This is a genomic window from Stenotrophomonas sp. YJH_SMC_37 (assembly GCF_059370035.1).
The window spans coordinates 222,689-336,258 of the sequence record NZ_JCAFTG010000004.1 but is presented as its reverse complement, the minus strand read 5'-3'; the positions used below and the strand labels follow the sequence as shown (position 1 = coordinate 336,258).

The window sequence follows — 113,570 nt, the reverse complement described above, 5'->3', positions numbered from 1 at the left end:
TGGCAGCACTGGAAGGGCGACGTGCAGACCATGGCCCTGCTCACCGGCGCGGTACTGGATGCCTCCTCGGCGCTGATCCGGCGCAAGCGCTGAAAAGAGGACGGAGGGGATTAAGTCGTTCAAGACCCAAACGACATATCGGGCAAAGACGACTTAATCCCCTCCGTCCCTTTTTTCTCCGCTCTTCTGTGCGTGACCGGGGTCCGTTCCGGGGCGCCCGGTTGTGCCAGCATCGCAGCACCCGACACGGAGCGCCGCGATGCAGACCGATCCGCTGTTCCTGCACATCCGGGTGGTGATGGGCATCATCCTCGGCCTGTCGATCACCACCGTGCTCAAGGGCCTGGCGCAGATCATCGAGCATCCGCAGCGCCGCGGCTGCTCGGCCCTGCACCTGGGCTGGGTGGCGTGGACGCTGATATCGCTGGTGACCTTCTGGTGGTGGGAGTTCCGCCTTATCGAGGTGCACCGCTGGACGTTTGAAACCTACCTGTTCGTGATCGTGTACTGCGCGACCTGGTTCCTGCTGTGCGCGTTGCTGTTTCCCGACGACCTGCGTGAATACGGCAACTACGGGAACTATCTCATGCAGCGCCGGCGCTGGATCTTCAGCGTAATTGCCGCACTGACCCTGCTCGACCTGGTCGATACCGCCATCAAGGGCAGCAGCCGCTGGAAACTGCTGGGAACCGCATACCCGTTGCATGCCGCGCTGATGCTGGCGGTGGCGGTGCTCGGCTGGCGGCTGCGCAGCCAACGCACACAGCTGCGCCTGGTGCTGGCAACGCTGGCTTACCAGATCGGCTACTTCGCCGTGGAGTACTTCACCGTCGGCAGTGACTGACCGGGGTGCAAGCACCTGCTGAAAGCCTTTCACTGCCACGCCGCCGGGCGACATCGGCAGCAGCGGCACCGATCCCCCCTATCCCCTGCTGCTGCGGGGCCTCCATCCAATCTCCATCAACCCTACACATCGATTCCATGCGCCATGCAGATACTGAGCGGCCGATCACCGCAAGGATGCCCTGCATGCCTGTATTCGTCCGCGACGCCCGCCCCGAAGATGCCGCCGCCTGCATCGACCTGCGCGGGCGCACCCGCGAGAACGCCTTCAGCGCGGCCCAGCTTGCGGAACGGGGCATCACGGTGGACAGCTGGGCGGCCGGCATCGCCCAGGGCGATTCGATCGGCCGCATCGCCTGGGACGGCGAGCGCATGGCCGGCTACTGCTTCGCCGACCGTGACAGCGGCGAGGTGCTGGTGCTGGCCCTGCTGCCGGACTACGAGGGCCGCGGCATTGGCCGCCAGCTGCTGCAGGACGTGGTCAGCCTGACCCGCGATGCCGGCCACCAGAGGCTGTTCCTGGCCTGCTCCGCCGACCCGCGTTCGCGCTCGCATGGCTTCTACCGCCGCCTGGGCTGGCGCCCGACCGGCAGGGTCGATGAGGCCGGCGACGAGATCCTTGAGCTGGTCTGATCCCACCGTTGCCGGGCGTCGCCTGCCGTCCATGTGACAGCGCCGCGAAACGTCGGATGCTGCGTTGCATCAAAAAAGGACCGGATCCGGTTAGAATCGCGGATGGATGCTGCAAGGCGTTGTTTCTTCACGCCCTTTCCCTGCCCCACGCGCATCCTGACCCCTTCCCCTCCGCCAACGATCCCGCCCCCATGAAGAAATTTGGCAAGGCTCTTCTCGCCCTGCTCGTGCTGCTGTTGCTGGCCGCCGCGCTGTTCCTGTACTGGCCGCTGACCCAGCGCTCGGTGCCCGCCGCCAGCAACGACAAGCCCGTCGATGTTGTGCTGGTCGGCGCCGGCATCATGAGCATCACCCTGGCCACCTACCTGCAGGAACTGCAGCCGGACTGGAACATCCAGGTCTACGAACGCCTCGATGGCGTCGCCGGTGAAAGCTCCGACGGCTGGAACAACGCCGGCACCGGCCATTCGGCCTTCGCCGAACTGAACTACACCCCGGAACTGCCCGATGGCAGCATCGAGACCAAGCGCGCGGTCGGCATCGCCGAATCGTTCGAGGTCTCGCGCCAGTTCTGGTCGCACCAGGTCAAGGAAGGCCGCCTCAGCCGGCCCAGCGACTTCATCAACCCGACGCCGCACATGAGCTTCGTCTGGGGCGATGACAACATCGCCTACCTGCACAAGCGCCAGCAGGCGCTGGTGAAGAACCCGCTGTTCTACGGCATGCAGTACTCTGAAGATCCGGCGCAGATCAAGCAGTGGGCCCCGCTGCTGATGGAAGGCCGTGACCCGAAGCAGAAGGTTGCCGCGACCTGGATGCCGCTCGGTACCGACGTCAACTTCGGTGTGATCACCCGCCAGCTGACCGCCGGCCTGCAGCGCAGCCCGAACTTCAGCCTGCACCTGAACCATGAAGTGACCGCGCTGCGGCAGAACGCCGACAAGAGCTGGAACGTCACGGTGAAGGATCTCAAGGCCGGCACCGAAACCACCACCCACACCCGCTTCGTCTTCATCGGTGCCGGTGGCGCCGCGCTGAAGCTGCTGCAGATGTCGGGCATTCCGGAATCGAAGGACTATGCCGGCTTCCCGGTCGGTGGCCAGTTCCTCGCCTTCCAGGGCCAGGACGTGACCTCGCGCCATGGCGTGAAGGCCTACGGCATGGCCGAGACCGGTTCGCCGCCGATGTCGGTGCCGCACCTGGATGCACGCAAGCTGGACGGCAAGCCGGTGGTCCTGTTCGGGCCGTTCGCGCTGTACAGCACCAAGTTCCTCAAGCACGGCTCGTGGTGGGACCTGTATTCCTCGGTCACCCACAACAACGTCGGCCCGATGCTGGAAGTCGGCAAGGACAACCTGGACCTGGTGCAGTACCTGATGGGCCAGGCGCGCCTGAATGATGCCGACCGCCAGGCCGAACTGGTCAAGTACTTCCCCAGTGCCAAGCCGGGTGACTGGAAGCTGATCACCGCCGGCCAGCGCGTGCAGATCATCAAGCGCGATCCGCTGAAGGGCGCGGTGCTGCAGTTCGGTACCGAGATCGTGACCGACAAGGACCACACCATTGCGGCCCTGCTCGGTGCTTCGCCGGGTGCATCGACCTCGCCGCCGATCATGCTGGACCTGATGGCCAAGGCCTTCCCGGAGCAGATGAAGGCCGGCTGGGAAACCCGCCTGCGCGAGATCGTGCCGTCGTATGGGCGCAAGCTCAACGACAGCCCGGCGCTGGTCAACGAGATCCGTACGCTGACCAGCCAGACCCTGCACCTGCCGTATCTGGAGGTGCCGGTGGATGCGAACGCGGCATCGCCCGCTGCGGCCACGGTGCCTGCGCAGGCCAAGGAAAAGCGCAACGCCAATGAGGAACTGCAGGCGCTGTAAGCCCGCACGTTCCTTTCGATGCAGACGGACGGCCACCTTCGGGTGGCCGTTCGCTTTTGGGCGGCTCCCTGCTGTGGAGCCGAGCCCAAGCTCGGCTCCAGCAAAAAGCAGCCGAGCATGGGCTCGGCTCTACAGAAGGCGATGCCTGGTGCCGGAAAGCCGATGCACGATGACGCGAATTGTAATGTTGTTAAGAAGTATTTACATTTGCGACCTGCGCAGTGACCGCGCCCTCCCAGATGGACCTGATGTGCCCGAAGCCGCCGCCCCGGGTACTGGACGACTGTCGCCACCCTTCCCCGCTTCCAAGCCTCGAGCCCACCATGTCCTTGACCCTGCGTAACCGCCTGCCCCGCCGCGCGCTGCTGCCGGCTGCCCTGCTTTCGTCGTTGACCCTGCTGGCGGCGCCCAGCGCGTTTGCTGCCGCCGACGGCTCAGCCGATGCCAAGACCCTGGACCGGGTCAGCGTGCGAGCCGAGCAGTCCGCTCCGCCGGCCAGCACCACGCGCCTGCCGATCACCCTGCAGGAAACCCCGCAGTCGGCCACTGCGATCAGCCTGCAGCGCCTGCAGGACGAATCGCTGTTCAGCATCAATGACGTGATGCGCAACGTGACCGGCGTCAGCGTGTCCTTCTATGACACGCAGCGCCCGCTGTACTACGCGCGCGGCTTCGCCATCACCGACTTCCAGGTCGACGGCATCCCGACCTACAGCGGTTCGACCAACCAGGAATACGACACCGCCTTCTACGACCGCATCGAAGTGATCCGCGGTGCCAACGGCCTGCTCAGTGGTGCGGGTGTGCCGTCGGCCACGGTCAATCTGCTGCGCAAGCGTCCGGGCAGGGAATTCGATGCCTCGTTCGCGGTCAGCACGGGCAGCTGGGACTATCGCCGCATGGAAGCGGACGTGACCGCGCCGCTGACCGATGACGGCCGCTTCCGCAGCCGCGTGGTCGCCGCCTATACCGATCGTGGCCTGTACTACGACCGCTACGACGAGAACAAGATGGCCGGCATGGCGGTGCTTGAAGGCGATGTCAGCGACAGCACCACCCTCACCCTCGGCTACCAGACCCAGGACAACAACCCGACCGGTTCGACCTGGGGCACCGTGCCGTTCTTCGACAGCCAGGGCAATTTCGCGCACCTGCCGCGCTCGACCAACCTGTCGCCGAAATGGAGCTACTGGAAGCGCGAGAGCAACACCGCCTTCGCCAACCTGGAACAGCGTTTCGGCGACAACTGGCTGTTGAAGATCAACACGGCCTACACCCGCGGCAACGTGCAGAACGTGCGCCTGTACGGCACCGGTAACCCGGACCCGGTGACCGGATCGGGCATCTACCTGCGTGCCGCCGCCGGTGATTCGAAAGACACCCGCCGCAATGTCGATGCTTACCTGACCGGCAGCTTCCCGCTGTTCGGCCGCGACCACGACCTCACGGTCGGCGCCCAGTGGTCGGATCTGGAAGGGACCACGAACACCGTCGCGCTGAACTTCCCGGGCGACTGGGCCACCTGCGGGCGTGAGCGCTGCTACTACATCCCCAATGTGTACTCCTGGAACGGCGACATTTCCGAGGTGACCTACACCCGCACCGGCGCACGCCGTGTAGCGAAGACCACGCAGAGCGGCGTCTATCTGGCTACCCGCGTGCACCTGGCCGATCCGCTGTCGCTGATCGCCGGTGCACGCCTGAGCCGGTGGGAAACGCTCAGCCGCTCGTACAACGCTGCCGGCGCCTATACCGGCACCAGCGGTGCGTACAAGGTGAGCGATGAAGTCACTCCGTACGTGGGCCTGGTCTACGAGATCACCCCGAACGTGTCGGGCTATGCCAGCTACACCGAGATCTTCAATCCACAGAACTACAAGGACCGCAACGAGAACCTGCTGGCGCCGGTACAGGGCTCCAACCTGGAAGCGGGCATCAAGACCCAGTGGCTGGATGGCCGCCTGACCGCCAATGCCGCCGTGTTCGAGGCCAAGCAGGACAACTACGCAGTGCGCGACATGGGCGTGCCGGAAGGTTCGCTCAGCGATGGCACCTCCGCCTACGTCGGCGTCAACGGCACCAAGGCGCGCGGCTGGGAGATGGACGTCAACGGCGAGATCCTGCCGGGGTGGACGGTCAATGCCGGCTACACCCACGTCAAGGTCACCCGAGCGGCTACCGACCTGCTGTACGCCAATCCGCCGAAGGATCTGCTGCAGCTCAACACCCAACTGCAGCTGCGCGGCGCGCTGGAACGCCTGAGCGTTGGCGGCGGCCTGCAGTGGCAGAGCAAGGTGCAGGGCTACAACATCGCCTACCCGCTGGGCGGCACGGTCACGGTGAACCAGCCGGCGTACATGCTGGTGCAGTTCAACGCCAACTACCGCATCAGCGACAGCTGGACCGCAACGCTGAGCGTGCGCAACGCACTGGACAAGACCTACTGGGCCAACCTGGACTACAACAACTACGGCGAGCCGCGCTTCGTGTCGGCCAGCCTGCGCTGGAAGTTCTGAGCAACCCGCGACCCGGTGGGTGCCTGGTGGGTGCCGACCGTTGGTCGGCACGCCCTCCGCCACGACCCACCGTCGTGGCCTACCTGAATGGGCCCGCCTCCGCGCGGGCCTTTTTTGCTGCACTGCGGGTTGCACTCCGCTCCGTAATTATGTCGTAATTATTCCAACACCAGTCGGAAGCCCGTCGATGAACCCGAGTTGGGATACGTTGGAGCGCAGCCGCCAGGCGCGCCTGGAGCGGGCCGCGCCGTGGGCGCGCGGCCACCAGGTCGCCGCCGGGGACGTGGGTGAACTGCTGCACGCGCTGCTGGAGCCCGGCGACAAGGTCTGCCTGGAAGGCAACAACCAGAAGCAGGCCGACTTCCTGGCACAGGTGCTGGCCGGCCTCGATCCGGCACGAGTGCACGACCTGCACATGGTGCAGTCGGTGCTGTCACTGCCCTCGCATCTGGATGTGTTCGAGCGCGGCATCGCCTCCCGGCTCGACTTCTCCTTCTCCGGCCCCCAGTCGGTGCGGCTGGCCAACCTGGTCGCCGAGGGCCGCATCCAGATCGGTGCCATCCACACCTACCTGGAACTGTTCGGCCGCTACTTCATCGACCTGACCCCACGGGTGGCGCTGGTCACCGCGCAGGCCGCCGACCGCCACGGCAACCTCTACACTGGCCCGAACACCGAAGACACGCCGGTGATCGTCGAAGCCACTGCGTTCCGGGGCGGGATCGTCATCGCCCAGGTCAACGAGATCGTCGACAGCCTCCCCCGCGTCGATATTCCTGCGGACTGGGTCAACTTCGTGGTGCAGGCGCCGAAGCCGAACCATATCGAGCCGCTCTTCACCCGCGACCCGGCGCAGATTTCCGAGATCCAGGTGCTGATGGCAATGATGGCCATCAAGGGCATCTACGCCGCGTACGGCGTGAATCGTTTGAATCACGGCATCGGCTTCGATACCGCCGCCATCGAACTGCTGCTCCCCACCTATGCCGAATCGCTCGGGCTGAAGGGAAAGATCTGCCAGCACTGGGCACTGAACCCGCACCCGGCACTGATTCCGGCGATCGAATCGGGCTTCGTAAAGTCGGTGCATTCGTTCGGTTCGGAACTGGGCATGGAGAAATACATTGCCGCGCGCGGCGATGTGTTTTTCACCGGAGCCGACGGCTCGATGCGTTCCAACCGCGCGTTCTCGCAGACCGCAGGCCTGTATGCCTGCGACATGTTCATCGGTTCCACCCTGCAGATCGACCTGCAGGGCAACAGTTCCACTGCCACCCGCGACCGCATCGCCGGCTTCGGTGGCGCACCGAACATGGGCTCGGACGCACGTGGCCGCCGCCACGCCAGCGAGGCCTGGATCAAGGCCGGCCAGCAGGCCGCACGCCCGGGCGAGATGCCACGCGGGCGCAAGCTGGTGGTGCAGATGGTGGAAACCTTCCGCGAGCACATGGCCCCGGCCTTCGTCGAGCGCCTCGATGCCTGGGACCTGGCCGAGCGCGCACAGATGCCTTTGCCGCCGGTGATGATCTACGGCGATGACGTCAGCCATGTGCTGACCGAGGAAGGCATCGCCAACCTGCTGCTGTGCCGCACGCCGGAGGAACGCGAACAGGCGATCCGCGGCGTATCCGGCTACACCGCCGTCGGTCTTGGCCGCGACCGCGCGATGGTGGAGAACCTGCGCGACCGTGGCGTGATCCGTCGCCCGGACGACCTGGGTATTTCGCCGCGCGACGCCAGCCGCGATCTGCTGGCCGCACGCTCGGTGAAGGACCTGGTGCGCTGGTCCGGTGGCCTCTACGACCCGCCCAAGCGCTTCCGCAACTGGTAAGGACAGAGCATGGAAACCCTCGACTATCGATTCGACGGCCGCACCGCCGTGCAGTTCCCGCGCGATGCGGTGCTGGTGGGCGTGCTGGCGTCGGGCAACCTGGAAATCCTGCTGGAACCGGTGGCGCAGCAGGGCGCGATGACGGTGCGCGTCATCACCGCCGCGCAGGGCTTCGGCAGCATCTGGCAGGCGGTGATCAATGACTTCGCAAAGCGTCATCCGCTGCGCGATGTGCGCGTCTCGATCAACGACGCCGGTGCGACCCCGGCCGTGGTCAGCCTGCGCCTCGACCAGGCCGTCGAAACCCTGCTGGCCGGAGGCACGCCATGAGCCACGTACAGCGCCACAGCTACTACGAAGCCGATGCGCGCGAACGCATCGCCGGGCTGGTTGACGCCGGCTCGTTCCGCGAGTTCCTTGGCCCGGCGCGGCGGATGATGAGCCCGCACCTGGCCCAGCTGGACCAGCCGGCCGCGTTCGACGATGGCATCGTCGTCGGCGAGGCCACGCTGCGCGGCAAGCACGTACTGCTGGCCGCGCAGCAGGGGCAGTTCATGGGCGGTGGCGTGGGCGAAGTGCATGGCGCCAAGCTGACCGGACTGCTGCGCCGTGCGGCGCACACCCGCCCTGACGGCGTGCTGCTGCTGCTCGATACCGGCGGCGTGCGGCTTCACGAAGCCAATGCGGGCCTGATTGCGATCTCCGAAATCATGCGCGCCACCCTGGACGCGCGTGCAGCGGGCGTGCCGGTCATCGCGCTGATCGGCAGCGGCAACGGTGCGTTCGGCGGCATGGGCATCGTCGCCCGCTGCTGCACCACGGTGATCATGTCCGAGGAAGGCCGGCTGTCGTTGTCCGGACCGGAAGTGATCGAGACGGTACGCGGCGTCGAAGAGTTCGACTCGCGCGACCGTGCACTGGTCTGGCGCGTGACCGGCGGCAAGCACCGCTATCTGATCGACCAGGCACAGGTGCTGGTACCCGACGCCATCGAAGCCTTCGCGCAGGCCGCAAGCAATGCGCTGCAACCCGATGCCACCAGCACGGATACCGATGCTGCGCTGGCCGCGCTGCAGGAACGCCATGCGGCGTTGAAAGCCCGAATGCAGGCCTGGGGCGACTGCCGCGATGGGCTGGAAATCTGGGCCCGCCAAGGCATCGCCGAACCCGAACGACTGCCGTTGCTGGACACCGACGCCTTCCTTGCCGCCACCGCCGCCCGGAGGCTGCCATGAGCGCACCGCTGCAGTCTCTGCTCGATGCCTTGTTCCCGCGTGGCCATCGTATCGACATCCAGGATTCGGTGCTGACCGGTACGGCCACCACCGACGATGGCGAGGTGACCGTGATCGGCACCACCGATCGCATCGAGGTTGGCGTCGACCATGCATTGGCGCTGGCCGGGACCGTGCTTGCCAGCACCGCCGCACACCCGCAGCGGTCGATCGTGATGCTGGCGGACACTGCCGGCCAGCGCCTGGCGCGCCGCGATGAGCTGCTGGGCATCAACGGCTACTTCGCGCATCTCGCGCAGGCTCTCGATCTGGCCCGCCGCCGTGGCGCGCGTCTGGTCACCCTGGTCTACGGCGAATCGGTGAGCGGCGGATTCCTGTCCTTCGGCCTGATGGCCGACCACATCCATGCCCTGCCCGATGCACAGGTACGGGTGATGGACCTGCGCGCGATGGCCCGGGTAACCAAGCAACCGCTGGAGAAGCTGCAGGCACTCAGCCAGAGCTCGCCGGTGTTCGCGCCGGGCGTGGCCAACTACGTGGCGATGGGTGCGGTGGAATCGCTGTGGGATGGCGATCTTGCCCAGCACCTGCTGCGGGCCCTGCGCACACCCAGCGACGGCGATGCACGCGCGGCGCTGGCTGCACAGCGCGGCGGTCGTGCACTGGCGGCGGATGTTGCAGATGCGGTGGCCCGCAGCGATGCCTGATCAGCCCGCACGCCACATGCTGGTCTGGCTGTCGGCCCACGCCGACTGGCGGGCCGACGTGGCTGCGCAGGAACCGCGCCTGGCAGCGTGGTTCGCGCAGGGTCTGCCGGCCATGGTGGCGCGCCGCGCCGCGGATGACCCCGACCCGCGCCTGCGCTTGGGCGTGCCGCTGCCACCGGGCGAAGGCAAGCTGCGCCTTGCGCTGCGCGTGCCGCAGCAGGATGTGCAGCGCCTGCAATTGCCGCCCGCACTGGACGCGGTACTCACCCGGGGCGTGCCAACCGACTGGCAGCGGGCCCTGCACGCACTGGCGAGCGTTGCACCGGCACGCGTGTTCGGCGCCTTCGCCTGGCAGCACCTCAGCGGCCTGCCCTATGTGCACGCATGCTCGGACATCGACCTGCTGTGGCAGGTTGAGAGCCGTACGCAGGCCGATGCGCTTGCCGCACGCCTGAACGCCTGGGAGCACGCGCATGCCCGTCGGGTCGATGGTGAACTGTGCCTGCCTGATGGCGGCGCGGTGAACTGGCGCGAGTTTGCCGGTGACAGCCGCCAGGTGCTGGTGAAGCGCCTGGAGGGTGCTGCACTGGACGTCCGCGAGCGCCTGTTCGAGACTGCCGGAGCGGCGGCGTGAGCGCGGTCTTCCAGTCCCGGCTGCAGGATGCAAACGCGATCGACAGCGCGCGTCTGGGCCGCTTGGCCATCACCAGCCTGCATGCCGAACTGGCCTGCGCGCCCAAGCCAGGGCTGGTCACCCCCTTCGATACCGGCAGCCATGACGACATGGACGCCGGTACGTTCCTGCGCAGCCTGTTCGCGCTGCGCCACTTCTTCACCGCGATTGCCGACGCCGGTGCCGCTGACGCGCCGTTCGCCATCCTGCGCGCGCAAGGCATTGCTGCCGAGCACGCGATGCTGCGTGCCACTGCCGGCATCAATACCCATCGCGGTGCCATCTTCAGCCTGGGCCTGCTGGTGGCCGCTGCCGCACGCTGCCGTCGCCAGCAGGGCCACGCCGCGCCGGCCGCGCAGGTCTGTCTGGCCGTGCAGCACTGGGCTGATGCGTTCGCCACGGCACCGCTGGATGCCTCCAGCCCCGGCCAGCGCGCGCGCGTGCGCCACGGCGTACCGGGCGTGCGCGAACAGGCCGCCGCCGGTTACCCCGTGTTGCGCGACTTGGCCGTACCGACCCTGCGCCATGCCCTGCACAGTGGATTACCGCGTGATGCAGCGATGTGCCAGACCCTGATGCAGTTGGTCGCGCACGTGGACGATCTCAACCTGCTGCACCGTGGTGGCGCCGACGGCCTGGCCTGGGCGCAGCAGCAGGCGCGCCGCTTCATCGAGGCGGGCGGTGCCTTCGCGCCTGGCTGGCAGGCACACCTGCACGACATCGGCGAGGGCTTCGTCGCGCGCCGCCTGAGCCCGGGTGGCAGCGCCGACCTGCTGGCCTGCAGCTGGTTCCTGCTGCTGCAGGAGGGCGCATGAGCCTTGCCCTGCTCTGCCCCGGGCAAGGTGCGCAGCATGCGGCGATGTTCGACCGCGTGCGCGATCTGCAGGCCGCGCGCCACGTACTGGAGACCGCCAGCGCAGTGCTTGGACGCGATGTGTTCGCGGCGGCCGCTGACGAATCGCGCTTCGGCAATGCACTCGCGCAGCCCCTGCTGTGTGCAGCCAGCCTCGCGCACTGGCAGGGACTTCGCGAAGCAGTGCCAGCACCGGTGCTGGTGGCCGGCTACAGCATCGGTGAACTGGCGGCGCATGTGGTTGCTGGCAGCGTTGATGCGAGCACCTGCCTGAGCCTGGCCGCGCAGCGCGCGCGGCTGATGGATGCCGCCAGCCCTGCCGATGCAGGCATGCAGGCCGTGCTGGGGCTGGAGCGCCATACCCTGCAGCCGCTGTGTGATGCACACGGCGCACATGTGGCCATCGCCAACGGCCGCGATCACTTCATCGTCGGCGGCACGCAGACCGCTCTGCAGGCGCTGGCCGATGACGCTCGCGCGCAGGGTGCGGAGATCCGCCCGCTGCCGGTGCATGTGCCCGCGCATACGCCGCTGCTCCGCTCTGCTGTCGCACCGTTCGCCGCCGCACTCGATGCCTCGGCGCTGCAGGGCCCACGCCTGCCGCTGCTGGCCGGCATCGATGCGCGTCCGGTGCGGGATCGCGCAACGGCGGTCCACACGCTGTCGTTGCAACTGGCGCAGACCATCGAGTGGGCGCAGGTGATGCGCCAGGCCTTCGAGCGCGGCGCGCGGGTTTTCCTGCAGCTGGGCCCGGGCAACGCGCTGGCGCGCATGGTCGCACCGGCCTATCCGTGCTGCGAAGTGCGCGCGGTGGAAGAGTTCCAGAGCCTGGAAGGCGCCGCAGCGTGGGTCCGCAGTGCGCTGGAGCGGCTGCAGTAACGGGTTCGAGCAGTACGTATCACGCATCACGCAGTACGTCGCCTTACCCCGGGGATGGCGGGTCTCCATCCGCGCTGTACGTGAGTCACGTGTCTGGGAGGGCGCATGAGTCCACAAATCGCAACGATCATCGGTCTGGTGATCATGTTCATCGTCGCCACGGCGATGCCGATCAACATGGGCGCGGTCGCCTTCGCGTTGGCCTTCATCATCGGTGGGCTGTGGGTCGACATGGGCGGCAAGGAGGTCCTGGCCGGCTTTCCCGGCGATCTGTTCCTGACCCTGGTCGGCATCACCTACCTGTTCGCCATCGCGCAGAAGAACGGCACCATCGACCTGCTGGTGCACTGGGCTGTGAAAGCCGTGCGCGGCCATATCGTGGCCATTCCGTGGGTGATGTTCGTGATCACCGCGGTGCTCACCGCGTTCGGTGCGCTGGGCCCGGCGGCGGTCGCGATCATCGGCCCGGTCGCGCTGCGCTTTGCCAAGCAGTACAACATCAACCCGCTGATGATGGGCCTGCTGGTCATCCATGGCGCGCAGGCCGGCGGCTTCTCGCCCATCAGCGTGTACGGCAGCATCACCAACGGCGTGGTGCAGAAAGCCGGGCTGGACGTGACTGAAATGGCGGTGTTCCTGACCAGTCTCGGCTTCAACTTCATGATGGCCACGATCTGCTTCTTCGCCTTCGGCGGCATCGCCCTGCTGCGGCGTGGTTCGGTCACCGCGGCCGGAATGATCGGCAATGCTGAACTGGCAATGGCCGGTGGCCCGCAGGCATCCTCACGCCAGTTCGCCATCGAAGGCCACGGCGCGCTGGTAGCCGCTGGCGGGGGCACCCTGTCCAATGATCCCGCCGCTCTGGATGCGGTGAACCTGACCCGCGAGCGGCTGTTCACTCTGATCGGCCTGCTGGGCCTGGGTGTTGCTGCGCTGATCTACAACCTCAACGTCGGCCTGGTCTCGATCACCGTGGCGGTGGCGCTGGCGCTGCTGTCGCCGCAGAGCCAGAAGGGCGCGGTCGATGGCATCAGCTGGTCCACCGTGCTGCTGATCTGTGGCGTGGTGACCTACATCGGCGTGCTGGAACATGCCGGCGCGGTGGATTTCATCGGCAACGGCGTGTCCAACATCGGCATCCCGCTGCTCGGTGCGCTGCTGGTCTGCTACGTGGGTGGCATCGTCTCCGCGTTCGCCTCGTCGGCCGCAGTGCTGGGCGCGACCATTCCGCTGGCGGTGCCGTTCCTGATGCAGGGCCATCTCGGCGCGGCCGGCGTGATCTGCGCGCTGGCGGTGTCGTCCACCATCGTCGATGTCAGCCCGTTCTCGACCAATGGCGCGCTGGTCGTCGCCTCGGCCGCCAAGGAAGAACGGGAGACCCTGTTCCGCCGCTTCCTGGTCTACAGCGGTCTGGTGGTGGCGCTGGGGCCGCTGCTGGCCTGGCTGGTATTCGTGGTGCCCGGCTGGATGTAACCACCCAGCGGTAGTGCCGGCCGCTGGCCGGCAATCTCATGAAGCCATCCAGCGATCACGGGTTGCCGGCCAGCGGCCGGCACTACCTGGCGGTACACTTCCACCATGGCCATCGCCCCTGCTCCACGGTCCCCGAAGAAGCGCGCGCCTCTGTACGAAGAGGTGGCCGAACACGTGCGCGAGCGCATCTATGACTACCGGTTGCCGCCGGGCGGGTGGATCGACGAGCCCGCGCTGTGCGAAGAACTGGGCATCAGCCGTACGCCCCTGCGCGAGGCGCTGAAGCTGCTGGCCGCCGAAGGCCTGGTGCAGATCGATGCCGGTCGTGGCAGCCGGGTCACCCGGCTGACGCTGGAAGACCTCAACCAGCTGTTCCCGGTGATGGCCATGCTGGAAGGCCGTTGCGCACACGAGGCGGTCAGGCACATCGACGATGCCGGCGTGCAACAACTGGAGGCCCTGCATGCAGCGATGGAAGCGGCGGCGGCCGAGGGCAACATCGCCGAGTACTACCGCAACAACTACCTGATCCACGAAACCGTGCAGCATTACGCCGGCAACCCGTGGCTGATCCGCATCACCCACGACCTGCACCGCATCCTGAAGATGCATCGCGGCCGCCAGCTGCTGACCCCGGGGCGCACCGCGCAATCGCTGGCCGAACACCGCGAGCTGATGGAGTGCTTCCGCCGCCGCGATGCGCAGGCTGCCGAACGCACCATGGAGCGCCATCTGCTCAGCCAGGGCCAGGCATTGGCCGCCTATGTGGCAGCGGGCGGGCTGTTGAACGTGCCGGCGCCCTTGCCGACCGAAGGCGGCGGTTGAGCGGATGAGTTGCCGGCCAGCGGCCGGCACTACCAGGACGTGACCTTGGCCGGCGTCCCGGAACATCTCGTCAATCGCCACCACCGCAGCTGCCACCGTCACCGCTGCCACCGTCGCTGCTGCAGTCGAAGCTGCTGTGGCTGTGATGGCTGTAGCTGTCGCCGGAATGGCCGCCCGGATGATCGTAGCCACTGCCGGGACTGTTGTCGCCCCGGATCCCGGAGCCGTCGGCCGTGGCCACCGCCAGGCACACGATGGCCCCGACCAGGGGAAGCAGCCAGACCATCAGCAGCTGCACCGTCCGGCCGCCCGCCGACAGGCCATCACGCCTGACGATCACCACGGTGGCCACCACGTTCGGGCCCAGCACCAGCAGGATCAGCAGAAGGGCAACGATCAGCATTCGGCGACTCCATGCCTGGACTGGAGGCATTATGGCCTGCCACCCCGGCAATGGCCCTGGCTGTCATGAAGATGGGACAATGTGGGGGCGCGCCGGCCTGCCCCGTGGCCGCCGGCGCCCCTCGCACCACACGGAAGAAGAAGAACAACAACATGCTGAAAGTCATTTTCGATACCGACCCGGGCGTCGACGACGCCCTGGCCCTGCTGTACCTGCACAAGCACGCCCAGATCGACCTGATCGGTGTCACCACCACCTTCGGCAATGCCTCGGTGGAGTCGACCACGCACAATGCGCTGTACCTGAAGCAGGCCTGGGGCTTTGCCGCCCCGGTCGCGCGCGGCGCCGGTGGCCCGCTGCAGCCGGAAGCCACCCCGGAAGCGTGGCCGGTGCACATCCACGGCCACAACGGCCTGGGCAACCACCCGGTGCCGGCCAGCCTGGACGTGGCCGCCGATGCCCGCCCGGCCCATCAGCTGATCATCGATCTGGTCCGCGCCCATCCGGGCGAAGTGACCCTGGTCGCGGTCGGCCGCATGACCAACCTGGCCCTGGCCCTGCAGCAGGCCCCGGACATCGCCGGCCTGGTACGCGGCGTGGTGATCATGGGCGGCGCCTTCCACGTCAACGGCAACATCACCCCGGCCGCCGAGGCCAATATCTGGGGCGATGCCGAAGCCGCCGACGTGGTGTTCACCGCCAGCTGGCCAGTCACCGCGATCGGCCTGGACGTGACCACCCGCGTGGAAATGGACCGTGACGGCCTGGATAAGCTGGCCACCATCGGCGGTGCCGACGCCGAGCTGGTCCGTGCGCTGTCGCAGGATTACGTGGACTTCTACCTGCAGGCCGGCCACAAGGGCATGGTCGTGCATGACTGCTGCGCGTGCATCGCGCTGACCCGCCCGGAACTGTTCCAGTTCGAGCGCGCCAGCGTGCGCGTGGCCACCGACGGCGTCGCCCGCGGCATGACCATTCCCAAGCCGGAAGGCCTGGCATTCGGCCCCAGCGTGTGGGACGGCCACGTGGTGCAGTCGATCGCCATCGGTGTGGATGCGGCCGCGGTACTGGCCGACATCGAGCAGACCCTGAAGGTCTGACCGGCTAGCGTCTGGCCCTGCCCGGGACCGTCTCGGGCAGGGTCCACAGCACCGGCAGCACCAGCACCGCCACCAGCGCGATCATCGCGCCCGGCGCCGCCGCCCAGCCGCTGCGCTCCACCCACCATTGCGCCAGCCACGGCGTTGCGCCACCGAAGAATGCAGTGGCCATGGTTACCCCCAGTGCCAGCCCGCTGACCCTGCCTTCGCCGGGGAACTGCTCGGCCGTGGCCGGCGCCGCCACCGCGCTGATGCCACCGGCCACGCAGGCCAGCACTACCGCCGCCAGCGCGATGCCCAGCGCCGTCGCCTGCGCCATCCACGCGAACAGGGACAGCGGCAGCAGCGCTGCCAGCACGGTCAAACCCAACAGCATCGGCCGCCGTCCGAAGCGGTCGGACAACGCGCCGCACAGCGGCGTGATCGCAATGACCGCCACCGCCGCGATCGTCGACAACCACAGCGCATCGCCTTCATCATGCCCCCGTGCGTGCAGGAACGCCGGTACATAGGTGATGCCCACGTAGTAGGTGATCGAGCCCAAGGCGGAGATCGCAAAGGTGCGCGCCACCGCCAGCGGGTGGTGGCGCAGCACGTGCCGAAGTGGCGTGGCCGGGATGCTGCCCTCGCGCCGCTGGCGCTCGAACTCCGGCGACTCGTGCATGCCCGAACGCGCAACCAGGATCACCAGCGCGAGCGCAGCCCCAACGAAGAACGGAATCCGCCAGCCCCAGCTGTCCAGCTGCGGTGTGGGCAGCAGCGCGACGGTAAGTGCAGAGATCGCTACCGCCAGCAGGGCGCCCACTTCGCTGGCGGCCGAGGCCAGCGAGGTCACCAGGCCACGTCGTCGCGCCGGTGCGCTTTCCAGCAGGTACGCCACCACCCCGGTGTACTCACCGCCCACCGAAAACGCCATCACGCAGCGCAGGATCAGCAGCAGCACGCCAGCCATCGTACCGGCCGTGGCCGCTGTCGGCAGCAGTGCAGTGGCCAGCATCGCCGCTGCCATCAACGCCATCGAAGCCAGCAGCATCCAGCGCCGGCCCAGGCGGTCGCCCAGGTGGCCGAAGCACAGCGCGCCCAGCGGACGCATCAGGTAGGACACCGCGAAGCCAGCCAAGGTCACCAGCAACGCCTGCTCGCCACCGCCGAAGAACACCCGCGACAGCACCGTGGCGAAGTACAGGTACAGGGTGAAGTCGTACCACTCCACCACCGTGGACAGGCCCGCCACCCACATCGAGCGCTGCCGCGCCGCAGTCATTGCGTGTTCGCCTTCAACAGCCTCGGTCCCGGTTGGGCAGGTTCCGCGCAGCGTGGCATGGACGGGGTGAAATGCCGGTCATCGGCTGTCGACTGCGTGCATGCACTGGGTTTCATGACCGGTGAAGCGCTCACCGCCAGGGCCGAAGCAGAAGCATCCTTGCTGGAACACAAGGCCGGGCAACTCAGCCCGGCAGCTGCAGTTCCGCCCGCAGCCCTCCACCCTCGCGGTTGTGCAACCTCAGCGAACCACCCAGCGACTGCGCCAGCTGCCCCGCGATGGCCAGTCCCAGACCGGTCCCTCCGGTATCGCGGTTGCGCGAGCTCTCCAGCCGGTGGAACGGTGCCAGCACTGCCTGCAGCTGGTCCTCGGGAATGCCGGGGCCACGGTCGGAAATGCTGATCCACACCCTTCCGGCCGTATCGCGGACCGCCTCGATCTCGGCGGCGCCGGCGTAGCGCAATGCGTTGTCGACCAGATTGCCGACCACGCGGCGCAGCGGCTGCGGCCAGGTCTGCACGACCAGTCCAGCGGGCGCACCGCCAGTGACCGGCTTGCCCATGTCCTCGTAGTCGCCGACCACACTGGCGAGGAACGCGCCCAGGTCCATCGACACCGGCGCGCCAGCGGCAACGTGGCTGCTGCGCGCATAGGCCACGCCCTCACGCACCAGCTGCCCAAGGTGATCGAGGTCGGCCAGCAGGCGCTGCTGGGTGCTGTCTTCAGGCAGGGTCTCCACCCGAAGCTTCATGCGCGTGATGGGGGTCTGCAGGTCATGCGAGATCGCGGCCAGGATCTGCAGGCGTTCACTGACATGGCCACGAATGCGTGCCTGCAGGGCATTGAGTGCGGCTGCTGCGCCGCCTACTTCCGCAGGGCCATCTTCAGGCAGTGCAGGCCCGTCCTTGCCCGGCTGCAGATGCTCCACCGCATGCGACAACTGCTGCAGCGGGCGCATGGCCAGACGCACCGCCAGCCACGCGCACACCAGCAGCAGCGCCAGCTGCAGCAGCAGCACGGCGGGCAGCCAACGTGCCAGCGGCAGGCCCGACGGGGTGACTTCAATGGTCAAGGGTGTGCCGTCGTGCAGGCGCAGTTCCACCTCGAACCGCTCCGGCAGGCGAGCCACCTGGCGCGCCTGCAACGGATAGCGGTGCTGCAGGCTGTCGTCGATGATCGCCGTGACCTGGCGTGCACGATCGGTCTGCAGCCCTGGTCCGGCCGCGGCCGGGCGCAGCAGATAGCGGTAGGTGCGCCGCTCCAGCCGCGGCACCCAGGCCTCACGCTGCTCCGCAGGCAAATGTTCCAGCAGCGCGACGCTCACTGCCACATCCTCGTCGAGGTTGCGCAGCATCATGCTGCGGGTGGACTGGTAGCGTTCGAAGAACAGCAGGCCGAAGGACAGTGCGTGGGCCAGGGACAGTCCGCCCAGCAGCACCAGCAGCAGACGCGCCGACAGCGTGCGTGGCCAGCGTGGACGACGTGCGGCGGTGTTCATTCGTCCGGCCCCAGCAATTGCACCGGCAGGCTGAACACATACCCTTCGCTGCGCACGGTCTTGATGTAGGTCGGCTCGCGCGCGTCATCACCCAGGCGCTGGCGCACGCGGCTGACCAGCAGGTCGATCGAGCGATCAAACAGTTCGGCATCACGGCCCTGGGTGAGGCTGAGCAGCTGGTCGCGGCTGAGCACCCGATTGGCGTGATCGAGGAACACGCGCAACAGGCGGAACTCGGCGCCGCTGAGCGGATACGCGGTGCCCTGTGCATCCAGCAGGTGGCGGGCGGTGGTATCCAGGCGCCACTCGCCGAAGGCCAACTGGCGGCCGGCTTCGCTTACCTGCAGGTTCGGCGGCAGCATCTGCGTGCGACGGATCACCGCATTGATGCGTGCCAGCAGCTCGCGCGAAGAAAAGGGCTTGGTCACGTAGTCGTCGGCGCCCATTTCAAGGCCGATGATGCGGTCGGTCTCGTCGTCGCGCGCGGTCAGCAGCACCACCGGTACCGCCCGATGCTTGCCGGCGCGCAGGTTGCGGCACAGGCTCAGTCCGTCCTCGCCCGGCATCATCACGTCCAGCACCACCAGATCCACGGCATGGGTATCCATCAGCGCCCGCATGGCCCGGCCACCGTCGGCCTGGCTCACGCGCAGGCCGTTGCGCTGGAGGTAGTCGGCCAGCATCTGGCGGATCTCGCTGTCATCGTCGACGACCAGGATGTGCGGTACATGGTTCATTGCGTTCTCGATGAAGACGGAGGTCAGGGCCGCGCTGCGCGGCCATGGTAGCGCGGCTCAGGGGCTGGCCAGCAGGCGCTGGATCTCGCTTTCGGTACGTGCGTAGTCGCCCTCGCCGTAATGGCGGTAGACCACCTGCCCCTGCCGGTCGAGCAGGTACAGTGCGGGCCAGAAGCGGTTGCGCCAGGCGTTCCAGATCCGGTATTGGTTGTCCTGCACCACCGGCCAGGTGATGTCCAACCGTGCGATGGCCTTGCGCACGTTGCCGGGCAGCCCTTCATGGGCAAACTCCGGCGTATGCACGCCGATCACCCTCAGACCCTGCGGCGCGTAGCGTGCATGCCACCGGTGAACATACGGCGCCACGTTGAGGCAGTTGCTGCAGGTGTAGGTCCAGAACTCGACCAGCACCACCTGCCCCCGCAACTGCTTCAGTGTGAGCGGTGGGCTGTTGTGCCAGGGCCCGCCACCGTCGAGCCCGGCGGCGGGAACGGCCTGTGCCGGCTGCGCGTCGGCCTCCGGGCTGGGCCAGGCCATCAGTAGCGCAGCCCCACCCAGCAGGCTCAGCAGCAACGGCAGCGCACACACACGCAGGGCGGCCATCGTTCAGCCCCCCTGCTCGGCCAGCGGCAATTCGGCCGGCTTCACTCCCGCCGCTTCCAGGATGCTGTCGGCCACCTGCGCCGGATGCGAAAGCAGCGACACATGGCTGCTGCCGATCGATTGCAGCTGTGCACCGATGCGCTTGGCGGTGGCGGCCTGCAGCTGCGGCGACAGCATGCGGTCATCGCGGCTGAGCACGTACCAGCTCGGCTTGCTGCGCCACGCCGCAACGTTCACTACTTCGCCCAGCGCGCTGGCCTTCAACGGGACCTGCGTGCTGTACAGCAGTGCGGCCGACTTCTTCATCACGTCCGGCGCGAAGTCCTGGGCGACGGCATCAGCCGGCAACGTCAGGTAGCCATCCCTTTCCTGCAGTCGGGCCAGGCCCGGGCCAACCGGGAAACCCTCGCCCTGTTGCGCCGAAGACTGTCCTGCATCCGGTGCGAACGCGGCCACGTACACCAGCGCCTGCACCTTCGGGTCATTGCCCGCTTCGGTGATGACCGTGCCACCCCAGCTGTGGCCGACCAGCACCACCTTGCCAGGCGCAGCGGCAATCGCACGACGGGTGGCGGCGACGTCGTCGGCCAACGAGGTGAGCGGATTCTGCACGGCCACCGCCTGCAGCTTCCAGTCATGCAGGGTGCTGATGACCTTGCTCCAGCTGGAGCCATCAGCGAACGCGCCGTGCACCAGGATGACGGTGGGCGGTGCAACGGTATCGGCCTGGGCAGCGAAGGCAGGGGCGGCGGCGAGGGCGAGAGCGGCGGCCAGCAAGCAGGTACGGATCATGGGGGGCACTCCGGAGTTGGGAGTGGCCATTTCCGCCTGCCGGTGTATCGGCGCTGTTTCTCTGCAGCGCGGAGTTGTACCGGACTGTAGGGCGCAGGCGGGTTTCTACAGTGGGATACATTCGCGCGCCGGTCCTGGCCGGGCGCTTTCGGGTGGATATCGCTGCCCGCACGCGGGCGCGCAACGCCCCGATGCGCATCAGCGCATCGTCTTTGTATCTGACTGTACGAAACCCCGGCCGCGGCCACAGTCGCTGACAAAACCCCGGGCAACGGCACACGTTGCCGATACCTGCACCGCCTGGAATGGCTTCCATCGACCACTGGCCCGCAGGACACCACCATGATCAGCACCGCTTCTTCCGTGTATACGCCCCGCCTGGACGCCGTCGGCCGCTGGCTCTCGCCGTTGGCGCTGCGCACCCTGCTGGCCTGGGAGTTCTTTGAATCCGGCCGCGAGAAGCTGGGCGGCCAGAACTGGTTCGCCGACTTGGAAGGCCGCTTCCCGTTCCCGTTCTCCACACTGCCCGCGTCGCTGAACTGGCAGCTGGCCACGTGGCTGGAACTGGTGGGTGCAGTGATGCTGCTGCTCGGCCTGGCCACGCGCTCGGTGGCCTACGTGTTCTGGGTACTCACCATCGTTGCCATCGCCGCCGTGCACTGGCCCGACCAATGGAACGGCCTGGGTGAACTCTGGCAGGGCTATGCGATCACCGACCAGGGCTACGGCAACTTCAAGCTGCCGTTGCTGTTCCTGGCCATGCTGCTACCACTGATCCTCAACGGCGGTGGCGCACTCAGCGTGGACCGGCTGCTGGCCGGCCCCGGCCGTGCCACGGCAGGCAATGACGGCCTGGGTTGGGGCGTCAGCCTGATCGCCCTGCTGCTGCCGGTTGCCGCGCTGTTGCCCGGCATCGGCTTCGGCGGTGCCCTGCTCGGCGGTGTGCTGCTGCTGGGCCATCTGCTGCGCTGTCGCCGCGCCGCCTGAGCCGACTCCCCTGTTCCCGCGCGTTTCGCTTTCCGTCGCCTCTTCGGCGGCGTCCATCCCGCACGCCCCGCGTGCTTTCCCAAGGAGTCACCACCATGTCCATCTCGACCAAGAACACCTCTTCCTCTCGCCTGCCGCGCATCGGTGCCATCGGCATCGCCCTGGCCGGTGGCCTGCTGCTGGCCGGCCAGGCCGCGGCGATCCAGCCGCTGGCGATCAGCGCGGTGGCCATGAGCGCCGCCGAAGGCAAGTGCGGTGAAGGCAAGTGCGGGGCCAACAAGGCCACCACCGGCAAGCCCGCCGGCAAGGCCAAGGTGGCCGAGGGCCAGTGTGGCGAAGGCAAGTGCGGCGACGCCTCGTTTGCCCGCACTGATCGCGACCACGACGGCAAGGTCTCGCGTGCCGAATTCAACGCTGTGGCCGCCAAGCGTGCCGCCGAGTTCGACCGCATCGACACCGACCACGACGGTTACATCAGCGAGCAGGAAGCGCACGACTACCTGCGCAGCGTCTACACCGCCAACGGCAAGCCGATGCCGAAGGGCCTGTTCTCCCGCGTTGCCGATTGATCGACGTTCACCCGGCGCCGCCTCCAGGGCGGCGCCCTCCTTCTGGAGCATCCGCCATGTCCCTGCCCCTGCCCTCCAATGCCGCCGGTCTTGGCCTGCGCCGTGGCCTGATCGATGAACTGCTGGCAATGCCGGCCAGTGCCATCGACTTCCTCGAAGTTTCCCCCGACAACTGGATCGGCGTCGGCGGTGCACACGGCGCCGCGCTGCGCCAACTCAGCGAGCGCCACCCCTTGACCTGCCACGGCCTGTCGCTGTCGCTGGGCGGTCCTGATCCGCTGGACCGCACCCTGCTGGCACAGACCCGTGCCTTCCTCGACCTGCACCAGGTGCAGCTGTACAGCGAACACCTGAGCTACTGCGCCGCCGGTGGCCATGTCTACGACCTGCTGCCACTGCCGTTCACCGCCGAGGCCGTTCACCATGTCGCCGGCCGTATCGCCCAGGTGCAGGACATGCTGGGCCGACGCATCGCCGTGGAGAACATCTCCTACTACGCCGTTGCCGGCGCGGACATGAGCGAGATCGACTTCATCAACGCCGTGCTCGCCGAAGCCGACTGCGACCTCCTGCTGGACGTCAACAACGTCTTCGTCAATGCCTGCAACAACGGTTACGACGCCTTCGAATTCCTGGCTCGCGTGCCGTCCCACCGTGTCGCCTCGCTGCACGTAGCGGGCCACTTCGATGAAGACGACGGCTTCAAGATCGATACCCATGGGGCGCCGGTGAAAGGCGTGGTCTGGGCGCTCCTGCGCGAGGCCTATGCGCGGTTGGGCGTGCGCCCCACGCTGCTCGAACGCGACTTCAACTTTCCGCCGCTGGCGGAGTTGCTGGCCGAGGTTGCGCACATCCGCCAAGCGCAGGTTGAGGCACGTTGGCAGGAGGTGGCCCATGGCTGAGTCGCTGGCCATCGTGCAACGGCGCTGGGCCGATCATGTACGGGACCCGTCGATGCCTGCGCCCGATGGCGTCGAGGCACGGCGGATGGCGGTCTACCGCCGCCTGTGCATCGACAGCCTAGACACCCTTTTGGCAGGCAGCCTGCCGCGACTGCTGGAACAGCTGGGCGAAGCGCGCTGGCGCGGTCTGGTCGAGCACTACTACGCACATCACGTCTGCCATACCCCGTTGTTCCCGCAGATCGCAAGCGAGTTAGCTGCGTGGCTGGCTGTGCAGTATGCGTTCGCGCTGCCCGGCTGGGCGGCGGAACTGGCGCACTACGAAAGCATGCAGCAGACGCTGCACATCGAGGCACGTGATGCCGGGCATTCATTGCAGTCCATGCCGGCGGGCAGCGATGTGCTGGCGCTGTCGCCGCTGGTGCGGGTATTGGGCTACCGGTGGCCGGTGCATGAGGACGCCGCGCTGGACGATGCCGCCGCCAGCGAGCCGACGCTTCTGCTGCTGCGCCGCCTGGCGGACTACCAGCTGCAGGTCGAGGAACTGGCACCACTGGCGTATGCGCTGCTGTCGGCCTTCGCTGATGACGGTACCCACGTGGATGACGCGCTGAACGCACTGGCCGATGCGCATGGCGTGGCCGCCGACGAACTGCGCGTGGTGGCCACGCCCTTGCTGGGCGAACTATGCGCGGCCGGCGTGCTGGTCACGCTGGCCGGGTTCTGCGACTGCCGGCCAGCGGCCGGCACTACCCCTGTCTGATTCGAGGTTTGATCATGGCTGCTTCCAACACTTCCTTCCTGCACGGCTGGCGCCTTTTCGTGACCATGGCTGTGGTCCTGATCGCCGTCGCACTGGCGGCGTTCACCCTGCAGCCCGACGTGGTCGAGGGCAGCCACGCGGCGATCCGGGTCACTGCACGCACGTCGTTCCTGCTGTTCCTGGCCGCGTTCACCGCATCGTCGTTCGCCAGCCTGCTGCCCGGCCCGTTCACCCAGCACATGTTGCGCGAGCGGCGCATCATCGGCCTGTCATTCGCGTTCTCGCACCTGCTGCATGCGGTGGCGATCACCGCCTTCGGCATCCTCAACCCCGCGTTCTGGCCGGCACGCTCGGCCCTGGCCAACCTGCCGGGCACGATCGGCTATGTAGCCATCCTCGCCCTGGCCATCACCTCGCATCGTGGCATCGCCCGCCGCATGGGCCCCACCGTGTGGCGTCGCCTGCACGTGACCGGCATGTGGATCATCGCCGCAGTGTTCACCTATTCGTACTTCAAGCGCGTGCCCGGCAACTTCTGGTACGCGGTACCCTCCGCGTTGCTCTTCACCGCTGTCGTGGTGCGTGCGATCGCCAAGCGGGCGCAGTCGCTGCGGCGCAATGCGCATGCGCGGCCACCGCTGCGGAGTTCTTGAGGAGGCGGTTACCTGTAGAGCCGAGCCCATGCTCGGCTGCCCCTGGCTCAGCCGAGCATGGGCTCGGCTCTACAGAGGGATCCCAGCACGATAGGCAGCGAATTCTCTGCGGAAAGGGATATGCCCCACTTCAGGTCACGGGGCGCGGCGCAGCGTGATCAGGGTGATTTCCGAGGACACCCCGATGCGCGCGGGGAATCCGGCCCACAGGCCAGCGCCATTGCTCACGTACAGGGTCATCCCATCCACGTCGTAGCGGCCGGAGACGAAGCCACCATTGGCCCGCTTCACCAATTGGTCCATGCCGATGATCTGCCCGCCGTGGGTATGCCCGGACAGCTGCAGTTTGACGCCGCGCGCTGCTGCCGAGCGTGCATTACGCGGGCGGTGATCGAGCAGGATCACGGGCGCGGTGGGATCGGCGCCGGCCAAGGCGGCGTCCAGATCCGGCAGCGGCAGGCCATAACGCGCCGCCACCGGGTCGGTGACACCAGCGATGGTCAGCGCCGCATCACCGCGTCGCACCTGCAGGTGGCTGTTCTCCAGCACCTGCATGTGCAGTGCGCGGAACGCCTGCATCCATGCCTGGTACTGCGCGTAGTACTCGTGGTTGCCGGTGATGGCGATGACACCGTCCGGCGCATGCAGATCCGCCAAGGGGCGCGCGTCATCGCGACGGGCCTCCACGCTGCCATCGATCAGATCGCCGGTGATCACGATCAGGTCCGGCTTCAGCGCGTTGCTCTCGGCCACCACTCTACGCACCCAGTCGCCGGTCAGCAGACGGCTGGCATGGATGTCGGTCAGCTGCAGCACGCGATAGCCGTCGAACGCCGCTGGCAGCCCGGCAATGCTCACCTCGATCTGCCGGGCATGAGGCACCGCCATGCCCTGGCTGACACCATAACCACTGACCAGCAGCGCCAGCACGCCGGCCGCCGGCCGCAAGCGCCGCGTGCGCAATGCGGCTACCGCACGTGGCCAGCGCAGCAGGCGGGACGCGAGCAGGCCCGCATCCATCGCCAGCATCAGCAACGCCAACAGCAACACCGCCGTGGAGCCGGTAGCCAGCGTGGCGATGGCCAGTTTCGGAATCTCGGGCGAGGCCATCGTGCCCCAGAACGTGGCGACGATACGCAGCTGCACGGCTACGCCCACCAGCAGCAGCGACAGCACGACCTTCTGCCAGGGGGGCATGCGCAGTGGCCAGAACAGGCGCCAGGCCACATACAGGCCCATCAACAAACCGATCGTACTCAGCACTGCAACCATCCGGGAGGGAAAGTGGGGGCCGCCATGGTGACGGCTGCGGGCCGTGTTGTGTAGAGCCGAGCCCATGCTCGGCTTCTCAACATGCAGCCGAGCATGGGCTCGGCTCTACATCAACAGGTGGGTCAGGCCATTCCGTCGAGGCGCTGCACCCGCAGGCGGGCGATGCGGCGCTTCTCCATCTCCAGCACGGTGATGCGCACACCCGCCACCTCCACCACATCGCCGATGTCCGGCAGCCGACCCAACTGCTCCAGCACCAGCCCGGAGATGGTCATGTAGTCGGCACTGCGCGGCAGCGATACGCCGGCCAGCCGCTGCAGGTCGTCCAGAGTCAGCGCACCGTCGGCCTCCCATTGGTCCTCGCCCTGCGCGACCACGCCATAGCGCTCGTCCTGGGTATCGACCAGGTCACCGGCAATGGCCGCCAGCAGGTCGTTGGCGGTCACCAGGCCTTCCACGCTGCCGTACTCGTCCACCGCCACCGCCAGCGGCACCGGGTGCTGGCGGATCAGTTCCAGCGCCTGCAGCGCGCTGGCACTGGACAGCACGTACTGCGGCTCGCGCAGGTTGCCCTCCAACTGCAGCGGCCTGCCCTGCAGCAGGTCGGCCAGCAGGTCGCGGCTCTGCACCACGCCACGCAGGCTGTCCAGGTCACCCTCACCCACCAGCAGGCGGGTGTGCGGCGACGCCACCAGGCGTGCCACCACATCCTCCTGCCCACGCGCCAAGTCGATCCACTGCACGTCGGCACGCACCGTCATCACGCTCGACACCGGGCGATCGGCCAGGCCCAGCACGCTGCGGATCATCTCGTGTTCGGCCGGCTGCAAGCGCTCTGCAGTGTCCACCTGCCCGTCCCCCCCTTCATCGTCGTGACCATTGGCCGGGCGCGCGCCCAGCATGCGCAGCACGGCATCGGCGGTGCGCTGGCGGAACGGCAGGCGGCGCTCGTTGCGCTCGCGGTTGAAACGCACCCACTGGTTGAACGCCTCGACCAGGATCGAGAAGGCGATCGCCGCGTACAGGTAGCCCTTGGGGATCTTGTAGCCCAGTCCTTCGGCCACCAGGCTGAAGCCGATCATCAGCAGGAAGCCCAGGCACAGCACCACCACGGTGGGATGCTTGTTGACGAAGCGGGTCAGCGGCTTGCTGGCCAGCAGCATCAGCGCCATGGCGATCGTCACGGCCGCATACATCACGCCGAGGTTGTCGACCATGCCGACCGCGGTGATCACCGAGTCCAGCGAGAACACCGCGTCGAGCACCACGATCTGCGCCACCACCATTGCGAAGCTGGCGTAGACCTTCTTGCCGTCCTCGTGGTGTTCGCGGCCTTCCAGCCGTTCGTGCAGTTCCATGGTGCCCTTGAACAGCAGGAACAGGCCACCGCCAAGCAGGATCAGGTCACGCCCGGAAAAGCTGTGGTCGAACAGCGTCAGCAGCGGCGCGGTCAGTTTCATGATCCAGGCCAGTGCGGCCAACAGCACCAGCCGCATCAGCAAGGCCAGCGCCAGGCCGATCACCCGCGCGCGGTCACGCTGGTGCGGCGGCAGCTTGTCGGCAAGGATCGCGATGAACACCAGGTTGTCGATGCCGAGAACGATCTCCAGCACGACCAGGGTTGCAAGGCCCATCCAGATCGAGGGGTCAGCCAACCATTCCATTTCAGGTCCGTTTCGTCAGTAGGCAAGGGAAAAGAGCGACCGCTCAGTCAGCGTCCTGTGCCTGCGCCGGGTCGTGCCCGAGCAGGTCACCGGGCGTGCACTGCAGCTCGCGGCAGATCGCATCAAGGGTGGAAAAGCGGATGGCGCGCGCCTTGCCGGTCTTCAGGATCGACAGGTTGGCCAGGGTGATGTCGATACGCCCGGCCAGCTCGGACAGGGTCATGCCCCTTTCCTGCAGCATGCGGTCCAGGGTAATGACGATTGCCATCAGATGACACCGTCGAGGTCATCGCGCATCGCTGCGCCCACGGCGAAGACGCGCGCCAGCACGAACAGCATCAGCACGGCCACCAAGCCAGTGATCGACATGCCACCGCCGACCTCCATCCAGGTGAAATCCGGGCCCATCCAGGCCGCGTAGGCGCCGATCAGGATCGACAGCAGCTCCATCGCCAGCATCAGCCAGGCCATGCGCTGCAGGCGCTGTGCGTTGGCGTGGGTGAACGGCCGCTCGCGCGCCGCCGACTTCAGCAGCCGCAGCAGGTGGCGCAGGAACATCAGGCACAGCACCAGCAGCGCGACGATCGCGCCCAGGCCCAGGCAGAAATGCAGGAACAGGTCATTGCCATGCGCGGCGACAGCCGCAGCGTCATGCACGCTGTCGAGCAGCCAGCGGCGGTCGTGGGCGACCAGCGGCACGGCCAGCAGCGCGGCCAGGATGCCCAGCCAGCACATCGCCCTGACGGCCTGTACGGCCGCCAGGGCCAGGGTGAACAAGCCTCGCGCGGGTCTGGCGCGGGCGGGACGAGCGGTCAAGCGGCCTCCGGCATTGGGGTGGCCTCGCCGCCCCGGGGTGGATTTATCGATAAACGATATATCACATGCCGCGTGAAAGGCTGAATCGCGAGCATCGCCCCTGTCAGGGCCCAGGTGCGCCCTGTGCCTGCATCGCTTCGCCAGGGGCGGCCGAGGCCATGGCCTGCACCCCGGCTTCGGCCGCCTGCCGCGTGACCAGGCGGAAGCGCACCTGCAGTTTGCCCTGCCCCGGCGTAGCCCAGCCGTACTGGATGGCCACCTGATCGGCCGACAGTGGCCCACGCCCTGGCAGCGACCGTACCTGCAACGGCTTCGGTGCGGCCTGCACCAACCGGGCAAACCCCTTCTGCACCACCGCCGCGTCGGCCTTCTCGGCGTAGACCGTACACGTTCCATCGTCAGCCCAGCTCACCGCATAGCGGCCACTGGCCAGCGGCACCATCCACGCCACGCCCGATTGCCCCTGCAACAGCGTGGCGGCTTCGGCCGGCTGCAGCGGCGACAGCCCATTGGATTCCATCAGCGACTGCAACCGCGCCGGGGCCCCGATGTGCTGCATGCAGGCGGTATCGAACAGCTCGCTGAAGGGATCCTGCGCCGGGGCCTTGGCCTTGGGCGCACGCGCGGGTTGCGCCACCACCAGTGTGGGCAGCAGGGCCAAAGCCAGCCAGAAGAACGCAGGACGCATCGGGATTCCACGCTACGGAAAACAGCGGGGAGGATGGCAAAGGCCTGGCGCGCCGCGCAATGGCCGCGATGGCCGCCAGCCTCCCGCTGCCGGGTCAGACGGCCATTTCGCCCTGGTCCTCGCCATCCCAATAGTGGATGCGGCTGGCGCGCACATGAATCAGCACCAGCCCCGGTGTATCCGCGCCCTGCTCGAACCAGCGCTCAAGATCCTTCACCCAGTGCTCGCGCATCACAGCGCGATCGCGCACCAGCGCCGCCCTTCCCTGCACGTGCACGAACAACGGCGGCTTGCCCAGCAGCGACTTGCTGCCGGAAAAACCCAGCGCAACGGCGGGGTCAGCCTCAATCTCGTGCACCATGTCGGTGTCTTCCGTGGTGAAGAACCAGCTGTCACCGTCGTAGTCCACGTCACCGTTGTTGCTCATCGGACGACCGGCAATTTCTCCGCCGGCGCGGGTCTGCAGCATGGTGAAATCGATATCGGCCATCTTCCTGGCCAGTTCGGGCAGGGTGAGCTGGGTCATGGTGTCGTCCTTCATCAAGTGGAATCCCAGCGTCTGCGCAGAGCGGTGACCGAAGCGTGGAAGGTCCATGGCGACTTCTTCACAGAAAACGAGATAGGGCGCGTGGCGCGTGCGTGACGCGCTGCTCACCACACCACCTGCGTTTGCAGCAGCTGCACGCCCGCGCGTCGGGCGATCCTGCAGACGCTGCGACGGGTGCATGCACGCATTGGCTGACGCGTGCCATCAGCGCGTGATGCGACCGTCCCCCGCCACCCGTACCCGGTCACGCCCCTGTGCCTTGGCCTGGTACATGGCCGCATCGGCGGCACGCAGCAGGCTGCGCCAGCCCAGCGCATCGGTGCCGCCCTTGGCCACCCCGAAACTGGCGGTCACGCGCAGCACGATGCCCCCGGCCAGCGCGATGTCCATCTGCTGAAGCGCCAATCGCAATGATTCAGCCAGCTGGCGCCCGCCGGCCAGATCACCGTCGGCCAGCAGCACCAGGAACTCCTCGCCCCCATAGCGGGCGATGTTGTCGCTGCGCCGCAGGTGGTGCCGCAGCAACTGCGCCACCTGCACCAGCACTTCGTCGCCGGCTTCATGGCCATGGCCATCGTTGATGGCCTTGAAGCGATCCACGTCCAGCAGGATCACCACGGCGCTTGCCTCGCCCCCCGCATGTCTCAGCTGCACCACCTCATCCAGCGCGCGCCGATTCAACAGCCCGGTCAGTTGGTCGGTACCGGCCAGCTGGCGCAGCTCGCTGGTCAACGCCGAACGCTCGCGCGATTTCTCGCGCAGCACTTCGATGGCATCGAACAGGCGCTGCATCTCGGCCAGCGGGTGGGTGACATTCTCCTCCGGACCGGGGGTATCCGAGGCAAGCTGGATCACCTGCTGCTGCGCCTGCAGCAGTGGCTGCAGGATCTGCAGGTGGGCAATGCGCAGGGCCATGCCCAGCACCACCAGCGTGCCCAGCGCGGTCGCCACCAGCACGGCCAGGCGCATGGCCTCACGGTTGCGACTACGTTCGAAGCGTGCGATGGACACGCTCAGGTAGCCATCGCGCAGCGCCTCCAGTGACTGCAGGGTCGGCACGTAGCGATTGGTGAACGCGGCGGCGGTCCACGACGGCGGCACGCCACGGCGGCCATCCTCGATCAGCTGCTCGATCATCGGCAGTGACTCACCGAAGAGCTGCCGCCGCGCCATGTCCCAGTGCCAGGACAATTCCGGGTCGCTGCGGAACACCGACTCGTGGCTGATCGCCAACCGCCACAGCTCCAGCAGGCGGCCCTCGGTCTGCAGCGCAGCGCGCACCTGTTCCTCGCGCCACGCCCCCGGTACCGCCACCGGCGCCATCACGTTCGAGGCCAGGCGGCCACCATGCTCGCGAAGATCGAACAACAGCTGGCCCTGCATTGCCGGAATCGCCGCCTCACGGTCGGCACTGACCAGCGCGTTGATCTGCGCCGAGGTCAGCAGATGCAGGCGATCAACCACCGCGAACATGCCGCTGATCGCACGCTCCACCTCCTCCACACGGCGTGCGTCATGCGGTTGCGCCGCGACATGATCGACCGCAGCCCGCGCCGACTTCAGGCGACGCTGCGCGCTGGCCAGCAGCCGATGCTCGTCGTACACGCCCGGGTCATCCTTGAACACGGTCTCCAGCTGCAGCAGGGCAGTGTCGACCCGCTGGCGTGCGACGGCCAGCTGCGCAGCCAGCCGTGCCTGTTCGGCGGCATCGGCCGGGTCAGCCCCCAGCAGGCTGTTGGCCGGGCCTCGCTCGGCCGAAGCCAGGTTGGCAAGATCGAAGGTCTGCCGCAGCTGCCGCAGGCTGGCCAGGTTGCCTTCGGCGTCGGTGTAGCGCAGTGTTCCCTGGACCAGGGCGATGGCCATCAACGGCAATGTGCACACGACAAACAGCCCAGCCAGGATCCAGACCCAGGTCCGCAACCTGATGGGCGATACCTTGCCGGCCATGCAGAATTCCCCTGAAGTGCGGCTCACTGTAGCGACCGGCTCCGGCGGCGCCAAGCCAGTGCCGCCCGATCCGCGAGGGGCGATATAGCGCAGCGCGCGCGAACGCGCCGACAATGCCGGCGCCCCGACGCCAGCCGATCAGATGCGACAGGTTACGCCGGGTCAGATCCAGCGCTGGTCGACCAGTTCGCGCTTCACGTAGGCATAGAACACCGGCGCCGCCACCAGGCCGGGCAGGCCGAACGCCGCCTCCATCACCAGCATGGCCAGCAGCAGCTCCCAGGCGCGGGCCTGGATTTCACCGCCGACGATGCGCGCATTGAGGAAGTACTCCAGCTTGTGGATCACGATCAGGTACAGCAGCGCCGCCACTGCCACGTAGAACGAGACAGACAGCGCAACGATGGTGATGATCGTGTTGGAAATGATGTTGCCCACCACCGGCAGCAGGCCGGCGACGAAGGTGATCAACACCAGGGTCTTGGACAGCGGCAGGTGCACACCGAACAGCGGCAGCACGCCCAGCAGGAAGATCGCGGTGAACACGGTGTTGAGCAGCGAGATCTTCACCTGTGCGAACACCACCTGGCGGAATGCGGTGGCCAGGCGGCTGGTGCGCCCGATCAGCTCCTGCGCCAACGGCCCCATCTTGGGCACGGGAAGTTCGTCGTACAGCGCGATCATCGCCCCCAGCACCATGCCGATCAGTACGCGCACGCCCACCTGCACCACCGAGGTACCGGCCACGCCCAGCTGGCGCTGGTGCTCGGCGGCCCAGTCGTTCAGCGCCGCGCGCAGCGCCGGCATGTCTTCGGGAATGTAGGGTTGCAGCAGCGCCGGCACCTGGTGCCGCGAGGTATTGAGGATCTCCATCAGGCGCGCCAGCAGCGCGTCCGGGCCGCCGGTCTCATTGCGGAAGAACGAGGCCACGCCGATCCCGGCCAGCACCAGCGCGCTGATGATGATGGCCGACAATACGATCACCGCGATCGCCCGCGCTCGTCCCGGCGGCAGCTTGCCTTCCACGGTGGAGGCCAGCACGTGGGTCAGCTGGAACACCAGCAGCCCCGACAGCAGGGTCACCACCAGGCCCAGCTTCAACGCCAGCCACATGCCCAGCAACATCATCAACCACGCCGCGATCCGCGCAACGGGGGGCTTGGGCTGTGCAACGAGGGCGTCTTGCATGGGCGGTGCGTCCGGGCGGGGTGGCCCATGGTAGAGGATTGGTGGCGATGATTCCGGGTACAGCATGGACGAGCGCTACGCCCTCGTTCTGCGGTATGCCCACCGCCCCCGGCCCACTATTCGCCATAGCTGGCGTTGTTCTTGCCCTGGCGCTTGGCGTGGTAGAGCGCACGGTCGGCCAGTGCCAGCCAGTCCTCGACGCTGCCACCGCGCGGCGTTGCCGCGATGCCGATGCTGACGCTGAACTCGATGCCCGGTGTTGCCTGCCGTGCTGCTTCCAGCAGGTGCAGGCGGACCCGCTCGGCCACCTGCATCGCATCGATGGGCGCACAGTCGTGCAGCAGCACCACGAACTCGTCGCCTCCCAGCCGCGCAGGGGTATCACCGGGCCGGGCGAAGGCGCGCAAGGTGGACGCGATATGGCGCAGCACTTCGTCCCCGGCACGATGACCATGCGAGTCATTGATGCGCTTGAAGTCATCCACATCAAGCATCAGCAGGCAGGCGAAACCACCCTGACCCTGCGCCTTGTCCAGTGCCTGCTGAGCGCGGACGATCAGGAAGCCGCGGTTGGCCAGCTCCACCAGCGGGTCCATCCGGCTCAGCCGCTTCAACTGGCGGTTCTGCGATTTCACCCGACGGGCCAGCTGCCAGCTGAGAATGCTCAGCCCGATGCCATACACGAACAGGAACGGGATGCTCAGCATGATCGTGCGTTGCGAGGTCACCGGCTGGAATGGGAAGCCGAGCGCCCACCAGGTGAGTGCGAAGCCCAGCAGCAGCGCCAACGTGGCGCGCGTCGCCAGGCGCACGCCACCGGCTGCGATCTTGTCGGCCACCAGCAGCGCGGCAAACAGCGCGCTGGGCACGGCACTGAGCGCCATGAATGCGATCCAGCCGCCGCCGAACAGGGAATCGGCCACCATGCAGCGGAACTGGACGCGCGCCGGCTGGCGGGAGCGCCGGGTCAGCAGCAGCGCCAGCGCGGGCCACGCCAGCGCGTTGAGCAGCAGCAGGACCCACGCCCATCCGCCATTCTGCCGTTCGAGGATGATCGACGCGATGGGGATCGCCCCCAGTCCATTGCCGACAAAACGCATCCAGCCGATGCGACGTGCCGCGCCAATGCCTTCGACCGCGCCTTCCGCCGAATCGGTGAAGAATGGCATTGCCCCCTCCTGCGCGATCGCACCTGCTGCTACGGCCCTTGCCGGGCTGGCTGCCGGTGAGTCTGACAGGTTCGCGTCAATTCGGGATCAAGGCGGCGCCCCGTGGCGCCGTGTTCACCCGCCCCTGGGGGCCGCCGTGGAACCGCGCAGCATGAAGCTGAACTCCAGCGTCTGCTGCAGCGGCACATCGACCTGTTCGATGATGGCGAGCAGCAGGTTGACCGCGCGCTCGCCAATCTGCCGCATCGGCTGCCTGATCGTCGTCAGCGGCGGCGTGAGGTAGCGCGAGGAGGCCAGGTCGTCAAAGCCGACGATGGACAGGTCCTCCGGCACGCGGATGCCCAGCTCCCGGCAGGCAGCGAGAGTGCCCAACGCCATCTGGTCGCTGAAACAGAAGACCGCAGTCGGCACCGGCGCGACGGCCAACATCGACATCGCAGCTGCATGGCCGGACTCCACCGAAAAGTCACCCGGCATGATGTTCAGCTGGCGCAGGCGCCCACGCGCCTTGCCCGCCGCCCGGACCCCTTCCATCCGTTGCTGGTGCAGCGGATTGTCGGGGGGTCCTCCCACCACCGCGATCCGTTCGTGTCCCAGTCCATACAGGTGTTCCATCACCGTGCGCGCGGCGGCGGCATTGTCGATGTGGACGCTGGGAATCCCCAGTGCGGGATCGAATTCACAGCCGTTGACCACCGGCGCGGCGGAACCGCTTTGCTCAACGATGTCACGCGCCGTAGGTGGCAGGCGATGCCCCAGCACGATCATGCCGTCGGCCTCGTTGCGCCGGAGCATCTGCGCGTAGCGCTCCTCGCGGTCCGGTTGATGCTGGGTATCCCCCAGCAGGACCGCGTAGCCGACCGCCTGCGCTGCGTCCTCCGCGCCCTGCAGGATCTGGGCGAAGAACGGATTGGCAATGTCCGGGACGGTGACCAGGATCTTGCCGCTGCGGTGGGTCTTGAGCGTGCGCGCCACCGTGTTGGGCACATAGCCCAGCGCGGCGGCCGCCTGCTCGATGCGCGCACGGGTGGCCGGCAGGACCTTGTCCGGCCGGGACAGTGCCCGCGACACCGTGCCGGCGGAGACGCCGACGTGCTTTGCGATGTCGTAGATGGTGGCCATGGCGTTAGTTCTCCCGTCCGCTGTGCAGTGCACAACAGGTCCTGCGTGCGCCCCTGCTAGGATAATGCAATCGATTGCATCGAGGGCGAATCACGTTGAAGACGCTCAAGGGTCCAGCGCTGTTCCTGGCGCAGTTCATCGGCGACACAGCTCCTTTTGATCGGCTGGACACGCTGGCCGGATGGGCCGCGGGTCTGGGCTATTCTGGCGTACAAGTTCCCACCTCCGCGCCCCGCCTGTTCGATCTGGCCGAGGCGGCACGCAGCCAGGCGTACTGCGACGATATTGCCGGCATGCTGGCCGGTTACGGCCTTCAGATCACCGAATTGTCTACCCATCTGCAGGGGCAGCTGGTCGCGGTCCATCCTGCCTACGACAGCCTGTTCGACGGATTCGCCCCGGCGAACGTGCGCGGCAACCCGCCGGCGCGCCAGGCGTGGGCGGTGGAGCAGCTGCGGCTGGCGGCTCAGGCCAGCCAGCGCCTGGGGCTGGCCGCGCATGCCACCTTCTCCGGCGCACTGGCCTGGCCCTATTTCTATCCGTGGCCGCAGCGCCCGCCGGGCCTGGTGGAAGAAGCCTTCGCCGAACTCGGCCGCCGCTGGCGACCGATCCTGGATGTCTTCGACACCTGTGGCGTGGACCTGTGCTTCGAGCTCCACCCGGGCGAGGACCTGCACGATGGCGCAACCTTCGAGCGCTTCCTTGACGTGGTCGATCACCACCCGCGCGCGAAGATCCTGTACGACCCCAGCCACCTGCTGCTGCAGCAGATGGACTACCTCGGTTTCATCGATCGCTACCACGCGCGCATCGGCGTCTTCCACGTGAAGGACGCGGAGTACCGGCCCAGCGCGCGCAGCGGCGTGTATGGCGGCTACCAGGACTGGATCGATCGCCCGGGCCGGTTCCGTTCACTCGGTGATGGCCAGATCGACTTCAAGGCGATCTTCTCCAGATTCGCGCAGTACGACTTCCCGGGCTGGGCGGTACTGGAATGGGAGTGCTGCCTGAAGCACCCGGAAGACGGTGCACGCGAGGGCGCCGCCTTCATCCGCGATCACATCATCCATGTAACCGAACGCGCCTTCGACGATTTTGCCGGGAGCGGCACGGATCTGGAATCACTTCACCGCATGCTGGGAATCTGAACCATTTCCGCCCCGGGAGGGCAAGCCATGACGCACGCGATGTCGCGCCTGGGCGCGATGATGTTTCTGCAGTTCTTCATCTGGGGGGCGTGGTTCGTCACCCTGGGGACGTACCTTGTGCAGGGCCCCTTGCAGGCCAGCGCGAGCCAAGTGGCAACCGCGTTCCTCAGCCAGTCCATCGGCGCCATCGTGGCACCCTTCCTGGTCGGCCTGATCGCGGACCGCTATTTCGCGGCGCAGCGCATCCTGGCAGTACTGCACCTGGCTGGCGCGGTGCTGATGTGGCTGGCTTCCACCGCCACCAGTTTCAGCGTGTTTTCCGCGTGCGTCATGGGCTACATGCTGCTGTTCATGCCGACGCTGGCCCTGGCCAACAGCGTGGCGATGCGGCACATGCAATCGCCGGAGAAGCAGTTCCCGCTGGTACGCGTGGCCGGCAGCGTCGGCTGGATCGTCGCAGGCGTGCTGATCGGCTGGCTGGGCTGGGAACAGGCGCATCGGCTTGAACTGACGTTCCGGATGGCGGCTGCGGCATCGCTGGTGCTGGGCCTGTATGCGTTCACCCTGCCGCACACGCCACCACTGGCGCAGCAGCGCGAGGCCGGGCTGGGACAGATCCTGGGGCTGGATTCGTTGCGGCTGCTGAAATCGCGTGCCTATCTGGTGTTCTTCCTGGCCTCCATCGCCATCTGCATTCCGCTGTCGTTCTACTACAACTTCACCAATCCGTATCTCAACGATCTGGGTGTGCAGGGCGCCGCCGGCCTGCAGTCGCTGGGCCAGGTGTCCGAAGTGCTGCTGATGCTGGCCATGCCCTTCCTGTTCGTGCGGCTGGGGGTGAAGACCATGCTGGCGGTCGGCATGGCCGCCTGGGTGGTGCGCTACGCCCTGTTCGCCTTCGGCGATGCGGGCAGCGGCTTCCCGCTGCTGGTGATCGGCATCGTGCTGCACGGCATCTGCTACGACTTCTTCTTCGTCACCGGCCAGATCTACACCGACGCCCATGCCGGCCCCGCCGCGCGCAGCAGCGCACAGGGCTTCATCACCCTGGCCACCTACGGCGTGGGCATGCTGATCGGCACCTTCCTGTCCGGTGCCGTAGTGGAGCACTTCACCACCGCAGCAGGCCCGGACTGGCAACAGATCTGGTTGTTCCCGGCCGGTGTTGCACTGGTGGTGCTGATCGCCTTCCTGCTGCTGTTCCGCGACCGCCCGGCAGCTGCTGCAGCGCCGTACACACCCTGAGGAGACCGGACGATGCCCCACCTTGGAATCGCCATCGTTGGTACCGGCATGATCGGCGCGGTGCATCGCCGCGCGGCACTGCTGGCGGGCGCCGCGGTACGCGGCGTACTGGCCTCGTCGCCGCAGCGCGCGAGCGAGGTGGCACACGCGTGGAATGTCCCGCACGCCTATCGCGATATCGATGACGTCGTCGCTGACCCCCAGGTGCAGGTCGTGCACATCTGCACGCCCAACCACCTGCACCGCGTGATGGCGCAGGCCGCGCTGGAAGCCGGCAAGCACGTGATCTGCGAGAAACCGTTGGCGACGACGGTGGACGATGCACGGGCGCTCGCGGCGCTGGCTGCCTCGACCGGATTGGTTGCCACCGTCCCCTTCGTCTACCGCTACCACCCGGTGGTCCGCGAGGCGCGTGCACGCATCGCGCAGGGTGAACTTGGGCCGTTGCACCTGATCCATGGCAGCTACCTGCAGGACTGGCTGCTGGACCCGGCCAGCAACAACTGGCGGGTTGACCCGGCGCTGGGCGGCGCGTCGCGCGTGTTCGCCGACATCGGCTCGCACTGGTGTGACCTGGTGGAATGGGTCAGTGGCGAACGCTTCACCGAAGCGAGCGCGGCGTTCGCCACGGTCATCGCCGAGCGCAGCGCCACCACTGGCCAGAGCTTCAGCACGCCGGCGACAGGCGGCGCAAGGCAGGCGGTCGAGAGCGAGGACGTGGCCGCAGCGATGTTCAGGACCGGCGCCGGCACGCTGGCGTCATTGACGGTCAGCCAGGTCTCGGCCGGACGCCACAACCGGCTCTGGTTCGAGATCGATGGCGCCAATGCGAGCGTGGCGTTCAACCAGGAGGATGCCGAGCGGCTGTGGATCGGCCGGCCCGAGCAGCGCGAGGAAATCTTCGTGCGCGGCCCGGGTGCCGGCAGTGCCGAACAGCGCCGGTTGTCGCCGCTGCCAGCGGGGCATGCCCAGGGCTACGGCCACTGCTTCGAAGCGTTCGTCGCCGACACCTATCGTGCCGTTGACGGCGAGCGCTTCGAAGGCCTGCCCACCTTCGAAGACGGCCTGCGCTCGGCGCGGATCGTCGATCGCGTCATTGCATCGGCCAGGTCACGCGCCTGGACCGCCATCGGTTGAATCCCGGGAGGAACTGTTGATGAAAGCTCTTTTCCGTAGAAGTACAGGTCTCATCCTGCTGCTCGCTGCCCTGCCCGCCTTCGCAGACGAAGCGGCCACCACGCAGAAGCCGATCGCGGTGCAGATGTACACCCTGCGCAATGCAGGCTCGCTCGACCAGCAGCTGAAAATCGTCCACGACGCGGGCGTGCGTGCGGTGGAGACCGTCGGAACGCAGAACGTCAGCGCTCCGGAACTGAAGCGACTGCTGGACGGGTACTCGATCAGGGCGGTTTCGTCGCACGTGCAGCTGGCCGAGCTGCGCGACAACCTCGATGGCGTGGTGGCCTTCAACCGCTCGATCGGCAACACCACACTGGTGGTGCCCTACCTGGACCAGAAGGACCGTCCGCGCGATGCCGCCGGCTGGACCGCATTGGGCCAGGAGCTGGGCCGGATCGCCAGACAGGTGCGCGTCAAGGGCATGCAGCTGGCCTATCACAACCACGATTTCGAGCTGGCCGACTTCGACGGTCAGACCGGGCTGGAGCTGCTTTTCGCAGCGGCCGGACCCGATCTGAAGACCGAACTGGACCTGGCCTGGGTCGCGCGAGCGGGACTGGACCCGGCGGTGATGCTTGGCAAGTTCCGCGGTCACGTTTTTGCGGTACACGCCAAGGACAATGCACCCAAGGGCCAGGCCGAAGACGAAGGTGGTTTCGCTGCGGTCGGCCAGGGCGTGCTGGACTGGAACGCGATCCTGCCGGCCGCCGCCACCGCTGGCGTGCAGTGGTACATCGTCGAACACGACCAGCCACGCGATCCGGCCAAGGTCATCCAGGCCGGCGCGGACTACCTGCGTGAACACCTGCCGGCCAACGTGCCCGCCCGTGCACAGCACTGACGCGTGAAGGAGCCCCACATGAAAATGATCCTGGCAGTGGCCGTCGCCCTGGGCGGCATGAGCGTTGCGACGGCAACGTGGGCCAAGGACGACCCGGCCGCCGGCGCGAAGCTCTACGCCCAGCACTGCACTGCCTGCCACGGTGCTGAACGCGCCGGCGTACCGCCGACCTTCCCGGCGCTTACCGACGTCGGCAAGCGGCTTCAGCCCGCCCAGGTCAAGGACAAGATCAGGAAGGGCGGAGGATTGATGCCGCCCTTTGCCCAGCTGTCGCAGCAGGAGATCGACGACCTCGCCAGCTATCTGGCGAAGTAGGCGGCCGGCGACCACGCCGGCCGCGTGCCGCTACAGTTCGCGCACCCAGATGTTGCGGTAGCTGACCCTGGAGTCATGCTCCTGCAGATAGAGCGGCGCACATCCGTGCGGTGAGTAGGAGGGAGGACCGATGTACTCGGTCCTGCCCGCCACAGCCGTATCGTCCTGCACCAGAACACCGTTGTGCAGCACCGTGATGCGCGCCGGCGAGAGCAGCCCACCGCCCGGAGAGAAGCGCGGTCCCTTCCAGATGATGTCGTAGGCCTGCCACTGCCCCGGTGCGCGCGAGGCGTTCACCAACGGCATCGCCTGCTTGTAGATCGACCCCGCCTGGCCGTTGGCATACGTCGGGTTGTGGTAGCTGTCGAGCACCTGCAACTCATACAGTTCCTGCAGGAAGATGCCGCTGTTGCCCCGGTTCTGGCCGTCGAAGCCTTTCGTCTCGGTGGGGGTACGCCATTCGACATGCAGCTGGATATCGCAGAAGCGTTGCCTGGTGCGGATGCCCTTGCTGCCCGGAACGACGGTCATGGCGCCATCGGCAACCTTCCAGGGTACACGCCCTCCCTGCTCCGCCTCCCAGGCCGAGACATCCTTGCCATCGAACAGCACGATGGCGTCCGACGGTGCCTTGCCCGGTGGCGTGGCCACCACCGCAGGCACCGGCGTCCACACCTCGGTCTTTTTCGGGTCACGCGCAGCATCGGCACCGTCCTGTGCGAATGCCGTCGCAGCGGCAAGCAGGCCGGCGGTGCCCAGCAGAGCGCGGATCATCCAGGTGTCGTCCATCAGCTGGTCCCCCATGCAGGCGTACCGGGAACGTAGGCAAGGTCGCCGTCGTAACGTCCCGGCACAGCGACGTATTGCAGCACCCCGGTCGCACCGACCTTGGAGGTGAAGAAGCCGAAGATGGCCAGTTGCTTGATCATCGTGAAGTAATGCGGCATCGCCTCGCCTTCTTCTGGCGTACCGGTCTCGGTCACATCGGCATTGCGCGCCTTGGCTTCGGCATCCAGGGTACGCAGCAACGCGGTGCGTGCCTCCGGCGTGAGCGACAGGAAGCGGCCACCGGCACGCTTGTCGATGTCGGCCAGGCCGGCACGGAACACCGCCTGCTGGCGAGCGGTGTAGCAGTCGCTGACGAACGTCGCCATAAAGGCACCGGCGCCCGCGTCCTTCGCCCCGGGTGTCCGGGTCCGCGGCAGGATGGTCTCGGCGATCTCGTCCAGCGTGCCGATATCGGCATCGGTGAACGCGGGCATCGCCCCCGCGGCCGGCGCCTGCCCTTGCACCAGCGCCGGCAGGCCAACCATGGCCGCACCGGTGGCGGCGACGATCATCTTCAGCAGTTCGCGGCGATCCATCAGAAGTTCCCCGCTTTCAGTTCGCGCACCGCATGGTCGGCCGCACGGGCCGTCAACGCCATGTACGTCAGCGAGGGATTCACGCAGGCGCTGGAAGTCATGCAGGCACCGTCGGTCACATAGACATTGGGCGCATCCCAGACCTGGTTGTGTGCATTCAACACCGAGCTCTTCCGATCACGTCCCATGCGCGCGGTCCCCATCTCATGGATGCCCTTGCCCGGGGCATAGTCGTTGTCGTGCATCTTCACGTCCTTGACCCCGGCCGCCTCCAGCATCTCGGCGGCATCGGCGGCCATGTCCTTGCGCATCGCCAGTTCGTTGGCACGCATGGACACATCCATCGCCAGCACCGGCAGCCCCCACTTGTCCTTGCGGTTGCGGTCCAGGCGGATCGCATTGTCGTGGTGCGGCAGCATTTCACCGAACCCGGTCATGCCGATGCGCCAGTCGCCCGGCACGGTCAGCGCCTCCTTCAGGTCGGCACCGATGTTCAGCTCGGCGATCTCGCGCGACCAGCCGGTGCGGCTGGCACCGCCCTGGTAACCGAACCCGCGCAGGTAGCCGCGCTTGTCGGACGCGACATTGCGGAAACGCGGAATGTAGAAGCCGCAGGGCCGGCGGCCGAAGTAGTACTTGTCTTCGTAGCCCTCGACCCGGCCCGAGGCGCCCGCACCGAAATGATGGTCCATCACGTTGTGCCCCAGCTCACCCGACGAAGAACCCAGTCCCCCGTCCCAGACGTCGGTCGCCGAATTCATCAGCAGCCAGGTGGAGTTGAACGACGACGCGTTGAGGAAGATGACCTTGGCGGTGTACTGGTAGGTCTGCCCGGTTTCGGCGTCGATCACCTCCACGCCACGCGCACGCTTGCGGTCCTTGTCGTAGAGCACTTCCTTGACGATCGAGAACGGCCGCAGCGTCAGGTTGCCGGTCTTCATCGCCGCCGGCAGCGTCGCCGACTGGGTCGAGAAATAGGCACCGAAGGGACAGCCCAGGATGCACTTGTTGCGGTACTGGCAGTTCACGCGGCCCTGCTCGGGCATCGGCTGGGTAATGTTGGCAGTGCGCGAGTGGATCATGTGCCGCGTGCCGCCGAAGGCCTTCTTGATCCGCGCGGCCACATCCTTCTCGACGATGTTCAAGGGAATCGGCGGCAGGAATTCGCCGTCCGGCAACACGTCCAGTCCTTCGCGCGTGCCCGCAATGCCGGCGAACCTCTCTACATGGTCGTACCACGGCGCGATGTCGGCATAGCGGATTGGCCAATCGGTGGCGATGCCGTCCTTGAGGTTGGCCTCGAAATCCAGATCGGAGAAGCGATAGCTCTGCCGCCCCCACATCAAGGAACGACCACCGACGTGGTAGCCACGGAACCAGTCGAAGCGCTTGGTCTCGATGTAGGGCGAGTCCTGCTCGTTGGCCCACATCCCTTCCAGGTTCTCAGCCAGCCCGTAGTCGCGCATCAGCACCGGGAACGCGGCCTTCATTGCCTGCGTTGGCCGGTTGCGGTGCGGGAAATCCCACGCCTCCTTCATCGCGTTGACGTAGTCCTTGACGTGCTCGATGTTGCGCCCGCGTTCCAGCATCAGGACCTTCAGGCCCTTCTCGGTCAGCTCCTTCGCTGCCCAGCCGCCACTGATTCCCGAGCCAACAACAATGGCGTCGTAGTGATTATCTGCCATGGGTCTCTCACCTGGGTGGATATCGTTTCAGACGTCGCAGAGGCGGATCGCCTCGCGCAATGAGGCAACGGGATCGGGCGCGGCAGGCGTGAACTCCTGCGCCAGATACCCCTTGAAACCGGTGTCGCGGATCGCGCGGCAGATCGCTGCATAGTTCAGCTCCTGCTGGTCTCCGATCTCATGCCGGCCAGGCACGCCTGCGGTGTGGTAGTGCTTGAAGCAGGCGTGATGCTTGCCGATGGTGGCGATGATGTCGCCCTCCATGATCTGCATGTGGTAGATGTCGTACAGCAGGCCGAAGTTGTCCGAGCCGAGCCGCTGGCACAGCTCCACGCCCCAGGCCGAGTGGTCGCACAGGTAGTCGCGGTGATCGACCTCGGAGTTGAGCAGCTCCATCACCAGCACCACACCGCGCTTCTCGGCATGCCCGAGGATGCGCTTGAGGCCAGCCTCGGCATTGGCCATGCCGTCATGCGGGTCCATACCGTTGCGGTTGCCAGAGAAGCAGATGAGATTCCGGTAACCGGCATCGGCCACCAGATCGATGTGCCGCGTGTAGCGCTCTACCAGCTGGTCGTGGAACTCACGGCCGGCAAAGCCCTTGGTAAGGCCCAGCTCCGCGCCGTTGCACATCGAGCTGTAGACGCCATGGGCCTTCAGCGTGGGCCAGTCTTCGGGGCCGACCAGGTCGATCGCGGCAAAGCCGATGTCCTTCACCGTCGCGCAGAGCTGGGCAACTGACAGCTGCGGGAAGGTCCAGCGGGCCACGGCCTGCTTCAGGTTGCCCTTCAGCGGTGCAGTGGTGGCGAATGCAGGCAACGCTCCCGCAGTACCCAGAGCTACGCCTCCAGCAACCGCCATGCGCAGCGCATCGCGCCGCGTGAGCCCCCTCGAAGGAGCCGGTCTGATCGAATGGATGGACATCCACCTTCCGGCCTCCCAACCGGTATCAAACGCAACGATTCACAGCAATGCAATCGATTGCACCATAGGGGAGGAAATTGGATGCTTGCAAGTTGCGGTGCACGAAAATTCAATGCTGCGGGGCACAACTCCGTAGCAATCGCGGACAAAGAAAAGCCCCGCATGAGCGGGGCTTTCTTTTCTGCTGCAGGCGAGCGTCCGATCAGAACGGAATATCGTCGTCAGCGAAGTCGTCCATCGGCGGCGCCTGCTGCGGCTGCGGGCGCTGGTTGCCGCCCTGGTTGCCGTAACCGCCGCCCTGGTTGCCGCCCTGGTTGCCATAGCCACCGCCCTGGCCGCCGCGCTGACCACCGCCGCCGCCGTACTCCTGGCGCGGCGCCTGCTGGCGCTGCGGACGATCGCCGCCGTAGTTGCCGCCACCGCCACCGCCGCCGCCTTCACCGCGGCCGCCCAGCATCTGCATTTCATCGGCGATGATGTCGGTGGAGTACTTCTCCACGCCGTCCTGGCCGGTGTACTTGTCGTAGCGCAGGCTGCCTTCGACGTAGACCGAGCTGCCCTTGCGCAGGTACTCGCCGGCGATCTCGCCGAGCTTGCCGAAGAACACCACGCGGTGCCATTCGGTGCGCTCCTGCTGGTTGCCATCCTTGTCCTTGCGGACGCTGGTGGTGGCCAGGCTGATGCGGGTGATCGCCATGCCGCTCTGGGTGTACTTCACGTCCGGGTCGTTGCCGAGATTGCCGACCAGGATGACTTTGTTGATGCCGCGCGCCATAGATGGATTCTTCCGTTGTCCGGGGCTGGACCAGTGATAGCACACCCGACGGGGTGCCGATACGCTGGACCTCCCGCGGTTGCGAATGGGGGGGATATCGGAACGAGGCATCTTACCATTCCCTTCGCCCCCGGCCCGTCGGGAATCCGGCCGATCCGGGTCGGAACCGACCTCAACGAAGCAGGGGGCGATCCAGCAGCAAGCCGGTGACCCGTGTGACCTCCCCCACCGCCACCACCCTGGGCCCTTCATGGCAGTGGAAGCGCACGCCGGGCCGGATACGCTCCCGGTGCAGCCCCGCCCTGAGCACCTCATTGACCACGGTCAGGCCGGCCAACAGGGGCTCGCCCACCGGCAGCGGCAGCTCGGTCGCCCAGCTGTCGCCCTCGGCGTGACGGAAGTCGGGCCAGATCATGAACAGCTCTGGCGCCCCGGCGTCATCGGCGTAGGCAAAGTCCCAGCGGATACCGTTCCGGGCCGGGCTGCGACGCCCACCCTCCTCTGGCGCAAGGATGCGGATCCGCGCCTCGAAATCGTCGGGGACACCCGGGTACAGGCGAAAGGTCACCGCTTGGCTCCATCAGGCTATGGTGTTGACCGTCGCACGACCGCGACCGTGGCCACAAGCAGTGACGGCCAGGACGGCCGGCAGCCACCCCATGGCATCATGCCCGTGCACCCTTCCCCCCGTCCCCTCCCGCGTTCTCATGACAATCAAAGGCAAAGCCACCTCCCTGGACATCGCCCATCTGGCCGGGGTCTCCCAGCCAACCGTGTCGCGGGCCCTGCGCGGCAGCCCGATGGTCAACGCCGAGACCCGCGAGCGCATCCTGCGCATCGCCCGCGAGCTGAACTACAAGGTCGACAAGAACGCCTCCAGCCTGCGCCTGCGCAACGCCGGCACGCTGGCCCTGCTGTTCTTCGAAGACCCGACCAACGACGATTCGCTGATCAATCCGTTCTTCCATTCGATGCTGGGCTCGATCACCCGCGCCTGCGCGCTGCACGGGCAGGACCTGCTGGTCTCGTTCCAGCAGCTGTCCACCGACTGGCAGGCCGATTACGAGGACAGCAACAAGGCCGACGGCATCATCCTGCTCGGCTACGGCGACTACCACGAATCGCGCGACCGCCTGCAGCGGCTGGTCGAACAGGGCACGCACTTCGTGCGCTGGGGCGCCGCCCTGCCCGGCCAGCCGGGCGTGTCGATCGGCAGCGACAACTTCCAGGGCGGGCATGACATCACCACCCACCTGCTGCAGCAGGGCTGCCGCCGCATCGCCTTCCTCGGCCATGCCTCCAGCCATTACCCCGAATTCCAGGAACGCTACCGCGGCCACGTCGCGGCCCTGCAGGACCACGGCCTGGCCGCCGAACCGGCGCTGCAGCACGATGCGATCACCACCGAGGCTTCCGGCCAGGAGGCCTGCCAGGCGCTGCTGGCGCGTGGCGAGCCGATCGATGCGATCTGCGCCGCCAGCGACCTGATCGCAATCGGTGCGATGCGCGCCCTGCGCGAGGCCGGGCTACGGGTGCCGCAGGACGTGGCGGTGACCGGCTTCGACGACATCCCGCTGGCGGCCTCGGTGTCCCCGGCGCTGACCACGGTCCAGCAGGACACCAAGCAGGCCGGCCAGCTGCTGGTGGAGCGCCTGCTGGCGTTGATCGGCCGACAGCCGGTGCAGAGCCAGAGCATCCCGGTGAAGCTGGTGGTGCGGGAATCGTCGCTGCGCCGGTAAGCGCCACCAGGCCTTACGCCACGCCTCAACGTGCGACGGCGGAATTCTTCCCCCATGACCAACGGCGGATGCGCACGGAGGCTGATGCGCGGATAACGCGCAGATATCGCCCATGGAAAGGTGTACGTCGCATGCTGAAGATCGATTCGCTGTCCAAGACGTACGCCAACGGCGTGCATGCCCTCAACAACGTCAACCTGGACATCCCGCGGGGCATGTTCGGCCTGCTCGGCCCCAACGGCGCCGGCAAGTCCTCGCTGATGCGCACGCTGTCCACCCTGCAGGAAGCCGACAGCGGCACGGCGACGCTCAGCATTCCAGGCGAGGCGCCGATCGACGTGCTGCGCGACAAGGATGCGGTGCGCCGCCGACTGGGTTACCTGCCGCAGGATTTCGGCGTGTACCCGAAAGTCAGCGCGCTGGACCTGCTGGAGCATTTCGCGGTGCTCAAGGGCCTGACGCAGCGCGCGCAGCGCCGCGAGGTGGTCGATGGGCTGCTGCAGCAGGTGAACCTGTGGGACGCGCGCAAGCGCAAGCTGGGCACCTACTCCGGCGGCATGCGCCAGCGCTTCGGCATTGCCCAGGCGCTGCTGGGTGACCCGCGGTTGGTGATCGTCGATGAACCCACCGCCGGCCTCGACCCGGAAGAACGCAACCGCTTCCTCAACCTGTTGGCGGCGATCGGCGAGAACGTGGCGGTGATCCTCTCCACCCACATCGTCGAGGACGTGACCGATCTGTGCCCGACGATGGCGATCATGAACAAAGGCCAGGTGCTGCTGACCGGGCGCCCGGCCGATGCCATCGACGCCCTGCAGCAGCAGGTCTGGCGCAAGCAGGTTGATCCTTCGGAACTGGCCGACCACGAGGCACGCTACGTGGTGCTGTCCACCCGCCTGGTCGGTGGCCGCCCGGTGATCCACGTGCACAGCGCCAACGACCCTGGCGACGGCTTCGCGGCCGTGGCTCCCGACCTCGAGGACGTGTACTTCCAGCGCCTGCGCCTTCAGGCCCGTAGCCGCGTCGCAGCCTGAGCGGAGCACGCCATGATCCTCAACTTCTTCCGCTTCGAGCTGCGCGAGCAGCTGCGATCCCCGCTGCTGTGGCTGCTGGCCGGGCTGTTCGCCCTGCTTGCCTTTGCCGCCGCGTCCAGCGACGCCGTGCAGATCGGTGGCGGCACCGGCAACGTGCACAGCAACGCGCCCACCGTGATCGCACAGATGCTGGGCATCTTCACCCTGCTCGGCATGCTGGTCACCGCCCTGTTCGTCAGCAACGCGCTGTTGCGTGACTTCGAACTCGGCACTGCCGAACTGATCTTCGCCAGCCCGGTGAAGCGCCGCGATTACCTGGCCGGGCGCATCGCTGCCGCCCTGGCGGCCGGGCTGCTGGTCTACATCCTGATCGCATTCGGCCTGTGGCTGGCGCCGTTCATGCCGTGGGTCGATCCCGAGCGCATGGGCCCGATCAGCTGGCAGGGCTATGCCTGGACGTTCGCGGTCGTCGTCATTCCGAACCTGTTGTTCACCACCGCGCTGCTGTCGCTGCTGGCAGCGCTGACCCGCTCGATCCTCTGGGTCTACATCGGCCTGGTGGCCTACCTGGTCTTGTACGGCGCCAGCGCGGCTCTGCTGCGCGACATCGACAATACGTGGATCGCGGTGCTGAGCGAACCGCTGGGCATGCGCGCACTCGGCCGTACCATCCGCTACTGGTCCACCGCCGAACGCAACAGCGGGGTTCCCGAGCTGGCCGGCTACCTGCTGGCCAATCGCGCCCTGTGGTTGGGCGTGGCTGCCGCGCTGTTTGCCGCCACCTTCGCGCTGTTCCGCACCGAACGCAGCGGCAGTGGCCGTCGGCGCTGGGGCCGCAGGCAGGCGCAACCGGCTTCCGAAGCCAGCGTGGTCCGTCCCACCCGCGCGACACTGCCGCGCGTGATACCGGCGTTCACTGCCAGCACGGCGTGGCAGCAGTTCCTGCGCCAAGTCCGCTTCGATACACGCGGTGTCCTGCGCAGCGTGCCGTTCATCGTGCTGCTGGTACTGGGCCTGGCCAACTTCCTGCCCAGCGCGCTGTTCCGGCAGACCCTGTACGGCACCTCGATCTGGCCGGTCACCTCGCAGATGATCATGGGCCTGCAGGGGGCCTTCAGCTGGCTGCTGGTGATCATCGTGCTGTTCTTCGCCGGTGAGCTGGTCTGGAAGGAACGCAGTGCGCGCATCAATGAAGTGACCGATGCCATGCCGGTGCCGAACTGGGTGCCTCTGCTGGCCAAGTTCACCGCACTGCTGGCCGTGATCATCTGCTTCCAGGCCGCCGGCGCGCTGGCCGCGCTGGGCGTGCAGCTGGCCAAGGGCTACACGCATCTGGAGCCGCTGCTGTACCTGCGCAGCCTCGCGCTGGATTCGGTGGTCTACATCCTGATGGGGGGCCTGGCGCTGGTGCTGCAGGTGCTCACCAACAACAAGTTCGTCGGATACGCATTGCTGATCGTGGTGATGATCGGCCAGGGCGTGCTCGGCCTGCTCGACTACACGCAGAACCTGTACAACTTCGGCAGCTGGCCCAACGCGCCCTATTCGGACATGAACGGCTACGGCCACTTCCTGACCGGGCAACTGGCGTTCCAGGGCTACTGGGCGTTGTTCCTGCTGACGCTGATGTGCTTGGCGTCGGCCTTCTGGGTGCGCGGTGTCAGCCAAGGCCTGCGCCAGCGCCTGGCTCTGGCCGGCCGCCGCCTGCGCGGCCCGACCGGCGCCTTTGCAGCGCTGGCAGCAGTGGCGTTCGTCGGCGTGGGGGGCTGGCTGTACTGGAGCACCAACATCCGCAACGAGTTCCTTTCTCCGGACCAGCAGCTGGATCTGCAGGCCCGCTACGAGCGCGAGCTGTCGAAGTACCGCAACCTGCCGCAGCCCCGCATCGTGGCGGTGGACAACCGCGTGGACCTGTCCCCCGAATCGCAGTCGATGGTGATCGATGCGAACTGGACGATCCGCAATCTCCACGCGCAGCCGATCCCGGAACTGCATGTCTCGATGGGCGATGACAAACAGCTGGTAGCCGCCGATCTTGGCGGACAGACGATGGCCTTCCATGCCAAGGACCTGGGGTATCGCATCTATCGGCTGGACAAGCCTCTGCAACCGGGCGAAAGCCGCCGGGTCCATTTCCGGGTGGTGCAGAAGCCCAATGGCATCACCGCCGGCCAGGCGCCGAGCAACATCGTGGACAATGGCACGTTCTTCAACAGCCGCGTGTTGCCGTCGTTCGGCTACAACGAGGGCGCGGAGATCACCGACCGCAACGAGCGGCGCAAGCGCGACCTGGGTGAGCCGCGGCGCATGCCCAAGCTGGAAGACGAAGCCGCGCGTGCCAACACGTACATAGCCAACGATGCCGACTGGCTCGACTTCCGCACCACGATCTGCACGGCACCGGACCAGGTGGCGCTGGCCCCGGGCTATCTGCAGCATGAGAGCACGGTCAATGGCCGGCGCTGCTTCAGCTATGCCATGGATCGACCGATGCTGAACTTCTACGCCTATCTGTCGGCGCGCTGGGAGGTGCGCAAGGCAAAGTACAAGGACATACCGATCGAGGTCTACTTCGGCCCGGCGCACGGCTACAACGTGGAGCGGATGATCGAAGCGGTGCAGAAATCGCTGGCCTACTACGAGGCGAACTTCACCCCGTACCAGCATCGCCAGGTGCGCATCATCGAGTTCCCGGGTTATGCCCGCTTCGCGCAGTCGTTCGCCAACACCATCCCCTACTCCGAAGCTATCGGTTTCATCGCCGACCTGCGTGACCCGGACAAGGTGGACTACGTGTTCTACGTGACCGCGCACGAAATCGCACACCAGTGGTGGGCGCACCAGGTGATCGGTGCCAACGTGCAGGGCGCCACGGTGCTGTCCGAATCGTTGTCGCAGTATTCGGCACTGATGGTGATGGAGCAGGAGTACGGCCGCCAGCACATGCGTCAGTTCCTCAAGCGCGAACTGGACGGTTACCTGTCCGGCCGCGGCGGCGAGGCCATCGAGGAACAGCCGCTGGAGCGCGTGGAGAACCAGCAGTACATCCACTACCAGAAGGGTTCGCTGGTGTTCTACCGGCTGCGTGAAGAGATCGGCGAAGTGGCCCTGAACCGCGCGTTGAAGCGCTTCCTGCAGGACAAGGGCTACCAGCAGCCGCCGTACACCACCTCACGCGAACTGCTGAGCTACATCCGTGCCGAGACCCCGGCCGACCGCCAGCAGCTGGTCACTGACCTGTTCGAGAAGATCAGCTTCTACGACAACCGCGTGATGGCCGCCAGCGCCCGCAAGCGCGATGACGGTCGCTACGACGTGACCCTGGACCTGCATGCCAGCAAGCAGTATGCCGATGGCAAGGGCAAGGAGACCGCCGGCAAGATGGATGACTGGGTGGAGATCGGCGTGTTCGCCAATGGGCCGTCGGGCAAGGAGCGCGACCAGAAGGTGCTGTACCTGCAGCGCCACCACATCACCAGCGCCGCGCCGAAGATCACGGTGACGGTGGATGAAAAGCCCGACGAAGCAGGCTTCGATCCCTACAACAAGCTGATCGACCGGGTGAGCGATGACAATCGGCGCAAGGTAACGATGTGAGGTATGCGGTGGTGCCAGTCAAATGGCTGGCATCACTACTGCAGACAAAAGCGACATGCCGCGACCAATTGCGTCATTTGAAGACCTGGTTGACCAGAGATGCGGGAGCACCAACAGGATCCATTTGAAGGCAAGCGATACTCTCCGCGAACCTTCGAGAAGGCGCGATGACATCCAGCCATATCTACTTCGATGCACACAGGATTTCCGCATCACTGAACTGGGCAGCCAAGGTACTGGCTGACTGTGGTCTTGAGCTCGAATTGGAGCTGGGTGAGAACAGCGTTCTCATTACGGGCGATGAAGACGTTCGTCTGGGGCTCTCTCTCAACGACGCGCCCCATGTCCTCCAGGAAGCCATCGAGCTAGCGCATGGCACCGAACACGTACATGCCATGAGCCAGTGCATGGCCAGATTCGAGATCTCAATCACCGACCTGGAGGCGGTGCTGGATGAGATGAACACGCTGATCGAGGTCCAGCAGACATTGCTCACCGCCGTGGACGGTGTCCTGTGGAACGAGTGGAACGAAGCACTCAGCCGGTGATTTCCGGCTGAGGCCCGGCCTTCGGCCCCAGCAACGCCAGCAGCACGAAGACCACGACCGAGGCGACGGTGCCGAGCACCGCCGGTAACCCGAACGCCCACGCCGAACGGCCCTGCTGGCGTGCCCAATGGGCCAGATGCCAGGCCGCGCCCAGGTTGATCAGCCAGGCAACCACGAACACCGGCCAAAGCACCATGCCCACCGCGCGCAGCAGGGGCATGGACATCAGCGCGGCAACGATCGCCGCGATCAGGAAGATCAGCGCAGAGCGGGAATGACGCGATGCAGATGCGTTCATGCGGCCAACCTGCGCACCATCACCAGCACGCGATAGCTGCAGTTGTCGGCTTCCTGCAGCGGCTTCCAGCCCAGCCGAGCGTACAGGCCGCCATCCAGCGCTTCGGTCTGTAGATACAACGCGGAAACGCCCATCCGAACCGCCTGCGCCGCTGCCTGCTCGACCAGCCCCCTGGCCAGCCCGCGGCCCCGATGGCTGTCGGCCACGAACACGCTGCCCAGCCAGTGTTCATACTGCGGGAATGCCTGCATCTCCCTGCGCTTGAGCTGCACGGCACCAACCAACTGGTCTCCATCGAAGGCGGCGATCAGGTGCGGGAAACCTCCGGCGTCCTGCGGCGGATTGAGCCACTGCAGTTCCTGTTCCAGCGACAGGCCCGCGTCCTGGCCCCATTGTGCGTGGTACCACCCGGCCAGTTGCTGCCGTTCCGGTGCGCCAGCGGGTAATACCCTGAATTCCATGGCAATGCCTTGATCCCGATATTGCCCAAGAGGATCACGGACGGCGCTCGAAGGGAAGCCTTCTGTAGAGTCGCGCCGTGCTCGACTGATCCGGCATTGCGCGAACGGCAGCCGAGCATGGGCTCGGCTCTACATGACAATCAACCCTGGGCGAAGTCCTTCAGGATCTCGCCGACGCCGCTGGGCGAGATCTCGAAACCCAGCTGGGTGCCCGGGTTGATCACCACGCCGTAGCCACCCGGCACGCGGCGCAGCACGTCCAGCATCAGCCAGCGGATCTGGTGTTCGGCCTGCTGGCTGTAGATGCCCACCCGCGACGGATCGGTGAACACGGCCACGTGCAGGATGCCCTGCTTGTCGAACAGCAGCGGGTCGAAGCCGCTGCCGTCGGGCGTGACCAGGCTGCCGGTCAGCAGCACTACCTCGGAAGCGACGAAGGCCTCCATGAAGGCGCGAATCGGCACCGCCCCGTCCATCGCCGCCTTCAACAGGGTTTCGATCGGGGTCTGCGGGGCGAGGTCGGTCATGGCGGTACGGCGGGGCGTGAGGGTGCCTATTGTGCCGGATGTGGTCCCCCCGGTAGTGCCGGCCGCTGGCCGGCACCTGAAGGGACGATGGATTCATGAGTTGCCGGCCAGCGACCGGCACTACCGCCCCAGGCGCTGGTCCCGTGCCCGCTGGTCAGCCATCGCCTTGTCCAGTTCGGCCTGCAGTGCCGGCTGCTGCACGGTGGCGTCCAGCACATAGACCTTTACCCCATGCGCCGGCACGTCGGTCTTCAGCTGCCGCTCGACCTTCACCGTGCCGCCGTCCAGCGCATCACGCCAGCGGCCCGCCTGCACGTAACGCGCCACAGTGAAGCTCTTTGCCCTGTCGCCCTTGTTCAGCAGCACCAGCGCAGTCTGCGCCACGTCACCGTGCTGCAGCACGCGGAAGAACACCGCCTCATTGCCCTGCAGGCGTTCGTTCACCTGTAGGCCGCGCTGCAGGGCCGGGGTGGCCGCGCGCAGCTTGGCAATGCGCTGCAGCGGCGCGAAGATCGGGCTCTGCGGTGCAGCGTCCACGCGCGGCTGGCCGAAGTAGGCACGGTTGCCGGCGTGCTCGGCGCGGCCGCGCATGAAGCCGGTCTCCGAACCGTAATAGACCACCGGAATGCCGCGCGCGGTGAACAGCCAGTTGTGCGCGTCGATGAAGCCGGTGTCGCTGGCCTGAAGGCGCGGCATGTCGTGGTTGTCGTAGAAGCTCATCAGCTCGTACGGATTGGCATACGGGCCACCGCTCAGGTGCAGTGGCTCAGCCAGGGTCTCGAAGCCCTTGTTGGCGGTGCCGAAGGTCTGCTCCAGTGCCCCGCGCAACGGGAAATCGAGCACGCTCACGTTGGCATTGGATGGCCAGGTGTGCTCGGCAATGGTCGCCGCGTTGTAGTCGAAGGCTTCGCCAAACATGAACATGCCCGGGTGCTCGGCACGGATGCGCTTGACGAAGGCATGCCACCACGGGTGCGGCAGCCAGCCGATGGTGTCGATGCGCAATGCGTCCACGCCCTGCGCGGTCCATTGCAGGTAGGCACCGACCAGGTAGTCCATCACCGCCGGATTGTCCTGGTTGAAGTCGGACAGCTCAGCCAGGTTGCCATCGAAGATCGAGCCATCCTTGTTGTCGACCGGTCCAATGTTGTTGTAGAACGCGTGCAGCGGGTTGTGCTTCGGATCCAGTTTCTGCGGCGGCAGGTTCTGGTGGTCGGCGATCAGTTTTCCGTCCTTGTCGAAGATCTGGCCGAACTGCGGCTGTCGCGTCGGCATGGTCCAGGCCGGCGAGCCGTGGTTGCCCACGATATCCAGCACCACCTTCAAGCCAGCACCGTGCAGGCCCTTGGTCAACCCGGCGAAATCCAGGTTCTTGCTGGGCAGGTGCTCATCGAGCTTGTAGAAGTTGATGCCCCAGTACCCGTGGTAGCCGGTCTTGCCGCGATCAGTCAGCGTGCTGGTGCAGCTGATCGGCTTGCTGCCGGTGAACGCCTCGTCCGGGTTGTCGACGATGGGCGTGATCCATACCGCGCCGAAACCGAGGTTGCGGATGTACTGCGCGTTGTCGAGCACACCGCGGAAATCACCACCGAGGTAGCCGATGTTGCCGTCCACCTTGTCCGGGCACGGCACTGGGATGTCGAAGGTGCGGTGCGCGCCACCCTGGTCACGATGGTCATTGGCCGGGTCACCGTTGACGAAGCGGTCGGTGACCACGAAGTACACCGCATCGCTGGCGAACGGCTCGGTGGTGCCGACGTAGTCCGGGCGCGGCGTGGCCACGGCCTGGCCGGCGAACAGGGCAAGGGAAACAGCAACAGCCAGGACACCACGCATCACACCACCTCCGGACGGGACGGAACCCGCAGCACGCACAGGCCGGCCAGGAACAGGCTGCAGCCGCCCAGCACCAGCACATGCATCGGCTGGCCACCCAGCCATGCGCGCAGGGCAAAGCCGAGCGCACTGGCCGCCACCAGCTGCGGGATCACGATGAAGAAATTGAAGATGCCCATGTACACGCCCATCTTCGACGCCGGCACGCTGTCGGACAGCAGTGCATACGGCAACGACAGGATCGAGGCCCAGGCAAAGCCGACGCCGACCATCGACAGCAGCAGCCAGTGCGGGTCGCGGATGAACATCAGCGAGACCAAGCCGGCGCCGCCCAGCCACAGGTTGACCAGGTGGCTCCAGCGCAGGCCGATCGCACGCACCATCGGCGGAATCAGCACCGCCGCCAGCGCAGCGAAGCCGTTGTAGGCGCCAAACAGCACGCCCACCCAGTTGGCACCTTCGTTGTAGGCGGCCGACTGTGGATCGGTCGAACCGAAGTGGGTACCGGCCACCGCAGCGGTGGTGTAGATCCACATGGCGAACAGCGCGAACCACGAGAAGAACTGCACCCACGCCAGGCGGCGCATGGTGACCGGCATCGCGCGCAGGTCGCCGACGATGGCGGCCAGCATATGCGTGGCCGGCAGCGCGCGCGCGGCCGCCAGCAGCAGGCCGTAGCCGGCGCACAGGCCGGCCAGCACGTACAGCATCCGGTCGCCTTGCCGCCAGGCGATCAGCAGCGCCAACAGCACACCCAGCCCAAGCCACAGGGTCACCCGCGTCCATGAAGCCGGGCCGTTGATCGCGGCCGCCGCGTGATGTTCCGGTGGCTCGGCATCATCGAACCCGGCCAGCTCCGCCGGTGAATATTCGCGGGTGCTGACCACCGTCCAGGTGATCGCCGCCAGCAGCACCACCGCGCCGAAGTAGAACGCATAGCGCACAGTGTCGGGCACTTCCCCGGCGGACGCGGTGTTGGCAACGCCGAAGTGGGCCAGGATGAACGGCAGAAAGCTGGCGACGATGGCACCCACGCCGATGAAGAAGCTCTGCATGGCATAGCCGGCCGGACGCTGGCGTGGCGCCAGCTGGTCACCGACGAAGGCACGGAACGGCTCCATCGATACGTTGATCGAGGCATCCAGTACCCACAGCGTGCCGGCCGCGATCCACAGCGTCGGCGAGTTCGGCATCACCAGCAGCGCCAGCGTGGTCAACACCGCACCGATCATGAAGTACGGACGACGGCGCCCCCAGCGCGTCCAGGTGCGGTCGGACAGGTAGCCGATTACCGGCTGCACCAGCAGGCCGGTCAGCGGCGCGGCAATCCACAGCCCTGGTACCGCGTCGATATCCGCGCCCAGCGTCTCGAAGATGCGGCTGGCATTGGCGTTCTGCAGGGCGAATCCGAACTGGATGCCGAGGAAGCCGAAACACATGTTCCAGATCTGCCAGAACGATAGCTGCGGTTTTGCCGTGCGATTCATCGTGCACCCTCTTCCATCGCCACCGGCGCCACCGTCAGCGCCTGCACCTGGGCCTGGTTGAGCACGCCTTCGCGGCCACCCTTGCCCCCGGTGTAGTGCGCGAAATGTTCAAGCGCGCTCATGTTGAAGCCTTCTTCGAGCGCGACGGTGCACTGCCCCTTGGCCACAACGAACGTTGCCGAAGTCGAGTCCTGCACCGCCACGCTGTGCGGCAGCGTAACCGTGTGCCGCTGCAACGGCTGGCCCGGGCACTGCAGCACCAGCTGCTTCACCGCAGCGGTGACGCCGGTGTTGATCGGCCCGTTCGGGTTGCGGTACTGCAGGCGAAGACGCACCTGCCCGGCCTTGGCCGAGGTGAACTGCCAGCGATCCTCGCCCTTCAGCACCTGCTGCGGACCGACGCAGACCGTCGGGCTGTGCAGCGATTCCAATGCGTTGTCGCGCCGGGTCAGGCTGAGGCAATGCTGCAGGCCATCGTCACTGATGTGCGCCTGGCCGTTGCTGGCGGTGAGCGCGCGACCGTCCTGCCACAGCACCTGGCCGGCAGCGACCTCGACGTTCCAGCCCCTGCCCTTGCGCCGCGCCTGCGGTGCGGCCGGCGTGGCCGGTGCGCGCGCATTGGCGTCGGCCGTCATTGCTACGCTGCGCGGCGCCGCTGCTGCGGGGACCAGCTGCACGGTGGTGGTGGCACCACGCATCTTCACCTTGCCCGCTACCAGCAATCCATCGGCCAGCTGCTTCGGCCGCTCCAGCACATAACGCTTACCGTTGGCCTCCAGGGAGATGCGGCGTTGCGTGCCGAACAGTTCGGGCACCAGCACGGCCGGCAGCTTGGGCTGCACGCGGCCATCGTCCTGCACGCCGAATACGCCTTCGACCACCATCGACAGATAGCCGGCCACCGACCACAGCTGGCGTTCGGAATTGACCACCGGGCCGCTCAGTGCGCCTTCCTCGACATGCACGGCCTGGCTGACCAGCTCGTAGTTTTCCATGTTGGAGCCGGCCAGCGCGGCGCCCTGCATCAACGAGCGGATTTCGGCGGCGATGCGCGGCGCATCATCCAGCTGCCGCGCCGCGCGCAGCGAGTACGCACTGACGAACGGCCAGATCGCGCGATTGTGGTAGATCGGCTGCTGCGCCTCCTGCGGCCACACCACCGGGCTGCCGGCCGGGCCCATCGGATACGCCGCCAGCGCACGCCGCGCGCGCTCCGGCGGCAGCACCCCGGCCAGGATGCCCAGCGAAAGGCCGAGCAGATCCACCTTGGCGTACGGCACCGGGTGCGCGGCTTCACCGATGTAACTCATGTACTGGCCGATGTCTTCGCGCCAGAAGCGCGTATCGATCTGCTGCGCCAACGCATCGGCCCACGCCTTGTACTCGGCCGCGCGGGCATCGCCGTGCTGCCCGGCCAGGCGTTCGGCCAGGCGCAGTGCCTGGTAGTGCAGCACGTTGGTGGACAGTGCGTAGGAATCACCGATGAAGCGCACGTCCTCGCGGGTCCAGTCCGGATAGGTCTGCTCGCGCCAGTCCAGGAACGAGGTCTCGCCGCGGTACAGGCCCATCTGCGCGTCGAACACCATCGCGCGGTCCTGCGCCAGCGTGCCCTGCAGCGCCTGCCAGACCTGATCGGCAAACGCTCGGTCCTCCAGCAGGTGGCGTGCCGCCAGGAACCACACCACGCGGTCGCTGCTGATCGGCCAGCTGCCGCCGGAACCGGTGTCCTGCGCCACGAACAGGCCGGGCGTGTGCCCGTCGCGCGCCGCCGACAGCTTGAACTGCAGCGACTGCCGGGTGCGTTGCGGGTCCAGCCGCGCCAGTGCCAGATCGGCGGCGAAGCTGACATCGCGGGTCCACACATAGGGCCAGCGCGCGCCGGTCTGGAAGCACTCGCACGGCACCGGCCGGCCCTCGTCGAAGGCCGGATCGCGGATCGCATCCACGCGGTCCTGGTCCATCTCCTGCTGGGCCAGCGCGAACAGTGCATCGAACATCACGCTGCCGGTCTGGCTGCGCATCGGTGCGGCTGCGATCTGCACTGCGCCCTTCGGCGCATGCAGCACGAAGCTGCCATTGGCAGCGGCTTCGGCGCGCGCATGGCGGCCGTCGAATTGCAGGTCGACCGCCTGCGCGGTCGTCCCCAGCGCTGCCCCCAGGGCAGCGGTCAGGCAAATGATCTTCAGCATCGAAGCGGCGGACCGGCTTGCGCCCGTCGGCCTCCCTCCCTCTCTGCACGCGTTGTAGGTCCGCACCGTCGTTGCAGGCGGGCGGGCGCGGCCCCTCCCTCAAGGTGCCTGGGCCCCATGGTAGACGCGGGGCTGTCGACTGCGTCCAGTTGCATACGTATTCATGGCGTCACGCGGTAGCGCGCCCGCCGCGCTGGCTTATGGTCCGGGTCTGCCAACGGCGCCTTGGGAGGGGAATTGCCGATGTCATCCACTGCTGTACGCGCGCTATTCGCGCACATGCTCGGCCTGGCCCTGATGGGATGGGCCACGCTGGTACACGCCACGCCCCAGGTGGCCAGCGTCGAATCGCCGGGCAAGGTGCTGAAGGTCAGCCTGGTGCTGGACGGCGGCACCGCGCGCTACCGCGTCGAGCGTTTCGGCGAACCCGTGGTGGAGGATTCGAAGCTTGGCTTTGCCCTGCGCGACGGCCGCCTGGACCGCGATTTCGCCCTGCTTGGCCAGCAGCAGCGCAGCGTCGACGACAGCTGGGAGCAGCCGTGGGGCGAGCGCCGGCTCACCCGCAACCACTTCAACGAGCTGACCGTGCAGCTGGCCGAAACCACCGGCAGCAAGCGACGGCTGGATGTGGTGTTCCGCGTCTACGACGATGGTCTCGGCTTCCGCTATGTGTTCCCTGAGCAACCGAACCTGCGCGAGGCGATCATCGATGACGAACTGACCGAGTTTGCCATCGCGCCTGAATCCACCGCTTGGTGGATCCCCGCCGGCGAACCGATCCACTACGAATACCTCTACCAGCGCACGCCGCTACGCGAAGTACCGCTGGTGCATACGCCGATGACCCTGCGCAGCCGCGATGGCCTGCATCTGGCGATCCACGAGGCGGCGCTGGTGGACTATGCCGGCATGTGGCTGCGGCGCACCGAGGGGCAGCGCCTGCGCGCGCAGCTCTCGCCCTCGGCCGAAGGCTGGAAGGTACGCCGCGCCCTGCCCTTCGCCACGCCGTGGCGCACGCTGCAGATCGCCGACCGTGCCGGTGGTCTGGTCGAATCGGACCTGATCCTCAACCTCAACGAACCCAACGCGCTGGGCGATGTGAGCTGGGTGAAGCCAGCCAAGTACCTGGGCGTGTGGTGGTCGATGCACCTGGACAACGAGAGCTGGGCGACCGGGCGGAAGCATGCGGCTACCACCGCCAAGACGAAAAAAGTCATCGACTTCGCCGCCGCGCACGGCTTCCGTGGCGTGCTGGTGGAAGGCTGGAACCCGGGCTGGGACGGCATGTGGGTGGGCAATGGTTATGACTTCGATTTCACCCGGGCCACGCCCGATTTCGACATTGAAGCGCTGTCGGCATATGGCCTGAAGAAGGGCGTACACCTGATCGGCCACCATGAAACCGGCTGCGCCATCGAGCACTACGAGGACCAGCTGGGCGCCGCGCTGGACCTGTATGCACGGCTGGGCGTGGACCAGTTCAAGACCGGCTACGTCTGTGACGACGGCCAGGTCGACCGCCGCAATCCGGCAGGGGGACCGCTGTGGCGCGAGTGGCACGACGGGCAGTTCATGGCCCGCCACCATCTGAAGGTGGTGCAGGAAGCCGCGCGCCGGCACCTGTCGGTGAACCCGCATGAGCCGATCAAGGACACCGGCCTGCGCCGCACCTACCCCAACTGGATCTCGCGCGAAGGCGCACGCGGCATGGAGTACAACGCCTGGGGCCAACCACCGAACCCGCCGGAGCACGAGGTCAACCTGGTGTTCACCCGCATGCTGGCCGGGCCGATGGATTACACCCCCGGCATTCTCAGCCTGAAGGGCCGCCACGGCCAGGCCATTCCCAGCACGCTGGCGCGCCAGCTGGCGCTGTACGTGGTGCTGTACAGCCCGATCCAGATGGCCGCCGACCTGCCCGAGCACTACCTGCAGCATCGCGAGGCGTTCCGTTTCATCGAGGACGTGGCGGTGGACTGGGAGCAGAGCCGCGTGCTCGATGGTGAAGTGGGCGACTACGTGACGATCGTGCGCCGCGACCGCAACAGCCGCGACTGGTTCCTCGGCAGCATCACCGATGAGCACGGCCGCATGCTGCCGGTATCGCTGGGCTTCCTTGAGCCGGGCGTGCGCTATCGCGCCGAGATCTACCGTGATGGCGAGGGCGCGGATTTCCGCAGCAATCCATTCGCGTTCGCACGCGAAACCCGCGAAGTGACCAGCGCCGATGCACTGACGCTGGTGCTGGCACCCGGCGGTGGCCAGGCCATTCGCTTCACGCCGATCCGCTGAACGTTTTCCTGCCTGCGCCCCCGTAGCGCCCGAGCCCACGCTCGGGCGGCGGTGCGTAGCACCGAAATGCAGCCGAGCATGGGCTCGGCTCTACAGAACGAGACACTTGAAAGCGATTACATCCCTGCAGACGCCATTGAATACGTATGCAGGGTGATTCCCGCGAAGAACGCGCTGCCTACCATAGCGGCGACGACAGCGGCCACCGCGTCGCACGTTCACGGCCCCGCCGGAACGCTCACAAATCGATCTGCAACATTGCCTGGGAGGGGAAAATGTTGAACCACAAGCGCAGCGCGCTGAGCATCGCGCTGGCCGTTGTCCTGGCGCCGACGCTGGCGTCGGCACAGTCCACGCAGAGCACCACCACGCCGGCCGGCACCGCCGCCACCAACCTGGATACGGTGCAGGTCACCGGCATCCGCCGCGGCATCGAGAGCGCGATCGCGGTCAAGCAGGACGCCACCTCGGTGGTCGAAGCGATCTCCGCCGAAGACATCGGCAAGCTGCCCGACGTCAGCATCGCCGAGTCCATCTCGCGCCTGCCCGGCCTGGCCGCGCAGCGCGTGGCGGGCCGTGCGCAAGTGATCAGCGTGCGCGGCCTGTCGCCGGACTTCGCCACCACCCTGCTCAACGGCCGCGAAGTGGTCAGCACCGGCGACAACCGCGGCGTCGAGTTCGACCAGTACCCGTCCGAGCTGGTCAACGGCGTGACGGTGTACAAGACCCCGGACGCGGCGCTGGTCGGCCAGGGCCTGTCGGGCACCATCGACATGCAGACCGCACGCCCGCTCAGCTTCGGCGAGCGCGTGATCGCGGTCAGCGGCCGCTACCAGAAGAGCTCCCTGGGCCGCGCCGCCAACACCGATCCGTACGGCAACCGCTTCAGCGCCAGCTACATCGACCAGTTCCTGGACAAGACCCTGGGCATCGCCATCGGCTATGCGCACAGCGACATGCCGATCCAGGAGAACCAGGTCGGCCTGTACGAACCGTGGACCACCGAGCACACCGACAAGGGCGACCGTCCGGGCGTGGGTGCCGGCACCTACTTCTCCGATGGCATCAAGGCGCTGCGCCGCACCGGCAACAACAAGCGCGACGGCGTGATGGCCACGATCCAGTTCCGGCCGAACAACAGCTGGACCAGCACCTTCGATGCGTTCCACACCGAAGCCGAGCAGATCGACACCGCCAACCAGTTCGAGCTGAACCTCAGCAACTACAACGGCAACTACACCCCTGGCCTGCTGGTCAGCAACCCGCAGGTCAACGCCAATGGTTCGTTCACCGGCGGCACCGCCAGCGGCGTGTATCCGCTGGTGCGCGGCATGTACAACAAGCGCAAGGACAAGATCGATGCGTTCGGCTGGAACAACGAGTTCAACTTCGGCGGCGTCAAGCTGGTCGCCGACCTGAACTACTCCAAGGCCACGCGCGATGAGCTGAACCTGGAAAACAACCTGCAGCTGACCCCGATGCCACAGCTGGATACGGTCGGCGTGTCGATCCGCCAGAACGGCTTCTCGCAGATCAGCCCGGGCCTGAACTACTCCAATCCCGATGCGCTGTTCCTGACCAACACCATCTACGGCTCCGGCTACGGCAAGGTGCCGCAGGTGGAAGACCGCCTGAAGGGTGGCAAGCTGGCCGCCACCATCGCGCTGCCCGATGCCATCGCGTCGTGGGCGCCGGACATCGACATCGGCGTGAACTACGCCGACCGCCGCAAGGTGAAGACCCAGTCCGAAGGCAACATCCTGCTGGGTGCGCAGGGCGATGCCAACATCGCCTCGGACCTGCAGTATCGCCCGGTCAACCTCGGCTTCGCCGGCCTCGGCACCATCCCGGCCTGGAACGTCCCGGCCGCGGTCGGCCGCTACATGACCTTCAACCCGGTCGACAACCTGGACTACCTGATTCCCAAGTCGTGGACGGTGCAGGAGAAGATCACCACCGCCTGGGCGCGCCTGAACATCAACGCCGACATCGGCGACGTCGGCGTGCGCGGCAACATCGGCGTGCAGATGCAGCACACCGACCAGAGCTCGGATTCGCGCTACTGGGACAGCTCGCAGTCGGCCGGCAACAACGTGCAGCCGTACTCGAACGGCCGCACCTACAACGATTGGCTGCCGAGCCTGAACCTGGCCTTCCTGTTCCCGCACCAGCAGACGCTGCGCTTCGCCGTCGCCAAGCAGGTCGCACGCCCACGTGTGGACCAGATGCGCGCCGGCCTGGAGTTCGGCGTGGACACCGGCACCGGCCGCCCCGGCGGCAGCGGCGGCAATCCGCTGCTGGACCCATGGCGTGCCACCGCGCTGGACCTGTCCTATGAGAAGTACTTCGGCGAGAAGGCCTACGTGGCCGCCGCGATCTTCTACAAGGACCTGAAGAGCTACGTCTACACCCAGTCGGTCGATAACTACGACTTCACCGCGCTGCTGGGCAGCTACGTGCCGCCGCCGGGCATGACCGCACCGGTGCTGACCACCGGCACCTTCTCCGCGCCGCAGAACGGCAAGGGCGGCACGCTGAAGGGCCTGGAGCTGACCGCATCGTTCCCGCTGGAGATGCTGACCGACAGCCTGCGTGGCTTCGGCGTGCAGGCCAGCGCGACCTTCAACAAGAGCGACATCACCATCCTGGATCCGGAGAGCGCCTCCAGCGTGGGCAGTGACCCGATCAGCCTGCCGGGCCTGTCCAAGCGCGTGTACAACTTCACTGCCTATTACGAGCGCAGCGGTTTTGAAGCACGCGTCAGCCAGCGCCGCCGATCGGACTTCATCGGTGAGATCGGCAACTTCAACGGCAACCGCAGCCTGCGCTATGTCGTCGGCGAAAACGTGACCGATGCGCAGGTCAGCTACACCTTCAGCGACAGCAGCGCCCTGCGTGGCCTGACCCTGCTGCTGCAGGGCAGCAACCTGACCAACGAGCCGTACCGCACCTACGCCGGCAGCAAGGACCGCCCGCTGGAGTACATCGAATGGGGCCGCACCTACATGCTGGGCGTGAACTACAAGTTCTGACCACAGCCGGGTAGTGCCGGCCGCTGGCCGGCAACCACCCCATCGGTAGCGCCGGGCCATGCCCGGCGACGGAAGCCAGGAGCAGGACCGGAAACCCGCTGCGCAGGCAGCGGGTTTTCTTTCGCCCGGTCACCGGCATGCCACCGACCGGCGCCCGGCCATGCCGCTCATAAAAAAGGGACGGGGCGCTTCGGCCCCGTCCCCGCAAGTACCGCCACCGGAGAAAACGGTCAGCTGCGTCGGGCGCAATACACCGCGCGCGGCGGCAGCTGGAGTTCGTTGCCCTGCACCGTGCCCGCATCCGGGCCCGGTACCGCCGCCTGCTGCCAGTTCCCCGGCGGCAGCGGATGGGTCACCGCCTCGGCCGACAGGTTGAAGGCCAGCAGGAGGGTTTCATCTGCAAGCATACGCTCGAACAGCAGCACAGGCTCGGCGCTTTCAAGGAATCTGATGCTGCCGTGCAGGAGCGCCGGCTGGGTATGCCGCCAGGCCAGGAACGCGCGGAACGCCGCCAGCACCGAATGCGGGTCGCGCTCCTGCACGGCCACCGCCGCCGCGCGGTGCTCGGCCGGGATCGGCAGCCAGGGCTGCCCGGTGGTGAAACCGGCTAATGGCGCATCGGTCCACGGCATCGGCGTGCGGCAGCCATCACGGCCCTTGAAGTTCGGCCAGAAGGTGATGCCGTAGGGGTCCTGCAGGGCCTCGAACGGCACCTCGGCCTCGGCCAGGCCCAGCTCCTCGCCCTGGTACAGGCACACCGAGCCGCGCAGCGAGCACAGCAGCGCCACCAGCATCCGCGCCAGCCGCGGGTCGGCCGGGTGCCCGCCCCAACGGCTGACCGCCCGCTCCACGTCGTGATTCGAAACCGCCCAGCACGGCCAGCCTTCGGTCATCGCCGCTTCCAGCCGCGAGACCGTGTCGCGGATGTAGGCCGCGCTGTAGTCATCCACCAGCAGCTCGAAGCTGTAGCCCATGTGCAGGCGGCCTTCGCGGGTGTACTCGGCGGTGGTCGCCAGCGAGTCCTCCGAGGAGATCTCGCCCAGGCTGACCGCGCCCGGGTACTGATCCAACAGCGCGCGCAGGCGCTCCAGGAACGGCAGGTTCTCTGGCTGGGTGTTGTTGTAGTAGTGGTACTGGTAAGCGTACGGGTTGTCCGGGCTGAAGCCGCGCCCCACCCGCTTCTCCGCCGGCTTGGGCGGGTTGTCACGCAGCTGCGCATCGTGGAAGCAGAAATTGATGGCGTCCAGGCGGAAGCCGTCCACGCCGCGGTCCAGCCAGAAGCGCACGTTGTCCAGGGTGGCCTGCTGCACGTCCGGGTGGTGGAAGTTCAGGTCCGGCTGGTCGACCAGGAAGTTGTGCAGGTAGTACTGCTCGCGGCGCGGCTCCCACTGCCAGGCACAGCCGCCGAACAGCGACAGCCAGTTGTTGGGCGGGGTGCCGTCCTCGCGCGGGTCGGCCCAGACGTACCAGTCCGCCTTCGGATTGCTGCGGTCCTGGCGGCTCTCACGGAACCAGGCATGCTCGATCGAGGTATGGCTCAGCACCTGGTCGATCATCACCTTCAGGCCCAGGCCATGGGCCTTGGCCAGCAGGCGGTCGAAGTCGTCCAGGCTGCCGAACAGCGGGTCGACGTCGCGGTAGTCGGCGATGTCGTAGCCGAAGTCGGCCATCGGCGACTTGAAGAACGGCGAGATCCAGATCGCATCCACGCCCAGCGCGGCAATGTGGTCCAGGCGCTCGATGATGCCCGGCAGGTCGCCCACCCCATCGCCGTTGGCATCGAGGAAACTGCGCGGGTAGATCTGGTAGATGACGGCTCCGCGCCACCATGGATAGTGCGACATCGACAGCCCCCCTCCGGGCATGCAGGGCCCACCGGAAGCGGGCCGAAATCCTGTTCCGGCAAGCTTAGCGGTGGCCTCCGGGGCATGGCGCAACCTGCATACGTATTCACGCGGAGGGCCGCGCAGGCCGGGCTGGAATTGCCGCGCGGACCGGTTTGCGCCCGAATTCACGGCCAGCGCCTATAATCAGTGGTGAGCCTGAAAGCCTGATCGCATGACCATCACCGAAGACACCCGTCCCGCCCTGGGCCTGCCCCAGATCCAGTCGCTTGCCGCGGCCGACATGGCCGCCGTCGACGCCCTGATCCGGCGCCGGCTGTCTTCGGACGTCGTGCTGATCAACCAGATCGCCGACCACATCATTTCCGCCGGCGGCAAACGCCTGCGCCCGATGCTGGTGATGCTGGCCGGCCACGCGGTGGGCCAGGCCGGCCCGGAACACCACCAGCTGGCGGCGATCATCGAGTTCATCCACACCTCCACCCTGCTGCACGATGACGTGGTGGACGAATCCAGCCTGCGCCGCGGCCGCAGCACCGCCAACGCGCTGTGGGGCAACGCGCCGAGCGTGCTGGTCGGCGACTTCCTGTACTCGCGCAGCTTCCAGCTGATGGTCGAGCTGGAGCGCATGTCGGTGATGCAGATCCTGGCCGATGCCACCAACCGCATCGCCGAGGGTGAGGTGCTGCAGCTGCTGCACGTGCACAACCCGGATACCGACGAAGCCGCCTACCTGCGCGTGATCGAGCGCAAGACCGCGGTGCTGTTCGCCGCCGGTACCCGCCTGGGCGCGCTGGCCAGCGGCGTGGATGAAGCCACCCAGCAGGCCCTGTTCGACTACGGCATGCATCTGGGCTACGCGTTCCAGATTGCCGACGACGTGCTGGACTACTCGGCCAACGCCGAGGAGCTGGGCAAGAACCTGGGCGACGACCTCGCCGAGGGCAAGGCCACGCTGCCGCTGATCCACGCGATGGCCCACTCCGACGACGCTACCCGCGAACGCCTGCGCACCATCGTGCAGGACGGCGACGCCTCGGCGATGCCGGAAGTGCTGGCCGCGATCCGTGCCACCGGCGGCCTGGAGTACAGCCGCGCGCGTGCCGAGGAATATGCCGAAGCCGCCGAGCGCGCGCTCGATGGCCTGGGCGACAACGATGCCGTGGCCGCCCTGCGTGGCCTGGCCCGCTACGCGGTGCAGCGCTCGCATTGACCGGTAGTGCCGACCAACGGTCGGCACGTACCAAACCGGCATTCCGGTGGGTGCCGACCGTTGGTCGGCACTGAAACGGTCGCATTGACCGCATCTGGTAGTGCCGGCCGCTGGCCGGCATTGAAGCCTCGGTAGGTGCCGGCCGCTGGCCGGCATTGAAGCATCGGTAGGTGCCGACCGTTGGTCGGCACTGAAGCATCGGTAGTGCCGGCCGCTGGCCGGCATTCCCGATGACATCCGCAGCATCATGAGGTTGCCGGCCAGCGGCCGGCACTACCGCTGCACGAATCAACGTTTCTCGAAGCGCTCCTCGAAGAACTCATCCAGCGCCTTCCATGCGCGCTTGGCCGCCCGCTCGTTGTACTGGCACCCCGGCGGGCTGTTGGCGTCGCGCTCGGCGAAGCAGTGCACCGCACCGCTGTAGTTGGTGAACTCCCAATCGACCTTGGCCGCGTCCATTTCCTTCTGGAAGCCAGCGATGTCCTCGGCGGTCACGCTCCTGTCGTCGGCGCCGTTGAGCACCAGCACCGACGGATGGCTGCCACCGGCCTGCGCCGGCAGCGGTGAACCCAGCCCGCCGTGCAGGCTGACCACAGCGGCCAACGGTGCGCCCGCACGAGCCAGCTCCAGCACCGTGGTGCCACCGAAACAGAAACCGACCGCACCGATCCGGCTGGCATCCAGCGGTACCTTGCCGGCCTGCGCCTTGAGCACGTTCACCGCTTCCAGTGCACGCGCGCGCAGCAGCGGCCGGTCGTTGCGCAGCTTGCTGGCCACCGGCCCCGCCTCCGCATCGGTCTTCGGCCGCACGTCCTTGCCATAGACATCGGCCACCAGCACCACGTAGTCGTCGCCGGCCAGTTGCTTGGCCTTCTCGACTGCCGACTCGTTCACACCCTTCCAGTTCGGCACCATCACCAGGCCGGGGCGCTGGTCATGCTCGCCATCGTCATAGACCAGCACGCCACTGAAGGTCGTGCCCTGGTGTTTCCACTCCACCGGCTGCGTCTTCATCGCCGCCCACGCCGGCATCGCCGCCAGCCCCAGGATCACCGCCACACCGCATCGCCAACGATTCATGCGCCTGCTCCGCAAGAAAAAGGGGACGGAGGGGATTAAGCCGTAAACGCCCCTCCCGCGTCGCATTCTGCATTGGCGGCGTGACGCAGGTGTGGTTGGATACGACTTAATCCCCTCCGTCCCCTTTTTTCGCATGAATCTTGTTGATCGCTTTCTGTCTGGCCTGATCCCGCGTTTGCCTGCCGAGGATGCCCCGCAGTGGGCACATGTCCAGGGCGCCAGCGCCGAGGACCTGCAGCGCCTGCATGTGCAGTGGCCGCAGGTGCCGGGCAGCCTGGTGGAACTGCTGTCGCGCGTGGATGGCACCCACTACCGGGAGTACCCCGCGGGCAAGGTCTGCGTGCTGATGCTCGGCTCGGATGTCGAGGACGGCGGCTATCCGTACTACCTGCGATCGGTCGCGCAGATCTTCGAGGACCAGCAGCGGTGGGACGACAGCATCCGTTCCATCTACGAAGAGTGGCTGGATGACGAGCCGGAGATTCTCGGCGAGGGCATCGATGCGGATCTGCCGATGAGCCGCCGGCTGTGTTTCTCGCACTGCATGAACAACGGTGGCACCTCGATGCTGTATCTGGATTTCGATCCGGCACCGGGCGGTACCGTCGGCCAGGTGGTGCGCTATCTGCACGATCCGGACAGCTACATAATCATCGCACCCAGCTTCGATGCGTACCTGCAGCAGCTGATTGATCGCGATTACGCGTTCATCCGGCACGAGGACTGAAATCCAGCCGAGCATGGGCTCGGCTCTACAGTAGATCCACGCCATGCGTGGATGACGGCCTCACCCGCCTTCGATCCAATTCAATGTGCCCGGCTCGAACGCCAGCAGATCCGCTGCGGCCAGCTGGCCCCGCGGCCAGTGACGTTCCGGCGGCTTCGGCTGCCGGGCACCGACCGAACCGTCGTAGTCGCGTACCAGCAGTCCGACGCGTGCCGCGCCTGCGGCCAGCAGGGCATCGATGCGCTGCAACCACTGGCCGGCATCCCCCAGAGCTTCATCGCGACGTACCTGCTGATCCTGTTCATGGCGCGCTCGCTGCTCGGCCAGCGCGCGGGCGATCTTGGCTTCGCTCCAGCCCTTCTTCCGCCAGCGCTCGGCATCGCCCTTCCACTCCCGCTCGGCCCGCGACGAGGCCAGCGCAGTACCGCAATCGCAGTGCGCGGCGCTCAGCCACGGCTGCCAGCCGGGCCCGACCGCGGCCTGCAGGCTGGGCGAATCCTGTACGAACAGGCGCCGGCCGCTCCGCTCCATGATCGTGGCGGCTTTCACGTTCGCACACGAGGTGGGCAGGAACAGGGTGACGAAGGTGCACATGCGGGTATCCGGGTCCGTCCGGGGATGCGCCGATGGTAACTCGCTGGGGTCAGAGCCCTTTCCTGCGGAAAGGGATCCGACCCCGGGCCGGTGGATCAGGCGATGCCCAACCCCGGAATCGCGCTGATGCTGTCCGGGTCAAACCCGGCCAGTTCGGCGAAATGGCGGCCACGCGCCACGTAATCGCGGTAGGCACCAAAGCTTGGCGCGCCCGGCGACAGCAGAACCACACCGCCCTGCGCCCCCAGCGCGGCGCGCGCCAAGGCCATCGCCTCGGGCAGATCCGACGCCGCGTGCAGACCGAAGCGGCCGGCATCGGCCAGCGGCTGCAGCATGGCATGGATGCGCGGGCCGTTGCTGCCCATGGTCACGATCTCCACCGGTGGCACGTCGTGGGCCATGTGCTGCATGAAATCGGTCCAGTCCAGGCCACGGTCGTGCCCGCCCACCAGCAGCGCGATGCGCTGCCCGGCGAAGCACTCCAGCGCGGCCAGGCTGGCGTGCGGCGTGGTGCTGATCGAATCGTTGACGTAGGTCAGGCCATCGGCCACGCCGATGCGCTGCAGGCGGTTCGGCAGCGGGCGGAAATCCTGCACCGCCGGTGCCAGCGCCACCGCATCCAGGCCCAGCGCTTCCAGCGCGGCCAGCACCGCGCACAGGTTGCCGCGGTTGTGACGGCCCGGCAGCGGCGTGTTGCGGGTATCGAACACGGCCTGCTCACCGCGATGCACGATGTCGCCCCGCATGTGCCAGCCCTGCGGCTGGTTGAACCAGACCACCTCACTCTCGGGCAGCGACAGTGCCGCCAGGTGCGGATCTGCGGCATTGAGCACGGAGATGCGCGGCGCAGCTTCAGTCACCAGCCGCAGCTTGTCCTCGATGTAACGCTGTTCGCTGCCGTGCCAGTCCAGGTGTTCCGGGAACAGGTTCAGTACCACCGCCACCTGCGGATGAGCGCCACTGCGCGCCACTTCACCGGTCTGGTAGCTGGACAGCTCGACGGCCCAGTACTCGGGCGCGGGCTGCGGATCCAGCACTTCCAGCAGCGGCAGGCCGATGTTGCCGACCAGTCCGGTGCGATGCCCGACCGCGCGCAACAGGTGCGCGACCAGCGCGGTGGTGGTGCTCTTGCCCTTGGTGCCGGTCACGCACACGGTGTCGTGCACGATGCCATCGTCGGCCGCGTGTTCGGCGAACCACAGCGCGGTGCCGCCGATGAAGGTGGTGCCCTGCTCTGCCGCCGCCAGCGCGATCGGCTGGTAAGGGCTGATGCCGGGCGACTTGATCACCACATCGAACGCGGCCAGCGCTTCGGCCGAGGGTTCGCCAAGTACCTGCAGCGCGCCCTGCGTTTCCGCACGCGCGGCTTCGGCTTCAGCGGCCGGGCAGAACAGGCTCAGGCCAAGCGTTGGCAGGCGCTCACGCAGCACCGCAAACGCGGCGCGGCCCTCACGGCCCCAGCCCCACAGCGCGACGCGCTTTCCTTCAAGCTTCGAAATCTTCACGCACCCGTTCCCACAGCGCAGCCGGAACGCGGTGCTCGCCCTGCAACTGCAGCAGAGGTACCAGTTCCAGTTCGGCGGCATCCAGCTGCGGCTGGATCTCGTTGCAGAAGCGCTTCACCAACAGGTCTTCCTTCCATTCCGGGCGCTGCGCCAAGGTCGCCATCGCCGCACGCGATTCGCGGCCTTCGCCCACGCACTCGAACGGCTTGTGGTCCTGGAATTCCAGCAGCGCGTCGAAGCCACCGGCCTGTTCGGCATCGTCCAGGAGGTTGCGGCCAAAGATGCGCACCAGGCGCGTCTTGGGCATGAACGGGGCCAGCGCCAGGAAGACGAAATGGCACTTCGGGCAGACGCCGCACCAGCGGTTCACCGGGCGCTCGCCGAGGATGTGGAAATTGCGGTTGCAGCTGGAGAAGTGCGCGTCGTAGAAATCGGTCTTGGCGAACTGGCGGGCCACCGCCAGCTCGGACATCGGGCGCAGCAGCGAGTAGTACTGCAGGTCCGCCGCCACGTACTTGCGCACATGGCTGCCGAACGCCTGCTCGCAGGCCCAGCCCTTGGACCACTGGTGATTCACTTCGCCGGTGCCCGGAATCTGGCTGCCATAGCTGGCCGAACGCTCGTTGGAGAACACGACCTGGTCCACGCCGTGCAGCAACGCGGCCAGCACCATGATTGCCGAGTTCACCACCGTCACCGGGATATGGCCGTTCCAAGCGCCCTGGCGGTTCAACTCGAACAGTTCCGGCGCCAGCGTGCGGCCCAGGTTCAATGTCGGCAGGCCGGTGCGCTCGGCGCACGCACGGATCAGCTGCGAGCCACCGATCCAGGTCACGGTCTCGTCCACGCCGGCACGGCGCAGCGCTTCGATGCTCACCAGCGAATCCTTGCCGCCGCCGATGGCCACCAGCGCGTGCGACCGCAGACCCAGCGCCGGCGCCTGCACGGCCTCGCCCTGCACCGGCAACCGGAAGCGGCCGCGCAGGTTCAGGCCGTTGCGGTAGGCGAATTCGCCCAGGCCATTGAGGTAAATGGTCTCCACCAGTGCGGCGGTATCGGCATCGATGCTGTAACTGTCGATGCTGACCGTATCCGGTACGCCGGCCTTGTAGTAGCTGACGCCGGCAATCAGGTGCAGCAGCTGCAGCGCACGCTGCACGGCGGCGGCGCGCGCCTCGTCCAGCGCGAACGGGGCACCGGGCACGGTGATGGTTTCCACCATCTCCGGGCCGTCGTCGAAGGCGTAGACCAGCCGGGCCACGCCCGTATCCGCTGCGAAGTCGCAGCGGACGAAGCGGAAGCGGGAAACCTGGTGTTTGTCGAAAGCAGTCATGGTGTATCCGGTCAGGCACGGGCCCGCGCGAGGGCGCGGGGCGTGTCGGTGGGCGGGTGCAGGGCGCGCATGGTGATCATTCGATCACGTCTTCGCGCGGCAACATCCGCTGGTTGTAGGTGTTGGCCATCACATAGCCGTAGGCACCGGCATCTGCGATCAGCATCACGTCGTCCGGCGCGGTGGACACCGGCAGCTTGCGGCGCTTGCCGAACACATCGCTGGATTCGCAGATCGGGCCGACCACATCGAACGCCGCTTCGGCATAACCGCCCTGGCGGCTGAGGTTCTCGATGTCATGCCAGGCGTCGTACAGCGCCGGGCGCATCAGTGCGTTCATGCCGGCGTCCAGGCCGACACGGCGCACGCCGTCCTTTTCCACCACCTGGGTGGCATGGGTCAGCAGCACGCCCGATTCGGCCACCAGGTAGCGGCCCGGCTCGATCGCCAGGCGGAATGCCGGGTGCAGCGCCTTGACCTCGGCCAGGCCCTCGGCCCAGGCGTCCAGGTCGAAGGGTTCGTCTTCGTCGCTGTACGGAATTGGCAGGCCGCCACCGATATCGATGGTCTGCACGCTGCCGATGCGGCGGGCGAAACCGGCCAGCTCATCGCACATCAGGCGCCAGTGCTGCGCGGTTTCCACGCCGCTGCCCAGGTGCGCATGCAGGCCCACCACGCGGCTGCCCAGTTCGGTGGCCGCGCGCACGAACTCGTCGACGCGGGCGATCGGCAGGCCGAACTTGGACTCCTTGCCACCGGTACGGACCTTGGCGTGGTGGCCCTCGCCCCGGCCCAGATCGACGCGCAGCCACAGCTCGCGGTTGCGGAACAGGTCCGGCCAGCGCTGCAGCGCTTCCACGTTGTCGACGGTCACGGTCACGCCCAGCGCGAACGCCGCCTCGTACTCGCTGCGCGGGCAGAAGCTGGGGGTGAACAGCACGCGCCTGGGCGACAGTTCCGGCAGGTGCTGGAACACATGCTTCAGCTCGCCGTGCGACACGCACTCCAGGCCGAAGCCTTCGGCTTCCAGCAGCTGCAGGATGGCCGGGTGGCTGTTGGCCTTGATCGCGTAGTAGCGCTGGTCGATCGGCTTGATTGCGGCCAGTGCACGGGCGCGGGCGCGCACCGTCGGCAGGTGATAGACGTAGCGCGGCGTACCGGCATCGGCCAGCTGCAGCAGGTGCGCACGCTGGCCGCGCCACCACGGCGTGCCGCGCGGGCGCACGGTGCCGGCAATCTCGCGCCAGCGCGGGCCGAACACTTCGGTCTCCTCCACCGGCATCGCGCCGCTGTCGATCAGCTCGGCGTGCAGGATCGGCAGCAGGCCATCGGCATCGGCCTCGTCGATGACGAAGGTCAGGTTCAGGTCGTTGGACGACTGCGAGATCATGTGCACGCGCTCGCGGCCGAAGGTGGCCCACACGTCCGACAGCTTGTGCAGCAGCGAGCGCATGCCGCGGCCCACCAGGGTGATCGCCGCGCACGGCACGATCACCTTCACCTTGCAGATCTGCGACAGGTCGGCCGACAGCGCGGCCAGCACATCGGTGTTGACCAGGTTCTCGGACGGGTCCAGCGACACGGTGACGTTGGTCTCGGCCGAACCGATCAGGTCCACCGACAGGCCGTGCTTCTTGAACAGGTTGAACACATCGGCCAGGAAGCCGACCTGCTGCCACATGCCGATGCCTTCCATCGACACCAGCACGATGCCGTTGCGGCGGCTGATCGCCTTCACCCCCGGCACCGGTGCGGCGCTGCCATCGATGCTGGTGCCCGGCAGTTCCGGGCGCTCGGTATCGAGGATGGCCATCGGCACGCCGGCATCGCGGCACGGCTTGATCGAGCGCGGGTGAAGCACCTTGGCGCCGGTGGTGGCGATTTCCTGCGCCTCGTAATAGTCCAGGCGGGTCAGCAGGCGCGCGTCCGGCACATCCTTCGGGTTGGCACTGAACATGCCCGGCACATCGGTCCAGATCTCCACGCGGCTGGCACCGAGCAGCGCACCGAAGTACGCCGCCGAGGTATCCGAGCCACCGCGGCCGAGGATGGCGGTACCGCCATCGGCGTGCCGCGAAATGAAGCCCTGGGTGATCAGCAGGCGGGTCGGCTGCGCGCGGAAGCGCTGCACCCATTCCGCGTCGGCGCGCCACTGGCAGTTCACCGACAGGCGCTGCGACCAGTCGCTCTGGTTCGGCTGCGGCGGCATCGCGTCCAGCCACTGGCGGGCATCCATCCAGCCCATGTCCAGGCCCGAGGCGCGCAGGTAGGCCGCGCCCAGGGTGGAGGACAGCAGCTCGCCCTGGCCCAGCACTTCGGCCTGCCAGTCGAGCGGACGGGTGGCTGCACGCGCATCGTCGAGCAGGCCCTGCAGCGCGGCCAGCCGTTCGGCCAGCACCTCGCGACCCAGGCCGAGTTCGGCCAGGAAGCCTTCATGGCGTTCGACCAGCGCTGCCACGCGGTCCCGGCTATCGGGCGCGCCGTCGGCAATCGCGGTCAGTTCGTTGGTGACCCCGGACAGCGCCGATACCACCACCAGCACGCGCGAGCCGGTCTCTTCCGCGCGTTTTTTCGCCAGCTTCCCGATCGTGTCCCAGCGGTGACGACGCGACACCGAAGTGCCGCCGAACTTCAGTACGATCCAACGATCGACAAGGGGGGAAGCTGACATGGATTGGCTATGTAGAATGTGGGGAAGCCGCCCTCGGGGGCGGAACCTTTGATTCTAAGCGCAATATCCCCGTAGATGGCCGTCCTCCGTTACCTGCAGCTCGATGTCTTCGCCGCCCGCCCCGGCACCGGCAACCCGCTGGGCGCCATCCTGGACGCCGACGGGCTCTCCAGCCGCCAGATGCAGGCCCTGGCTACCTGGCTGAACCTCTCCGAGACGGTGTTCTTCCTGCGCCCCACCGCGCCCGGCGCCGATTACCACATCCGCATCTTCACCCCGACCCGCGAGCTGGCGTTTGCCGGCCACCCCAGCGTCGGCGCGGCCTGGGCGGCGGTGAGCTGCGGCTTGGCCCAGCCTCGCGACGGCGCCCTGCTGCAGCAATGCGTGGCAGGGTTGCTGCCAGTACGGGTGAGCGGCCCGGCCGAGGCACTGGAGATCCAGCTGGCCAGCCCGCCGGCACGGCAACTGGACACGGCCGCGGACGGAGCACCCGAAACACTGCTGGCCCTCGCCGCCAACGGGCACGTGCCCGAACTCTGGGACAACGGCGCGCGCTGGTGGCTGTTGCCGCTACGCGACGCCGCCGCCGTACGCGGGCTGGCACCGGACATGGCCGCGCTGGCCGCCTGGAGTCTCGCCACCGACGCTACAGGCTTGGCCGTCTTCGCCGACGAGGCCAGCTCCGACCACACCCGCGTGGTGCGTGCCTTCTGCCCCGCTGATGCGCCCGCCGTGCCCGAGGATCCAGTGACCGGCAGTGCCAATGCGCTGATAGGCGCCTGGCTGCGGCAGCGGAATGCTCTGCCCGGCCGCGAGGGCCGCTACGTGGCCAGCCAGGGCCGCGAAGTGGGCCGCGATGGCCGCGTGCAGGTGCAGGTCGACGCGCAGGGCACGGTGTGGATCGGCGGCCAGGTGCAGCCGGTCATCGACGGCCAGATCCGTTGGCTGTAGAGCCGAGCCCACGCTCGGCTGCTTCTTCTCACACCCCGACACAGCCGAGCATGGGCTCGGCTCTACAACCGCGCGTTAAGCTGCGCGCCAACCGATCCTGGAGTTTCGCCCCGATGACCACCCGCCGTTTCCTGCAGCTGGATGTGTTCTCCCCGCGCGCCGGCGCTGGCAACCCGCTGGCCGTGGTGCTCGATGCCGAGGGCCTGGACGACGCCAGCATGCAGGCGATCGCGCGCTGGACGCGTCTGCCCGAGACCACCTTCGTGTTCCCGCCCCAGGCAGCCGGTGCCAGCTACCGGCTGCGCATGTTCAGCCCGCAGAAGGAAGTGCCGTTCGCCGGCCACCCCAGCGTCGGCACCGCGCATGCGGTGCTGCAGGTGGGCCTGGCCGGAGCGGTTGACGGTGTGCTGGTGCAGGACGGCATTGCCGGCGCGCTGCCGCTGCGCGTCAGCGGTGAGGGTACGCAACAGCGCATCGCCATCCGCACCCCGCGCGCGCAGCTGGCCGAAACTGCCGAGGCCTGCGATCCACGCCTGCAGGCTGCACTGAGGGGCTGGCCGCTGGGTTCGTTGCCGCCGGCGCGCATGCAGGGCGGGCGTAGCTGGTGGGTGGTGCAGGTGGCCGATGAAGCCGCGTTGCGCGCCCTGCAGCCCGACTGGGATGCGGTGGCCGCACTGGCCGAGTCCACCGACAGCATGGGCGTGTTCGCCTATGCCTTCAGCGATGGCGGTGAGGGATTCGATCTGGCCGTGCGTGCCTTCGTCGGCAACGGTCGCCGCTTCGAGGACGCCGCCTCGGGTGCGGCCAATGCGGTGCTTGCCGCATGGCTGGACCTGCGCGACGCGCTGCCGCGTGGGCGGACGCCGTTCGAAGTCAGCCAAGGCCGCGAAGTCGGCCATGACGCGCGCCTGACCCTGCTGGTCGATGAGGATGGCGAGGTATGGTCAGGCGGCCAGGTGCAGACCGTCATCACCGGCACCATCGATTGGTAAAGGGACACTGTAGAGCCGAGCCCGCGCTCGGCTGCTCTCCGGCCAGATCACGGGAGCTGCAGAAGCCGAGCATGGGCTCGGCTCTACAGATGCGTCGGCTCAGCCCAGTTCGGCTTCCAGGCTGATCGGCACCGCACTGAGCGCCTTGGACACCGGGCAGTTCTGCTTGGCGTCATCGGCAATGGCGCGGAACTGCGTCGCGTCGATGCCAGGCACCACCGCCTTTACCTTCAGCCGGATCTGCGACAGCTGCGGGCCGCCTTCCATCGACAGGTCGACCTTGGCTTCGGTGTCCAGCGAGGTCGGGGTAAAGCCAGCCTCGCCGAGCTTGGCCGACAGCGCCATGGTGAAACAGCCGGCATGTGCGGCGGCAATCAGCTCTTCCGGATTGGTGCCCTTTTCGTCGCCGAAGCGGCTGTTGAAGCCGTAGCGGGTCTTGTCCAGCAGTCCACTCTGCGGCGTGCTCAGCTGCCCCTTGCCCGACTTCAGATCGCCTTCCCAGTGCGCGGTGGCGTGTCGCGAGATTCCCATTGTGCTGCTCCTGCGTGGCGGTGATGAACGGCCACCCTCGCATGCCACGCGTTAGCCCTGCGTCGCTCCGCCGCACGCCCCACGTCGCCCCCGCCCCCGGAAGATGGACACTTCCTCGCCAGCGCGCAACGCATTTTCCTCTTGTTTTCAGTGGTTTCGCGCAGTGCACCAATGGGCAGGCGGCGGGCTTCGAGCACGCTTACACGCCCCCAGCCCCCACCGCCGGCCATGTACTGGATCGGCCTGGATATGAAAAAACATGCACTTTCCGCGCTTCGGGCTATTGGCGGCGCCCAAGAGTTGCCCTACATTGCGCTTGCCGACGGGGTTCGGCGCCGACCAAACAACCAACCGTTCACGGAACAGGAAACCATGGCAAAGACCGCTAAGAAGGCTGCCCCGAAGAAGGCAGTGAAGAAAGTCGCGACGAAGGCAGCCGCCAAGCCGGCCGCTCCGAAGCCGATCAAGGAAGTGCTGACCAAGTCCGGCCTGGTTGCACACATCGCTGAAGCCTCCGGCGTCGTCGCCAAGGACGTCCGCGCTGTGCTGGCCTCGCTGGAAAGCGCCGTCGCCTCCTCGGTGCACAAGAAGGGCGCTGGCTCGTTCACCCTGCCGGGCCTGCTGAAGATCACCACCGTCAATGTGCCGGCCAAGCCGAAGCGCAAGGGCATCAACCCGTTCACCAAGGAAGAGCAGTGGTTCGCTGCCAAGCCGGCCACCACCAAGCTGAAGGTGCGTCCGCTGAAGAAGCTGAAGGACGCCGCGCTGTAAGCGCGCGCCCCAACGCGGATTGCAACGGGACGGCTCTGGCCGTCCCGTTTTTTTTGCGCGCGCCCTGCGGGGATCCGCGCCATGCGCGGGACGTCGCCCCGGAGCAATCCGCAACACAGCGTTGCCGCACGCTGGGCGATCCCCGTTCAAGCCCGTCGCCATTGGCTGGGCGTGGTGCGTTGCGGCCCCGGAACGTACCGGGTGGAACACTGCGTGCAGCCCCGGCCATCGCCGCCGGGCACGGCCTTGCCTAAGGTGGGCACATCCTCCACAGCTACGGCGAGCGTCCCCCCATGGCCAGCCCCTCCACCCGCTACCGGATCTCGGTGACCCCCATCGAAAAGGACGGGTTGCAGTGCACCGGGCGCTGCACCATCGAACTGGAACATCGCGCCGGCCGAGACCTCATGCGCCTGCTGGAAGCGGCGCCGCGCACCGCTGGCGTCAGCGGCGACGAGCGCGCGACCCTGGTGATCGCCACCCAGCTGCTGCGCGACATCGTGCAGCGCCACGCCGAAACAGAAGGCCATGCCCTGGCCGCCATCGCCGCGCAGGTGCTGCCGGCGCTGGATGCACTGGAACAGCTGCCCTCCTCCCGCTGATCGCCGCACAACCGATACACTGCCTCCTTCCGTTCGCCTCGGGGAGGAGGCTGGCATGCGCAGGTTCCTCATACTGATCGCACCACTGGTGCTGCTGGCCTGCTCCAGGCCGCCATCGCAATCCGACGCAGCGGATGCCGCGCCGCCGGTAGCGGCCAGGACGACTGCCAGCACGAAGCCACAGACCGCCGCAGCAGGCGATGCAGCGGCTGCGCGGGCCATCGATGTCGATCCCCTGTTTGCCGCCGTCGCGGCCGACGCCGAGCTGCCCGCGGCCATGCTCAACGCGTATGTCATGGCCCTGCTCAATCGCGATCGCAAGGCCGCCGACGCCGCGTGGACTTTCCCGCCCAGCGATGCCCGGCGCGCTGACGATGCCGCATTGCGCCAGCTGACGGACGTACGCAGCCTGCGCCTGACCAGCGAGCTGCCGATCGCGCGCGACGGGCACCAGCCGCCGCAGCTGCTGGAGGTTCCGGTGCGGATCCGCGCGGTGACTCCTGAGGGCACCTTCCGCTTCGGCGGCTGGTACCGGGTGCAACCCAGCGCCGACGGCAGCGCCTGGCAGATCCAGTCGGCACAACTGCGGCCATCGCTGGACTGAACCGTTGCGGCGGCATGCACGCGCGATTCAGCCGGCAAGGCTACTCTTTGAACCATCCATTCCGCATCCATCGGTCTCTGCCATGCGCCTGCGTTCCCTGATGACCCGCCTCGCGGCCTCCACCGTGCTGATCGCCGCTGCAATCGGCGCCCAGGCTGCGCCTTCCATTTCCGGCCGGGAACTGTCGGTCGGTGCCAGCGACGTACAGCAGTACCTTGATGGCAGCTTCCCGCGCACGCAGGACGCGCTCGGCGGCCTGATCGCCCTGACGATGAGCCACCCGCAGCTGAGCCTTCCGGCCGGCGAGCGCTTGAACCTGGGCATGGATGTGGCGCTGGCCACCGCCGGTGGTAGCCCGGCCAAACTGGGTACGGTGAAGCTGAGCAGCGGCCTGCGCTACGACGCGCAGACCCAGGGGTTCCACCTGCAGCAGCCGAGCGTGGATGACTTCACCCCGGCCAACCAGGGCGGTCGTCTCGACTCCCGTACCCGCGGCCTGCTCAACGCCTGGCTGAGCGACTACGCCCAGCGGGAGCCGATCTACAAGCTGGACCCGGCCGTGGCCGGCATGCTCGGCGCCCTGCAGGTGCAGTCGGCACAGGTGAAGAACGGCAAGCTGGTGGTCACCTTCAACCAGAACCTGGGCAACCTGGTGCCAGCGGGCCTGCTGGGCAAATAAGGTCGTGCCGGCCGCTGGCCGGCACGCGTCTCACTTGCGTGCCGGCCAGGGGCCGGCACTACCGGCAAGGCATCACGCGGCAAGTGCTTTTACCACCGCCTCGCTGAAGGCCGGAATGTCATCCGGCTTGCGGCTGGTGATCACGTTACCGTCGACCACCACCTCGGCATCGCGCCAGTTCGCCCCCGCATTGGTCAGATCCTGCTGCAGGGACGGCCAGGACGTCAGCGCGCGGCCATCGGCGAGGCCACTGTTGATCAGCAGCCACGGGCCATGGCAGATCGCCGCCACAGGCTTGCCTGCTTCGTCTACTGCGCGGACAAAGCCGAGTACAGCCTCGTCGGTACGCAGCGTGTCCGGATTGATGACCCCTCCCGGCAGCACCAGGGCATCGAAGCTGGCCGGATCGGCCTCATCCAGCGGAATATCCACTGCAACGGCGTCGCCCCAGTTCTTCTCTTTCCAGCCCTTGATCGTCGCCTCCTTTGCAGGCGACACGACGCTGACCCGTGCGCCTTCGGCTTCCAGCAGCCGCTTGGGTTCGGTCAATTCGGACTGTTCAAAGCCGTGGGTGGCCAGGATGGCAATCTGCTTGCCCTTCAATCGTTCTGCCATGGGTGCACTCCGGTTTGGGGAGCCGACAGAATGGAAGAACGGCCCTTGCAGGGCAGTGACCCTGCCGTGCACGGCAGGTGGAGAGCTCCAGGTGGTGCCGGCCGCTGGCCGGCACCTGCATCGCGCCATGCCGGCCAGCGGCCGGCCCTACCCGGTACCGGTCAGCGCTTGGGCTGCAGCATGGTGCCGGTGCACTTGGGCGAGCCGCAGCGGCACTCCCAGATCTTCTTCAGCTTGGCAGTGTGACGCTCGGCCAGAGTGATGCCGTAGTTGTAGGTCAGTTCCTCGCCGGGCGTGATGTCACGCAGCGCCTCGATGAACACCTTGTCACCGCGGCTGTCGCCGTCCTCGTCTTCCTCGATCACGGCCTCGCAGTTCGGCTCGCAGCTGTGGTTGATCCAGCGCGCGTCATTGCCTTTGTAGTTGGCATCGATCACCCAGTCGTCGTTGAGGGTGAACAGGAAGGTGTGGCCGCTTTCGACGTCGCCGCTGTCATCGGCATCAACATCGCCGTGGCTGCGCAGCAGGCCCTTGTACTGGATCACGCGCTCGCCCTGCTTGATCGGGGCCACGGCGAACACGCCGTTGCCATGGATGGCGGACTTGCGGGCTTGGATCTTCTTCGGCATCGGCACGGGCTGTTTGCAGCGGATGGAACCTGGATTCTCGCCCATTCCGGGTGATTGCGAAAATCACCCCGGTAGCGCAGCATGGCGCCCCGGCAACGGCCCGGCGCGTCCTCCCGCCCGGCCCAGCGCCGGCTGAATGCCCGGGTTGGATGGCGGCGAATAAAAGCGTACAATTTCAGTCCGCTTTAAGAACCACTCGCATCCCCATGTTGCGTGTCACCAAGCTCACCGATTACGCCACCGTGGTACTGACCGTGCTTGCCGCCCGTCCGGGCGAGGTGCTCAGTGCCACCGAGCTGGCCGAATTCACCGGCCTGGAGCCGCCCACCGTCAGCAAGGTGCTCAAGCCACTGGCCCAGGCCGGCCTGGTCGAAGGCCTGCGCGGTGTCCGTGGCGGCTACCGCCTGACCCGCCCGGCCATCGAGATCTCGCTGTTCGAAGTGGTCGAAGCGATGGAAGGGCCGCTGGCCCTGACCGAATGCAGCCACGACCACCACCAGTGCGGCATGGCGCCCAAGTGCGGCGCGCGCAGCAGCTGGCGGCTGATCAACGACGTGGTCTCCGAGGCCCTGCGCGATGTCACCCTCGCCCAGATCCTGCCCCCTCTTCCCCTTGCCGATGACGAACAGCGCCGCACCATCGCTGTCGACGTCGTCTCCTGATCCACAGGCAGCCCCCCCATGGCCACCGAAACCATCGAAAACGTCGCCCACGACGACACCCCCAACCGCGAGATCCACGAGCAGCTCGGCCGCAAGTATTCGGCCGGCTTCATCACCGAGATCGAGTCGGACTCCCTGCCGCCGGGCCTGGACGAGGACACCATCCGTGCCCTGTCGGCCAAGAAGGACGAGCCGGAGTGGATGACGCAGTGGCGCCTGGACGCCTACCGCCACTTCCTGACCCTGCCGATGCCGGACTGGGCCAAGCTGGAGATCGCCCCGATCGACTTGCAGGCGCTCAGCTACTACTCCGCGCCCAAGGGCCCGAAGTACGCCTCGCTGGACGACGTGCCGAAGGAACTGCTCGACACCTACGACAAGCTGGGCGTGCCGCTGCACGAGCGTGCCAAGCTGGCAGGCGTGGCGGTGGACGCGGTGTTCGACTCGGTGTCCGTCGGTACCACCTTCCGCAAGGAACTGGCCGAGAAGGGCATCATCTTCTGCTCGATGTCCGAGGCCATCAAGGAACACCCGGAGCTGGTCCGCCAGTACCTGGGCACCGTGGTGCCGGTCGGCGACAACTACTTCGCCGCGCTCAACTCGGCGGTGTTCTCCGATGGCAGCTTCGTGTTCATCCCCAAGGGCGTGCGCTGCCCGATGGAACTGAGCACCTACTTCCGCATCAACGCCGGCCACACCGGCCAGTTCGAGCGCACCCTGATCGTGTGCGAGGACAAGGCCTACGTGTCCTACCTGGAAGGCTGCACCGCGCCGATGCGCGACGAGAACCAGCTGCACGCCGCCGTGGTCGAGCTGGTCGCGCTGGAAGACGCGGAGATCAAGTACTCCACCGTGCAGAACTGGTACCCGGGCGACGAGAACGGCGTCGGCGGCATCTACAACTTCGTCACCAAGCGTGCCGAATGCCGTGGCGCGCGCAGCAAGGTCACCTGGACCCAGGTCGAGACCGGCTCGGCGATCACCTGGAAGTACCCGTCCTGCGTGCTGCTGGGCGACGACTCGGTGGGTGAGTTCCACTCCGTGGCGCTGACCCATCACCGCCAGCAGGCCGACACCGGCACCAAGATGATCCACGTCGGCAAGCGCACCAAGAGCAAGATCGTCAGCAAGGGCATCAGCGCCGGCCGCGGCCAGAACACCTACCGCGGCCTGGTGCGTGTGGACCGCAATGCCGATGGCGCGCGCAACTACACCCAGTGCGATTCGCTGCTGATCGGCAAGCAGTGCGGCGCGCACACCTTCCCCTACATCGAGGTGAAGAACCCGGGCGCCACCGTCGAGCATGAGGCCACCACCTCCAAGATCTCCGACGACCAGCTGTTCTACTGCCGCGCCCGTGGCATCAGCCAGGAAGACGCGGTGTCGATGATCGTCGACGGCTTCTGCAAACAGGTGTTCCGCGAACTGCCGATGGAGTTCGCGGTGGAAGCCAAGAAGCTGCTGGAAGTCTCGCTGGAAGGTTCGGTGGGCTGACCGCCCGCCCCTGCCCCTCGCAAACGCATTCTCTTTACCGGCGGGCCGCGGCCCGCCCCACGGAAATCCCCACCATGCTGAAGATCGAAAACCTCCACGCCCGCATCGGCGACAAGGAAATCCTCAAGGGCCTGTCGCTGGACGTCCAGCCGGGCCAGGTGCACGCCATCATGGGCCCGAACGGCGCCGGCAAGTCCACCCTGGGCAATGTCCTGGCCGGCCGCGACGGCTACGAAGTGACCGAAGGCAGCGTGCAGTTCGACGGCGTCGACCTGCTGGAGCAGGACCCGGAAGCGCGCGCCGCTGCCGGCCTGTTCCTGGCGTTCCAGTACCCGGTGGAGATCCCGGGCGTGAACAACACCTACTTCCTGCGCGCGGCACTGAACGCCCAGCGCAAGGCACGCGGCGAGGAAGAACTCGATTCCATGCAGTTCCTCAAGCTGGTGCGCCAGAAGCTGGCCGTGCTGCACCTGAAGGACGAACTGCTGCACCGTGGCGTCAACGAAGGCTTCTCCGGTGGCGAGAAGAAGCGCAACGAGATCTTCCAGCTGGCCGTGCTGGAACCGAAGCTGGCGATCCTGGACGAAACCGACTCGGGCCTGGACATCGATGCACTGAAGAGCGTGGCCGATGGTGTCAACGCACTGCGCGCTGCTGATCGCTCGTTCCTGGTCATCACCCACTACCAGCGCCTGCTGGACTACATCAAGCCGGACGTGGTGCACGTGCTGGCCGATGGCCGCATCGTCAAGACCGGTGGCCCGGAACTGGCCCTGGAACTGGAAGCGCACGGCTATGATTTCCTGAAGGACCGGGTCGTGCCCGAGGCGGCGGTCTGATGAGCGCCTTGCTTGATTCGATGGCCCAGGCCTTCTGCGGCAGCGATGCGCGCCGCGAAGTGCTGGATGCGGCCCTGCGTGACGGCCTGCCGGCCGCCCGCAACGAGGCTTGGAAGTACACCTCGCTGCGGCAGCTGGAACGCCGTGCGTTCGCTGCGGCACCGCTGCAGGGCCCGGCGCTGGACGCCGCCCTGCTGGAGGACATCCCGGCACCGCGCCTGGTGTTCGTCAACGGCCGGTTGGATGCCGCACTGAGCGACGTGCAGGCCCTGCCGGCCGGCGTGCAGCTGCAGCCGCTGTCGGCCGCACTGGCCGCTGGCGAAGACGCCGTGCGTTTCCTTGGCCGCCGCTACGAGCGCAGCGAGGAGATCTTCGCCCGCCTGAATGCTGCGCTGGCCGATGAAGGCGTGGTGCTGCGCGTGGATGAAGGCGTGCAGGTCGACGTGCCGCTGCAGCTGGTGTTCGCCAGCGTCGCCGGTGACACCGACCTGGCCTGGCATCACCGCCACCTGATCGAACTGCGTGCCGGCGCCAGCTTGGGCGTGGTCGAGCATCGCTTCAGCGTGGGCGACTCCGCCCACCTGGACAATACCGTGCTGCATGCCCATGTCGCCCGCGATGCCGTGCTCAAGCACGCCCGCGTGCAGGCCGGCAGCGCGCGCCAGACCAGCTTCCTGCGCACCGACGCGGTGCTGGCCCGCGACGCGCAGTACCACCGCGTGGACCTGGAACTGGGCGCCGCGCTCAGCCGCCATGAACTGAACGTGCGCCTGGAAGGCGACAATGCCCAGCTGACCGCCAACGGCGTGCTGCTTGGCAATGGCCGCCGCCACGTCGAAACCCGCCTGGGTATCGACCACATCGCACGCGATACCGCCTGCGAACTGCTGTGGCGCGGCGTCGCCGCCAACCGCAGCCGCGTGGTGTTCCATGGTGGCATCCAGATCCGCGAAGGCGCCGATGGCACCGACGCGAACCTGTCCAACAAGAACCTGCTGCTGTCGGCCGATGCCGAGATCGACACCCAGCCGACGCTGGTGATCGACGCCGATGAAGTGAAGGCCGCGCATGGCGCGACCGTCGGCCAGCTCGACGCCAATGCGCTGTTCTACCTGCGCTCGCGCGGCCTGCCGCAGGCACAGGCGCAGGCACTGCTGAGCGCCGCGTTCTGCCACGAGCCGTTGAAGATCCTGCCGGACGCGCTGCGTGCGCAGCTGGCACGTCGCCTGGACAAGGCACTGGCCGAGGCGGGTGTGGCATGAACCTGTCCACGCCGCGCCCGATCGAAGAACGCACCGGCGCCCCCGACTGGGACCGCGTCCGCCTCGACTTCCCGCTGCTGATGCGTGAAGTGCACGGCAAGCCGCTGGTCTATTTCGACAATGCCAACACCGGCCAGAAGCCGGTGCAGGTGATCGGCGCGGTGGACGAGTTCTACCGCCGCTACAACGCCAACGTCAGCCGCGCGGTGCATGCACTGGGCAGCGAAGCCACCGACGCCTACGAGGGTGCGCGCAACACGCTGGCGCGCTTCCTCAACGTGCGGCCCAGCGACCTGGTGCTGTGCAGTGGTACCACCTTCGCCATCAACCTGGTGGCCTACTCGTGGGCACTGCCTCGACTGAAGGCCGGTGACGTGATCCTGATCACGCGCATGGAGCACCACGCCAACATCGTGCCGTGGCAGCTGGTCGCGCAGCGTACCGGCGCCACCATCCGCGTGGCCGAGATCACGCCTGACGGCGCGCTCGACCTGGATGCGCTGCGCGCAGCGATGACCCCGGAGGTCAAGCTGCTGGCCGTCACCCATGTCTCCAACGTGCTAGGCACGGTCAACCCGGTGCGCGAAATCTGCCGTGAAGCGCGCAAGCGCGGCATCATCACCGTGGTCGATGGCTCGCAGGCCGTGCCGCACCGCAAGGTCGATGTCGCCGCGATCGGCTGCGACTTCTACGCCATCACCGGCCACAAGATGTGCGGCCCGACCGGCACCGGCGCCTTGTGGGCGCGCCGCGAGCATCTTGATGCGATGCCGCCGTTCCTCGGTGGCGGCGAGATGATCAAGGAAGTCAGCTTCGACGGCACCGTGTTCAACGATGCCCCGCACAAGTTCGAAGCCGGCACCCCGAACATCGCCGGTTTCATCGGCCTGGGCGTGGCTGCCGACTACCTGCAGCAGCTTGGGCAGGAGAACGTGGAAGCACGCGAAGCCGAACTGCTGGCGCACTTCACCGAAGAGCTGCGCCGCGTCGACGGCCTGCGCATCATCGGCGAAGCGCCGGAGAAGGCCGCCGTTGTCTCGTTCCTGATCGATGGCGCGCATGCGCACGACCTGGCCACCCTTCTGGATCTGGAAGGCGTGGCCGTGCGCTCGGGGCAGCACTGCGCGCATCCGCTGCTGCAGTACTTCGGCGTCGCGGCTACCTGCCGTGCCTCGCTGGCGTTCTACAACACGCATGCCGAGATCGAGCGCTTCATGACCGCACTAACCAAGGTGCGGAAGCTGCTGGGCTGAGGATTCGCCAGAATCAGGGAACTACGAGAACGCCGCAGGGAACTGCGGCGTTTTTTATCGCGCGCTGGACGCAAGCAAGCAGAGGCGTAACGGGGAAATGCTGAGTGATGCCAGGAACGGGCAATCTCACCCTAATGCCGATCCATCCATCATCAACGGCCTTGAGACACCGTCTTCTACATGCCAACAAGCATGGATACCCCGGAGGCAATCAAGAAAACGTACATCATCACGACGCCCCTCAACACCCACCGTTCCCCCTGATGGAGCGTCCGCCCTTTGGAAGTAAGGGCAAGCACCGCAATACCGCGCAAGCACCTAAGCCACCAATCAACCTTGATGATTCCGACTGCAGCGAGTACTTCCGGCCGTTCACGCTCGATTTTAAGCAACATCCTGTGAGCCGCAAATGCGTTTATCCACATGGCACCTAGAATGATGGAAGCCCAAATGGGGAAGCTCTCAACAAACCCTGGCACTCAGCTCCTCCTTTTGAAGCTACTCCATCACATAGCACCTGCACACCCAATCATCTACGCAGCAATCTGCTATGGAGTCGATGCGTTCAATGGCGCAAGAAGCCCCTTGACGTACCCACCGAGGCCAACTGCGTCCTCAGCTGTACCAATCAGGTCCGTCGCATCATCTTCTCGACATGCTCTACACCACCAAGTCGCGCGACAACATCCGCAAGGAAAGTGACATCTCCCGCAAACAACGTCACGTCCTGATCCAGCTTTACGACCCAGCGACCATCACGCGAAAACAAGAAATGATCACGCATGAAGTTCCCATCTTCCAACCAGTAGGAGCGCAGGCCATCCAGACCTCGCTCAATTTCCACGGGGTTTCCGCCGCCGGAGCTCTCTGAACATCGAACCGCGCACATCGCGATATCTGCAAAGTGCTCCGAAAGTGCGCTCAGCCACGCCACCCAAACATCATTCGGAGCAAAATCCTCATACAGGTTGCGATCAAACGCCATCCCGGCCCAGTCTTCCCGGAGGAGAGGGAGATCCGGAGGGTTAGAGTTTGAGAGAGATGCCGCAATGAAATCTGGCCAGCAGCATGTATCTTTCATAGCTTCTCTGAATGTACTCAAGCCCACTCATCAATACTCCGCCTAACGGCCAACACTTGTGCTTCGGCATAGCGGGGATCGCGAATACGGATATCAGCATCATCAAGATAGTGCCATATCACGTGAGGAACCCCGATTTCATACGAACTTGACCGAAGCACGTTCTTGATAAATTCCGCCCTCTGGCACCAGCTAGACACCTGCTCCACGGAAGCAGGCTCGGATTCCAAAAGCCTCCGCAGACAGGCTAGAACGAGATTCTTTACATCGATAGCGCTCAATGCGAAACCTCGTATTCTTCAACCAAGCGGAAATTGCCCCAAAGCCTATCGACGTGATCGATCAGCTCGCAATGACATAGACGCAATCGCGCAACGTGTAGAATTGAACAGCCCAGGAGTGAAATGGCGTACTGTGATATCTGTGACTCTGCCAGCCATCGAGAATGTTCCGAAGTCTCTGTCTGGCAAGTGTCAATCCTAACATGGAGACCATGCGATCACATGTTAGGCGCGCCTGTGGATCATCCCGCTTTCCTGCCACAGAAGGCAGAAATGAAAGCACATAACGCCATTTCCACACCCTATCACTCACTTCAGATCTTCAAGATTGACGAGCACATCTCCAAATTCCGCACGTGGAACGGGACCAGGGATTCGTAGGGAGCGAACTTCAAGGGGGGCGTGAATTTCGCCAAGCAGCAGATCACCTGTCGAATTGTCACTCTCTCTTGTCCTGAACACCCCGATTATCGAGACCCATGAATACGCGTATTCATCAAATACGCTTTGCTGCAGATCTATTGGCCCTCTAATTCGAACTTGGGTCTCCTCAGTCACTCCGGCCTCAAACAACTCTTTGCTTGAATTCAGTACAAAGAGCTCCCGGCTCACCCCGAGATAGCCCTCCATCCGCACCAACTTTCCATCGAATAGCCGGGGCGTAGCAGCCAGTTCCCGGAAGCTGACCCGGCAGGCGGAGCTGCCCTCGACGCCACAGGTCGTTCCAAACGGTACGCCCACACCTTCTTGATACCTGCAACCAGCCCCATAAAAAATAAAAACAATAACCACGAAAAACCGGAAATCAACATTCACGCCCACACCCCCGCGTCGCCATCCAGCGCCATGGGATACCGCTCACTTTCGCTGCACTCCCGCAAACCGCCCCTCCTCTACCAGCCGAAAAATTCGCAGAATCATTGATAGCCAAGTTCATCAACAACAGCCTTGCACTTGGAATCCAAATCGACATGAAATGATTTCAACTCCTCGGACGGTAGTTTCCCGTCGTCCGAGCGATGCATTACTGCATATCCGCGCAACCCTGCCACCGTCCCCTCAGGAGCAATGTTGTAGATATCCCCACCCCACCCCCGCGACGACTTTACATAGTCAGCCACCACCAAAAGACAGTCGTCATCCAGTCGACCGCTTCCTATTTCATGTAGCGAACAACCAGCGACAGATACGAGACATAGCGCTGAAGTTAGCGCAAGCCCTTGAAGAACCATCGCTCGTCGTCGGCATCGAGATGAACTTGTGGATTTCACAGCACTCCCGCCACTTGTCGAGAAACCCAGGAAGGAACACCGTGGGCCGCCTGCCCCCCCCCCCCCCGCGTTTGCAGTAATGATTCTATCAATAGCGCGTCAGCGACTGTTTGACGACAACGTGCTCCCATTCTACTTGGGATAGCCTTTCGCCCCTCGCCCCTTCAGCCATGGCCATCTGAACCAGCTCACCAGAAGGCTCATACACCGTACGCTCGATGACATTTCCATTGACAGCGGTGATCGCCACCGTTGAAACCAACGCATCGGTGTAACTGTACTCGACCACTTCCTGGGCAGCGGCCAGCACTATATTCAGGCCACACGCACCAACACCGCGAGTACCGCCCGAATCAGTGGAGAGCCAGCCCTTTTTCCAGCCGACAGCCCGCCCTCGACCTCTCGGCAACAATCGTCACGCACTCATTCATAGGAAGCCCACAGGTGTCCGCCGACCTGACGACACCTTGATGATCGGCCAAGACGAAATATACCCTTACCCTTTCGCTTCCAGCCTGATCAAATGATTTCCTGACATCAATCAAATGCACCCTGCATATTTGTGCTTCTGGCACACTCTCGGAAGAACTGAAAACTGACTCGAGCGCCAGTGCGCAGTGATTAGCCGCTGCGTTTCCCGGCTCATGATTTATGACCACACCCAAACCTTCATCTCTTCCGCCACAGGCTGCAAGCCCCAACAAGCAAAGCGCCGCTACAATAATATCGGCCAGCCGCCCAAAGCGATCAAACACTTGGGAATTTTTCACCAAAAATCCCTCCCAACACTTAGCGTTCCCGCAATCTACATCCTTTCACAGAACCCGATCATTCGCTTCACAATGACCGAGGCACACTGGTCTTCGTCAATACCACAAGTCCCCGCAGTCAAGAATTCCCCGCCGCCATCAGTCAATACATAGAAAATCCTTCTATTTCTCCGCCCCTCCCGAGAGAGTTCGAGCTGTGATACCACCAACTCTGCATTCACTTCCCGCGCCCCATCCACAGGGCGCGAATGTATGAGTTCATCCATATCAGCATGGATCTTCTGAGATGAGGAGCTGTCGTGGTCCTGGTTAGCGACCCGAAGAAGACAACCGCGGTCCTGCATACAGGAGGCAAGAAGCGGCATCGATAAGGCAGCAGATAGAAAAACTCTGATCTTCATCGAAACCAGCCCATCCAATGACCTCGCGCTCAAGCAAGAACACGCTCAGTACCGTAGGTTCGGATCATTACGGGCATACGTGCAACTGCCCCCCCCCCCTAATTGGGCAACCCCACCCCGCAAGGCGCAATCCCGACCCGTTCATGCCGCAGTCCAGGCGCCATACAGGCCACCAGCACCACTATCGCAAGCACCACTCGAATCAACAACAAAGAGAGTCCATTCATGGCTTAGTCCCAGTTCGGCACACTCTGGGCGACAGGATGGTTGCTCGACCACGGCAAGCAATCTCCTGCATTGCAGGCACGCGCGCGATACTCACGCGCGCGATAGGTCCCGCCACTCGACTGCACGTAGGCCTTGTGGCGAAAAAATGCCGATCACGCGGTCTCCCGTTGCAACTGGCGCTTCAGCAGCCTGCCAGATAGCTACGCTAAAGAAGAGGCCCCATTCGGCGGACGTATCGCGTCCGCACAAGGCTGCTACGAACTCTTCCCGCGTAGCAAGCGAACGTAAAGAGGCATGTAACCCATCGTGAACGCCGCCAGAAGTATGAGCGCCCATTCAATGAATGAAATCCCTGTATGCCCGTACACGAGACGCAACAATCCATAGCTGGCGATCGTGAAAACAGCAGCTTTCGCGTAATACACGGCGACGCCCTTCAGGATCAATTTGATCTTCATATCCTACTTCGACGTATCGTTCACAAGTGGTTCGAGATCGCCTGATGAACTGACCGCCGCACCGGCGGCATTGGCCGCTGCTTGGGTGGGATTGGAGTATTTAAACCCAGGAGCGGCTTCCTTTATACCCTGCATCATATTTCCTGCCGCAGCTCGCTCAGCCTGTGTCAGATCAGCACTCGCACTTCTAGCCGCAACACTAGGCGCAGTAGAAACAGCTGCCCCTAAGCCAGCCGTTACTCCGCTCAAGGCTGCGCCCTTCGCAACCTCGGATATAGAAGCGGCCTTACCTTCAAGTTGTGCATTTGCTTGGACTGAAAATGCACCGACGGCTGCATTTCCAACCACGTTTGCAGCAATGGTTCCACAGGTAGTGGCAGCTGTGCTTGCAACGGCACTTACTCCACCACTTAGCGCGCCAGCCGCTGTTGCGGCAGCAACTTGCCCCCATTTTACTTGGGAGAATCTTTCGCCCATCGACCCTTCAGCCATAGCCATCTGAACACCGATTTTCACAACTACGCCTATTGGCGCACCCCACAAGCACCGGGGGCAGCGCCCGGCCGGATCTTTGAACACGACTCCCGAGTACGGACTCGCCCCCGCGAAATTGCACGCCCTTACCCGATACACATAGCTACCCTTATCACGGCTGGCACCAAAGCTGCTCCCGCCGCCGTTATGCAGCACCGTCCAGGCACCACCGTTGGCACTCTCCTCGCTCGAATCAGCAGGAAAGGTTCCAGCTCAGCACGCTACGATTGAAGGCCTGCAAAATCACCAGCGCGGCAGACATCGCAGCTGGAGCCGAGATAGGCCTGAACCGGAATGCCCCCCCCGCCATCGGCACCGTTCTCCAGTAGGAAGGGAGTGCCATAACCGTCCCTAACAGTTGATCGACGAACGAGCCTCAACCACCATCATGAGACACTGCCTTCTCAATGCGAAAAACGACATGCGGGCGTCAAGAAACGAATGATGAATCAACAGATACATCATCGTAATCGAGAGATGCAAAATCAGAAACCGACATCTTCCCTTGAATGCGCAGCAAGCCAATGTAGGCTGACTTAGCCAGGAGTGACTCATAATCATTAGAAAGGAGCACCGCCCTGAGCCACTCCTCGATTGAAGCTGCTTCAAGCTTCCCCCGAAGCACTGCAGAAACAAGCGATTCAATCATAAGCCTACGATTATCATCAACAGGTTCCTGCCCCACCGTAACAATTCCAATAAAACAACCAAGAATCAACGGATCTGCCCAACGCAACCCGCCGATGAAAATAGCCCTCTCTCGGATCTCCGGATCACGATGAAACAACGACCTCGACACCAACATGTAGCTTGAGGAATCGGGGTCATCTGTGAGAATACCCGAGATCTTGTAAAGCCTATCAAGCAGCAAGCTATCTTCCACCACCAAGCGTCTCCTTCATCTTCGCTATGTTTTCATCCGCCTTGTCAAGCGTTCGCTGGATCCTAACACGCTGCCCTCTAGAAAGACTCGGATTATTCAAGCTCCCCCTCAAACTTTTTGCGGCAGAGCTCAGCCCCTTCAGTGAATTTTGCATCTCTGTCACATGATCAAAGCCGGTCTCAATTCCGCGAAGCTCTTTAGTAACTCCGTCAAAGTTGTGAGGCTTTGCATTATTGTCAACAATGTTATTTATTTTCTTAATTGCCTGCTGCTGAGATCGAGTGAGCGACGCAACGCGACTGGCAATATTGATAAATGCATTCTTCGCACCACCGATGACAGCTGCAGTCGCTGCCGGAATACGACTGGCAGCTAGAACTGAAACACCCGCAACGGCTCCGGCCGCTCTTGCCTCCTGGCGAGACCGGCGCTCATCCAACCCCATCTCGCCGTTTATGACAGCCAGATCATCTCTCATCATCTGGCATGTGGATACGCTCTCACAACGGCCGTCAGGGTCTACATGACCGTAGGGATTTCCAAGGGCATATTTATAGCGATTGAAGTTGGATGACGTATGCCCATTGGCCTCAACCGGATCCGCACTTATGAAAGATCCAATAGCCGGATCATAATACCGCTGCTGCATGTAACTCAGCCCGGTCCCGGAGTCCGTCACATGCCCCGTATATCCCGGCCCATCCTTCAACGGCCGGTTGACCACCGCCCCATACGGCTCATACACCGTACGCTCGATGACATTTCCATTGACAGCGGTGATCGCCACCGTTGAAACCAACGCATCGGTGTAACTGTACTCGACCACTTCCTGGGCAGCGGCCAGCACTATATTCAGGCCACGCGCACCAGCACCGCGAGTACCGCCCGAATCAGTGGAGAGCCAGCCCTTTTTCCAGCCGACAGCCCGCCCTCGACCTCTCGGCAACAATCGTCACGCACTCATTCACAGGAAGCCCACAGGTGTCCGCCGACCTGACGACACCTTGATGATCGGCCAAGACGAAATATACCCTCAATCTTTCGCTTCCAGCCTGATCAAATGATTTCCTGACATCAATTAAATGCACCCTGCATATTTGCGCTTCTGGTACACTTTCGGAACTGAAAACTGACTCGAGCGCCTGTGCGTAGTGATTAGCCGCTGTGTTTCTTGGCTCATGATTTATGACCACACCCAAACCTCCATCTCTCCCGCCACAGGCTGCAAGCCCTAACAAGCAAAGCGCCGCTACAATAATATCGACCAGCCGCCCAAAGCGATCAAGCACTTGGGAATTTTTCACTGAATCCCCTCCCAAAACTTAGCGCACGCGCAATCTACATCCTTTCACAGGCCCCGATCATTCGCTTCACGATGACCGAGGCACACTGGCCTTCGTCAATACCACAAGTCCCCGCAGTCAAGAATTTCCCGCCGCCATCAGTCAGTACATAGAAAATCCTTCTATTTCTCCGACCCTCCCGAGAGAGTTCGAGCTGCGATACCACCAACTCTGCATTCACTTTCCGCGCCCCATCCACAGGACGCGAATGCATGAGCTCATCCATATCAGCATGGATCTTCTGAGATGAGGAGCTGTCGTGGTCCTGGTTGGCCACCCGAAGAAGACAACCGCGGTCCTGCACACAGGAGGCAAGAAGCAGCATCGGTAAGGCAGCAGATAGAGAAATTATGATCTTCATCGAGACCTGCCCAACCAATAACCTCGAGTTCAAACCAGAATGCGCTCCGCACCACCCGTTCCTATCATCGAATCCGAACGAATTATTATCGGCATTCGCGCAACTGCTGCCTCTAATTGAAGAGCCCCACCCCGCAAGGTGGAACCCCGACCCGTTCATGCCGCAATCTCTGAAGATCCATCTCCATCAGTTCGCGCGTAGTCTCCGGCGGATCAAGACGCAAACCTTCCTCGAGGATTTGCATCGCGCGCTTACAGTCTCCCCCGCCTTGCTCAAGGGAGAGAAACAGTGCCAATCGCTGCATTGAACTAACGTCCATTCGTGCGACCCCCTCCTCAAGCCAGTAGCGATACCGCTCCATGTCGCCACGCGTCGAGTAGTGCCATTCAAGCTTTAGACGGGCCCCTGCATTCCCGTTTTCAGCCATCGAAATCTGACGTTCCAACTCCTCCTCGGAAAGGGCCAGACTTGGCGCCTCATCATATTTCTCATTTCGGGAAAGCCGCTCTTCCTGGGGCTCCCCGTTACCGCAGCCAACAAGCAGCAAAGACAAAGCAACAGAATTCGAAAGAATTTTCATTGCTTCACCTTCACCGTTTCTACTCTACGAATTCTGGACCCCAATTCAGGCTCAGCAAACTGATAGGATATTGAACCATCAGCTTTGATCGTAATCGAACGAATGGCGGGACCCGCCGGCCCCGTCCCTCCAGGCGAGAACCTCTGTCATACACCTGCACCTCCGGTTCCGTTCTCACCCATACTGACACGGAGCGTCATATCATCTCCAGGCTTGTAGTTTTTTGGATAGCGAACGAATCCGTTGGGAGCATAGACGGACGACTTATTCAGGCTCGCCCATCCCTGAGCAAAAGCCTTTGCCTGACCGATTTCCGCCCCCAAGTGGCAACCTGCCATGAATATTTCCTGGCCGTGTTTTAGCCCAAACTGGGTCCGAGCCATATCCCAGGAGCTGACTGTGGAGTAGTTTTCCATGCGCCCCCTCGCTGGTCCTGAATGACCATGTTATTGGCGTGCCCTGCGACCGTGAACTTGTCCGGAATGTTGAGCGGATCTCCTCCTGCTCTCAGCCCGTTCGGATCAGCTTCACCGAGCACGTTCATGTCTGCCCTGCCGTCCGGATCCTTGAACTTATACAGATTGGCAGAAGCATAGCGATTGAATGAAGCCCCTTCCGAACTAGCTGCAACTGGATCAGCCCCCAGAAATGCGACAGTTTGGAAGTCATAATATCGCTGCTGCATGTAACTCAGCCCGGCCCCCAATTTCGTCACATGCCCCGTATATCCCGGCCCATCCTTCAACGGCCGATTCACCACCGCCCCATACGGCTCATAAACCATACGCTCGATGACGTTTCCGCTGGCATCGGTGATCGCCACCGGTGAACCCAATGCATCAGTGTGGATGTACTCGACCACTTCCTGGGCGGTCGCTGGCGCCATACAGGCCACCAGCACCACTATCGCAAGCACCACTCGAATCAACAACAAAGAGAGTCCATTCATGGCTTAGTCCCAGCTCGGTACACTCTGGGTGACAGGATGGTTGCTCCACCACGGCAAGCAATCTTCTGCATTGCAGGCACGCGCGCGATACTCATGCGCGCAATAGGTCCCGCCACTCGACTGCACGTAGGTCTTGCCGCGAAAAAATGCCGATGACGCAATCTCCCGTTGCGACTGGCGCTTCAGCAGCCTGCAAGATAGCTACGCTTAAGAAGAGGCCCCATTCGGCGGACATATCGCGTCTGCACAAGGCTGCTACGAACTCTTCCCACGTAGCAAGCCAACGAAAAGAGGTATGTAGCCCACCGTGAACGCCGCCAGAAGTATGAGCGCCCATTCAATGAATGAAATCCATGTATGCCCGTACACGAGACGCAACAATCCATAGCTTACGATCGTGAAAACAGCAGTTTTCGCGTAATACACGGCGACGCCCTTCAAGATCAATTTGATCTTCATATTGGACCGACCAGGATTTCGCAGGCAACTCAGAGCCATAATCAATGGTAACGAGAGGGGTGTCTATGGTGAGCAAGCAGTACAGTCTCCTCAACATGAGCTGTCATTGCCTCTCAGGTTGCCGGCCAGCGGCCCGCACTGCCCGGGAGTTCTTCAGAGCATCCCTGAACAACGACGTTAGTCACCCCTTCAAGAGAACGGATTGGAGATGGCCGCATAAATCGCCTCAGGCGGCCCATCAAATCCGAACGCCTCTCTATGCATCATCTCCTCAATATAACGATGCTTTTCTATGTCCCCGGGATATGGGCTGGCCACCCCAAGGAAGTCACGACCACCAACAGCTATAACAAAGCGCTCATGAACATCCCAATAACACAATGAGCCCGACGAATCATGGCGCAGCACAACTTCAAAACCCGCGGCACGACTATCAATCTCATAGATATCGTAGGCATCAGCAATGAGAACATCCTCAATCTGCCTGCCATTATCAGATATCCTCGACAGCAGCGGCCGATCACTCCCAGAGACCTTGGAAAATGCGAGCCACATAAAATAGCAATCTACAATTGACAACGACCACGGGTATACAGAATTACACCGCCCCTTTACATACCTCATGAATAGCGTGGAATCATCACCAAACATGCCACCTACTCCTCTTTAAATCTAACTTTAATAACCTCTTTAATCTTGGTTCCGGTTCGTTCAGCGCTGAGCCGAACTGAAGTCTCGCCCGAACCATCCCTTGTAATTCTTGCACTCATCTGAACCACTGAGCCGTCGCCCAGTTTCCCTAACTGCCCCCCATCCCGCGCCTCAGACTGGCCGCGAGTCAATATATTGAACATTTTTTTTGCGCCAGCGGCGCCACCATGCCCCTCGTACTGGTTGGTTCTTCTGCCAGCACGTCCCCCGGTGGGACCCAACTGATCTGCAACCGAGTCAATGTACTTCCGTGCTTGGGAAAAATCCTTCCCGGCCATTATGGCGCCACGCATTGCCGCAGCCAACGCTGAAACGAATCCTCCACCCTCTATCGCTGCGCCACCGGTTGCGCCCGCGACCGCCGATCCTCCAACAATTCTCAGCATCAGACGGCCATCTCGCCCGACTTGCTGTTGTGCCTGATCAAGGGTCAGGCAGCTGGAAGTGTCGTGGCAAGAACGTGGATCCGACACTTGACGCCCATCTGGGTCAGTAAAGCGGTAGGGATTGCCATCTCCGTACCTGTAGCGACTGAACTGTCCAATCGGGCTCTGATATGCAGCGACCGGATCGACAGACAGAAAGCCTGCCAACGCAGGATCATAGTACCGTTGCTGCATATAACTCAGCCCGGTCTCCGAGTCCGTCACATGCCCCGTATATCCCGGCCCATCCTTCAACGGCCGATTCACCACCGCCCCATACGGCTCATACACCGTACGCTCGATGACGTTTCCGCTGGCATCGGTGATCGCCACCGGTGAACCCAGTGCATCAGTGTGGATGTACTCGACCACTTCCTGTGCGACTGCCGGAGCCATACAGGCCGCCAGCACCACCACCGCGAGTACCGCCCGAATCAACAGCAAAGAGAGTCCATTCATGGCTTAGTCCCAGCTCAGTACGCCTCGGGTGACGGGATGGTCGGCCGACCACGGTGAGCAACCACCTGCATTGCAGGCACGCACGCGATAGTCACCAGCACAGTAGGCATTGCCGCCTGCACTCACATAAGCGTTCGGCCCGGTATACAGGCGCTTTCCACCGCCACCACTCTCAAGCTGGTACTCGGTCGCATCGGCCACTTGGCTCCAGCCCACCGAGCACTGCACCTGATACGGCGCCTTGCGGGTGGTCAACCATTCGGCAAGGTAGAAGCTGGGCGTGCCAGGCGGAAGTGCGACCACAACCGTCGCAATGCCCGAGTACGGACTGCACCCCGCGAAATTGCACGCCCTCACGCGATAGGCGTAGCTGCCTTTTCCACGGCTGGCGCCAAAGCTGTTTCCGCCGCCGTTATGCACCACTGTCCAGCCACCACCGTTGGCACTCTCCTCCAGCACGAAACTCTCGCTGTTGGCTGGCACCGACCAGCTCAGGCTGTACTGCGGCACGTTCACCAGGCCCGGCGCGTTGATCACCGGCTCGATCGTCGGCGGCCCGATCACCGCTACCGTCGCCGTGGCCGACCACGGTCCGCAGCCTGCGCCATTGCAGGCGGCAACCCGATAGCCATAGCTGCCGACCCCGCGCGCAGCGGTGGCATAGGAACCCGCGTTGCCGTCGAACAGCGTGACCCATCCGCCACCATTGCTGCTTTCCTGCAAGGTGTAACGCGTGGCACCAGCCACCCCGTTCCAGCCAATGCCGATACTGCCCGGCGCAGCGCGTGCCGGCGCAGAGAGACCTGGCGCAGTGGCGGGCGGATACACCACCGTCACCGCAGCCGTGGCGCTGTATCCCGTGCATCCCACCGGATTGCATGCGCGAACCCGGTAGTTGTAGCTTCCCGCTGCCTTGCCACTGAAGGCCTTGGACTGACCGATGGCGTTATGCACCTGGGCCCAGGCGCCACCATTGGCGCTTTCCTCCAGCTCATAGCGCTCGGCACCGGAGGCCGCAGACCATGCCACGCTGAAACTGCCATTGAAGGCTGTGGCAGGCACGTTCAAGGTCGGCACGGTCGATGGCGCCAGTGCCACGGCCACTGATGCGACATTGCTCCATCCGCCGCACACCGCCCGGCAGCCGCGCACCCGGAACTGATAGGTTCCCGTGACCAGGCCGGTGCTGGTGAACGATTGCGCCGCGCCATCGAAGACCGTGCTCCAGGTGCCCGCAAGCGCACGCTGCAGCTCATAGCGGTTGGCACCACCGGCCGGGCTCCAGGTCAGGTTAACGCTGCCCTGGGTGATGTAGCCCGGCGCACTCAGCGCGGGAACGCTGGGTGCGGCTTCGCCATGCACCTGGGACACAAGGCTGCCTGACAGGTAGAGATAGTCGGTCTGTTTGCCGGTACGTTCGTTGCGCTGGAATCGCAGCACACCGCCGTTGTCGTAGAACGAATAGATCGCCCCCTTGCCACTGGCGCTGGCCTTCACCCGGCGCCCGTGGGCGTCGTACTCGTAACTCTCTGCTGTACCCGCCGCACGCAGTCGGTTGCCGTAATCAAACGCGAAAGCTTGACCATTGCGCACCGATAGATTGCCCTGCACGTCATAGCCAAGACCGGTGACGGTTGCCCCGGTTCCGGTTTCGATCACGTTGACCAGCCGATTGGTCGGATCGAAATAGTGCGTACGATCGCGGCTGCCGACCTTGGCACGGCGCAGGTTGTCCAGCGCATCATACTCATACAGTGCGTTGCCGAAGCCCGGTGCAGTGACCGTCCGCAACCGGTCCAGGCCGTCATAGGTCATGTCCCGGTTACCGGGCGCCCCGGGCAGGCCATCGGAAATGGCCATCACATTGCCGCCGGCATCGTAGTCGTAGCTGTCATCCAGCACTGCGGCCGCTGCGGTGGCATCGCGGCTGCGGTCGGGCAGCCCGCGGGCATTCTGGGTCAACGTGTGCACGATCCCGTTGCCATAGACGAAGCGGGCCAATGCGCCGTTGGCGAAGTAACTGGCCTCTTTCGCATAGCCACCGACCGTCGTCGCCCGACCCAGTGCATCCGGCGTATAGCTGACGACGCGCCCCCCCGGGTAGATATTGCTGGCCAGTGTGCCGTTGGCATCGTAGCCATAGGCCAGGCTCAGGCTTCCCAGATCCGGATGCTGCAGGGTTTCGCCACTGAGCAGGCGGCGGCGGTTGTACTGGTAGCGGTTGACGACCATCGGCCGGGCCGGGTCGTTCTGCGTATTGATCTCGGCAGGCAGACCATCAGGCGCGTAGGACCAGTTCTGATTTCCGCGCCCATCCGGGAAGATCAGGGTCGACAAGCGGTTGGCAGCATCGTAACTGCGCTTCACCGCACGTCCACTGGCCAGCGCTTCACTGCGGTTGCAGTCGGTGGTGCTGGTCAAACCCGTGCCGGCCGCCGACCACAGCACGTTGCCTGCCGCGTCGTAGTCCTGCACGGTCGCGCCGGTTTCCGGTTCGATGGTCTTGCACAGCTGCTGGTAGCCGTCATAGACGTAGCGGCGGGTCAGCGACTGGCTGCCGTCTGCACTGCGGCGGGTGATCGCCAGCGGCTTGCCCAACGTGTCTCGCTGGATCTCGGTCACCACGCCTTCCGGATGCTGCAGCGTCAGCGGCATCTCATAGCTGGGCTGGTCGTAGGCAAGATGACGGGTCGTCGTGGCCTGGCCGCGTGGATTGGTCACCTTCACCGACAGATTGCCCACGTACTCGGTGCGGGTAACCAGTGCCCCCAGCTCGGACGATTGACTGACCACGGTGGGGCGGCCCAACGCGTCGTACTGCGTCGTGGTGCCGGCCAGGGTGGCATTGATATCGGAGAACTGCCGCGTGGGATACGAGGCAAACACGGTCTTGCCGCTGGTGTCGTAGCGGGTCACCACGGCGCTGTCCAGCACGTTGTTGGCGTTTTCGGTCACCAGCACCGGGCGGAACATCGCATCCAGGTAGGTATCCGTGCGCCGCCCGCCCTGCGTGCGGGAGTGCTTCCACGCACCGGCGGGCACCCCCAGCTGCGCGCCACCCAGCCGCTGCAGGTCCATGGTTACGCCATTCCAGTTCACGCTGTCGCCGCCAGGGAACTGCTGGCTGCGCAGCCTGCCCATGCTGTCGTAGCTGAAGCTGGTGGTTGCGCCGGTTTCGTCGGTCAGCGAGGTGATCCAACCGTTGTCGTCGACGGCAACCGTGCGCACCGCGCCATTGGGCGCTTCGGGCGTGGCCGGCATGCGCAGCTGCTGCGGAACGCCACGCTTCCATCCCGACAGATGGCTGGTATTGCCGCGGCCATCGGCCACCGAGGCAACCGTGCCGTCGGCTGCGTAGGTCACCTGCTGCGCCAGGCGGCCGAATGCATAGGCGCGTAACGGCAGTGCTTTGGCCGTATCGAATTCGGTTCGCGACTGCTCGATGCCATTGAGCACACTGCGCGCCACCTGGCCGTTCACCCATAGCGCGGGATTGTCGTAGTAGCTGGTGCTGCTGGTGCGACTCTGGCCGGCGGAATTCGCTTCGACAACGGAAACTTCGCGGACGAAGGCATCAAAGGCCTGCACCGTACGGGTGAACTGCACGCCGTCCTGATTGATGATCGTGCTCTGCACTGGGCGGTTCAGATGCTCTCCCAGCTCCGTGGCCCCGTACTTGAGATTCCGACCCGCCTCGCGCGGGAACGGTGCGCTGGCAAGCTGCGCGTCCGGGTAGTAGTTACTGCGCTCGGTTCGAACCACCGCGCCACCAGAGCTGGTTGTCGTCGACAGCAGCAGACCGTCGTTATAGCCAACTTCCTTTCCGAATTCGTATGTCCGGATCGTGCCATCCGGCAGGGTTTCAATCGTTATCTTGGGCTCTGCCTGCCCCACCGGGATCGCCGGCCACCCAGCCTGGTCGACTCTCCTGTCGTACTCCCACCCCAGATTGGTGTACTGATAGCTCCACTCCGCCGTGGGCATCCCCGGGCCACTTATCCGCTTTGCCACCAGCGACATCGCGTCCCGATAGATAGGCGTGAGATTCCATCCGTCGGCCAGCAACTGGTCGTCGCCGGAAGTCTGGCAGTTGAACGGAACATTCTTGCGGCCATGCCGGAAGGGTCGGAACACGAAGGTTCCCACCGCGCCTGATGGGTGCGTGATGGAGGCTGCAACCTCGGTCTGCACAATCTTGTTCGTCTTCGCGCAAAGAGCCGGGACCTCCATATAGGCCCAAACGTCCTGCCCGGTGTACTCCTGATACTTCTTCGTCACATTGACAGGCGGCAGGTTGTAGCTCCACGCCGTCCCGTCCGGCAGCGTCACCGACTGCAACACACCGGCCGGGGTGTAGCCATAGGTCCAGGTTCGACCCGCTGCCGTCGCCGTTGCGATACGGCCCAGGGAGTCATAGGCAAGGCTGATGCTGCGCCCATCGTTGGCAATGATTCGATCCAGCCGCCCGCCACTCCATTCGTAGCGGACCCAATTGCCGAAACGATCGACAACCTGTGATGGATAAAGGAAGACCTTTTTCCGTTTCAGCGTGGCATGGGTGATGGTGTCGTAGGGCTGGAGAACGGCAGACTCGTTCTCGCGCGCCACCATCCAGTCGAAGTAGTACTTGGTTCCATCCGGCGCGTGGCCCAGAAAGCCTTCGCCCGGCTGGCCGCTCTTGAGCGCACTGAGGCAGGAGAAGAACCATCCCCCTTTTGTGTTCCAGGGCGTTGGCGTGCCAACCTGCGGAGTTGGCTGGCGCGCGTCCCCGCTGCCCGCCAGGACGGTTTCACCGCCTCCGCCCGGCAATGAAAGCCTCACCCCCTCCCAATAGGTGTACGGAGCAAAACTGATGGTCTGGGTTTGCTTGTAATTCCAGACATCCAGCGACGGGGGTGCGGAGACTGTCGAGCAACGGGCGCTTGGCGTCCAATGCCCGCCGATCGCGGTTTCGGGCTGGTCTCCGTAGATGCCTGAAAGCGATGGGATGTCGAGATCCCAGTTTCCATATTCCTTGTCATTTGCACTGCCGCTGACATCCCCGTAACTGCGGCTGAGCGATACCGCGAGCCCACTGTTGCCCGGAATCGAAATATCCGTGGCTTTGAAACTGATCGAGCCGTCGTAGAGATTGACCTGCTCGCCGAAGATCTCGCCCTTCAGCGGCTCGACGAGGTCCCCATACTTCAGTCGCTTGTCGTACTCCTGCCGCCAGGTGGGAACGATCTGGGCGGAAACGCCGACCGGTGCCAGCACGCACAGGGCAACGACACCGAGAAGAAGACCCTTGGCAGCCATTGCGGCGCGCGGATATGAAATGAGGCCAGACTGCATGCAGATCCTCCCTGGATCGACGTCCCTGTGTGCCCCACCCGCGCCGAACGGCAGTTGACCTTCGACCAGGCAGCACCCACGCCGGCAGACAGCCACGCGTTGCTTCACGGTGGGTGGGTGCTGGTCACAGATATGAACGAATAATGAAGATGGCGTCAAGTCCACGTATTGGCCACACTCGGCAAAGTCACGTCAGCCAGCGGCCTCCCGTGCCCTTCCCCGCTCGACCTAGAATGTCCCCATGAGCACCCTGACCTTCCGCGCCGCCACGCCGGCCGACATCCCCGCCCTCATTGCCCTCGTCACCTCGGCCTACCGCGGCGATGCCAGCCGCGTCGGCTGGACCACCGAAGCCGACCTGCTGGACGGCGCCCGCATCGACGCCGAAGGCATCCAGGCCGACCTGGACCGCCCGCGCTCCACCATCCTGCTGGCCGAGCGCGGGGACCAGCTGGTGGCCTGCGCCCATGTCGCCGATGTCGACGGCAAGGGCTATTTCGGCATGTTCTCGGTCGACCCGGCCCAGCAGGGTGGCGGCGTTGGCAAGCAGCTGATGGACGCCGCCGAAGCGCACGCCGCACGCGAATGGAACGTGCCGGTGATGCAGATGACGGTGATCGACGTGCGCGACGAACTGATCGCCTTCTACGAGCGTCGCGGCTACAGCCGCACCGGCATCAAGAAGCCGTTCCCGTATGGCGACGAGCGTTTCGGCATCCCCAAGCGCGACGACCTGCGCTTCGAGATCCTTGAAAAGCCGTTGACCGGAGCCGTCGCGTGAGCGAGGCCTGGACCTTTGTCTGTGCCGGCGCCGAGCTGTTGCCGGGCGAAATGAAGAGTGTGTTCGACGAGGTGACCGGCACGCCGATCGTGGTATTCAACCTCGACGGCGAGCTGTACGCCCTGGAAGACCAGTGCACGCATGAAGAGTTCGAGCTGTCCTCGGGCGAGTTCAACACCACCGAAGGCAGTGTGGAGTGCGTGCTGCACGGGGCGCGCTTCGACGTGCGTGACGGGCGCGCTTTGTGCGCGCCGGCCTACAGCCCTGTGCCCAAGTTTCCGGTGAAGCGCGAGCACGACGCCATCTGGACCCGCGACGACCGGGATTGAGGCGGCGCTCCGCCCGGAGAGACCATTCACGGGGCGCCCCGCCAGAGAGCATCAACCCATGGGGTGGATCTACCGGCAGGCCATGAGGACCCTTCCAGGGCGCCCCGTGGCCGCCTCGGGGGGCCGCCACGCCCCGTACATGCGAATCATTATCGTTGATGTTATTCTACGTAACATCTTCGTAACGACTCCGCCCCTCGCGCCATGGCTTCGCCCGCGCCCACCGCCACGCTGTGCCAGCTTGCCCGTCAAGGGTGGCCGCTGCTTGTGGCCGTGCTGCTGACGCTGCTGCTGGGCTGGTCGGCACTGCACGAAGGACGCGACAACGGCCCTGCTGCCAACGGCTGGCAGGCACAGGCTGAAGATCTGCAGCAGGTCATGCCGATGCCGGCCCCGCCGGCGGACGAGTGCCCGCACCCTGCCGCGCCAGCACCGGAGCCGCCGCTGGATGGCGAGGGCACCATGCCCTGTACCGGACTGGCTCCCCCGCGCGCCGCCCTGGTCGTACATGTTCCGCTGTGGCGCTCCAACGCCCTGCGCTGGCAGCTGCACGATCCCGCACTGCGGTTGAACCCCGGCCACGCACCGCCCGCACCGCACGCCAGCTGAGACGCCCTGCGGCTGTTGCCGTGCGTCTGACGTCATTCGCCCATAGCCGAGCATCGGCTCGGCTCTACAGACGAAGCCCTCCACGTGCCCACGCGCTGCCTGCGCTACGGCTCTCCCCCTTTCCCGATCCACGCCACGACCCATCGCCATGACCTACATCACGTCCCGCAAGCACGCCCCGCGCGTTTCCCTGCTCGCCACCGCCACCCTGGCCGCGGGCTTCGCGCCGCTGGCTGCGCAGGCCGCCGACAGCGCCGACGCCGGCTCCCGCAACGCCACTGAGCTGGACAAGGTGCAGGTGCGCGGCAGCTGGTTCAACCCGTCCTCGCCGAAGTTCACCGCCGAGCTGCTGGACACCCCGAAGTCAGTGTCGATCGTGTCGGAGAAGCTGATCGCCGAAACCGGTGCGACCAACCTGCAGGATGCGCTGCGCATGGTGCCGGGCATCACCTTCGGTGCCGGCGAAGGCGGCAATCCGACCGGTGACCGCCCGTTCATCCGTGGCTTCGATTCGCAGAGCAACGTGTTCGTCGACGGCCTGCGCGACGTCGGCTCGCAGACCCGCGAGATCTTCGACCTGGAGCAGGTGGAAGTGGTCAAGGGCCCGAGCTCGGCCTACGGCGGCCGTGATTCCGGCGGTGGCAGCCTGAACCTGGTGAGCAAGACGCCGAAGCTGAAGAACGAGACCAGCGCCAGCATGGGCATCGGCACCGACAGCTACGCACGCGGCACCGTGGACGCCAACTACGTGCTGGGCGATGGCATCGCCGCCCGCCTGAACCTGATGAAGCACGCGTCGGACATCGCCGGCCGCGACGCCGCCAACGTCAGCCGCTGGGGCATCGCGCCGTCGATCGCGTTCGGCCTGAACGGCCCGGCGCAGCTGATCGCCAGCCACTACCACATGCAGAGCGATGACCTGCCCGATGCGGGTGGCTTCCCCTACAACAATCCGTTCTCCAGCGGCCCGAACGTGGCCAGGAACGGTGATGGCCGCCCAGTGGTGCCGGACCGCAACAACTACTACGGCCTGGTCGACCGTGACTTCCAGCGCACCCGCGCCGACATCAGCACTCTGGACGCCAGCTACGACTTCGGTGGCCACAAGCTTCGCAACATCGCGCGCCTGGGCAACACCAGCAACGACTACCTGTGGACCCAGCCGGACGACAGCAAGGGCAACCCCAACCTGTACGGCACCTTGTGGCGTCGCACCAACACCCGTGCGGTCGACGTCAAGAGCTTCGCCGACCAGCTGGGCCTGACCGGTGCGTTCCAGACCGGCGCGCTCAAGCACAGCTACAGCGCGGGCCTGGAGTACAGCGACGAGAAGATGACCCGTGGCAGCTACCTGATGTCGCCGGGCACCGCCAATCCCCTTGAAAACAGCGCCAACAGCACTCGCTGCCAGGTGTCCGGCGCGGCCACCGGCTACAACTGCACCGACTTCAACAAGCCGAACCCGAACGATCCGTGGGCGGCCGGTCAGATCGTCTATCGCAGCGACAAGGCGCTGGACGTCGAGCAGCGCACCAGGACCACCTCGGCCTACGTGTTCGACACCATCGAGCTCAATGAGCAGTGGATGATCAACCTCGGCCTGCGCTACGACGACTTCCGTACCACCCTGACCACGCCGGTGGCCGGCAAGGCACCGACCCGCGTGCGCAACAGCAACGACTTCCTGAACTACCAGGCCGGCGTGGTGTTCAAGCCGGCCGCCAACGGCAGCATCTACCTGTCCTGGGGCACCTCCTCGACCCCGCCGGGCATGGACGGTGGTGACGGTTCGGACGGCCTGAGCGCGGCCGTTGCCGACCTCAAGCCGCAGGACACGAAGAACCTCGAACTGGGCACCAAGTGGGACCTGCTGGACAACCGCCTGAACCTGACTGCTGCGATCTTCCACACCGTGATGAACAACGCGCGCGTGACCGTCGACAACGGCACCAGCCAGAACGCCGGCAAGAAAGAGATCAACGGTTTCGAGCTGGGCTTCAACGGCCAGTTGACCGAGGCCTGGAGCCTGTACGGCGGCTACACCTACCTCGATTCCGAGCTGAAGGACAATGGCTTTGTCTGTGGCGCACCGGTGGGCCGCACCTGCCCGTCCAACGTCTACGTGCCATCGCCGAACAACGGCAACGAATTCCCGAACACCGCCAAGCACAGCGCCAACCTGTGGACCACGTACCGCTTCCCGATCGGCCTGACCGTCGGCGCCGGTGCGTTCTACTCGGACAAGCAGTACGGTGATGTGGCCAACGCCAAGTGGATTGCCAGCTACACCCGCTTCGACGCGATGGCCAGCTACGCGATCCAGGGCAACATCAGCCTGCAGCTCAACGTGCAGAACCTGACCGACAAGACCTACTTCACCAAGGCCTATGCCTCGCACTACGCGAGCATCGCCCCGGGTCGCTCGGCCACCCTGGCACTGAACGTGAAGTTCTGATGTAGCTTCGCTCCACCACGGCGGCAGGCGCTCCTGCCGCCGTTTTTGTTTCCGGCGATACTCACCTCATGGCACCCCGTACCCCCATCGACAGCGAAGCTCTGGCCGAGCTGCTGCAGCACGATCCGCAGGCGGCCTTCGCGCATGTGCGCGACGCCGCGCGGGCCGGACAGGTCGAGGCACAGCTGCTGCTCGCGCAGATGCACATGGAAGGCAAAGGCACCGCGCAGGACGCCTCGGCGGCACTGCTCTGGTACGAAACCGCCGCCAACAACGGCGCGCCGATGGCGATGAACATGCTTGGCCGCTGCCACGAACTGGGCCAGGGCACCACGGCCAATCCGGCACTGGCCGCAGTGTGGTACCGGCGCGCGGCCGACACCGGGCTGGACTGGGGCCTGTACAACCTGGCCAACCTGCTGGCCACCGGCCGCGGCGTGCCGCTGGACCGCGCGCAGGCGCTGGCGCTGTACACGCGTGCCGCGCACCTGGGCCACGCCAAATCGATGAACCTGCTGGCCCGCCACCTCGAAGACGGACTGGAGATCGAGCGCGATCCGCAGGCGGCGCTGGACTGGTACCAGCGCGCGGCCGAGGCCGGTGATTTCCGCGGCCAGGCCAACTACGCCTCGATCCTGCTGCAGGCCGGCCAGGTCGAGCAGGCCGTGCACTGGCTGCAGCTGGCACTGGCCCACGGCAGCCCGGCGTTCATGGCGCATCTCGTGCCGGAACTGGCCGCATCGCCGCATCCACAGGTGCGCGCCCTGGTCGCACCGCCGTCCCTCTGAGGAGTCCCGCATGCTGCTGCACATCCCCGACGTTCTCAGCGCCGACCAGGTGGCCGACTTCCGCCGCCGGCTGGATGCCGCCGACTGGACCGATGGCCGCGAGACCGTCGGCCATCTGGGCGCGCAGGCCAAGCACAACCAGCAGCTGCCCGAGGCCTCGCCGCTGCGCCGCGAACTGGGCGAGATCATCCTCGTCGCGCTGGCCCGGCATCCGCTGTTCTTCAGCGCCGCGCTGCCACTGAAGTACCTGCCACCGCGCTTCAACCGCTACAGCGGCGGCGGCACCTATGGTTTCCACGTCGACGGCGCGGTGATGAACCTGGCCAACGGCGAACAGCTGCGTTCGGACATCTCCTGCACCCTGTTCCTGTCCGCGCCGGACGAGTACGAGGGCGGCGAACTGATCATCAGCGATACCTACGGCGAGCATGAAGTGAAGCTGCCCGCTGGCGACCTGATCGTGTACCCGTCCAGCAGCCTGCACCAGGTGCGGCCGGTCACCCGAGGTGCGCGCGTGGCCTCGTTCTTCTGGGTACAAAGCATGGTCCGCGACGATGTGCAGCGCCGCCTGCTGTGGGAAATGGATGGCGCGATCGAGCGCCTGCGGCAGACCGGCGGCGACGCCGAGGCGGTGCTGCAGCTGACCGGCGTGTACCACAACCTGCTGCGGCGATGGAGCGAAGTCTGAGCCCCATCCGGCCAGTCCGTGACATTTTGGCAATCATTCTCATTTGCAACAGATAACAGCTCTCATTACAATCACGCCCCGTTGATGCCGGCCGCTGCCGGCAGACCCTTGGGGACCCCTGCTTGCTGCGCCCGCTTCGCCCTCGCCCACTCATCCATCGCAAGATGGGCACCGCCATGCGCGGCCAGCGTCCTGCGCTGGCCAGCCTGCTGGCGTGGGTGGCGATGCTGGCCTTGCTGCTGGGCACCCTGCCCCTGCTGCCACACGGGCAAGCCGGAATGGCCGTGCAGATGCCGCTGGAAGAGCGCGGTGGCGAAGCCCCCCTGCTGGAAGAGGCACCGGCCAAGCTGCGCCGCTGTGCTGCCGCCCCGGTGAAATCAGCCGAGAAGGCACGCCCGCCGTTGCTGCTGGCCAGCCAATGGCTGCGCACCGAGCTTGAACTCGTACCCGCTACGCCGGCCATGCCCGGCGTGCGCCCGGACTGGCCGCTGGCCGCTCCGGACACGCCCTGGGCCGACGCGCCCGGACGCCGCCAGCAACGCGGCCAGGCGCCGCCGCTCGCCTGATTCACGGCCCCGCGTGACCACCTGCACGGTCGCGTCAGCGCGCCGCTGCCTGCTTCATCCCTGCCGCCCCTGACCGGGCCTCCCCGTGCATGCCGACCGTTCGCGCCTGGCATCGCACCACCCTGCATCCTTCGAGGTTACTGCCATGGCCCAGCGCCATCGTGTCCGTTCGTCCCTGTCCCGTACCCTGCTGACCAGCGCCGTGCTGGTGGCCATGACCGCCCCTGCCTTCGCCCACGGTGACGCTTCCGGCACGCCACAGACGCTGGACAAGGTGGTGGTCACCGCCTCCGGCTTCGAGCAGAAGGTGGTCGATGCACCGGCCAGCATCAGCGTGGTCAGTCGCGAAGAACTCAGCAAGCGCCCCTACACCAACCTGGTCGACGCGCTGCGCGACGTCGAAGGCATCGATGTCGGCCTGGAGGCCAGCGACAAGAACGGCCGCGCCACCATCTCCATGCGCGGCCTGCCGTCCGAGTACACCCTGGTGCTGATCGACGGCCGCCGCCAGAGCAATGTCGGCCAGCTGTACCCGAACAACTTCGGTGGCGGCCAGTTCGCCTACCTGCCGCCGCTGGACGCGATCGAACGCATCGAAGTGGTGCGCGGCCCGATGTCCACGCTGTATGGCTCGGACGCGATGGGCGGCGTCATCAACATCATCACCCGACGCAACCAGGACAGCTGGCACGGCGCCGTGACCCAGGGCTTCACCGTGCAGCAGGATGACCAGTTCGGTGATGCACGCACCACCGACCTGTACCTCAGCGGCCCGCTGCTGAAGGACCGCCTCAGCCTGGCGGTGCGCGGCAGCTACTACGACGCCAAGGCCTCCAATCCGGAGTGGGATGCACTGCCCCTGCCCGACGGCAGCCTGTGGGAGCGCAGCATCGGCTTCGGCGGCGGTGGCAAGTCGGTGGCCAACACCAACTGGAACACTGGCGTACGCCTGGATTTCCGCGTCAACGACGATCACGAACTGTGGCTGGACTACGACGTGTCGCGGCAGAAGTACGACAACAGCGAAGGACAGACCGGCACGCTGGACAGCCTGGCCAGCCTCTGGCGCGTCGGCAACGCGGTCATCCCCAACCCGAACGGCAGCGGCACCGTCACCCGCCGCGTGGTGCAGCCGCGCGTGGGCTACACCGCCTACCAGCGCTACGAGCGCGATCAGTTGTCGTTGACCCACCAGGGCCGTTACAGCTTCGGCACCTGGCAGACCTCGCTGACCCACAGCAAGAGCAGCAACCTCGGCCGTTCGCTGCCGCTGACCTTGGACGAGCGCGCCAACCTGCAGACGCTGTGGAATGACGTCTGCCGCCGCACCGGTGCCGCCAGCAACTGTGCGGCCGGCCGCGGCAATGCGCTGACCGCACTCAATCCCAGCGAGATGGCGCGCCTGCAGGCGTTCCTGCCGCGCCCGCTGCGCACCATGGAACTGGAAGGCTACGTGCTCGACACGATGCTTGACCTCGACTTCGGCGCGCACAAGCTGACCGTCGGCGGCCAGTACAACGACACCGACATGATCGATGGCGTGTTCGGCATGGATGGCGCCGGCTACCGCAGCAACACCAAGCAGAAGCACCGCATGTGGGCGCTGTTCGCCGAGGACAACTGGGCGCTGACCGATACCCTCACCGCTACCTTCGGCCTGCGCTACGACGACCACAACGTGTTCGGCAGCCATGTCAGCCCGCGCGGCTACCTTGTGTGGAACGCCAGCGACGCGTGGACCTTCAAGGGCGGCGTCAGCACCGGCTACAAGACCCCGCGTCCGGACCAGCTGTTCCCGGGCATCACCGGCTTCGGTGGCCAGGGCGTGCTGCCGCTGGTGGGTTCGCCGAACCTGAAGCCTGAAACCAGCACCAACTACGAGGTGGCCGCCTACTACGAGGGCCAGCGCTGGGGCTTCAACGTGACCGGCTTCTTCAACAAATTCGAGGACAAGATCGCCAGCGGCGGCACCTTCCCCAACTGCGAAGTGGCGCCGGCCGGCAGCGGTTACTGCGTGGACATCGGTCCGGGTTGGGCCGCGCTGGGCTACAGCACCTTCACCCAGAGCGTGAACATCGACAAGGCTGAAACGCGGGGTGCCGAACTGGCCGCCCACGTCGACCTGCTCGACACTCTGCAGCTGCGCGGCAACTACACCTGGACCAGGAGCGAGCAGACCAGCGGCCCCGACAAGGGGCGCCCGATCTCAGGCACCATGCCGGCAAAACACATGGCCAACGCCAGCCTCAACTGGCAGGTCAACGAAGCAGTCAGCCTGTCGCTGATCGGCGAGGGCCGCTACGACCGCTACCGCGACACGCTGCTGGACGCCAACGGCGCCAGCCACACCCGCTACTACGAGGACTACACCATCTTCCATCTCGGTGGCAGCTGGAAGGCCACGCCCTGGCTGACGGTGAACGCACGGGTCAACAACCTGCTCGACAAGGATTTCGTCTCGCAGTCGTGCCTGTTGATCAGCCAGAGCGAGTTCAACTGCGTGGACGACTACGCGACCAAGGACCAGCGCCGCAGCTACTGGATTTCGCTGAACGCGAAGTTCTGACCGCCACGCACCGGTAGTGCCGGCCGCTGGCCGGCAATCCGACGTTGTTTCCCGGAACCCTGGTAGTGCCGGCCGCTGGCCGGCAATCGCCCTCCAGGGATACAGAACGACACGCAATTGCGAGCCATTCTCATCAATGATGTAATGGGCAGTCCCCGTCCGCCTCGAACCGTGCCGTGAGCCGTCCTGCCTCTTCCACCGTGCAGCAGCAACAGAACCGTGGCTTCTGGCTGCGGACGCTGCACCAGTGGCACTGGATCAGCTCGGCGGTGTGCCTGATCGGCATGCTGCTGTTCGCGGTGACTGGCCTGACCCTCAACCATGCAGCGAAGATCGAGGCCAAGCCCGAGGTGCAGAACCAGCATCTGAAGCTGCCGGCCGAACTGCTGGGCCAACTGGGCACGCGCGAGGACGGCAACGCACCGATTCCGCGCCCGGCCCGGCAATGGCTGGACACGCAGCTGGGCATCGCCATTGGCGGCCGCCCGGCCGAGTGGTCGACCGAGGAGATCTACCTGTCGCTGCCGCGCCCCGGTGGCGACGCCTGGCTGAGCATCGACCGCGAGACCGGCGCGGTGGAATACGAATCGACCTCGCGCGGCGCGGTGTCCTACCTCAACGACCTGCACAAGGGCCGTAACGCGGGCCCGGCGTGGGGCTGGTTCCTGGACCTGTTCGCCGTGGCCTGCCTGGTGTTCTGCATCACCGGCCTGTTCCTGCTGCACCTGCATGCGCGGCAGCGGCGCATGACCTGGCCGCTGGTCGGCCTCGGCCTGATGATCCCGCTGCTGATCGCCCTGCTGCTGATCCACTGACTTTCCTTCGTTTCCGGAGCCGCCCCATGCGCGTCACCCTGACCATCGCCCTCAGCGGCCTGCTGGCCACCTCGCCGGCCTATGCCACCACCCTCGACATCAACGTCGAAGTGCCCAAGCTCAACGTGGCCGAGTACCACCGCCCGTACGTGGCAGTGTGGCTGGAAGGCGCCGACCAGAAGGTCGCGGCCAATCTGTCGGTCTGGTACCAGCAGACCAGCAACAGCGAAGGCCACGGCACCAAGTGGCTGCCCGACCTGCGCCAGTGGTGGCGCAAGAGCGGCCGCACCCTGCAGGTGCCGGTGGACGGCGTGACCGGCCCGACCCGCCCGGCCGGCAAGCACGCGCTGTCGTTCAACGACAAGCAGCCGGCACTGAAGCAGCTGGCCCCCGGCAACTACACCCTGGTGGTCGAGGCGGTGCGCGAAGTCGGCGGCCGTGAACTGCTGAAGATCCCCTTTACCTGGCCGGCCACCGCCGCGCAGAACGGCAAGGCGCAGGGCGCCACCGAACTGGGCCAGGTCACCCTGTCCGTCAAACCCTGAGAGGGGACGGAGGGGATCAAGTCGTAATCCCCTTCTCCTTGCCGCATCACCCCGCATCCACTGGAGTCCTCCGCATGAAGCGCACGCTCGTCCTCGCCGCCGCCCTGGCCGCTGCCCTTCCCTTCTCCGCCCTGGCCCACAAGGCCTGGCTGCTGCCCTCGCAGACCGTGATCGCCGGCAACGCACCGTGGATCACCGTCGACGGTGCGGTCTCCAACGACCTGTTCTACTTCAACCACGTGCCGCTGCGCCTGGAATCGGTGGTGATCACCGCGCCGGACGGCAGCACCGTGCAGCCGCAGAACGCAGCGACCGGCAAGTACCGCAGCGTGTTCGACATCGAACTGAAGCAGCCGGGCACCTACCGCATCGCGTCGGTCAATGACGGCCTGTTCGCCACCTACGAGCAGAACGGCGAGCGCAAGCGCTGGCGTGGCAGCGTTGCCACTTTCGGTGAACTGCCGAAGGATGCGAAGAAGCTGGAAGTGAGCCAGTCGGTCG

107 protein-coding genes (2 of these 107 running past the window's edge) are annotated in these 113,570 nt (G+C 65.6%); 56 read left to right on the top strand and 51 right to left on the bottom strand.

The annotated features are described in order from the left end of the window. The 14 genes from AC5P8J_RS08545 to AC5P8J_RS08480 all read left to right on the top strand — a co-directional run. A protein-coding gene (locus AC5P8J_RS08545; RefSeq protein ID WP_021203100.1) for a LysR family transcriptional regulator ArgP crosses the window boundary here: on the top strand, positions 1 to 93 show its end. The gene continues 813 nt to the left of window position 1, outside the view; only the last 93 of its 906 coding nucleotides appear in the window; its start codon lies beyond the left edge, outside the window; its stop codon occupies positions 91 to 93. A gap of 166 nt (positions 94 to 259) precedes the next feature. Then, positions 260 to 844: a hypothetical protein gene (locus AC5P8J_RS08540; RefSeq protein ID WP_019659328.1), complete on the top strand. Its 585-nt coding sequence runs from the start codon at positions 260 to 262 to the stop codon at positions 842 to 844. Between the two features lie 185 nt (positions 845 to 1,029). Beyond that, a complete protein-coding gene (locus AC5P8J_RS08535) occupies positions 1,030 to 1,476 on the top strand; it encodes a GNAT family N-acetyltransferase (RefSeq protein ID WP_171952333.1) in 447 nt (148 codons plus the stop codon). Positions 1,477 to 1,667: 191 nt separating this feature from the next. Then, positions 1,668 to 3,356, top strand: coding sequence for a malate dehydrogenase (quinone) (gene mqo, locus AC5P8J_RS08530; RefSeq protein ID WP_478405708.1), 1,689 nt, complete (start codon positions 1,668 to 1,670; stop codon positions 3,354 to 3,356). Positions 3,357 to 3,679: 323 nt separating this feature from the next. Further along, positions 3,680 to 5,872 carry a TonB-dependent siderophore receptor gene (locus tag AC5P8J_RS08525; protein ID WP_478405707.1) on the top strand — a complete coding sequence of 731 codons (2,193 nt, stop codon included), beginning with the start codon at positions 3,680 to 3,682 and terminating at the stop codon, positions 5,870 to 5,872. A gap of 187 nt (positions 5,873 to 6,059) precedes the next feature. Beyond that, entirely contained in the window at positions 6,060 to 7,703 is a 1,644-nt protein-coding gene (gene mdcA, locus AC5P8J_RS08520; protein WP_021203095.1) for a malonate decarboxylase subunit alpha, read from the top strand. 9 nt (positions 7,704 to 7,712) lie between these two features. After that, positions 7,713 to 8,033, top strand: coding sequence for a malonate decarboxylase acyl carrier protein (mdcC, locus tag AC5P8J_RS08515; RefSeq protein WP_021203094.1), 321 nt, complete (start codon positions 7,713 to 7,715; stop codon positions 8,031 to 8,033). Beyond that, a complete protein-coding gene (locus tag AC5P8J_RS08510; protein ID WP_019659334.1) occupies positions 8,030 to 8,938 on the top strand; it encodes a biotin-independent malonate decarboxylase subunit beta in 909 nt (302 codons plus the stop codon). Before mdcC ends, AC5P8J_RS08510 begins: the two co-directional genes overlap by 4 nt. Beyond that, positions 8,935 to 9,645, top strand: a complete 711-nt coding sequence (gene mdcE / locus AC5P8J_RS08505; RefSeq protein WP_021203092.1) for a biotin-independent malonate decarboxylase subunit gamma — start codon at positions 8,935 to 8,937, stop codon at positions 9,643 to 9,645. The genes AC5P8J_RS08510 and mdcE overlap by 4 nt, the downstream gene beginning before the upstream one ends. Beyond that, positions 9,638 to 10,279: a malonate decarboxylase holo-[acyl-carrier-protein] synthase gene (gene mdcG / locus AC5P8J_RS08500; protein ID WP_111098258.1), complete on the top strand. Its 642-nt coding sequence runs from the start codon at positions 9,638 to 9,640 to the stop codon at positions 10,277 to 10,279. Before mdcE ends, mdcG begins: the two co-directional genes overlap by 8 nt. Further along, the gene (mdcB, locus tag AC5P8J_RS08495; protein WP_164143884.1) at positions 10,276 to 11,133 is read left to right on the top strand and encodes a triphosphoribosyl-dephospho-CoA synthase MdcB; all 858 of its coding nucleotides are present in this window, start codon (positions 10,276 to 10,278) and stop codon (positions 11,131 to 11,133) included. Before mdcG ends, mdcB begins: the two co-directional genes overlap by 4 nt. Further along, complete coding sequence (gene mdcH / locus AC5P8J_RS08490) at positions 11,130 to 12,050, top strand: malonate decarboxylase subunit epsilon (protein WP_171952337.1); 921 nt, start codon at positions 11,130 to 11,132, stop codon at positions 12,048 to 12,050. Before mdcB ends, mdcH begins: the two co-directional genes overlap by 4 nt. A 105-nt stretch (positions 12,051 to 12,155) precedes the next feature. Next, on the top strand, positions 12,156 to 13,523 hold the full coding sequence (locus AC5P8J_RS08485; protein ID WP_227853931.1) for an SLC13 family permease: 1,368 nt from the start codon (positions 12,156 to 12,158) through the stop codon (positions 13,521 to 13,523). Between the two features lie 105 nt (positions 13,524 to 13,628). Beyond that, positions 13,629 to 14,348 carry a GntR family transcriptional regulator gene (locus AC5P8J_RS08480; RefSeq protein WP_021203087.1) on the top strand — a complete coding sequence of 240 codons (720 nt, stop codon included), beginning with the start codon at positions 13,629 to 13,631 and terminating at the stop codon, positions 14,346 to 14,348. Positions 14,349 to 14,418: 70 nt separating this feature from the next. Here the strand turns inward: AC5P8J_RS08480 and AC5P8J_RS08475 are convergent, their stop codons facing one another. Beyond that, entirely contained in the window at positions 14,419 to 14,751 is a 333-nt protein-coding gene (locus AC5P8J_RS08475) for a hypothetical protein (RefSeq protein ID WP_134730393.1), read from the bottom strand. A gap of 152 nt (positions 14,752 to 14,903) precedes the next feature. On the opposite strand from AC5P8J_RS08475, the gene AC5P8J_RS08470 reads away from it, so the two are divergent. Next, positions 14,904 to 15,851, top strand: a complete 948-nt coding sequence (locus AC5P8J_RS08470; RefSeq protein ID WP_134730395.1) for a nucleoside hydrolase — start codon at positions 14,904 to 14,906, stop codon at positions 15,849 to 15,851. Positions 15,852 to 15,855: 4 nt separating this feature from the next. Here the strand turns inward: AC5P8J_RS08470 and AC5P8J_RS08465 are convergent, their stop codons facing one another. The 5 genes from AC5P8J_RS08465 to AC5P8J_RS08445 form a co-directional block, all read right to left on the bottom strand. After that, on the bottom strand, positions 15,856 to 17,115 hold the full coding sequence (locus AC5P8J_RS08465) for an MFS transporter (protein ID WP_227853932.1): 1,260 nt from the start codon (positions 17,113 to 17,115) through the stop codon (positions 15,856 to 15,858). Positions 17,116 to 17,299: 184 nt separating this feature from the next. Continuing rightward, the gene (locus tag AC5P8J_RS08460) at positions 17,300 to 18,613 is read right to left on the bottom strand and encodes a sensor histidine kinase (RefSeq protein ID WP_478436250.1); all 1,314 of its coding nucleotides are present in this window, start codon (positions 18,611 to 18,613) and stop codon (positions 17,300 to 17,302) included. Beyond that, a complete protein-coding gene (locus tag AC5P8J_RS08455; protein ID WP_019659345.1) occupies positions 18,610 to 19,350 on the bottom strand; it encodes a response regulator in 741 nt (246 codons plus the stop codon). The genes AC5P8J_RS08460 and AC5P8J_RS08455 overlap by 4 nt, the downstream gene beginning before the upstream one ends. Positions 19,351 to 19,407: 57 nt before the next feature. Continuing rightward, positions 19,408 to 19,953 carry a redoxin family protein gene (locus AC5P8J_RS08450; protein WP_134730399.1) on the bottom strand — a complete coding sequence of 182 codons (546 nt, stop codon included), beginning with the start codon at positions 19,951 to 19,953 and terminating at the stop codon, positions 19,408 to 19,410. A 3-nt stretch (positions 19,954 to 19,956) separates the two neighbouring features. After that, positions 19,957 to 20,745, bottom strand: coding sequence for an alpha/beta fold hydrolase (locus AC5P8J_RS08445; RefSeq protein ID WP_180876139.1), 789 nt, complete (start codon positions 20,743 to 20,745; stop codon positions 19,957 to 19,959). 342 nt (positions 20,746 to 21,087) lie between these two features. On the opposite strand from AC5P8J_RS08445, the gene AC5P8J_RS08440 reads away from it, so the two are divergent. From AC5P8J_RS08440 to AC5P8J_RS08420, 5 genes are all read left to right on the top strand, one after another. Further along, complete coding sequence (locus AC5P8J_RS08440; protein ID WP_019659348.1) at positions 21,088 to 21,732, top strand: HvfX family Cu-binding RiPP maturation protein; 645 nt, start codon at positions 21,088 to 21,090, stop codon at positions 21,730 to 21,732. 95 nt (positions 21,733 to 21,827) lie between these two features. After that, positions 21,828 to 22,301, top strand: a complete 474-nt coding sequence (locus AC5P8J_RS08435; RefSeq protein WP_019659349.1) for an HvfA family oxazolone/thioamide-modified RiPP metallophore — start codon at positions 21,828 to 21,830, stop codon at positions 22,299 to 22,301. A gap of 56 nt (positions 22,302 to 22,357) precedes the next feature. Further along, complete coding sequence (locus AC5P8J_RS08430; RefSeq protein WP_134730405.1) at positions 22,358 to 23,203, top strand: HvfB family MNIO-type RiPP peptide maturase; 846 nt, start codon at positions 22,358 to 22,360, stop codon at positions 23,201 to 23,203. Further along, positions 23,196 to 23,966 (top strand): HvfC family RiPP maturation protein, encoded by a 771-nt coding sequence (locus AC5P8J_RS08425; protein ID WP_494539962.1) that lies wholly within the window; start codon positions 23,196 to 23,198, stop codon positions 23,964 to 23,966. Before AC5P8J_RS08430 ends, AC5P8J_RS08425 begins: the two co-directional genes overlap by 8 nt. 14 nt (positions 23,967 to 23,980) lie before the next feature. Next, the gene (locus tag AC5P8J_RS08420) at positions 23,981 to 24,619 is read left to right on the top strand and encodes a ferric reductase-like transmembrane domain-containing protein (RefSeq protein WP_494539963.1); all 639 of its coding nucleotides are present in this window, start codon (positions 23,981 to 23,983) and stop codon (positions 24,617 to 24,619) included. A 135-nt stretch (positions 24,620 to 24,754) separates the two neighbouring features. Here AC5P8J_RS08420 and AC5P8J_RS08415 read toward each other — a convergent pair whose 3' ends face one another. From AC5P8J_RS08415 to AC5P8J_RS08385, 7 genes are all read right to left on the bottom strand, one after another. After that, positions 24,755 to 25,891, bottom strand: coding sequence for a metallophosphoesterase (locus AC5P8J_RS08415; RefSeq protein ID WP_134730407.1), 1,137 nt, complete (start codon positions 25,889 to 25,891; stop codon positions 24,755 to 24,757). Between the two features lie 122 nt (positions 25,892 to 26,013). Continuing rightward, positions 26,014 to 27,555, bottom strand: a complete 1,542-nt coding sequence (locus AC5P8J_RS08410) for a TerC family protein (protein ID WP_478405704.1) — start codon at positions 27,553 to 27,555, stop codon at positions 26,014 to 26,016. A 43-nt stretch (positions 27,556 to 27,598) separates the two neighbouring features. Then, the gene (locus tag AC5P8J_RS08405) at positions 27,599 to 27,823 is read right to left on the bottom strand and encodes a helix-turn-helix domain-containing protein (protein ID WP_005408494.1); all 225 of its coding nucleotides are present in this window, start codon (positions 27,821 to 27,823) and stop codon (positions 27,599 to 27,601) included. Next, positions 27,823 to 28,290 (bottom strand): DUF2975 domain-containing protein, encoded by a 468-nt coding sequence (locus AC5P8J_RS08400; RefSeq protein WP_026346953.1) that lies wholly within the window; start codon positions 28,288 to 28,290, stop codon positions 27,823 to 27,825. The genes AC5P8J_RS08405 and AC5P8J_RS08400 overlap by 1 nt, the downstream gene beginning before the upstream one ends. A 184-nt stretch (positions 28,291 to 28,474) precedes the next feature. Next, complete coding sequence (locus tag AC5P8J_RS08395) at positions 28,475 to 29,059, bottom strand: NMCC_0638 family (lipo)protein (RefSeq protein WP_058980816.1); 585 nt, start codon at positions 29,057 to 29,059, stop codon at positions 28,475 to 28,477. A gap of 94 nt (positions 29,060 to 29,153) precedes the next feature. After that, a complete protein-coding gene (locus AC5P8J_RS08390; protein ID WP_494539990.1) occupies positions 29,154 to 29,585 on the bottom strand; it encodes a pyridoxamine 5'-phosphate oxidase family protein in 432 nt (143 codons plus the stop codon). 225 nt (positions 29,586 to 29,810) lie between these two features. Further along, positions 29,811 to 31,469: a GGDEF domain-containing protein gene (locus AC5P8J_RS08385; protein ID WP_494539964.1), complete on the bottom strand. Its 1,659-nt coding sequence runs from the start codon at positions 31,467 to 31,469 to the stop codon at positions 29,811 to 29,813. On the opposite strand from AC5P8J_RS08385, the gene AC5P8J_RS08380 reads away from it, so the two are divergent. Continuing rightward, entirely contained in the window at positions 31,462 to 31,641 is a 180-nt protein-coding gene (locus AC5P8J_RS08380; RefSeq protein ID WP_227844117.1) for a hypothetical protein, read from the top strand. The genes AC5P8J_RS08385 and AC5P8J_RS08380 overlap by 8 nt on opposite strands. A 74-nt stretch (positions 31,642 to 31,715) precedes the next feature. Here AC5P8J_RS08380 and AC5P8J_RS08375 read toward each other — a convergent pair whose 3' ends face one another. The 3 genes from AC5P8J_RS08375 to AC5P8J_RS08365 all read right to left on the bottom strand — a co-directional run bounded on the left by AC5P8J_RS08375 (position 31,716) and on the right by AC5P8J_RS08365 (position 35,032). After that, positions 31,716 to 32,741 (bottom strand): AI-2E family transporter, encoded by a 1,026-nt coding sequence (locus AC5P8J_RS08375; protein ID WP_019659360.1) that lies wholly within the window; start codon positions 32,739 to 32,741, stop codon positions 31,716 to 31,718. A 116-nt stretch (positions 32,742 to 32,857) separates the two neighbouring features. Continuing rightward, entirely contained in the window at positions 32,858 to 33,910 is a 1,053-nt protein-coding gene (locus AC5P8J_RS08370; RefSeq protein ID WP_019659361.1) for a sensor domain-containing diguanylate cyclase, read from the bottom strand. Between the two features lie 114 nt (positions 33,911 to 34,024). Then, complete coding sequence (locus tag AC5P8J_RS08365; RefSeq protein ID WP_197575778.1) at positions 34,025 to 35,032, bottom strand: LacI family DNA-binding transcriptional regulator; 1,008 nt, start codon at positions 35,030 to 35,032, stop codon at positions 34,025 to 34,027. Between the two features lie 95 nt (positions 35,033 to 35,127). Between AC5P8J_RS08365 and AC5P8J_RS08360 the strand changes: the two genes are divergently transcribed. From AC5P8J_RS08360 to AC5P8J_RS08340, 5 genes are read left to right on the top strand one after another with little or no spacing between them, the layout of a single operon-like run. Next, positions 35,128 to 36,180: a sugar phosphate isomerase/epimerase family protein gene (locus AC5P8J_RS08360; RefSeq protein WP_021203068.1), complete on the top strand. Its 1,053-nt coding sequence runs from the start codon at positions 35,128 to 35,130 to the stop codon at positions 36,178 to 36,180. A gap of 27 nt (positions 36,181 to 36,207) precedes the next feature. After that, on the top strand, positions 36,208 to 37,425 hold the full coding sequence (locus AC5P8J_RS08355) for a nucleoside permease (RefSeq protein ID WP_019659364.1): 1,218 nt from the start codon (positions 36,208 to 36,210) through the stop codon (positions 37,423 to 37,425). Between the two features lie 12 nt (positions 37,426 to 37,437). Continuing rightward, on the top strand, positions 37,438 to 38,562 hold the full coding sequence (locus AC5P8J_RS08350) for a Gfo/Idh/MocA family protein (RefSeq protein WP_227853940.1): 1,125 nt from the start codon (positions 37,438 to 37,440) through the stop codon (positions 38,560 to 38,562). Positions 38,563 to 38,581: 19 nt separating this feature from the next. Continuing rightward, a complete protein-coding gene (locus AC5P8J_RS08345; RefSeq protein WP_227853941.1) occupies positions 38,582 to 39,445 on the top strand; it encodes a sugar phosphate isomerase/epimerase family protein in 864 nt (287 codons plus the stop codon). 18 nt (positions 39,446 to 39,463) lie between these two features. Continuing rightward, positions 39,464 to 39,760 carry a c-type cytochrome gene (locus AC5P8J_RS08340; protein WP_019659367.1) on the top strand — a complete coding sequence of 99 codons (297 nt, stop codon included), beginning with the start codon at positions 39,464 to 39,466 and terminating at the stop codon, positions 39,758 to 39,760. Positions 39,761 to 39,790: 30 nt separating this feature from the next. On the opposite strand, the gene AC5P8J_RS08335 is transcribed toward AC5P8J_RS08340, so the two are convergent. From AC5P8J_RS08335 to AC5P8J_RS08310, 6 genes are all read right to left on the bottom strand, one after another. After that, positions 39,791 to 40,564, bottom strand: coding sequence for a 3-keto-disaccharide hydrolase (locus AC5P8J_RS08335; RefSeq protein ID WP_021203064.1), 774 nt, complete (start codon positions 40,562 to 40,564; stop codon positions 39,791 to 39,793). Then, positions 40,549 to 41,124, bottom strand: coding sequence for a gluconate 2-dehydrogenase subunit 3 family protein (locus AC5P8J_RS08330; RefSeq protein ID WP_019659369.1), 576 nt, complete (start codon positions 41,122 to 41,124; stop codon positions 40,549 to 40,551). The genes AC5P8J_RS08335 and AC5P8J_RS08330 overlap by 16 nt, the downstream gene beginning before the upstream one ends. Next, a complete protein-coding gene (locus AC5P8J_RS08325) occupies positions 41,124 to 42,809 on the bottom strand; it encodes a GMC oxidoreductase (RefSeq protein WP_134735498.1) in 1,686 nt (561 codons plus the stop codon). Before AC5P8J_RS08325 ends, AC5P8J_RS08330 begins: the two co-directional genes overlap by 1 nt. 27 nt (positions 42,810 to 42,836) lie before the next feature. Beyond that, positions 42,837 to 43,733 (bottom strand): hydroxypyruvate isomerase family protein, encoded by an 897-nt coding sequence (locus tag AC5P8J_RS08320; RefSeq protein ID WP_227853942.1) that lies wholly within the window; start codon positions 43,731 to 43,733, stop codon positions 42,837 to 42,839. 202 nt (positions 43,734 to 43,935) lie between these two features. Beyond that, positions 43,936 to 44,508: a single-stranded DNA-binding protein gene (locus AC5P8J_RS08315; RefSeq protein ID WP_019659372.1), complete on the bottom strand. Its 573-nt coding sequence runs from the start codon at positions 44,506 to 44,508 to the stop codon at positions 43,936 to 43,938. A 172-nt stretch (positions 44,509 to 44,680) separates the two neighbouring features. Continuing rightward, positions 44,681 to 45,076 (bottom strand): hypothetical protein, encoded by a 396-nt coding sequence (locus AC5P8J_RS08310; RefSeq protein WP_058980790.1) that lies wholly within the window; start codon positions 45,074 to 45,076, stop codon positions 44,681 to 44,683. A gap of 139 nt (positions 45,077 to 45,215) precedes the next feature. On the opposite strand from AC5P8J_RS08310, the gene AC5P8J_RS08305 reads away from it, so the two are divergent. The 4 genes from AC5P8J_RS08305 (at position 45,216) to AC5P8J_RS08290 (ending at position 51,426) form a co-directional block, all read left to right on the top strand. Further along, a complete protein-coding gene (locus tag AC5P8J_RS08305) occupies positions 45,216 to 46,247 on the top strand; it encodes a LacI family DNA-binding transcriptional regulator (protein ID WP_019659374.1) in 1,032 nt (343 codons plus the stop codon). 131 nt (positions 46,248 to 46,378) lie between these two features. Next, positions 46,379 to 47,281 (top strand): ABC transporter ATP-binding protein, encoded by a 903-nt coding sequence (locus AC5P8J_RS08300; protein WP_019659375.1) that lies wholly within the window; start codon positions 46,379 to 46,381, stop codon positions 47,279 to 47,281. Between the two features lie 12 nt (positions 47,282 to 47,293). Next, positions 47,294 to 50,878, top strand: coding sequence for an ABC transporter permease/M1 family aminopeptidase (locus AC5P8J_RS08295; protein WP_478405700.1), 3,585 nt, complete (start codon positions 47,294 to 47,296; stop codon positions 50,876 to 50,878). 167 nt (positions 50,879 to 51,045) lie between these two features. After that, positions 51,046 to 51,426, top strand: a complete 381-nt coding sequence (locus tag AC5P8J_RS08290) for a hypothetical protein (RefSeq protein ID WP_019659377.1) — start codon at positions 51,046 to 51,048, stop codon at positions 51,424 to 51,426. On the opposite strand, the gene AC5P8J_RS08285 is transcribed toward AC5P8J_RS08290, so the two are convergent. The 6 genes from AC5P8J_RS08285 to AC5P8J_RS08260 form a co-directional block, all read right to left on the bottom strand. After that, a complete protein-coding gene (locus AC5P8J_RS08285; RefSeq protein WP_478405699.1) occupies positions 51,416 to 51,724 on the bottom strand; it encodes a hypothetical protein in 309 nt (102 codons plus the stop codon). The two genes, AC5P8J_RS08290 and AC5P8J_RS08285, sit on opposite strands and share 11 nt — an antisense overlap. Further along, positions 51,721 to 52,185, bottom strand: a complete 465-nt coding sequence (locus tag AC5P8J_RS08280; RefSeq protein WP_494539965.1) for a GNAT family N-acetyltransferase — start codon at positions 52,183 to 52,185, stop codon at positions 51,721 to 51,723. Before AC5P8J_RS08280 ends, AC5P8J_RS08285 begins: the two co-directional genes overlap by 4 nt. Before the next feature lie 140 nt (positions 52,186 to 52,325). Continuing rightward, entirely contained in the window at positions 52,326 to 52,712 is a 387-nt protein-coding gene (locus AC5P8J_RS08275; protein WP_134730436.1) for an SseB family protein, read from the bottom strand. Positions 52,713 to 52,832: 120 nt separating this feature from the next. Next, the gene (locus AC5P8J_RS08270; RefSeq protein WP_494539966.1) at positions 52,833 to 54,548 is read right to left on the bottom strand and encodes an alpha-amylase family glycosyl hydrolase; all 1,716 of its coding nucleotides are present in this window, start codon (positions 54,546 to 54,548) and stop codon (positions 52,833 to 52,835) included. After that, the gene (locus AC5P8J_RS08265) at positions 54,548 to 56,035 is read right to left on the bottom strand and encodes an MFS transporter (RefSeq protein WP_171952356.1); all 1,488 of its coding nucleotides are present in this window, start codon (positions 56,033 to 56,035) and stop codon (positions 54,548 to 54,550) included. The genes AC5P8J_RS08270 and AC5P8J_RS08265 overlap by 1 nt, the downstream gene beginning before the upstream one ends. After that, the gene (locus AC5P8J_RS08260; RefSeq protein ID WP_227853946.1) at positions 56,032 to 58,224 is read right to left on the bottom strand and encodes an MGH1-like glycoside hydrolase domain-containing protein; all 2,193 of its coding nucleotides are present in this window, start codon (positions 58,222 to 58,224) and stop codon (positions 56,032 to 56,034) included. Before AC5P8J_RS08260 ends, AC5P8J_RS08265 begins: the two co-directional genes overlap by 4 nt. Positions 58,225 to 58,461: 237 nt before the next feature. Here AC5P8J_RS08260 and AC5P8J_RS08255 point away from each other — a divergent pair, with 237 nt between their 5' ends. Both AC5P8J_RS08255 and AC5P8J_RS08250 read left to right on the top strand, forming a co-directional pair. Beyond that, positions 58,462 to 60,516, top strand: a complete 2,055-nt coding sequence (locus AC5P8J_RS08255) for a glycoside hydrolase family 97 protein (RefSeq protein WP_227853947.1) — start codon at positions 58,462 to 58,464, stop codon at positions 60,514 to 60,516. Positions 60,517 to 60,791: 275 nt separating this feature from the next. Beyond that, positions 60,792 to 63,548, top strand: coding sequence for a TonB-dependent receptor (locus AC5P8J_RS08250; protein ID WP_227853948.1), 2,757 nt, complete (start codon positions 60,792 to 60,794; stop codon positions 63,546 to 63,548). Between the two features lie 230 nt (positions 63,549 to 63,778). Here the strand turns inward: AC5P8J_RS08250 and AC5P8J_RS08245 are convergent, their stop codons facing one another. Continuing rightward, positions 63,779 to 65,392, bottom strand: coding sequence for an alpha-glucosidase family protein (locus AC5P8J_RS08245; RefSeq protein ID WP_227853949.1), 1,614 nt, complete (start codon positions 65,390 to 65,392; stop codon positions 63,779 to 63,781). Between the two features lie 214 nt (positions 65,393 to 65,606). Here AC5P8J_RS08245 and AC5P8J_RS08240 point away from each other — a divergent pair, with 214 nt between their 5' ends. Then, positions 65,607 to 66,605 (top strand): polyprenyl synthetase family protein, encoded by a 999-nt coding sequence (locus AC5P8J_RS08240; protein ID WP_049452246.1) that lies wholly within the window; start codon positions 65,607 to 65,609, stop codon positions 66,603 to 66,605. Between the two features lie 288 nt (positions 66,606 to 66,893). Here the strand turns inward: AC5P8J_RS08240 and AC5P8J_RS08235 are convergent, their stop codons facing one another. Next, positions 66,894 to 67,685, bottom strand: coding sequence for a dienelactone hydrolase family protein (locus tag AC5P8J_RS08235; RefSeq protein ID WP_155029096.1), 792 nt, complete (start codon positions 67,683 to 67,685; stop codon positions 66,894 to 66,896). A gap of 133 nt (positions 67,686 to 67,818) precedes the next feature. Between AC5P8J_RS08235 and AC5P8J_RS08230 the strand changes: the two genes are divergently transcribed. After that, on the top strand, positions 67,819 to 68,412 hold the full coding sequence (locus tag AC5P8J_RS08230; RefSeq protein ID WP_227853950.1) for an SMI1/KNR4 family protein: 594 nt from the start codon (positions 67,819 to 67,821) through the stop codon (positions 68,410 to 68,412). A 60-nt stretch (positions 68,413 to 68,472) separates the two neighbouring features. Here AC5P8J_RS08230 and AC5P8J_RS08225 read toward each other — a convergent pair whose 3' ends face one another. From AC5P8J_RS08225 to AC5P8J_RS08210, 4 genes are all read right to left on the bottom strand, one after another. Beyond that, the gene (locus AC5P8J_RS08225) at positions 68,473 to 69,006 is read right to left on the bottom strand and encodes a hypothetical protein (RefSeq protein ID WP_111101861.1); all 534 of its coding nucleotides are present in this window, start codon (positions 69,004 to 69,006) and stop codon (positions 68,473 to 68,475) included. 95 nt (positions 69,007 to 69,101) lie between these two features. After that, positions 69,102 to 70,511, bottom strand: a complete 1,410-nt coding sequence (murD, locus tag AC5P8J_RS08220; RefSeq protein WP_227853951.1) for a UDP-N-acetylmuramoyl-L-alanine--D-glutamate ligase — start codon at positions 70,509 to 70,511, stop codon at positions 69,102 to 69,104. After that, positions 70,492 to 71,844 carry a UDP-N-acetyl-alpha-D-muramoyl-L-alanyl-L-glutamate epimerase gene (murL, locus tag AC5P8J_RS08215; RefSeq protein ID WP_111098231.1) on the bottom strand — a complete coding sequence of 451 codons (1,353 nt, stop codon included), beginning with the start codon at positions 71,842 to 71,844 and terminating at the stop codon, positions 70,492 to 70,494. Before murL ends, murD begins: the two co-directional genes overlap by 20 nt. 76 nt (positions 71,845 to 71,920) lie before the next feature. Then, a complete protein-coding gene (locus AC5P8J_RS08210) occupies positions 71,921 to 74,515 on the bottom strand; it encodes a bifunctional aspartate kinase/diaminopimelate decarboxylase (protein WP_021203041.1) in 2,595 nt (864 codons plus the stop codon). Between the two features lie 75 nt (positions 74,516 to 74,590). On the opposite strand from AC5P8J_RS08210, the gene AC5P8J_RS08205 reads away from it, so the two are divergent. Continuing rightward, positions 74,591 to 75,466, top strand: a complete 876-nt coding sequence (locus AC5P8J_RS08205) for a PhzF family phenazine biosynthesis protein (protein ID WP_227853952.1) — start codon at positions 74,591 to 74,593, stop codon at positions 75,464 to 75,466. A 113-nt stretch (positions 75,467 to 75,579) separates the two neighbouring features. After that, on the top strand, positions 75,580 to 76,458 hold the full coding sequence (locus tag AC5P8J_RS08200) for a PhzF family phenazine biosynthesis protein (protein WP_019659395.1): 879 nt from the start codon (positions 75,580 to 75,582) through the stop codon (positions 76,456 to 76,458). A gap of 99 nt (positions 76,459 to 76,557) precedes the next feature. On the opposite strand, the gene AC5P8J_RS08195 is transcribed toward AC5P8J_RS08200, so the two are convergent. Beyond that, complete coding sequence (locus AC5P8J_RS08195; protein ID WP_019659396.1) at positions 76,558 to 76,989, bottom strand: OsmC family protein; 432 nt, start codon at positions 76,987 to 76,989, stop codon at positions 76,558 to 76,560. A 372-nt stretch (positions 76,990 to 77,361) separates the two neighbouring features. Between AC5P8J_RS08195 and AC5P8J_RS08190 the strand changes: the two genes are divergently transcribed. The 4 genes from AC5P8J_RS08190 (at position 77,362) to AC5P8J_RS08175 (ending at position 79,645) form a co-directional block, all read left to right on the top strand. Beyond that, positions 77,362 to 77,760, top strand: a complete 399-nt coding sequence (locus AC5P8J_RS08190) for an HU family DNA-binding protein (RefSeq protein ID WP_005408442.1) — start codon at positions 77,362 to 77,364, stop codon at positions 77,758 to 77,760. A gap of 293 nt (positions 77,761 to 78,053) precedes the next feature. After that, positions 78,054 to 78,362, top strand: coding sequence for a DUF3861 family protein (locus AC5P8J_RS08185; RefSeq protein WP_494539969.1), 309 nt, complete (start codon positions 78,054 to 78,056; stop codon positions 78,360 to 78,362). 55 nt (positions 78,363 to 78,417) lie between these two features. Next, a complete protein-coding gene (locus tag AC5P8J_RS08180) occupies positions 78,418 to 78,966 on the top strand; it encodes a hypothetical protein (protein WP_494539970.1) in 549 nt (182 codons plus the stop codon). Between the two features lie 82 nt (positions 78,967 to 79,048). Then, positions 79,049 to 79,645: a YceB family lipoprotein gene (locus AC5P8J_RS08175; protein ID WP_019659399.1), complete on the top strand. Its 597-nt coding sequence runs from the start codon at positions 79,049 to 79,051 to the stop codon at positions 79,643 to 79,645. Positions 79,646 to 79,717: 72 nt separating this feature from the next. Here AC5P8J_RS08175 and AC5P8J_RS08170 read toward each other — a convergent pair whose 3' ends face one another. Both AC5P8J_RS08170 and AC5P8J_RS08165 read right to left on the bottom strand, forming a co-directional pair. After that, complete coding sequence (locus AC5P8J_RS08170) at positions 79,718 to 80,260, bottom strand: type 1 glutamine amidotransferase domain-containing protein (protein ID WP_019659400.1); 543 nt, start codon at positions 80,258 to 80,260, stop codon at positions 79,718 to 79,720. 161 nt (positions 80,261 to 80,421) lie between these two features. After that, positions 80,422 to 80,889 (bottom strand): SET domain-containing protein, encoded by a 468-nt coding sequence (locus AC5P8J_RS08165; RefSeq protein WP_026346957.1) that lies wholly within the window; start codon positions 80,887 to 80,889, stop codon positions 80,422 to 80,424. A 206-nt stretch (positions 80,890 to 81,095) separates the two neighbouring features. Between AC5P8J_RS08165 and AC5P8J_RS08160 the strand changes: the two genes are divergently transcribed. The 5 genes from AC5P8J_RS08160 (at position 81,096) to AC5P8J_RS08140 (ending at position 86,399) form a co-directional block, all read left to right on the top strand. Beyond that, positions 81,096 to 81,551: an SUF system Fe-S cluster assembly regulator gene (locus tag AC5P8J_RS08160; RefSeq protein ID WP_005408436.1), complete on the top strand. Its 456-nt coding sequence runs from the start codon at positions 81,096 to 81,098 to the stop codon at positions 81,549 to 81,551. Between the two features lie 18 nt (positions 81,552 to 81,569). Beyond that, entirely contained in the window at positions 81,570 to 83,045 is a 1,476-nt protein-coding gene (gene sufB / locus AC5P8J_RS08155; protein ID WP_019659402.1) for a Fe-S cluster assembly protein SufB, read from the top strand. Between the two features lie 74 nt (positions 83,046 to 83,119). Continuing rightward, positions 83,120 to 83,884, top strand: a complete 765-nt coding sequence (gene sufC, locus AC5P8J_RS08150) for a Fe-S cluster assembly ATPase SufC (RefSeq protein WP_021203137.1) — start codon at positions 83,120 to 83,122, stop codon at positions 83,882 to 83,884. Further along, positions 83,884 to 85,146, top strand: a complete 1,263-nt coding sequence (gene sufD, locus AC5P8J_RS08145; protein ID WP_021203138.1) for a Fe-S cluster assembly protein SufD — start codon at positions 83,884 to 83,886, stop codon at positions 85,144 to 85,146. The genes sufC and sufD overlap by 1 nt, the downstream gene beginning before the upstream one ends. Then, positions 85,143 to 86,399, top strand: coding sequence for a cysteine desulfurase (locus tag AC5P8J_RS08140; RefSeq protein ID WP_010483557.1), 1,257 nt, complete (start codon positions 85,143 to 85,145; stop codon positions 86,397 to 86,399). The genes sufD and AC5P8J_RS08140 overlap by 4 nt, the downstream gene beginning before the upstream one ends. 628 nt (positions 86,400 to 87,027) lie before the next feature. On the opposite strand, the gene AC5P8J_RS08135 is transcribed toward AC5P8J_RS08140, so the two are convergent. The 14 genes from AC5P8J_RS08135 to AC5P8J_RS08070 form a co-directional block, all read right to left on the bottom strand. Further along, positions 87,028 to 87,384, bottom strand: a complete 357-nt coding sequence (locus AC5P8J_RS08135; RefSeq protein ID WP_459389649.1) for a hypothetical protein — start codon at positions 87,382 to 87,384, stop codon at positions 87,028 to 87,030. Positions 87,385 to 88,070: 686 nt separating this feature from the next. Next, on the bottom strand, positions 88,071 to 88,577 hold the full coding sequence (locus AC5P8J_RS08130) for a hypothetical protein (RefSeq protein ID WP_134730473.1): 507 nt from the start codon (positions 88,575 to 88,577) through the stop codon (positions 88,071 to 88,073). A 543-nt stretch (positions 88,578 to 89,120) separates the two neighbouring features. Further along, complete coding sequence (locus tag AC5P8J_RS08125) at positions 89,121 to 89,342, bottom strand: hypothetical protein (RefSeq protein WP_019659408.1); 222 nt, start codon at positions 89,340 to 89,342, stop codon at positions 89,121 to 89,123. Between the two features lie 43 nt (positions 89,343 to 89,385). Next, positions 89,386 to 89,802 (bottom strand): hypothetical protein, encoded by a 417-nt coding sequence (locus tag AC5P8J_RS08120; RefSeq protein ID WP_134735521.1) that lies wholly within the window; start codon positions 89,800 to 89,802, stop codon positions 89,386 to 89,388. An 883-nt stretch (positions 89,803 to 90,685) separates the two neighbouring features. After that, positions 90,686 to 90,889 carry a hypothetical protein gene (locus AC5P8J_RS08115; protein WP_459389650.1) on the bottom strand — a complete coding sequence of 68 codons (204 nt, stop codon included), beginning with the start codon at positions 90,887 to 90,889 and terminating at the stop codon, positions 90,686 to 90,688. Positions 90,890 to 90,892: 3 nt separating this feature from the next. Further along, positions 90,893 to 91,405 carry a hypothetical protein gene (locus AC5P8J_RS08110; protein WP_154081314.1) on the bottom strand — a complete coding sequence of 171 codons (513 nt, stop codon included), beginning with the start codon at positions 91,403 to 91,405 and terminating at the stop codon, positions 90,893 to 90,895. Between the two features lie 448 nt (positions 91,406 to 91,853). Beyond that, positions 91,854 to 92,309, bottom strand: a complete 456-nt coding sequence (locus tag AC5P8J_RS08105; RefSeq protein WP_019659411.1) for a hypothetical protein — start codon at positions 92,307 to 92,309, stop codon at positions 91,854 to 91,856. Beyond that, positions 92,296 to 93,153 (bottom strand): RHS repeat-associated core domain-containing protein, encoded by an 858-nt coding sequence (locus AC5P8J_RS08100; RefSeq protein WP_495216758.1) that lies wholly within the window; start codon positions 93,151 to 93,153, stop codon positions 92,296 to 92,298. The genes AC5P8J_RS08105 and AC5P8J_RS08100 overlap by 14 nt, the downstream gene beginning before the upstream one ends. 969 nt (positions 93,154 to 94,122) lie before the next feature. Further along, a complete protein-coding gene (locus AC5P8J_RS08095) occupies positions 94,123 to 94,590 on the bottom strand; it encodes a hypothetical protein (protein WP_164144933.1) in 468 nt (155 codons plus the stop codon). Positions 94,591 to 94,736: 146 nt separating this feature from the next. Continuing rightward, complete coding sequence (locus AC5P8J_RS08090) at positions 94,737 to 94,973, bottom strand: hypothetical protein (protein ID WP_495216757.1); 237 nt, start codon at positions 94,971 to 94,973, stop codon at positions 94,737 to 94,739. Continuing rightward, the gene (locus AC5P8J_RS08085; protein ID WP_494539973.1) at positions 94,949 to 95,539 is read right to left on the bottom strand and encodes an RHS repeat domain-containing protein; all 591 of its coding nucleotides are present in this window, start codon (positions 95,537 to 95,539) and stop codon (positions 94,949 to 94,951) included. Before AC5P8J_RS08085 ends, AC5P8J_RS08090 begins: the two co-directional genes overlap by 25 nt. A gap of 648 nt (positions 95,540 to 96,187) precedes the next feature. Then, positions 96,188 to 96,649 (bottom strand): hypothetical protein, encoded by a 462-nt coding sequence (locus tag AC5P8J_RS08080; protein WP_164144935.1) that lies wholly within the window; start codon positions 96,647 to 96,649, stop codon positions 96,188 to 96,190. Positions 96,650 to 96,654: 5 nt separating this feature from the next. Beyond that, positions 96,655 to 97,593 carry an RHS repeat domain-containing protein gene (locus AC5P8J_RS08075; protein ID WP_478405686.1) on the bottom strand — a complete coding sequence of 313 codons (939 nt, stop codon included), beginning with the start codon at positions 97,591 to 97,593 and terminating at the stop codon, positions 96,655 to 96,657. Positions 97,594 to 97,596: 3 nt separating this feature from the next. Beyond that, positions 97,597 to 102,927, bottom strand: coding sequence for a wall-associated protein (locus AC5P8J_RS08070; protein ID WP_494539974.1), 5,331 nt, complete (start codon positions 102,925 to 102,927; stop codon positions 97,597 to 97,599). Positions 102,928 to 103,168: 241 nt separating this feature from the next. Here AC5P8J_RS08070 and AC5P8J_RS08065 point away from each other — a divergent pair, with 241 nt between their 5' ends. The 11 genes from AC5P8J_RS08065 to AC5P8J_RS08015 form a co-directional block, all read left to right on the top strand. Beyond that, positions 103,169 to 103,708 (top strand): GNAT family N-acetyltransferase, encoded by a 540-nt coding sequence (locus tag AC5P8J_RS08065; protein WP_021202565.1) that lies wholly within the window; start codon positions 103,169 to 103,171, stop codon positions 103,706 to 103,708. After that, the gene (locus AC5P8J_RS08060; protein WP_010483575.1) at positions 103,705 to 104,037 is read left to right on the top strand and encodes a non-heme iron oxygenase ferredoxin subunit; all 333 of its coding nucleotides are present in this window, start codon (positions 103,705 to 103,707) and stop codon (positions 104,035 to 104,037) included. Before AC5P8J_RS08065 ends, AC5P8J_RS08060 begins: the two co-directional genes overlap by 4 nt. A gap of 204 nt (positions 104,038 to 104,241) precedes the next feature. Further along, the gene (locus tag AC5P8J_RS08055; protein WP_134735820.1) at positions 104,242 to 104,646 is read left to right on the top strand and encodes a hypothetical protein; all 405 of its coding nucleotides are present in this window, start codon (positions 104,242 to 104,244) and stop codon (positions 104,644 to 104,646) included. Between the two features lie 148 nt (positions 104,647 to 104,794). Next, positions 104,795 to 107,101, top strand: coding sequence for a TonB-dependent receptor domain-containing protein (locus AC5P8J_RS08050; protein ID WP_188250650.1), 2,307 nt, complete (start codon positions 104,795 to 104,797; stop codon positions 107,099 to 107,101). 68 nt (positions 107,102 to 107,169) lie between these two features. Next, positions 107,170 to 107,889: a tetratricopeptide repeat protein gene (locus AC5P8J_RS08045; RefSeq protein WP_227853960.1), complete on the top strand. Its 720-nt coding sequence runs from the start codon at positions 107,170 to 107,172 to the stop codon at positions 107,887 to 107,889. Positions 107,890 to 107,899: 10 nt separating this feature from the next. Continuing rightward, entirely contained in the window at positions 107,900 to 108,577 is a 678-nt protein-coding gene (locus tag AC5P8J_RS08040) for a Fe2+-dependent dioxygenase (RefSeq protein WP_134735822.1), read from the top strand. Between the two features lie 164 nt (positions 108,578 to 108,741). Further along, positions 108,742 to 109,143: a hypothetical protein gene (locus AC5P8J_RS08035; protein WP_021202570.1), complete on the top strand. Its 402-nt coding sequence runs from the start codon at positions 108,742 to 108,744 to the stop codon at positions 109,141 to 109,143. Positions 109,144 to 109,288: 145 nt separating this feature from the next. Next, positions 109,289 to 111,709, top strand: a complete 2,421-nt coding sequence (locus AC5P8J_RS08030) for a TonB-dependent receptor domain-containing protein (RefSeq protein WP_197574778.1) — start codon at positions 109,289 to 109,291, stop codon at positions 111,707 to 111,709. 176 nt (positions 111,710 to 111,885) lie between these two features. Further along, complete coding sequence (locus AC5P8J_RS08025; RefSeq protein WP_021202572.1) at positions 111,886 to 112,524, top strand: PepSY-associated TM helix domain-containing protein; 639 nt, start codon at positions 111,886 to 111,888, stop codon at positions 112,522 to 112,524. 26 nt (positions 112,525 to 112,550) lie between these two features. After that, on the top strand, positions 112,551 to 113,069 hold the full coding sequence (locus AC5P8J_RS08020) for a DUF2271 domain-containing protein (protein WP_021202573.1): 519 nt from the start codon (positions 112,551 to 112,553) through the stop codon (positions 113,067 to 113,069). 74 nt (positions 113,070 to 113,143) lie between these two features. After that, positions 113,144 to 113,570, top strand: partial view of a DUF4198 domain-containing protein gene (locus AC5P8J_RS08015; RefSeq protein WP_021202574.1) — the 5' portion only. It continues 377 nt past the right edge of the window; the window shows 427 of its 804 coding nt (coding positions 1-427); the start codon lies at positions 113,144 to 113,146; the stop codon falls past the right edge of the window.

Coding starts and splice junctions, on each gene's coding strand:
- AC5P8J_RS08540 (WP_019659328.1), top strand. CDS start 260: ATGCAGACCGATCCGCTGTTCCTGCACATCCGGGTGGTGATGGGCATC.
- AC5P8J_RS08535 (WP_171952333.1), top strand. CDS start 1,030: ATGCCTGTATTCGTCCGCGACGCCCGCCCCGAAGATGCCGCCGCCTGC.
- mqo (WP_478405708.1), top strand. CDS start 1,668: ATGAAGAAATTTGGCAAGGCTCTTCTCGCCCTGCTCGTGCTGCTGTTG.
- AC5P8J_RS08525 (WP_478405707.1), top strand. CDS start 3,680: ATGTCCTTGACCCTGCGTAACCGCCTGCCCCGCCGCGCGCTGCTGCCG.
- mdcA (WP_021203095.1), top strand. CDS start 6,060: ATGAACCCGAGTTGGGATACGTTGGAGCGCAGCCGCCAGGCGCGCCTG.
- mdcC (WP_021203094.1), top strand. CDS start 7,713: ATGGAAACCCTCGACTATCGATTCGACGGCCGCACCGCCGTGCAGTTC.
- AC5P8J_RS08510 (WP_019659334.1), top strand. CDS start 8,030: ATGAGCCACGTACAGCGCCACAGCTACTACGAAGCCGATGCGCGCGAA.
- mdcE (WP_021203092.1), top strand. CDS start 8,935: ATGAGCGCACCGCTGCAGTCTCTGCTCGATGCCTTGTTCCCGCGTGGC.
- mdcG (WP_111098258.1), top strand. CDS start 9,638: ATGCCTGATCAGCCCGCACGCCACATGCTGGTCTGGCTGTCGGCCCAC.
- mdcH (WP_171952337.1), top strand. CDS start 11,130: ATGAGCCTTGCCCTGCTCTGCCCCGGGCAAGGTGCGCAGCATGCGGCG.
- AC5P8J_RS08485 (WP_227853931.1), top strand. CDS start 12,156: ATGAGTCCACAAATCGCAACGATCATCGGTCTGGTGATCATGTTCATC.
- AC5P8J_RS08480 (WP_021203087.1), top strand. CDS start 13,629: ATGGCCATCGCCCCTGCTCCACGGTCCCCGAAGAAGCGCGCGCCTCTG.
- AC5P8J_RS08475 (WP_134730393.1), bottom strand. CDS start 14,751: ATGCTGATCGTTGCCCTTCTGCTGATCCTGCTGGTGCTGGGCCCGAAC.
- AC5P8J_RS08470 (WP_134730395.1), top strand. CDS start 14,904: ATGCTGAAAGTCATTTTCGATACCGACCCGGGCGTCGACGACGCCCTG.
- AC5P8J_RS08465 (WP_227853932.1), bottom strand. CDS start 17,115: ATGACTGCGGCGCGGCAGCGCTCGATGTGGGTGGCGGGCCTGTCCACG.
- AC5P8J_RS08460 (WP_478436250.1), bottom strand. CDS start 18,613: ATGAACACCGCCGCACGTCGTCCACGCTGGCCACGCACGCTGTCGGCG.
- AC5P8J_RS08455 (WP_019659345.1), bottom strand. CDS start 19,350: ATGAACCATGTACCGCACATCCTGGTCGTCGACGATGACAGCGAGATC.
- AC5P8J_RS08450 (WP_134730399.1), bottom strand. CDS start 19,953: ATGGCCGCCCTGCGTGTGTGTGCGCTGCCGTTGCTGCTGAGCCTGCTG.
- AC5P8J_RS08445 (WP_180876139.1), bottom strand. CDS start 20,745: ATGATCCGTACCTGCTTGCTGGCCGCCGCTCTCGCCCTCGCCGCCGCC.
- AC5P8J_RS08440 (WP_019659348.1), top strand. CDS start 21,088: ATGATCAGCACCGCTTCTTCCGTGTATACGCCCCGCCTGGACGCCGTC.
- AC5P8J_RS08435 (WP_019659349.1), top strand. CDS start 21,828: ATGTCCATCTCGACCAAGAACACCTCTTCCTCTCGCCTGCCGCGCATC.
- AC5P8J_RS08430 (WP_134730405.1), top strand. CDS start 22,358: ATGTCCCTGCCCCTGCCCTCCAATGCCGCCGGTCTTGGCCTGCGCCGT.
- AC5P8J_RS08425 (WP_494539962.1), top strand. CDS start 23,196: ATGGCTGAGTCGCTGGCCATCGTGCAACGGCGCTGGGCCGATCATGTA.
- AC5P8J_RS08420 (WP_494539963.1), top strand. CDS start 23,981: ATGGCTGCTTCCAACACTTCCTTCCTGCACGGCTGGCGCCTTTTCGTG.
- AC5P8J_RS08415 (WP_134730407.1), bottom strand. CDS start 25,891: ATGGTTGCAGTGCTGAGTACGATCGGTTTGTTGATGGGCCTGTATGTG.
- AC5P8J_RS08410 (WP_478405704.1), bottom strand. CDS start 27,555: ATGGAATGGTTGGCTGACCCCTCGATCTGGATGGGCCTTGCAACCCTG.
- AC5P8J_RS08405 (WP_005408494.1), bottom strand. CDS start 27,823: ATGGCAATCGTCATTACCCTGGACCGCATGCTGCAGGAAAGGGGCATG.
- AC5P8J_RS08400 (WP_026346953.1), bottom strand. CDS start 28,290: ATGTGCTGGCTGGGCATCCTGGCCGCGCTGCTGGCCGTGCCGCTGGTC.
- AC5P8J_RS08395 (WP_058980816.1), bottom strand. CDS start 29,059: ATGCGTCCTGCGTTCTTCTGGCTGGCTTTGGCCCTGCTGCCCACACTG.
- AC5P8J_RS08390 (WP_494539990.1), bottom strand. CDS start 29,585: ATGACCCAGCTCACCCTGCCCGAACTGGCCAGGAAGATGGCCGATATC.
- AC5P8J_RS08380 (WP_227844117.1), top strand. CDS start 31,462: ATGGCCATCAACGGCAATGTGCACACGACAAACAGCCCAGCCAGGATC.
- AC5P8J_RS08385 (WP_494539964.1), bottom strand. CDS start 31,469: ATGGCCATCGCCCTGGTCCAGGGAACACTGCGCTACACCGACGCCGAA.
- AC5P8J_RS08375 (WP_019659360.1), bottom strand. CDS start 32,741: ATGCAAGACGCCCTCGTTGCACAGCCCAAGCCCCCCGTTGCGCGGATC.
- AC5P8J_RS08370 (WP_019659361.1), bottom strand. CDS start 33,910: ATGCCATTCTTCACCGATTCGGCGGAAGGCGCGGTCGAAGGCATTGGC.
- AC5P8J_RS08365 (WP_197575778.1), bottom strand. CDS start 35,032: ATGGCCACCATCTACGACATCGCAAAGCACGTCGGCGTCTCCGCCGGC.
- AC5P8J_RS08355 (WP_019659364.1), top strand. CDS start 36,208: ATGACGCACGCGATGTCGCGCCTGGGCGCGATGATGTTTCTGCAGTTC.
- AC5P8J_RS08350 (WP_227853940.1), top strand. CDS start 37,438: ATGCCCCACCTTGGAATCGCCATCGTTGGTACCGGCATGATCGGCGCG.
- AC5P8J_RS08345 (WP_227853941.1), top strand. CDS start 38,582: ATGAAAGCTCTTTTCCGTAGAAGTACAGGTCTCATCCTGCTGCTCGCT.
- AC5P8J_RS08340 (WP_019659367.1), top strand. CDS start 39,464: ATGAAAATGATCCTGGCAGTGGCCGTCGCCCTGGGCGGCATGAGCGTT.
- AC5P8J_RS08335 (WP_021203064.1), bottom strand. CDS start 40,564: ATGGGGGACCAGCTGATGGACGACACCTGGATGATCCGCGCTCTGCTG.
- AC5P8J_RS08330 (WP_019659369.1), bottom strand. CDS start 41,124: ATGGATCGCCGCGAACTGCTGAAGATGATCGTCGCCGCCACCGGTGCG.
- AC5P8J_RS08325 (WP_134735498.1), bottom strand. CDS start 42,809: ATGGCAGATAATCACTACGACGCCATTGTTGTTGGCTCGGGAATCAGT.
- AC5P8J_RS08320 (WP_227853942.1), bottom strand. CDS start 43,733: ATGTCCATCCATTCGATCAGACCGGCTCCTTCGAGGGGGCTCACGCGG.
- AC5P8J_RS08315 (WP_019659372.1), bottom strand. CDS start 44,508: ATGGCGCGCGGCATCAACAAAGTCATCCTGGTCGGCAATCTCGGCAAC.
- AC5P8J_RS08305 (WP_019659374.1), top strand. CDS start 45,216: ATGACAATCAAAGGCAAAGCCACCTCCCTGGACATCGCCCATCTGGCC.
- AC5P8J_RS08300 (WP_019659375.1), top strand. CDS start 46,379: ATGCTGAAGATCGATTCGCTGTCCAAGACGTACGCCAACGGCGTGCAT.
- AC5P8J_RS08295 (WP_478405700.1), top strand. CDS start 47,294: ATGATCCTCAACTTCTTCCGCTTCGAGCTGCGCGAGCAGCTGCGATCC.
- AC5P8J_RS08290 (WP_019659377.1), top strand. CDS start 51,046: ATGACATCCAGCCATATCTACTTCGATGCACACAGGATTTCCGCATCA.
- AC5P8J_RS08285 (WP_478405699.1), bottom strand. CDS start 51,724: ATGAACGCATCTGCATCGCGTCATTCCCGCTCTGCGCTGATCTTCCTG.
- AC5P8J_RS08280 (WP_494539965.1), bottom strand. CDS start 52,185: ATGGAATTCAGGGTATTACCCGCTGGCGCACCGGAACGGCAGCAACTG.
- AC5P8J_RS08275 (WP_134730436.1), bottom strand. CDS start 52,712: ATGACCGACCTCGCCCCGCAGACCCCGATCGAAACCCTGTTGAAGGCG.
- AC5P8J_RS08270 (WP_494539966.1), bottom strand. CDS start 54,548: ATGCGTGGTGTCCTGGCTGTTGCTGTTTCCCTTGCCCTGTTCGCCGGC.
- AC5P8J_RS08265 (WP_171952356.1), bottom strand. CDS start 56,035: ATGAATCGCACGGCAAAACCGCAGCTATCGTTCTGGCAGATCTGGAAC.
- AC5P8J_RS08260 (WP_227853946.1), bottom strand. CDS start 58,224: ATGCTGAAGATCATTTGCCTGACCGCTGCCCTGGGGGCAGCGCTGGGG.
- AC5P8J_RS08250 (WP_227853948.1), top strand. CDS start 60,792: ATGTTGAACCACAAGCGCAGCGCGCTGAGCATCGCGCTGGCCGTTGTC.
- AC5P8J_RS08245 (WP_227853949.1), bottom strand. CDS start 65,392: ATGTCGCACTATCCATGGTGGCGCGGAGCCGTCATCTACCAGATCTAC.
- AC5P8J_RS08240 (WP_049452246.1), top strand. CDS start 65,607: ATGACCATCACCGAAGACACCCGTCCCGCCCTGGGCCTGCCCCAGATC.
- AC5P8J_RS08235 (WP_155029096.1), bottom strand. CDS start 67,685: ATGAATCGTTGGCGATGCGGTGTGGCGGTGATCCTGGGGCTGGCGGCG.
- AC5P8J_RS08230 (WP_227853950.1), top strand. CDS start 67,819: ATGAATCTTGTTGATCGCTTTCTGTCTGGCCTGATCCCGCGTTTGCCT.
- AC5P8J_RS08225 (WP_111101861.1), bottom strand. CDS start 69,006: ATGTGCACCTTCGTCACCCTGTTCCTGCCCACCTCGTGTGCGAACGTG.
- murL (WP_111098231.1), bottom strand. CDS start 71,844: ATGACTGCTTTCGACAAACACCAGGTTTCCCGCTTCCGCTTCGTCCGC.
- AC5P8J_RS08210 (WP_021203041.1), bottom strand. CDS start 74,515: ATGTCAGCTTCCCCCCTTGTCGATCGTTGGATCGTACTGAAGTTCGGC.
- AC5P8J_RS08205 (WP_227853952.1), top strand. CDS start 74,591: ATGGCCGTCCTCCGTTACCTGCAGCTCGATGTCTTCGCCGCCCGCCCC.
- AC5P8J_RS08200 (WP_019659395.1), top strand. CDS start 75,580: ATGACCACCCGCCGTTTCCTGCAGCTGGATGTGTTCTCCCCGCGCGCC.
- AC5P8J_RS08195 (WP_019659396.1), bottom strand. CDS start 76,989: ATGGGAATCTCGCGACACGCCACCGCGCACTGGGAAGGCGATCTGAAG.
- AC5P8J_RS08190 (WP_005408442.1), top strand. CDS start 77,362: ATGGCAAAGACCGCTAAGAAGGCTGCCCCGAAGAAGGCAGTGAAGAAA.
- AC5P8J_RS08185 (WP_494539969.1), top strand. CDS start 78,054: ATGGCCAGCCCCTCCACCCGCTACCGGATCTCGGTGACCCCCATCGAA.
- AC5P8J_RS08180 (WP_494539970.1), top strand. CDS start 78,418: ATGCGCAGGTTCCTCATACTGATCGCACCACTGGTGCTGCTGGCCTGC.
- AC5P8J_RS08175 (WP_019659399.1), top strand. CDS start 79,049: ATGCGCCTGCGTTCCCTGATGACCCGCCTCGCGGCCTCCACCGTGCTG.
- AC5P8J_RS08170 (WP_019659400.1), bottom strand. CDS start 80,260: ATGGCAGAACGATTGAAGGGCAAGCAGATTGCCATCCTGGCCACCCAC.
- AC5P8J_RS08165 (WP_026346957.1), bottom strand. CDS start 80,889: ATGCCGAAGAAGATCCAAGCCCGCAAGTCCGCCATCCATGGCAACGGC.
- AC5P8J_RS08160 (WP_005408436.1), top strand. CDS start 81,096: ATGTTGCGTGTCACCAAGCTCACCGATTACGCCACCGTGGTACTGACC.
- sufB (WP_019659402.1), top strand. CDS start 81,570: ATGGCCACCGAAACCATCGAAAACGTCGCCCACGACGACACCCCCAAC.
- sufC (WP_021203137.1), top strand. CDS start 83,120: ATGCTGAAGATCGAAAACCTCCACGCCCGCATCGGCGACAAGGAAATC.
- sufD (WP_021203138.1), top strand. CDS start 83,884: ATGAGCGCCTTGCTTGATTCGATGGCCCAGGCCTTCTGCGGCAGCGAT.
- AC5P8J_RS08140 (WP_010483557.1), top strand. CDS start 85,143: ATGAACCTGTCCACGCCGCGCCCGATCGAAGAACGCACCGGCGCCCCC.
- AC5P8J_RS08135 (WP_459389649.1), bottom strand. CDS start 87,384: ATGGCGTTTGATCGCAACCTGTATGAGGATTTTGCTCCGAATGATGTT.
- AC5P8J_RS08115 (WP_459389650.1), bottom strand. CDS start 90,889: ATGAAGATCAAATTGATCCTGAAGGGCGTCGCCGTGTATTACGCGAAA.
- AC5P8J_RS08095 (WP_164144933.1), bottom strand. CDS start 94,590: ATGAAAATTCTTTCGAATTCTGTTGCTTTGTCTTTGCTGCTTGTTGGC.
- AC5P8J_RS08090 (WP_495216757.1), bottom strand. CDS start 94,973: ATGGCTCGGACCCAGTTTGGGCTAAAACACGGCCAGGAAATATTCATG.
- AC5P8J_RS08085 (WP_494539973.1), bottom strand. CDS start 95,539: ATGAATGGACTCTCTTTGTTGTTGATTCGAGTGGTGCTTGCGATAGTG.
- AC5P8J_RS08080 (WP_164144935.1), bottom strand. CDS start 96,649: ATGTTTGGTGATGATTCCACGCTATTCATGAGGTATGTAAAGGGGCGG.
- AC5P8J_RS08075 (WP_478405686.1), bottom strand. CDS start 97,593: ATGAATGGACTCTCTTTGCTGTTGATTCGGGCGGTACTCGCGGTGGTG.
- AC5P8J_RS08070 (WP_494539974.1), bottom strand. CDS start 102,927: ATGCAGTCTGGCCTCATTTCATATCCGCGCGCCGCAATGGCTGCCAAG.
- AC5P8J_RS08065 (WP_021202565.1), top strand. CDS start 103,169: ATGAGCACCCTGACCTTCCGCGCCGCCACGCCGGCCGACATCCCCGCC.
- AC5P8J_RS08055 (WP_134735820.1), top strand. CDS start 104,242: ATGGCTTCGCCCGCGCCCACCGCCACGCTGTGCCAGCTTGCCCGTCAA.
- AC5P8J_RS08050 (WP_188250650.1), top strand. CDS start 104,795: ATGACCTACATCACGTCCCGCAAGCACGCCCCGCGCGTTTCCCTGCTC.
- AC5P8J_RS08045 (WP_227853960.1), top strand. CDS start 107,170: ATGGCACCCCGTACCCCCATCGACAGCGAAGCTCTGGCCGAGCTGCTG.
- AC5P8J_RS08040 (WP_134735822.1), top strand. CDS start 107,900: ATGCTGCTGCACATCCCCGACGTTCTCAGCGCCGACCAGGTGGCCGAC.
- AC5P8J_RS08035 (WP_021202570.1), top strand. CDS start 108,742: ATGGGCACCGCCATGCGCGGCCAGCGTCCTGCGCTGGCCAGCCTGCTG.
- AC5P8J_RS08030 (WP_197574778.1), top strand. CDS start 109,289: ATGGCCCAGCGCCATCGTGTCCGTTCGTCCCTGTCCCGTACCCTGCTG.
- AC5P8J_RS08020 (WP_021202573.1), top strand. CDS start 112,551: ATGCGCGTCACCCTGACCATCGCCCTCAGCGGCCTGCTGGCCACCTCG.